Origin of the sequence: Acidisoma sp. S159, assembly GCF_009766125.1 — a bacterium.
In the GTDB taxonomy this organism is placed as follows: domain Bacteria; phylum Pseudomonadota; class Alphaproteobacteria; order Acetobacterales; family Acetobacteraceae; genus Acidisoma.
Genome location: NZ_LMUG01000043.1, coordinates 17,522 through 132,864 on the forward strand (window position 1 = coordinate 17,522; position 115,343 = coordinate 132,864).

A 115,343-nucleotide genomic window follows, 5' to 3' on the forward strand; every position below is an offset into this window, starting at 1 on the left:
TCGGGTCCTTCGAGACGCCGATGACCTCCACACCGTGGCCGCCGAGTTGCGGCAGTGCCTCCTGGAAGGCGCAGGCTTCCTTGGTGCAGCCGGTGGTATCGGCCTTCGGGTAGAAGTAGAGCACGAAGGCTTTGCCTCTCATTCCGCTCAGACTCACGTGGCGACCGCCGGAAGCCGGCATGTCGAAATCGGGAGCGGCGTCACCTGGGGTGAGGGTCATTCCGAAACTCCTTTGGCAGGCGGCGCTTTGCGCGGGGTTTCGCCAGGCTGAGGATCGCCGATGAGGCGGACGAAGCGCTCATGCACCGCCGCCGCCACGCGGTCCATGGTGGCGCGTAAACTTGGAACCGTCATCTCCCCCACCGCCGCGAGTAGGACGCGGGCGGGCGCTTCGGGCAGTTCGATCGTTGTCGGGCGGCCGACGGTCAACCGCAGCGAACTCTGGATGGTGCGCCACAGATGATCGGCTCCGATCAATACCGCCGTATCCTCGGCCGAGAGATGACCGTCTTCCTCTAGATGGCGCAGAGCGATCCGTGTGGTGGTGCTGCGGCGCTCGGGAAGCCAGCCGAAATAGTCGAGTTGCAGCACCTGGGCCAGAAACTCGACCTCGACTATGCCGCCGGGCCGGAGCCTGACGTCCCAAGGACCCTCCGGCGGCAGGTCCCGCAGCATGCGGGCGCGCATCGCGCGAGCGTTTTCGCGCAGCGTCGCCGGAGTCCGGCGTGGCAGCAGCGCCTGCGCGATCGCCGCCTCGACCCGAACACGCAATGCCTCGGGTCCGGCGACGACGCGCGCGCGGGTGAGCGACATCTGCTCCCACGTCCAGGCATCCGATGCGTGGTAGCGTTCGAAGGAGGCGAGGCTGACGGCCACCGGGCCGTGGCTGCCGGAGGGTCGTAACCGCATATCGACGCGAAACATGGGACCCTCGACGCCCTGCGCGGTAAGCGCGCCGGTGAAGGCGGTGGCGAGGCGCGCGAACCACTGGCTGGGCGCCAGCGGACGGGGACCTTGGCTCTCTCCGGCATCCTCGGCCATGTCGTAGATCAGCATGAGATCGAGATCGGAGCCCGGCATCATCTCCCTGCCGCCCCCCTTGCCGAGCAGCACCACAACAACGCCGCCGCCATCGAGCTGTCCGTAGCGCGAATCGTGCTGCGCCAGGACCCCCGCGAGGAGGGCTTCCAGCGCGGCATCCGCGAGCGCGGCGCGGGCGAGGCCAGCGGCATCGACATCCATCCGCCCCTCCAACGTGGCGACGCCGATGCGGAAGCTCTCCTCGCTGACGAAATGGCGGGTCAGCGCGATGGTGTCCTCCAGCGTCGTGGCATCGGCGAGCTGGCGTCCCAGCATGCGGGCTGGCTCGATCCGGACCTCCTCCAACCCAAGCAGCCCTTCAAGAGCGCCGGGATGGATGGCGAGATGGTCGGCAAGACCAGGGGCGGCGCCCAGCAGAGCGGCGATGCGGTCGATCAGTGCTGGGTTCCTCTGGAACAGCGACAGCAGCTGGATGCCCGCGGGCAGGCGGGAGATGAAAGCATCGAAACGCGAAAAGGCATGGTCCGGCTGAGGCTGTCCGCCGAGCGCTGTCAGGATGCGCGGCAACAATGGTTCGAGCAGGGCGCGAGCACGCTCCGACCGCAGGGCACGCGGGCGGCCTGCCTGCCAAAGCCGAACGGCCGTGACGATATGCGGCGGATCCTGGAAGCCGGCGGACTTGAGCCATCCCACAATCTTCGCCGGGATCGGCTTATCGATGGCGCCAAGGTCCAGTGTTTCCTCGCTCTCGTCGCCCTCATCGGTTTCGAAGAAAGAGTCGAAGAGCTGTTGGACGCCGTCGAGATGTTCGAGGGCGGCGTGCGCGAAGGCGTCAGCAGTCGGATAGCCGAGGAAGGTCGCGAAGCAGGCGAAATCGGCGCGCGTATCGGGCAGCTTATGAGTTTGCCGGTCGTCCACCATCTGTAGGCGGTGCTCGGCCTGCCGCAGGAAACGATAGGCGCGGGTAAGCCTCGCCGCATCGGCGCTCGGCAGATGACCCAGCCGCGCGAGTAGCCGCAGTGCGGGCAAGGTGGCGCCAATCCGCAAAATCGGCTCCCGCCCGCCCCAGACGAGTTGCAGCGTCTGCGCCAGGAACTCGATCTCGCGAATGCCGCCGCGCCCGAGTTTCAGATCGTGACCCAACAAACGCGACACCGCGTCTTCCCCCGTGGGGATGGGCCGGCCGCGATGCGCGTCCATCCGGCGCTTCATGGCGTGGATATCGGCGATGGCCGCGAAATCGAGGTGACGGCGCCAGACGAAGGGACGCAGCGCCTCCACCATCTCCTCGCCGAGGCTGCGATCTCCCGCGACGGGGCGTGCCTTAAGCAGGGCCGCGCGTTCCCAATTCCGGCCAAGTGTCTCGTAATACGTCAGCGCCGTCGGCACCGAGACGGCGAGCGGCATCGCGGCGGGGTCGGGGCGCAGCCGCAGATCGACACGAAAGACGTAGCCGTCAGCGTCTCTTGCCTCCATGAGTTTGACCAGATCACGCGCGAGCCGGGTATAGAAGGCACCATGGGAGTCGCCGCCGAAATCCACCGCGGCGGGGTCGTAGAAGACAATGAGGTCGATATCGCTCGAATAGTTCAACTCGCGCCCGCCGAGCTTGCCGAGCGCCAGAACAGTCACTCCCGAGCCTTTGTCGGGGTCGGTTTCCGGCGCCGGCAGACGCAGGATGCCCCTGTGATGGGCGGCCAGGATCAGGTGGCGTACGCCAATGGTCAGCGTCTCCTCCGCCAGCCGGCTGAGCGTGCCGGTGACGCGGGACAGCGGCCAGGCTCCGGTGATGTCGGCGAGGCCGGTGATCAGCGCCACCTGCCGCTTGGCGACCCGCATGGCCTGGGCGAGTTTCGGCTGGGGCCAATCGGCGCGGGCTTCGGCGAGCGTCAGAAATGCGCGCGCCGCCTCGGCCTCCGCACCTTCCTCGACGAAGCGCTGGAGGGTTCGCGCTTCACGCAAGGCGAGACCAGCCAGGTAGTCGCTGTTGCCGCCGATGGCGCGCAGCATTTCCGGCGGCAGCCCATGGTCTCCCGCGATTTCACTGAGGCGCTCGACGAAGCGGTCCGCCGCGGCGGGGTCGGCGGGGGCGGGCCAAGGCAGCGAGGTTCGGGGCGCGAGCATTCCCGGGCAAGCTGGGCGTGACGCCACTGGAAGGTCAAGAGCCGGAAGCGGACGCGCCCTTTTACACCGCGCCACCGCCACGAACTCGGCGGCGGCTGTCGCGCTGGCTGCGCTGGCCGGCGACTTTCCTGATCGTATCCGTCGAGGGCTTGCTGATTCTGGCGGCGGTTGGTTGGACGATGCTCGCCTGGCGCGCTGCTGACGGGCCGATCGACATTTCCTTTCTGCTACCGCGCGTCGAGCGTCTGGTGGCGGCGGCAGATCCTCGTCTGCGCATTGCCGTTCGCAGTGCGGTGATCGGTTGGCAAGGCTTTGGCCAAGGGCCGGACGCGCCGGGGATGGTGACGCTGCAAGGCGTGAAGGCATCGGATGCCGCACATCGCCCGGTGCTCTCGGCGGACGAGATCAGCGTCAATTTTTCGGTCGCCTGGGCGTCCATAGGTGTCTTCGCACCACGTGATATTGCGGCTCGCAACCTGCAGCTCGTGCTGCGAAGGCAGTCGGATGCGAGCCTGAGTTCGATTTCGCCAGACGTGCCCGGCCGCCTGCATCAGCCAAAGCCGACGACATTGCGGGATGTCATCAAGGTGCTGGCGCAGCCACCGGGCAATGACCGCGACCTGGTTCGTGTACGCCCCGCTGAGCTCGCCCAACTGCGCCACGTTACGTTGCAGGGCGGATTGCTGATCGTTGAGAACGGACCCCTCGGTGCGACGTGGCGCGCCCAATCAATCAATGTGGCGTTGGTAAGAGCCGCGGCTGGCGGGGTCCAGGGGCCGTTCTCTCTGCAGCTCGACGGCGCGGATAGCATGTCGCTCGATCCGGCAGAGCAGGTGAAAAGGGCGCGCCCCGGCACGATTGGCGGCACGCTGGCAATCGATACGAGTCGTGCCGTCACGCTGAAGGCGAGCGCGCATGTGCCGGATCCGGCGGGTCTCGCGGCGGGCGTTGGGCGTCTGAAGGATGCGCCCTTACCCCAGGCGGCTGTTTCGCTCGACACGGAAATCGATGTCACACCTGCCCTGACGCTCGGTCACTTCTCTGGCCGCGTCACTCTGGGCAAGGGCAATTTGCTTGCCGCCGGAAAGCGGGTGCCAATCCTGGGCGCGGTCGTTGCCGCGCATGGTGATCGCGGCATGGTCACGCTCGATCCGGGTTCGCAGATTGCACTAGGGCCTGTCAGTGCGGCGCCACCGCCAACCATCGGTCTCACGGGAAGCACGGATGTCGCGCCGGGTGGCAAGGCCAGCCTGGGCGTGACGATCGATCATGTCGCGACCGGCGACCTGCCGATTTACTGGCCGCCGTCGCTGGCCCCAGGCGCACATGATTGGATTGCCCAGCAGACCAATAGCGGCGGCTTGCATGATGGCGACTTCCACTTCGGTCTCACGTTGGGCAAGACGCTCGATGATCTCGCATTGACGCAATCGAGCGGGGCGATCACGGCCGATGGCCTGACGGTGATCTGGCTGCCGCCGATTCCACCGATGACCAATGTCGCGGGCACCATCGCGCTCGACGGACCGGACCGTATCAAGATCACGGTCTCGAAGGGACAGCAGGGCAAGCTCACGGTTAGCCACAGCACGATGGTCATCAGCGGCTTGGACGCGGCGGTGCAGCCGGCGACGCTCGCGGTCAATGTGGCGGGGCCGCTGGTTGATGCCTTCGCGCTCATCAGCAATCCGAGACTGCATTTGTTGGGAGACCGACCAGTCGCCCTGAGTCCGACCGCGGGGAATATCGACACGCATGTCGATCTCACCTTGCCGCTCAAGGACAAGGTTCTCGCCTCGGACGTTACCGTGAAGGTGCATGCCCAGCTCACGGGCGTTGCCTTGCACAAGCTCCTCCTGGGGCGTGACCTGACGGAGGGGAGTTGCACGATCGATGCCAATACGTCCCAGCTCAATGTTCAGGGACACGCCAATCTCGCGACGATTCCGCTCGACCTCACGCTGTATTCTGATTTCCGCCGGGGGCCGCCGGATCAGGTTCAGACACGCGTGAACGTCAAAGGAGCCGCGGATACGACGCGGCTGGCGGCGGCGGGACTGCCGAATGGTGGGTTGGTGCGGGGAACGGTCCGGCTTGCCGTCGCGGCCACCCTCCGCCGTAACGGGCGCGCCGATGTGGATGCCTCTGCGGCCTTCGGGGAAGGCGACCTATCGGTGGCGCCAATCGGCTGGAGCGGCGGGTCGAAGGACGCGACCCTCGTGGCTCATCTCGCGCTGCAGGGCGAGAAGATCGTCGCTCTCGACAATATCCGGCTCACTGGGGCGGGGACGGAGGCGACGGCGCGGACGACGGTGGCGGATGGCCAACTCGCAAGCCTTGTGATCGACAGGCTGGTGCTCGGCCGCACCAATATCGCCGGTTCGGTGAATTTCCCGGTCAAGCCGGGGAGCGGCTATGCGGTGGCGGTTACAGGTTCGACCTTGGATCTTTCGGGCCGCTTCGGCGGCGCCAAGACGACCAGTGCCGCGCCGACCAATCAGGCACTGTCCACGGTCAGCACGAAGCAACATTTCGCGCGGCATACGCCGTGGAGCGTTCGCGTGCAGCTCGACCGCATTCTGTTTGGCACGGCGCCCGGCGGAGCATCACGCGAACTCGATCAGGTACGGGGTCAGGCGGCGGATGACGGGATCATCATGACGGGGGCGAATCTCTCGCTGCTTGTGCCGCCCTCCGGCAAGCCCGCGCGCTTTACGGTTGTCCCGGCGCCGAACGGGACGCGGCGGGTAACGCTCACGGATGATGACTTCGGCGGCTTGCTGCGGGCCATCAACGCCTATGACGCAATCGCGGGCGGCAATCTGCGTATCGATGGCACGTATGACGACAAGCAGGCGGACCATCCGTTGAGCGGGAAGGCCGAGATGGATGATTTCAACCTGCATGATGCGCCGACCGCGGCCCGCATGCTGCAACTCATGACGCTCTATGGTGTGATCGATCTGATGCGGGGCCCCGGCCTGCACTTTCATCGCATGGTGGCACCTTTCCGCCTGGCGGATGAGCAACTGACGCTGCGGGAAGCGCGAGCCTACAGCGCTTCGCTGGGGCTTACGGCGGAGGGCCAGATCGATTTGCCGCGCAACCATTTCGATATCAAGGGCACGATCGTGCCGGCCTATTTCTTCAATTCCCTGCTCGGCCATATCCCGCTGATCGGCCGGTTGTTCAGTCCGGAGAAGGGCGGCGGGCTGTTCGCCGCCGCCTATACGCTGACAGGTTCGATTGACTCACCGCATGTGAAGGTCAATCCGATGTCGCTCGTGACGCCTGGCTTTCTGCGCGGGCTATTCGATGGATTCCACGACGCACCGACTAAAACGACGCCTTAGCCGAATCTTACCGAGGTTGCGCAAGCCACTCGTCGTTTACGTTCTGTTTATATCGATATCGGTATGTTTAGGGCGCACTCCGAGGGTCCGGGCAAATGGGCGAGCAAGGCGAGGTATCAGCGATTGGCGATGCCTGGGTGATCAATCTTTCGGATCGGCCAGATCGCCTGCAGCGATTCCAGACGGAAAACGCACGTAGCATCGTGGCGCGGCGCTTCGAGGCAATCGGGCCGGCTGATGTGACCCGGAAGGCGCTGCTCGACGACGGCATGATCGGCGCGGAGAATACCTACACGCTCCCCGCTCTGTGTTGCGCGCGCTCCCACCTCACACTTTGGCGGCGAAGCGCCGAGACTAACCGGTCGATCACCATTTTCGAGGATGACGCGATCCTGCATCGAAGATTTGCCGAAATCGCGGCGCGGGTCGCGGCGACGGTACAGGGATGGGACATCATCCTATGGGGTTGGAACCATTCCGATCCGATCACTATCGATCTCGGTGGCGGCCTGTCGCCAGCTCGGCTGGGCTTCGTGCGCGATGATGTGTTCGAGGGATTTTCCTGCGCGCGGGAAAGCGCAGTGGAACCGAGGTTGATCCCGCTCCATGTCGCTTGCGGGATCCTCGGCTACACTCTTTCCCCCGGCGGCGCGGCCCGCCTGCTTGCGCGTAGCCTGCCGCTGGGCAATGCGCACGCGCCGTCGCCCAAGGAAGGCTTCGAGGGCTGGCGCAATGATGGAATCGATGTCGAGATGGCCCGACATTACGGTGCACTCAGAGCTTACGCCTGCGTGCCGCCGATCGCCTACAACGTCTATAGCCGTTCCTCGATCAACCAAAATTGGGTCGATTAGAGCGGGATGACTTTGGTTTGAACCATGCTCACTCCACCACGTCATTGCTCGGCGAAGGCCGAGCATCCACGCGTTGCTTGCGTGACGAAGGCAAAGGCGTGGATGGCACGGGGTGCCCCGCACGCAATTCGCGTGCCATGACGGATCTTTGGATCGCAGTTCGATACTGGATTGTCAGGCCCGAGTGGTGAAATGGCGGCGTTCCAGAAAGGCGACGGCAGTGCCGATCCCTGGACGGCAACTCGCTCTACGCGGCGACCTCTCCGGTAACTCCTTGCAGCCGCGCCACGATGCCTCGCAGTTCGTCGGCGCGGTGTTCGCAGGTGTGGCGCAGCAGGATCGTGCGCAATCCATGCGCCACCAGACCAACGCGCAGCGCGCTGTCGTTCGTGAGGTTACGCATCAGCGTCGTCATCTCGTCCGGAGACCGGGCCATGAGGAAATCTCGATCCGGTGCAAAGAGACTCTCCGAATCCGACCACGGCGCCGAGAGGAGCGGAATGCCGCAGGCCAGAGCCTCGAAGACGCGGATGGTTGGTATGCCTGGCAGTTGCTCCACGTAGAAGCGTCGTGGCACATGTACGGTGAACGCCCGCTGAGCGAGTATGGCCGGCACATCGGTATTCGGCGTCCAGCCGTGATACCGGATGTCGCGTTTTGCCAGCTCCGCCAGCGCTTCGCCCGGATAGCGTACGCCATAGACATCGAACGGGATTGCGAGTTTCACGATTGGATCGAACATGTAGTCGATCAGCTCGTCGTTGCGCTCGCCATCGCCCCAATTGCCCGTCCACACCGCGCCGTAACGCCTTTGGGGAGTCTCTGGTGGACGGAACAGCGAGGTATCGGCGGCCTGGTGCCAGGTGAAGACGCGACCGCCCCAGCCTTGGCCGCGATAGACCTCGCTCAGCGACTCTCCGAAGGCGAGTACCGCGTCGTAGCCTGAGAGATCGAAGGCGGCCATGGCCTTAGGGTCGCTCACCATGCGGTGGTGCGTATCGTGGAAGAGCAGCCGGAAGCCGGCGCCCGACCCGCGCTTGCGGCCGATTGCGGCGACCAGTGCTGGGTCGTTCCATTCGTGGACGATGACGACCTCCGCACCGTCCAGCATGGCGTCGAGATCGTCCGACAGAAAGCGGCTATTGGCGGCGACATCCGGGAAGACGCGCGCGAATGTCTCATCCGCCGCTGGACCGTGGCTGCGCAGAAGATTCGCGCGGCTCCATCCGTCCTCGGGTTCGTAAATGGTGATCGCATGCCCCGACCGCAGCAACGCGCGAGCCACGCCGCGCAGAAAATGCACGTTGCCATGGTTCCAGCAGGACCGGATGGATTGGGTGAAGTAGACAAAACGCATTGAGGAGGAACTCAGGCGGCGGGGACGCGGCGGGATTCAGCCAGCAGAGCCGAATGGAGATCCCACATCGCTCGTTCCTGCCGCTCAGCGCCATAAAGATTGGCGCGGGTGCGAGCCTTCCTGCCGAGCTGGCGGCACAATTTAAGGTCGTCATGCAGGTCGCGAAGCGCCTCTGTCCAGGCGACAGTGTCGGTTGGTAGCAGGAAGATCGCGGCGCCATCCCACAATTCGCGAAAGGTCGGGATGTCCGAGAGGACAAGCGGCAGCCCGGCTTGCGCCGCCTCCAACACGGACAGGCCGAAGGGCTCGTAGCGTGCGGGGGAGGCGAAGATCCGTGCCTCGTCCATTGCGAGGGCCATGGCGCGGTCATCCAGCACGCCGAGCGGCCGCAGATGATGGAGGGGGACGATCTCGCCGCCCGGCCCCGTCAGCGGCCCAGCAGCGCGCAGGGAGAAATCGAGGCGCCCTGCCACATCTTCCAGCAGCGCCATATTCTTCGCGGGGTCCCAAAGCCGGCCAGCTGCCAGCACGCCATGCCGTTCCGGCTGCGGCAAATGGTGGTCCCGCACAAGCTGGCCGGCGGGCATGCGGCCAGTATGGACCACGGTGATCATATGAGAATCACCGTAGACCTTATGCAGCGCATCGGCGAAGGCCTGGCTCGGAGCGACAATCGCGCCGGCCCGCCGCAGCCCGGCCGCGACCAGCCCCGCGCGCCAGGCGAGGTCGGGTGGTATGGGACCGCCATGTAACGCGGCCCACCACGTGCCGACACAGGCGTGCACCACGGCCACCACTGGCACCGGCCACTCGCCGTGACCCACGAGCGCCGGCGTGTGGAGCTGCGCCGTATCGGCGTTGACGGCCTGCGCCAACTCCGCGAGCGCTGCCGAGGCTCGTGCAACGGTTGCAACGTTCGGTGCTGTCCAGTCGAGCGGCAGGTCGGTTACGTGCAAGGCCAGCCCCGTCACCTGCGTCGCCGCCTCGGATTGTGCGGGAGAGGGTGCCGGTCCGAGTACTGCCAGATCGACCATGACCCGGCGGCGGGCAAGGGAGCGCGCGAGGCCAAGCGAATAGTTCCAGGCGCCACCCAAGGCGTCGGTGGTAAGAAGGATCCGGCGGGGGCTGGCAACCGTCATTGGCGTTTCAACTCGGCGCGCAAGAGTGGCCGTCCCGTCGGAATCTCACGTCGGAGGCAGCCCAGCAGTCGCCGATGATTCCGCGCCCAGCGGGTGTTACGGGGCCGACGCGGATCAGCTGGTGGCCGGTCGCGCCCGGTCGAGGAAAGGTCAGGCTGTGGTGGTCCGACATCAGCACCTCCTGCCCGGCGGCTTCCAAATTCGCGCGCTATGACTCAATTCAAGCGGCAGAAGTACACGGCGGCAACCGAAATAAGTGTCGTCCTGTGGGAGGATAGCCGGGTCGGCACCCCCCACGTCGTCAGGCCCGCGACCCTGTTGCCGCGTGCGGGCGTCCGCTTCACCATAGGGATGGTCCTTGGGCCACAGGGGAGGTACGTCCGCGCCATGAAGCGTTTCGCCAATCTGACGGTGGTCGATCATCCTCTGGTCCAGCACAAGCTCACCCTGATGCGGCGGAGGGACAAGTCCACCAAGGAGTTCCGTGCTCTGCTGCAGGAGACCAGCCTGCTGCTGGGCTACGAGATCATGCGGGATCTGCCGCTGCAGATGGTGCCTATCGAAACTCCGCTGGAGCCGATGATGGCGCCCCTGCTGGCGGGCAAGAAGCTTTGCTTCGTCTCCATCCTGCGCGCGGGCGCCGGGCTGCTGGACGGGCTGCTCGATCTCGTGCCTTCGGCCAGGGTGGGGCATGTCGGCCTCTATCGGGACCCCATCAGCAAGCGCCCGGTGGAATATTTCGTGAAACTTCCGGAGGATATCCAGGACCGGCTGGTCATCGCGGTCGACCCGATGCTGGCCACGGGCTATTCGGCGGCCGCCGCTGTCGACCTCATCAAGCGGGCCGGGGCCACCCAGATCCGCTTCCTGTCGCTTCTCGCGGCACCGGAGGGGGTCGCGGTGATGGAGGCGGCTCATCCCGATGTGCATGTTTTCACCGCGGCACTCGATCGCGAGCTTGATGAACATGCCTATATCCGGCCGGGTCTCGGCGATGCCGGGGACCGGCTGTTCGGCACGAAGTAACCGGATCGGCTCTTGTCACCAGCGTGACGCCGCCGTATCGGCTGGCGTCAGTTCGAAGGGGAAACGCCATGTCCGCCATCGCAGATATCATCGGCCGCCAGATCCTGGATAGTCGCGGCAATCCGACCGTCGAGGTCGATGTCGTGCTGGAAAGCGGCGCCCTCGGCCGCGCCGCCGTGCCCTCCGGCGCTTCGACCGGCGCGCATGAGGCGGCGGAGCTGCGGGACGGGAACAAGGTGCGCTATGGCGGCAAGGGAGTGACCTCGGCGGTCGCCAATGTCGAGGGCGAAATCTTTGATGCGTTGAGCGGTCTCGATGCCTCGGAGCAGGTGAAGATCGACAATACCATGATCGATCTGGACGGAACGCCGAACAAGCGCCGGCTGGGGGCCAATGCGATCCTGGCCGTGTCGCTCGCCGTCGCCAAGGCCTCGGCGCTCGAATACGATCTGCCGCTGTATCGATATTTAGGGGGCGTCAGCGCGCGGACACTGCCGGTGCCGATGATGAATATCGTCAATGGCGGCCAGCATGCCGACAACCCGATCGACATCCAGGAATTCATGGTCATGCCGGTCGGCGCGGCGACGATCGCCGAGGCGGTGCGGACGGGCTCGGAGATCTTTCATACGCTGAAGAAGGCGCTGCAGGACGCGGGCCACAACACCAATGTCGGCGATGAAGGCGGCTTCGCACCAGCCCTGAAGTCGGCCGAGGAGGCGCTCACCTTCATCTCGGGCGCCTGCGAGAAGGCCGGGTATCGTCCGGGCGAGGACGTCATGTTCGCGCTCGACTGCGCCTCGACCGAGTTCTTCGCGGATGGTCGCTACAACATGGAAGGCGAAGGGAAGGTCTTCGATTCCGCGCAGATGGTCGACTATCTGGAGAAGCTGTGCGGCCGTTTCCCGATCCTCTCGATCGAGGATGGCTGCGCCGAGGACGACTGGGAGGGCTGGAAGCTGCTCACCCAAAGGCTGGGCGGCCGGGTGCAACTGGTCGGCGACGATCTGTTTGTCACCAATCCGGAGCGGCTGCGGCGGGGCATCGAGGAAGGCTGCGGCAATTCCATCCTCGTCAAGGTCAACCAGATCGGCACGTTGACCGAGACCCTAGAGGCTGTCGAGATCGCCCATCGCGCGGGCTATACCAGCATCATCAGCCATCGCTCCGGCGAGACCGAGGACACCACCATCGCCGACCTCGCGGTGGCGACGAATGCGGGGCAGATCAAGACTGGCAGCCTCGCGCGCACCGATCGCGTGGCGAAATACAACCAGCTTATCCGTATCGAGGAAGCCCTGGGCGACAGCGCGCGCTACGCCGGGCGGACCATTCTCCGCATTTAAGGTGTTCGCAGGCGTTGGGGGGGCGGATAGGAGCTGCGCTTATCCGCCCCCGTTTGGCGTGCGCGCGTTTAGGCGCTCGCCAGACGCGAACCTTCCGTATGCCTCTGGCCCAGGCGCGCGCGGCGATCGAAAAATAGCGCCTGGCTCAGCGTCGCCTTCACGATCTCATGCTGGAACGGCTTGGTTATGAGGAACGCCGGTTCCGGCCGCTCCCCGGTCAGCAAGCGCTGGGGATAGGCGGTGATGAAAACCACCGGCACTTCCGCAACCGCCAGGATGTCGCTCACCGCGTCCAGTCCCGAACTGCCATCGGCGAGCTGGATATCGGCGAGGATGAGACCCGGGGCGTGGCGGTTGGCCAGCGCCATGGCCTCGGCACGGGTGCGGGCGATGCCGATGACGTTGTGTCCCAGTTCCTGCACCAGGCCCTCAAGGTCCATCGAGATGATGGTTTCGTCCTCGATGATCAGCACGTCGGTATGGAGCTGGGCAGCGATCTCCCGGCCGGCTTCGTCAATAAGCCTGCCGACCTGCTCGGCGGGGCGATCGACCAGCTTCGCGATGGTATCGACCGGAAAGCCTTCCACCGCATGCAGCAAAAAGCAGACGCGCGGAAGCGGCGTGATGCGCTCCACGTCGTGACCTTCCTCTACCGTCGCATCGGCAAGCGTCGGCGCGTGGTGCTGGCGATTGGCGGGGACGGCGCCCCAGATCGCGAGCAGAAGCTGGTAGAGCGCCGCGTTGAGGTCGAGATCGGACCTCAACGCCTTGGGGTCTTCCGAGATGGTCTCCAGGGCCGTCACGACATAGGCGTCCCCGCCTCGCTGGCTGCCGGTCAGCGCCCGCGCGAACCGCCGGAGGTAGGGGAGATGCTGAGCAATCTTCGCGGTTTCGTGCATCGGGCAATCATCCAAGCGGGCGGTATCGCCCAGCGGGTTCAGGTCCAGCAGAATGCCGATCCGGCATGCGCTGGGCAACCTGCATGCCGGAGAAGCCGCCGCCGAGCAACTGACGATCATTCTGTAATGACAATGAACTCGATGTGAGGCGTCTCAGGGGTGGTCTTTCGGCTGCCGCCGACGATATGCAGTCGCGCAAGCAGGGCTTCGATTCCAGAACGCTGGGCATTGGAGGCCAAGCATCGTGGATGGGGTCAGGCGATGACAGCTCCGGCCAGCGTCGATACAGGTAACGGCAGTAGCGTGGTCGCGGATCGCCAGGACTTGGTTCGCGAACTTCACCATCGCGTGAAGAACAATCTTCAAATTATCGTCAGTTTAATGAATGTGCAGAAGCGGATGCTGCCGGCGGAGCGGCGCGGCGAAATTCGTTTCCTTGAAGAGCATGTGCAATCGATGGCAGCGGCCTATCGCGTGGTCTATGCCTCCGGCGAACTCGTGAAGGTGCCGATGGATGATCTCATCCGAGAGGTTGTCGCGGGGCTGGTCGAAATCGCGGGAGTGTCGAGCGGTGTGTTGCGTCTGGCCGATTGCGCGGCACACAGCATGATTGATCTTGATCAGGCGATCGCGCTCGGGCTCTACCTTGCGGTCGCGGTACCGCCTTATCTTGACCATGCGAAAGAAATTGGCGGCTTCGTCGCGATATCGACCCGTCCAGGCGAGGGTGAGGTGACCCTCTCGATTCAAGGCGGCTGGGCGGAGGCACTCAAGCTCGACGGGCTGCGTGAGCGGCTGATCGACGGCCATGTGCGGCAGTTGGCGGCTGAGATTCTGCTGCCGCGCAATGGCGGCCGCTTGCAGGTTAGCCTCCCGACCCAGCCAGAAGCCTTGCCATCTCCCTAAACCTGCCCCTCGACACAGGCTGATCGTTGGCGCATTGCCGTGACCTGCGAGAGAGGGGCGGTTGATGATCGGGCCGGACGCCACGGCGAATGACCTCTGCGCGCGGGAGCCAATCCATCAACCTGGATTTATCCAGCCGCATGGCGCGCTTCTCGTGTTGGACCGCAATTCTCTCGAAATCGTCCAGGCGAGCGCCAACGCGACGGCCTTCTTTGGCTATGAGCTAGGTCGCGGCAAGCAGGCTGATGTCTTCTTCTCGGAAAACATCCCCCTTTCTTCGAGACTGCGCGATTGGCTAGCGGGTGGGGAGCTTTTTTACCGTGATCTCGTATTCCTAGCCGATCATCGTTTTCACGTCAGCGGCCATGCTACGGCGCAGGGTATTCTCCTCGAATTTGAAGTCGCGCTGGCGGAGCCGCCGAGGAGTGGTGGATTGCACCACCGCTTGCACCGCTTGCTCGATGTTATCGAGCCCCTGGACAACATCACGCATATCGCCGAGGCCGCCGCCGCCGAGGTGGCGACGCTCTGCGGATTCGACCGCGTCATGACCTATCGCTTTGCCGAGGACGGCAGCGGCGTCGTCCTGGCCGAGGTCTCAGCCGATGGCGAGCGGCGCTACTTCGACCTGCGGTTTCCGGCGAGCGATATTCCTGCCCAGGCACGCCGGCTCTATGTCGCGAACCGCCTGCGGCTCATCACGGACGTCGACTATCGGCCAGTGCCGCTTGACCCGCCTCTTAGCCCTCTCGATGGCAGAGAGCTTGATATGTCGCTCGGCGCGCTTCGTAGCGTCTCGCCAGTGCATCTCGAATATCTGCGGAACATGGGCGTGCGCGCCTCCATGTCCGTTTCCCTGGTGATCGACGGCGAGCTCTGGGGTCTCATTGCTTGCCATCATGACGAGCCGCGCATGATCTCGCCGCGGGTCCGCGCGGCTTGCGAGATGACAGGGCGCGTGGTGGCCCAGCGCATCGGTGTGCGGCTACGCATGGCGGAGGCGGCCGAGCGCCTGGCCTTGTCGCGGACCGGCACGCGGCTGCTCACCTATCTCGCCCGCAGCGAGACCCTCGATGGAGCCTTGGGGCATAGCCCTGAGGCGTGGCTGCATATCGCGGGTGCAGGGGGTTGTGCCGTCCTACTGCAGGGCGCCGTGCAATCTTGGGGGGAAACCCCGCCACGGGAGGAAGTGGCGATTCTTGGTCAATGGCTGCGCGCCCGGCCGGTCGATACCGTGTACGAGACGGACTGTCTTTCGGCCGCCTTTCCCTCCGCCGCGGCCTACAGCGGCCACGCGAGCGGCTTGCTGGCAATCTCGATCTCGCAGCTGCATGCGAGCTACATCATGTGGTTTCGACCCGAGGTGGAGCGCACGCTGCGCTGGGCGGGTGAGCCGAGCAAATCGGTGGAGGGGGGAGGCGAGATACCGCCGACGCTCCATCCTCGCCATTCATTCGCTGAGTGGCGGCAGAAGGTGGCGCAGCGCTCGGCGCCGTGGCGGACCGCCGAGATCGAGAGCGCGCGTGAATTTCGTCATGCCGTCATCGGTCTCGTGCTTCGGCAGGCGGAGACCCGAGCGGGTATGGCGGCGGCGCTGGAGCGGACAAACGCGGAACTCGAATCCTTTTCCTATTCTGTTTCGCACGACCTGCGTGCGCCGTTTCGCCACATCATCGGCTTCGCCGAGCTGCTGGGCCAGCGCGAAGGGAAGCTCGACGCTACCTCGCGCCGCTACCTCGATACGATTACAGATTCCGCGCTGGCAGCCGGTCATCTGGTGGACGACTTGCTGTCCTTTTCGCGCCTCGGCCGTGCTCAGCTCGCCGTCTCGCCGATCGACATGGGTAAGCTGGTGCGCGAGGTTCTCCGCTCGCTCGAGGGCGCTCTGAAGGGCCGGGATATCAACATGGAGATCGGCGATCTACCTCCGACCTTCGGCGATGCCGCCTTGTTGCGCCAAGCCCTTCTCAATCTGATCGATAACGCGGTCAAATATTCTCGCGGTCGCAGCCCCGCTCATATCCTGATCGATGGCAAGACTGTCGAAGGCCGGGCAATCTATCGTGTCGTCGATAATGGTGCGGGTTTCGATATGAGTTATGCCGGGAAGCTTTTCGGCGTGTTCCAGCGCTTGCACGGAGCCGAGCAATTCGAAGGAACCGGTATCGGCCTGGCACTCACAAAGCGTATCATCGAGCGCCACGGGGGAAAGATCTCCGCCGCAGCGCGGCCGGATGAAGGCGCAACCTTCACCTTCGAGCTACCGGCCGGAGCTCTGGGGAATGCCGCATGAGCGAGACTCGTCCCATAATTTTAGTCGAAGACGATGCCCGTGATCTCGAATTAACACTTGCGGTACTGGAACGTTATTCGTTACATAATCCTATTATTGTTGCTCGCGATGGCGTGGAAGCGCTGGACTGCGTGTACCGCAGGAATGCCTTCGCTTCCCGGGCTCCCATGGATCCTGCGGTGATGTTGCTAGATCTTAAGCTTCCGAAACTGAACGGTCTCGACGTTATGCGTATTCTCAAGTCTGATCACGCGAAACGCCATATCCCGATCGTGATGCTGAGCGCTTCCGGCGAGGCATCCGACATTTCCGAAAGCTACCGGATGGGGGGCAACGCCTATGTGGTCAAGCCGCTCGACTTCCAGGATTTCTCGCGCATGATTCATGATTTCAGCGATTTCTGGATCGTTCACAACAGGGCGTCCGGCGGATGACCCCTAGCCGGGAACCATGGTGGAATCAGCCTTGCACCAGGTAAGGGAAGTCCGCGCCCCCACGATCCTCCTGCTGGAGGATAGCAACATCGATGCGGAGCTGATTACGCTGCAACTCGAGCGCACGGATCGCCGCTTCTTGATTGTCCGGGCGACTGAACGGGCGAGCTACGTAGCGCGCCTTGGTGACGCGGACGTGGTGCTGGCGGATTACTCGGTGCCCGGTTTCGAAGGCATGGAGGCGCTCGACCTCTGCCAGGACAGGGCGCCGGACACCCCCTTCATTTTCGTCTCCGGTGTGATCGGCGAGGAGTTCGCGACGGACGCGCTGAAGCGCGGCGCCACGGATTATGTGGTTAAGCATCGCCTCAATCGACTGCCGGCGGCGCTCGACCGCGCGCTCAATGAGGCCGACGAACGCCGCCGTGCCCGCCTCGCTGAAGGCCGACTGGGCGAAAGCCAGCGGCGCCTGCAAGCGACTGTCGATAACGTGCAGGTCGGCATTCTGGAGGTCGAGCCGGTTACCGGCATCATCCTGCGCGCTAACCCCGCTTTGCATCGCATGCTCGGCTATGGCGACCAGTCGTTGGTCGGGCTGCAGGCCACCTCCATCCTGCTTGACGGAGAAGGCAGGGAGTCGGCTGCCAAGACACCGCCCGCCGGTACGCGCGTCGTCCGGCAGGAGAAGCGATTGGTCGGCCAAGCGGGGAAGGTGATTTGGGCCGACATGTCTTCGGTCTTCGTGGTGGGCTCCGGCGCGGCGCGTGGCTATGTGCTGACGTCCATCCTCGACATCACCAACCGCAAGCATACCGAGGAGGCGTTGCGGGAGAGTGAACTCAAGCTGCGGCTGGCGGCGGAGGCGGCGCGGCTCGGAAACTGGGAGTTCGACCCTCGCAATGGCCGCCTGGTCCTAGATGAACGATGCCGCTCACTCTGTGGATTTTCCTCGGACGAGCCCGTCGACTACCAGACCTTCATCCGTCGCTGCCACTTGGACGATCGTCCACGATTGCGAACGGCTATTGCAGAGGCATTGCGGGCGGGAAGTTCGGGCCGGCTCGCCCAGGAATTTCGCACGATCACGCGGGAACGGCGCCTCTTCTGGCTCGCCATCCTGGGGCAGGCCGTGATGGAAAACGGCATCAGCACGCGCTTTGTGGGGTTCCTCCAGGACATTACTCGGCAGAAGCGCACCGAGGAGGCGCTTCTGCGCTCGAACGAGGTGCTGGAGGCGCGTGTCTTGGAACGGACGCTGCAACGCGACCGCACCTGGCAGCTATCGCGAGACCTTATGATGGTCGCTGATCCGCAATTGGTGCCCGTAGCGGTCAATCCTGCCTGGTCCGCGATTCTCGACTGGACCGAAAGCGAGCTGTTCAAGCTTGGCATTATCGAGCTGTTGCATCCCGACGACGAGGGTGTCGTGCAGGAAGAGTTGCAGCGACTGCGCAAGGGGCTGACAACGCAGAGTTTCGAGGCGCGGCTGCGTCACCGGGACGACAACTATCGCACAATTTCATGGACCTGGGTGCTGGCCGAAGGCTCGATCTACGCCGTGGGTCGAGATGTCACCGACGAAAAGCTTGCCCATGACCGTCTGCGCCAAGCGCAGAAGATCGAGACGATCGGCCAACTCACCGGGGGTGTAGCACATGATTTCAACAATCTGCTGACCGTGATCGTAGGCAATCTCGAGAGTGTCCATCGCCATCTGCGCAAAATGCCGGATGGGCCGGCGGCGGTACGGATCGAACGGGCCGCCGAGAATGCGATGCAGGGAGCCCAGCGGGCGAGCGTGCTGACGCAACGTCTGCTGGCATTCTCGCGCAGACAACCGCTGCGGCCGCGGTCCCTTGACCTCAACAAGCTCATCAGCGGTATGTCGGATCTGCTGATACGCACGCTGGGTGCGCATATCACGATCGATGTCGTTCCTGCGTCGGATCTTTGGTTCGCCATGGCTGATCCGAACCAACTCGAGAACTCCATCCTCAACCTGGCCGTCAATGCGCGGGATGCGATGTCGGGCGGTGGACGGCTCACGATCGCGACCGCCAACATCACGCTGGATCGTAGCCAGACACTACAGATTCCGGAACTTCCTCCCGGCCAATACGTGACGGTCGGCATTTACGATACTGGTTCCGGGATGTCGGCGGAAACCATCGCGCGCGCTTTCGAACCGTTCTTTACCACGAAGGATGTCGGCCACGGCACAGGGCTCGGGCTGAGCCAGGTCTATGGCTTCGTCAAGCAATCTGGCGGCCATGTCCGCATCACGTCCGACCTCGGCCAAGGCACGCTGGTGCGGATTTATCTGCCGCGCGAAATGACGATCGCCGAGGAAGCGGACGGCGGTTCCGCGGCGCCCATGGCCGCGCCGGGGAGCGAGGGAAACGAGATGATCCTTGTTGTCGAGGACAATGAGGAGGTGCGTGCCTATTCGGCAAGCGTGTTGCAGGAATTGGGATACAGTGTGGTCCAGGCGGCGAACGGCGCCGCGGCCCTGCAGGCGCTGCGCCATAACAGTGAGATCAGGTTGCTTTTCACCGATGTCGGGCTGCCTGAAGGCATGAATGGTCGCCAACTGGCCGATGCCGCACGGGACGAATGGCCAGAGATCAAGGTGCTATTCACCTCGGGCTATGAGGACGGCGCTGTCACGCGGGATCATCGCGTCGAGGTTGATGTCGACCTCATCAGCAAGCCTTTCTCCTACCAGGATCTCGCGGAACGCGTGCGCGCGGCGCTCGACAGCCGGCGCGCCGGCGATACGCCAAGCCGTTTTCGGATAGGACCGTCGGCTTAGTGCGTGATTTCTTTGGGTTTGAACCATTCTCAATCCACCACGCCATGCTCGGCGAAGGCCGGGCATCCACGCCTTTATTGCATCACGAAGGCAAGGCGTGGTTGGCACGCTTTCACGTGCCAGGACGGATCTTTGGATCGCGGCTCAGCATTAGATCATCACGATCATCACGCTCTAACCCATGAATTTCGTCAGCCGGCCGGCCGGCTCGCCGAGCACCTCGTCATCGCGCATGACCATCTGGCCGCGGATCACTGTGGCGATCGGCCACCCTGTCACTTCCGTGCCCGCGAAGGGCGTCCAGCCGCAGGGGCTGACTATCCAGCTGTCCTCGATGCGGCGGCGGCGCTTCATGTCGACCAGGGTGAAGTCCGCGTCGTAGCCACGCGCGATGCGGCCCTTGCCGACGACGCCATAGACCCGTGCCGGACCCGCGCACATGAGATCGGCGAGGCGCGAGAGCGAGAGCCGTCCGGCCGAAACATGGTCGAGCATCATCGGCACGATGGTTTGCACGCCCGTCAGTCCGGCGGCGCAGAGGGGCCAGGGCCTTTCCTTCGCAGCGCGAGAATGCGGCGCGTGATCCGATCCAACCACATCCACGAGCCCGTCTCGCACCGCGGCCCAAGCGGCATCGACGTGACGACGGTCTCGGATCGGCGGATTCATCACGGCGTAGGGACCCAGCCGGTCATAGGCGTCGGGCGCCCATTGGGTGAGGTGGTTGAGCAGCACCTCCACCGTGGCGATGTCGCGATAGTCGTGCAGGTAGTCCAGTTCCTCCGCCGTCGAGACATGCAGAATATGGGCGGGCCGCCCGGTGCGGCGGGCCAGCGCCATGAGGCGGCGGGTGCCGAGGAACGCCGCCTCGACATCGCGCCACTCGGCGTGGCTCGCATAGGGCATGCCCTCATGGAAGAGGTGCTTGCGGTCTCGCAGGCGATACTCGTCCTCGCTGTGATAGGCGATGCGGCGGCGGCCGGTCCGCATCACGCGTTCTAACGTTTCATCATCCTCGATGAGCAGGTCGCCGGTGCTGCTGCCGGCGAAGACCTTCACGGCGCAGACGCCATCCGAGAGTTCCAGCTCCGCTAGGCCGTCGATGGTCGGCCTTGCCGCGCCGACATAGAGGCCGAGGTCGCACCAGGACCGCGTCGCGGCGAAGTCCTTCTTTGTCTGTAGCCTTTCTGGCGTGGTGATCGAGGGGTTGCCGTTGGGCATGTCGAAAACCGCGCAGAGACCGCCGAGCACCGCGCCACGGGTGCCCGAGGGAATGCTCTCGACATCCGCCTGTTGGGGGTCGCGGAGATGCGTATGGGCGTCGATGAGGCCGGGCAGGACGTGCAAGCCTGTCGCGTCGATGACTTCACCGGCCTCGGCGGCTGAGGTGACGCCGATACGAGCGACGCGGCCGAGGTTGACGCCGATATCGACTCGTTCCTCGCCCCAGGGCAGCACCACGATGCCGTTGCGGATGATGAGGTCGTAGAAGTCGCTCATGCCGGGAGTCCGCTTTCATCCTGGAGGAGGGCGAGGGCCGCATCGCGCGCGGCCTCCACCGTCAGAGCCGTCATCGGTGCTTGCCCAACTGGGCCGGGGGCTACCACAAAGCGCGCGTGGCGGCCGGAGGGTGCGTATTCCTCGGCTGGAGAGGGACCGAACAAGCCAAGCGTCGGCACACCTGTCGCGGCCGCTAGGTGCATCAGGCCGGAATCATTGCCCACGAACAAGGTGAGCCGGGCGAGGCAGGCCGCCGCTTCGGGAAGCGTTAGTTGGCCGGATAGGTCGATCACCTCTGGGAGTGCCGCAGTAACCGGACGGCTGAGAGCGGCTTCTGCCTCGCCCGGCCCGGCGAAGATGACGGGCCGGGCGGTTGCCAGGCGTCGGGTCCGCAGTTCGTGGAACAAGGCAACGAAGCGCTCCGGCGGCCAGACCTTGCCGGCCCAATTCGCGGTCGGACCCAAGCCGATGAGTGGCACATTTCCCGGCAGCAGGACGTTGGCACGGGCGCGATCGGCCTCCGACGTCCAGGCAACGGGCAGGGGTGGCGGATGCAGCCCGAGACGGTCCGCGAGGTGCTGGAGACGAAGGCCGGGGCGGCGCCCGCCAAGCCGCCGTCCGCCGAGCAGCACGATGCGCTGCCGCGCCATCATGAACCAGGCTGTGGTCGAGCCGCGAAGGTCGATCACGAGATCCCATCGCCGCCGCACGACCTGCGCCCAGAGCGCGAACCAGTGTCCATCCCGCTTCCGCTTGGGCATGAGGATAAGACCGTCCAGCCCCGGCATGCGCTCGAAGATACCTGCGGCGAGAGGTCCACAGGCTACGGTGAAGCGCGCCTCGGGCCAGCGGCGGCCGAGATAATCCAGCAGGCCCGTGCTGATGACCGCGTCGCCGATGCGGGTGGCGGTGATGAACAGAATTGTTCCGACCGGCCGGCTCTCATCCAGTGGGGCCGAGGGGTTAAAGATTTGCAACTTGCCGTCCTTATGAGCCGGGCGTGATTATGACCCATGGCGGCGAGTATCTCCATGAACGGCGCCGAGCTAGGCGTTCCGACAGTCTACCGGCGTCCTCCGCCGCCGATTTTTGGCGCCATCGACCTGGGCACCAATAACTGCCGCCTCATGCTCGGCGTGCCGAGCAGCGCCGGTTTCCGGGTGATCGAGAGCTTCAGCCGCGTCGTCGGCCTTGGCGAGGGTTTAGCGGAGACTGGGCGGCTGGCGGATCCCGCCATGCAGAGGGCGATGGACGCCTTGCGCTCCTGTGCCGGCCGTCTTTCCCGGTATCGCCTCGCTGGCCTTACAGCGGTCGCGACGGAAGCCTGCCGCCGCGCGCTGAACGGGGCCGATTTCCTCGCCCGTGTGCGGGTCGAGACCGGCATCGACATACGTATCATCTCGGCGCGGGAGGAGGCGGAGCTGGCGCTGGAAAGCTGCTCGCCACTGCTCGCCGGCTGCGGCAGCCGTGCGCTGATCTTCGATATCGGCGGCGGGTCGACGGAGCTTGCCTGGGTGCGACTCGACGCGGGCGGCATGCCCCCGGCGCTCATCGGCTATATCTCGCTGCCCTTCGGGGTCATGACTTTGGGCGCCTGCACGCCCTATTCCTGCTTCACCGAGGCCGGCTTCGACGCAATGGTCGATGTGGTGGCAGAGCGGTTGTGGCGGTTCGAGGACGTCCATCGCATCGGCCTCGAGATGCATCATTCGAGCGTCCGCCTTCTCGGAACCAGCGGCACCATCACCACCGTCGCAAGCATTGCGCTGAAGCTGCCGCGTTACCGGCGACCCTTGGTCGATGGTGTCGTTCTGGCGGGCGAGGTGGCGGATGAGGCCGTCGCTACCCTGCGCGGCATGGACCGCGCCGCCCTCGCCGCACATCCCTGCATCGGCAACGACCGAGCCGATTTCGTGCTTCCCGGCTGCGCGATTTTCGCGGCGATCCGGGAGGTTTGGCCGACCGCAGAGGTGGGCGTCGCCGATCGTGGCTTGCGCGAAGGCATGCTGCTGCGCCAGATCCGTCGCCGGCGGCGGCAGGGGGATCGGCGCGCCAAGGGGCCAGTCGGTCTCGACCCCTGCATCGTTCCGCCACCCGGCTGAGAGGCGACCGATGGCAGTTGGAAGTGGACGGCGTGGAGGCGGCAGCCCTTCGGCCGGTTCCGGAAGGGCGCTCACCGTCACGCTGAAAAAGTCGGCCAAGCGTAGCGTCGCCTCGCAGCGCTGGCTGACCCGGCAGCTCAATGACCCCTACGTGAAGGCAGCTCAGGACCAGGGCTGGCGGTCGCGCGCGGCCTTCAAGCTCATCGAGCTGGACGACCGCTTCCATATCCTGGGCGCGGGTGCGCGGGTGCTTGACCTTGGCGCGGCACCCGGCGGGTGGACGCAGGTGGCGCTGGATCGCGGGGCGGCGGCGGTGGTCGGGATCGATCTGCTGGCGATCGAGCCGATAACCGGCGCGCATCTCATCCAGGGAGATGCGACCGACCCGGAGTACCAGGCCCGCATCATCGAGCTGCTGGGCGGCCGGCCGACTTTGGTGCTGTCGGATATGGCGCCCAATACTTCGGGCCATGCGGCGACCGACCATATCCGGATCGTCACCCTTGCCGAGCTGGCGCTGGAACTGGCTTTCGAGATGCTGGAGCCCGGCGGCGCTTTCGTGACGAAGCTATTCCAGGGTGGTGCCGAGAAGCACTTGCTGGACCCGCTGAAGCGCCGTTTCGCCACCGTCCGGCACGCCAAGCCGCCCGCGAGCCGCAAGGAGTCGAGCGAGCTTTATGTGGTGGCGACGGGGTTCCGGGCGGGCTAACGGGCGCGGGTCATTTCCGTTTGGTGACAACCGCGCGGCGATAATCTTCATCGATTGTCGGGCGCCCTGCGCCGTGCATGACACGGTGCCCGCCGGATCCGTCAATATTTTTGCCAGTTGGTATTAATGCCGCTTGGCTGAAGCTTCGTCCCTTTCCATCGCAGCGCCCTGACGACGGCAAGATGGACGAGTCGTGGCCAGCATTTACTGCCGTCCGGCTGTTTTCATTGTGAAAAATGATGCGGCTGCAAAGATCGGCCTGAACGAAGTGCGGCCGCGCTGCACCGAGCTTGCGTCGAACGAACTCTCCAATATCCGCATGAGTATCAAGGCGAGTTCATGCTCGCGAAGACGAGATCGGCTTGATGGATGGCGCAACACATGCGCAACTGTGCCATGCATCCACCGAGGGAACGTTCGTTGAGAGACCGAATTCCGCTTACGGCAGCGCTTTGCGCCGCCGTATTTGGCCTGTTCCTTTTCGCTGCCGGCGCGGCGCGCGCACAGCTTTTTTCGATCAAGGACGGCTACGCGGAGGACGGCCGGTATCAAGTCCAAACGGAACTAGTACCCTATCTATGGCTGCCCGCGATCAGCGGAACGATTCATACGGGCTCGTCCAGGCTGGGGAGCGTCGATGTTGATTCCGGTTTTCCGACCCCGGCCGATCTAGCACATAGTCTGCACGCGGCTTTCATGGGCAGTGGCCTTGTCCGCTACGGGCCCTGGTCGGCCGAACTCGACATGCAATATGTCGATGGCAGCCAAAGCGCGACCGTGGCGACAGGCCGGTTCGGCAGAAGAGAGCTTCGCGCCAATGCTTCACTTGTGCTGACGCGCATAGCGCCAGGATTTGGCTACAAAGTCTATTCGGGCGATCTGTTGGGCGTGCCGATCATGGTCGATGCCCGCGCCGGCTTCGCTTACATAAATTCAGCGGAGACCGTTACGGGAGAGGGTCCGTTGCATGCCAGCGGCGGGAATAACGGTAGTTTTGTGCAGCCATGGATTGGCGGCCGCGTGACCTTCGTGCCTTCTCCCCGCTGGCGAGTCGAGGTTGCTGCGCTGGCGCAAGGCCTTGGTGTTGATGACAATTCCTGGGGCTGGGGCGCTTCGGTCGTGGGTGCCTATGCCATGACAAGGCTGGTGGATTTGGAGTTCGGCTTTCGCGCGATCGAAAGTTCAAGAGGTCAGGGCAGTGGCAGCCTGCGCAATTCCGCAGATAGATCGTTCTCGGCGCTCACCTACGGGCCAGTCGTCGGAATCGGCTTTCGCTTCTAGAGCAGGTGACCGCAGCGTATTCGCGCTAGCTCATTCTCGGTTGCGAGCCAAAGAGAACCGCCATGAGATATTTCGCCGTTCCGGCTGACTTCCCACGACGGGCTTTGTTGGCCGGCTTATCGGTGCTGTCCTTTGCGACAATCGCCGCCCGGAAATTCGCATGGGCTGAGGCCGCGGCCGATCCCCTACCCTCATGGAACGAGGGACCGGCGAACGATGCCATACGGGATTTCGTGCGAGCGACGACGGACAAGGGGAGCCCGAATTACGTTCCGCCGGAAGACCGCATCGCCACATTCGATCAAGATGGCACCTTGTGGGTAGAGCATCCGCTTTACACCCAGGCCATGTTCGCATTCGACCGTGTGCATGCTCTGTCTGCGCGGCATCCCGAATGGAGATCGGAAGAGCCATTCAGGGCGGTGCTCAACAATGATATGGCTGCCGTGGCGCATTTCGGCGAGGCGGACTGGGCGAAGATCCTCGCCGAGACTCACACGGGCATGAGTCAGGCGGATTTCCGGGCAATCGCCGAGCAGTGGCTAGCGACTGCGAAGCACCCGAGATACAACCGACTTTACACCGAGCTGGTCTATCAACCCATGCTCGAAGTGCTGCAATATTTGCGGGCTAACCAGTTCGAGACCTACATCGTCACCGGCGGAGGGCAGGACTTCGTGCGCGCCCTCAGCCAGCGCGTCTACGGCATTCCGGCGCAAGAGGTCATCGGGTCCAGTATCGCGACGACCTACGTGGTCAAGAACGGCCGGCCGGAACTGATGCGGATGCCGAAGTTGTTTTTCGATGACAATTTCGGCGGCAAGGTGGTCGGAATCGATCTCTTCATCGGCAAGCGCCCCTACGCCGCTTTCGGCAATTCCACCGGTGACCGCGAGATGCTGGAATGGACGGGCGCGGGGGACGGGGCGCGGCTGAAAATGCTCGTCCATCACGACGACGCGGACCGCGAATATGCTTACGGGCCGGCGGGAGGGCTGCCGGATACCAAGGTCGGTACATTCCCGCAGTCCCTTATGGACGAGGCCAAGGCTCGCGGCTGGACAGTCATTAGCATGAAAAACGACTGGAAGCGCATATTCCCATCGACCAAATGACGCGGCTCCGTTGGCGATGGTGCGTGCCGAGACGCCGCTTCTGGACGGGCGCAGTCGGATAAAGAGTTCTGCGGCGAGCCTGAGTGCCTTCGACGCGGCAGAATTGTCCGGAGTTGCACATCGCTTGGCCGTGATAGTTTTATATTTATACCGAAACAGCATAGCGCAGGTCGATCTCTCCGCTTAAGCTCAGAGCCGGAAACGAGCCGGCCGGAAGTCTGGCGGGCTTTCCTTTGCTCACTCCGAGTCCACAGCCTTTGCTGTACATTCAAGAAAAGAGGCACTGAAGCCCATGAACACCATATTGAAGCGCGGAATTCCCTTCGCGCCATTGCTCGCCGCATTACTGCTGGCGGGATGCGGCGTCTCTGAGAGCAAATACGATGCGCTCCAGGCCGAGAATACGCAGCTCCAGCAGCAGACAGCGACGATGTCGCAGCAAATCGCCACCGACAAGGCGCAGATCAGCCGGTTGCAGGGCGCCATCAAATATACTGTGAACAGCGATCTGCTCTTCTCGCCGGGCGGCTGGCAGATGAGCGAGCGTGGTAAGCACCTCATCGCCAAATTGGCCATGAAGCTTGCTCCATCTCAGGAGAATAAGATCGTCGTGAATGGCTACACGGACAATACCCCGATCGGTCCGGCGCTGCTGAAGCAGGGCATCACGACCAATCAGGAGCTTTCGCAGAAGCGCGCTGAAAACGTCATGCAGTTTATTGTCTCGCAAGGCGTGAAGCCGGAGCTGATCTCGGCGCAGGGCTTCGGAGATGCCGATCCCGTCGCATCGAACGACACGTCGCAAGGGCGGGCGAAGAACAGGCGGGTTGAGCTGACGCTCGGCACACCTGCGGCCTAGCCGCGGAATACTTAGCGACTTAGAAGTCACATTTGATAGCGACGTCTCTCGGACAGCAGCCGCTGGACGAGAGACGCCTGTTAGTCAGTGGCTGCCGCCTCCGTGCTGCGCCAGCTTCTCCATCACCTGGTCGATCGAGAAACTTGCCGCCTTTTGTCTCGGCGGATAGTCGACAAATGTACTCAGGAAATTGCCAACGATCCGCTGCGCCGGAACAAACAAGTATATGTGGTTGATCATCCAATCGTAATAGGTGTTCGACGTGATGTCGGCACGCTCATAGGGATCGGTGCGCAAATTGAATAGCTTGGGTACGCGCAGCTGGACCATGGGCTCGGCCCAGATGAGGAGAGTGCCGGCAGCCCGCTGCTCCAGGAAGACGAGCTTCCAATTGTCGTAGCGGAAAGCCATCAGGTCGCCATCGTCGGAAAAGTAGAAATACTCCACGCGAGGCGACTTCTCGGCTTCACCTTTGAAGAACGGCAGGAAATTGTAGCCGTCGAGATGCACCCGATAGGTTTTAGCCCCTACCTGATACCCCTTTAGCAGCTTCTCCTTGATATCCGGATCTCCCGCAGCTGCCAGCAGTGTCGGCATCCAGTCGAGATTCGAGACGATTTCGTTGCATTCGCTGCCGGGCTTCGTGACGCCGGGCCAGCGCACCAGCCACGGGATGCGAAACGCGCCTTCCCAGTTGGAATCCTTCTCATTGCGGAAAGGCGTCATGCCGGCGTCCGGCCAGGAATTCATATGCGGGCCGTTATCCGTTCCGTAGATGACGATGGTATTGTCCGCGATTCCGAGATCGTCGAGCTGCTGAAGCAATTCGCCGACCCATTTGTCATGGTCGATCATGGCATCATGGTATTCGGACTGCCACCGACCCGACTGGCCGAGGCTCTCGGGTTTCGGGTGGGTACGGAAATGCATCTTCGACGAGTTCGTCCAGACGAAGAACGGCTTGTCGGCTTTCACATGGCGGTCGATGAAATCCCTTGTCTTGGCGCCGATCTCATCGTCGATCGTTTCCATCCTCTTGGCGGTCAACTGCCCGGTATCGTCGATGGTCTGGCTGCCATCCCCATTGGATTTGCAGTGGAGCACGCCTCGAGGCCCAAACCGCTTGGCGAATTCCGGGTAATCCTGTTCGTTCGGGTAGTCGCGCTGTTCAGGCTCCTCGCAAGCATTGAGATGATAGAGGAAGCCGAAAAACTCATCGAACCCATGCTGCGTCGGCAAGAATTCGTCCTTGTCGCCGAAGTGGTTCTTCCCGAACTGCCCGGTGGCATAACCGAGCGGTCGCAGCAACTCGGCGAGAGTCGGGTCTTCCGGCCGTAGTCCGAGATCCGCGCCGGGGAGCCCAACCTTGCTCAAGCCGGTGCGAAATACGCTTTGCCCCGTAATGAATGCGGATCTCCCGGCAGTACAGCTCTGTTCGCCGTAGCTGTCAGTGAAGATCATTCCTTCCTTGGCAAGCCGATCGATATGCGGCGTGCGGTAGCCCATGAGGCCGCGACTATACGCGCTGATATTGGTCTGCCCGATGTCGTCGCCCCAAATCACGAGGATATTTGGCTTCCGGTCTGTCACCGCTTGCCCCTTCTGGTTATGTCGACGCGCTTAAAGCGAACCACCCGCAGGTGTCCTCCGGATCACCACCATTTCTGCCACATGGCCCGATAGAGCGAAAGAGACACCTGCAGCGGACAACTGAAGGCTGCGTGCCGTCGATAGACGCCAGCGCGGCCTTCGCAAAGTAAGCATGGTCGATGCCATCAATGTTGCGGTGCGGCGAACTACTAACCAACGCTGCCAGCGAGGATGCTTGACCGAGAGAGCGGATCGTCATCAAATGGTCGCTACAGCCGGGCAGCAAAGGTGGTTAACGGGATGGCGATTGACCATTCTATCCACTGAGGCTCGCCTGCCGATACTGTCCAGAGTGCTTGCGACGAGCCGGCCATGAAGAGCCGGCAGGGAGGATGGATTGCGAAACAATTTCCCGAAAATGCACAACGCAATGTGGCCGGGAATCGTCGGCAAGGGGCCGGGCGCGGAGCCCTTCATCGCATTCGAGACATTGTTGGACCTCACCGCGGCGACGGAGGTAGACGGGCAGCGGTTCGATGGCGTCGATCTTTTTTTGGCCGAGCCACATACCAGCATCGATTCCACGGACGACGATCTCAAGCGGCTTGCCGACCAGGTCGCTTCGAAAGGGTTGGTGATTGGCTCGCTGGTGGCGCCGGTCTGGCCGCCGGTCGGTGGTGGCTCGGCGGCCGGCAATGCCGAGGAGCGCGGCCGCTTCGTGCAACAGGTCGAAAAGGCCTGCAGCATTGGTGAGAGGCTGAACAGGCTTGGTATTCGGCCGAGCGGCGTCATTCGCATCGACTCCGCCGCCAGCGTCACGGATTGGGAGAAGGATCCGGCGGGCAACACAAAACTCATCATCGACACATTCCAGCGTGCCTGTGACGTGGCCGAGACCCATGGCGAACGCCTTGCTGCGGAAGGTGAGATCTGCTGGGGCGGGATGCAAAGTGTGCGAACGATGCTGGAAGTTCTGGAGGGCGTCGGGCGGCCGGAGCGGCTCGGTTTTCAGGCCGACATGGCCCATACGCTGCTCTACACCCTAGGCGTCAATGCGGAGGCCGACCGTCTTCTTCCCGCGAATTTCACCTGGGACGACCAGGACGCCTGGCAGGCGGCGCTGAAGCGAATGACGGATGCGCTGCGGCCTTGGACGCTAGACTTTCACGTTGCGCAGAATGATGCGACGGTGAAGGGGACTGGTTCGCACGACAAGACCGGCCGCCATTGTCTGCCTGATGATCCGAACGGCAAACTCGATCCGGTAAAGGATTCCGCGCCCTGGCTCCGTGGCGCGGATGGGCAGCTGACCAAAGCGTTCCAACATATTTGTTGGGATGGCTGCATGTTTTCCAATGATGTCATGCTGCTGCCCCAAACATGGGAAGAAATCCTTGGCGCGATGCTGAAGGTTCGCGACGCGCATGGTTGGCGGCAATAGCGGCGGGTAGGCAGCGTCATGGCAAAGCAGAGGCTCAATGTTGGTTTGGTCGGCTGCGGCTTCATGGGCCGGGCACATTCCAATGCTTTTCGCCAGGTCGGTAAGTTCTTCGACCTGCCGCAAGATGTGGTGCTGAAAGCGGTTTGCGCGAGGACCGAGGCGACGGCGAAGACTTTCGCCGAGAACTGGGGTTACGAGACGGTCGAGACTGACTGGCGCGCGCTTATGGCAAGGCCCGATATCGACCTGATCGACATCGCGACGCCCAATAGCACTCACGCGGAAATCGCGATCGCCGCGGCCAAGGCCGGTAAGATGGTGGCATGCGAAAAGCCGCTCGGCCGTAGCGTGGCCGAGAGCGAGGCGATGGTGCGGGCTGTCGAGCAAGCAGGCGTCGCGAATATGGTCTGGTACAACTATCGTCGTGTTCCGGCGGTCACATTTGCGAAACAGATCATCGATGAGGGACGGCTGGGCCGCATCTTCCACTACCGTGCGAAGTTCCTGCAGGACTGGACAATCTCCAGCGAGCTACCGCAAGGCGGTGCCGGGTTATGGCGTCTTGACGCCGCAGTGGCTGGCAGTGGCGTTACCGGCGACCTGCTCGCACATTGCATCGACACCGCCATGTGGCTGAACGGGGGAATAAGCGAAGTCTCTGCGATGACCGAGACTTTTATCAAGCAGCGTGTGCATGTGGAAACCGGGAAAGTGCAGGCAGTTGGTATCGACGACGCATCTGCCTTCCTGGCGCGCTTCGCCAACGGTTCGCTCGCGACCTTCGAGGCGACGCGCTATGCGCGGGGTCACAAGGCGCTCTACACATTGGAGATTAACGGCGAGCATGGCTCGATTGCTTGGGATCTGCACGACCTGCACAGGCTGGACTTCTATGACCATGGCGACACCGGCACGCTGCGCGGTTGGCGGTCGATCCACATAACCGATGGCGATCATCCTTATATGAAGCAATGGTGGGTTCCGGGGCTTCAGATTGGATACGAACACAGCTTCATCCATCAGATGGCCGACTTTCTGTCGGGGCTAGCCGGAACGGGGGGCGCTGTGCCGAGCTTTCGTGAAGCGCTGGCGACCGATAACGTCACGGACGCCGTGCTGCGTTCCGCTCGGGACAGGCAATGGGCCGAGGTGCCGGCGGCGACCGGACAATCAGCCTCGTAGAGGGATCTGACACCATGCTCCTCGGTTTCAATATGCTGCTGTGGACACCATCAGTCACCGAGGCAATCTTTCCGCGTTTCGAGCGGCTGAAGAAGATCGGCTATGACGGCGTGGAGTTGCCGCTATTCGATGGTACGCCCGAACACTGTCGGCGGGTCGGCCAGGTGGTGCGGGATAGCGGATTGCGCTGCACCGGCATCACCGTCATTCCGGATGAGGCTCGCAGTTGCACAAGCAGTGATCCGGCGGTGCGCGAGGCGGGCCTGGCACATTTGAAGTGGGCGATCGACTGCATCGAGGCTGCGGGTGGCGAGGTGTTGTGCGGTCCGTTCTATCAGCCGCTTGGCGTCTTTACCGGTGAGCCGCCCACGCAAGACGAAATACATCGCGTTGTTGAGGTTCATCGCGCTGCGGCCCAATACGCGGCCGCCCGCAATATCCGGCTTGCCGTCGAGCCGTTGAATCGTTTCGAGTGTTACGTGACGAATACGGTTTCGTCGGCTGCGGCCATCGTGGATGAGGTTCAACAACCAAATTACGGGCTGCTGTACGACACTTTTCACGCCAATATCGAGGAAAAAGATCCTGTCGGCGTAATCGCGCCGCATATCGGTAGAATCAGCCACGTCCATCTCTCGGAGAATGACCGGGGCACGCCCGGCAAGGGTCATGTGCCCTGGGCAGCGACCTTCGCGGCGTTACGCGGGGCTGGCTATGACGGTTGGCACGTGATCGAGGCGTTTGGCCGCGCGCTTCCCGAAGTGGCGGCGGCCACGCGGGTCTGGCGGGACTTCTTTCCCTCCGATGAGGAAGTCATCCAGTTCGGCCATGATTTCCTGCGCGAGCAATGGGCGAGGGCGGGACAGCCCTCCCGCGCCGTTTAGTCCCACATCATCGAACAGGCTTGCTCTCGCAGGGCCCTTCGGTCACGCTCGTGCAAAATAAGAATGCGGAGGGCGGTGTGCAGATCGACGAGACCATGCGGCGGCGTCTGATCGAGGCTGTGGCCGAGACGATCGCGCTCCACGCTGAGGAACTCACGGCGATCGATGCGGCCCAGGGCGATGGGGACCATGGGCTGAACATGAACCGTGGCTTCGGGGCGGTCACGGCCAAGCTGGATGATATCGCCGCCAAGCCATTGCCGGAGGCTGTGCAAGAGGTTGGTCGCACGCTGGTCATGACGGTGGGCGGTGCATCCGGCGCGATTTTCGGCACGGCCTTCATGGCCGCCGGCAAGGTTCTTCCCGAGGCGCCGACTAGGGCGGACGCCGCTGCCGCGATGGATGCCGCCGTCGCGGCCGTGCGGGCGCGGGGTAAGGCCGAGTTTGGGCACAAGACGATGCTGGATGTGTTGGGGCCGGTAGCCACGGCCTTGCATGGCGATGCCACCGACCTGCCGGCTGTGGCTCATGCCGCCGCCGAGGCGACTGCCGGGATGCAGGCGGTGCGCGGTCGGGCGTCTTTCCTGGGCGAGCGCAGTGTGGGCGGGATGGATGCGGGCGCCCGGTCCGCCGCGCTCATTGTCGCTGCGATCTGCGGAGTTGTGGAGGAGACGCCATGAAGAAGCTCATCAACGCGCCGGAGACAGTGCTTGCCGAGAGCCTCGACGGTTTCGCGGCAGCTCATGCCGATTTGGTCGTGCTGGGGGAGGGACGCAAGTTTGTTCGCCGCGTTAAGTCGAAGCCGGGCAAGGTCGGTCTGATTTCTGGCGGCGGCAGTGGCCATGAGCCGCTGCATGCGGGCTTCGTTGGGTATGGCATGCTGGACGCGGCGTGTCCGGGGCAGGTGTTCACGTCGCCGACGCCAGACCAGATGATGGCGGCGGCCGAAGCCGTCGATACCGGGGCAGGGCTGCTGTTCATCGTCAAGAATTACGAGGGCGACGTCATGAACTTTGACATGGCCCGTGAAATGGATGCCGCCGGGCGGCGGATCGAGACTGTGCTGATCGACGATGACGTGGCGGTTGAGATGTCGACTTTCTCGAACGGGCGACGCGGCGTTGCGGGCACCCTGGTCGTGGAAAAGATCGTAGGTGCCGCCGCCGAGCGGGGCGAGGATCTGGCCGCCTGCCGCGCGCTGGGCGAGCGGGTCAACAAGGCGACGCGATCGATGGGCGTGGCGCTCACCAGCTGCACAGTGCCCGCGGCCGGCAAGCCGACTTTCGTGCTCGGTGAGGACGAGATCGAGATAGGCGTTGGCATTCATGGCGAGCCGGGGCGGCGGCGGGCAAAGCTCGCCGGTGCCGACGCGCTGGCGCGCGACATGGTGGCGGCCATTGTTGATGATCTGGGACAGGCGCGTGGCGAGGTGCTGCTGTTCGTCAACGGCTTCGGCGGCACGCCGCTCATGGAATTATACGTCATGTATCATGCCGCGCGGACCAGGCTGGAGGAGCGAGGCCTGACCGTGATCCGTTCGCTTGTGGGCAGCTACGTGACTGCGCTCGATATGGCGGGCTGCTCGCTGACGGTTTCCGCGCTGGATCGCGATATGGTCGCCCTCTGGGATGCGCCCGTGCATACGCCTGGGCTGCGATGGGGGATGTAATACCTTGGGCTCGATTGGTGACGTTGCAGTTTGATCGGTGACCGTCTAGCGTTCCAAGCAATAAAGGATCCGCGCAGCGGACCACATAAGAAGGGGAAATGGGCCATGGCTACAAAAGAGCCTGCTTTGCCTAGCCTGATATCGCCGAACGAGGCGGCGTCCTTGCCGCGCCGTACACTTCTGACTGGGGCCGCGGCATTAGGCGCCGCCGCTTTGTATGTGCCGAATATCGCGCGCGCCGCTGGCAAGGAACCGCACCCGCTGGCGGGCCAGTCGATTCATATGTCGATCCTGGGCGTCGCGGGCTGGCTACCAAGCAGCCTCGGCGTCGACATGTCTCCGGATTTCGCGAGATACGTGAAGGATCGTTATAATTACGACGTTACCTTCTCCTTCGCCGGGGCGCCATTCGGCGCGCTGTTCCAGAAGGCCGCAACGTCGCTGGCAACGAAGAGCCAGGAATACAACATCATCATCAGCGACAGCCAATGGCTCGGGGCGCTTGCGACGCCGAAATGGATCGTCAAGCTCAACGACATCATCGCTCAGGACAAGTCGCTTGATATCGAGTGGTATGCGCCTGTCGTGCGCCAAGCCTATCAGGTCTATCCGGACGGAACGAATAGTCTCTATGGATTTCCGCAGGTCGGCGACATCGAGGGCATCTTCATTCGCAAGGACTGGCTCGAGGCGCCTGGCGAGGCGGAGGCATACCAGGCGAAATACGGCAGCCCGATGCCGCGCACCTGGGAAGACTTCGAGAAAATGGACCTGGACGATTGGAAGAAGCTCGTCGCCTTCTTCAACCGTCCGGAGAAGGGCTATTACGGCATCGCGATGCAATATTCGCGCGAATATGACGCTCTGAGCTGCCCGCTGATCTCCTTCATTCGCAGCATGGGTGGCGATATCTGGGATCCGAAGACCGGCCAGGTCGAAGGGATCATGGACACGCCGCTGAACGCCAAAGCCATGGAACTCTACAAGTCCATGCTGCAATGGAACCCGCCCGGTGCGCTGAATTACTTTATCGCCCAGGTGGTCGATGCCTTCACCCAAGGCAAGGTCTTCGCGGCCTGGCAGTGGGTCGCGACCGGCGCAACGATGGTGCCGGATGCCCTCAAGGGCAAGGTGATGGTCGTGCCGCCGCCGGGCTTCAAGGATGCCAGCGGCAAGCTCAACCGGAATTATGTCATCGGTGGCCAGCCCTGGGTGATCAACGCGTTCAACGATAAAGCCCATATGCGCGTGGCGCTCGACTTCATGCGCTGGTGGTATCTGCCGGAGACCGCTGCGAACTACCTCAAGCGTGGTGGCTTGCCTTGCGACAAGGCGACGCTCACCAGCCCGGGCTTCGACGACATCTATCCGTGGAACCGTACCTATAAGTATATGCTCGAGCGCAGCAGCGACTTCTGGCACGATCCTCGATATGCCGAGATGCTCGCGGTTCAGCAGGAAGGCTGGACCGGCTACATGACCGGCGAGCTCAAGGACCCAGCGAAGGTGCTGAAATATATTGCCTGCAAGCAGCAGGGTATCCTGTATGACGAGGGCACCGCGCAGACCGAACCCACCGGGGCCTGCAGCGGTATCCGGCTGTAACGATGGAGCCCGGCGCGCCCGCGACCATCAACCAGTCGCGTGACGCGCCGGTCGCCAGCACAGGACCCTGGGAGGGCTTCACCCGTTTCCTTGGGCGGCGCGACGTATTGCCGTTTCTGTTGCTGGCACCCGTTCTGATCTTCTTCATCGTCTGGAACCTGATCCCAACGCTGTGGCTCCTGGGCCTCGGCTTCTATCGGTTCTCACTCACGAGCGGCCGGCCACCGCGTTTCGCCGGCCTCTACAACTACAGGTCGATCCTGAACGATTCCGGAGTCTGGATTGATCTCAGCCGCACTTTTCTGTTCGTGTTTTTCGCCGTCGTCACCGAGACCTTGCTGGGCATGGCGCTCGGGCTATTGTTCTGGAACAGCCACCGGCTGCCGGGGCGGCGGATCGCGCTCACCATGTTGTTTTCACCGATGGTGCTGACGCCGGTGGCGGCGGGCACCTTCTGGCGGCTGATCTACGATCCGACTTTTGGCGTCTTGAACAGCGCTATTCGAGGGCTCGGCTTTTCCAGCGTCGATTTTCTTGGCGACGGCCGGGTGGCTTTCGCGGCCGTTCTCGGCGTCGATGTCTGGATGTGGACGCCGTTCATGGTGCTGATGACCTTGGCCGCCCTGGCCTCGGTACCGAAGGCTGAGCTAGAGGCGGCCGAGATCGACCGGCTCGCCTGGCATCAGCGGCTGCGGCTGATCGTACTGCACCACGGCAAGTTCATCCTGATGCTCGGAATACTGCTGCGCACGATCGATGCCTTCAAGACCATGGACCTGATCTACGACATGACTTATGGCGGCCCCGGCTCCGCCACTCAGCTCGTGGCGATGACGCTGTATCGGCGGGCCTTCGAGGCGTTCAACATGGGGTGGTCCTCGGCGCTTGCGGTGATCCTGCTGCTGATATCCATCGCTTTCACCGCGACCTTCATCTTTGTGCTGCACTGGCGCGAGCGGCGGGAGGCAGAATCATGAGGCCGACCAGTTGGCGCGAACATGCCTATCACGCGCTGCTTTGGCTGGTGGCACTGATCTTCTTCGCGCCGATCTTCTGGATCGTGTTGTCCTCGTTCAAGACGGCCGACCAGATTCTCGCCGTACCGCCAAAACTGATTTTCACGCCGACGATCGCGAATTACACAAAGCTTTTCTCAAGCGCCTCCTTTCCACACCAGTTGTTCAACAGCGTGGTGCTGTCGGTGGCTGCGGTGCTGATCGCTGTCGCGGTGTCTTTCCTGGCGGCGTTTTCGTTCTCGCGGTTCAAACCGCCGGGAACCAACTTCCTGATGTTCCTGCTGCTGTCGATCCGCATGCTGCCGGGCTCGGCTGCAATCCTGCCCGTGTATCTGATGTATGTAGGATTCGGGTGGAAGGATACCTATGCCGGTATGATCCTGTTCTACGCGATGTTTTCGATCCCGTTTTCCGTTTGGATCCTGAAGGGCTTCATCGACGGCGTGTCGCCGCGCTTCGATGAGACGGGCATCGTCAACGGAGCCTCCTGGCTGCGGATCATTACTCGCACGATTTTGCCGCAGGTGATGCCTGGCGTGATCGCGGCATCGATCTTCAACTTCATCTTCGTGTGGAATGAGTTCCTGTTCAACTACATCATCGGCGGCATCTCTACGTCGAATATTCCGGTGGCACTCGCCAGCGGGCTGTATTCCAATGGTGGCGTGGACTGGACGTTTATCTCGGCGCTGACCTCCGTCTACATCGTTCCGCCTATACTCGTGGTGTATTTCTTCCAGCGCTACTTGTTGGTAGGGATGACCTTCGGCACCGTGCGCGGGGAAGTGTAATGCGCGGTATCGTGCCTCGCGCCGAACTGGCGCTGATCCTCATCATGGGTCTGGGCTTCCTGCTTATCGTGCAGCAGTGGAGTTTTGGCGGCTACCAGCTTGGGCTGCTGACCGTGATCGTGGCGACGATCCTGAACATCGCGGTGGGTAATCTTCCGCGCACGGCGGGGCTCGGCCGGGCCTTGCGCCTGACATTGGTGTTGCTCGCGATCGTCGCGGTTGTGTTCGTGGCCGGCATCCTGCTGGTGCCCTATCTGGCGCGGCTCGGCGGATGAGTCGGGTCCGTCTGCAAGGCGTCAGCCAATCGTATCGGGGTGTCAAGGCGCTCGACGATGTGACGGTGGAGGTCGCGTCGCAGCGGCTGACGGTGCTGTGCGGCCCGCCGGCCGCCGGAAAATCGGTGCTGCTGCGCCTGCTGGTTGGGCTTGAGCAGCCCAGTGAGGGGCGCATCCTGATCGATGACCGCGACATTACCGATGTTCCTGCCGCCCAGCGCCGCATCGGCTACGTGCCACAATCTTTCGCGCTGTTTCCGCATGTCAGCGTTTTCGACAATATCGCCTATCCGCTGGCGTTGCAGCATGTGAGCCGCGCCGAGATCGCGCTCCGCGTCGGGCAGGTCGCCGAGATCCTGGGCATCAATCCGCTTTTGTCCAAGCGGCCGAGTCAGTTGAGTGGCGGGGAGAAACAGCGGGCCGCGATCGCGCGGGGGATGCTGAAGAACGCCGATCTGTTCTTATTGGACGATCCCCTGGTCGGCCTGGACTTCAAACTGCGCGAAAGCCTGATGGAGGATCTGAAGGACATGCGCGCCGAGTTGGGCGCGACCTTCCTCTATGTGACCTCCGACAGTCTGGAGGCGCTTACTATGGCCGAGGATCTGATCGTGCTCGACGCCGGGCATGTCGTCGAAGCCAATCCGGTGGCCGAGGTCTATCATTCGCCGCGCCACCTACGGGCGGCGGAGTTGGTGGGGTTCCCCCGCTGCAATGTATTGGCCGGGGTTCTGGATGCTGGTGGGCTTTGCCGCACCGGGATCGTGGACTTCCCGCTTTCAGCGCCCACGAACTTCGTGGGCGAGGTCGCCGTTGTGGCGCGCCCGGAACAGATTGCCTATCGCGCGGATGGTGCGCCAGCGACGGTGCGCCTGATGGAAAACCTCGGCGCCGAATGCGTCGTGTATTTCGAGGCTGGCGGACAAACCCTGGTAACTTCGGTGCCCTCGCCGAGCGTGGCGCATCTCGACATTGATTCGCCGTTTCCATTTGTCGTGCGCGGCGAGGGGCTGCTGGTATTCGATCGCGCCAGCGGGGCGTTGGTTGGGCGCGGGTAAGGGAGCTTGAATGCCTGACATCCGGTTGAGCCACCTTTCCCGCGCTTTCGACAAGTTCAAGGCGGTCGATGACATCACCGCGGTTTTCGCGGAAGGCACGGTGACGTGCCTGCTCGGCCCCTCCGGCTGCGGCAAGACGACATTGATGCGCATGATCGCCGGGCTGGAAATGCCGACCAGCGGCAGCATCAAATTCGGCGAGCGTGACGTGACTCATCTGGCGCCGCGCCGCCGCGATGTGGCGATGGTGTTCCAGTATCCGGTGATGTATCGGACCTGCAGCGTCATCGAGAATATCGAACTGCCGCTCCAGCGTGATCGCAGCCTGTCGGCCGCCGAGCGCCGCCGCCGCGCGGATGAGGTGCTGGAGGTACTGCAACTCTCCGATGAGCGCGACCGCCATATCGGTGATCTCGATGTCGGCATGCGGCAGAAAGTCGCGGTCGGCCGTGCCATCGCGCGGCGGTGCGACGTTATCCTTTTCGACGAGCCAACGACCAATGTCGAAGTTCACGCCAAGCTCGCCTTGATCCGCGCCTTCAAGGAATTCCGCGCGCGCTTGCGGCAGACCGTGATCTATGTGACGCACGACCAGACTGAAGCGATGACGCTCGCTGACCAAATCGCGCTGATGCAGGCCGGGCGCATCTCGCAGTGCACCGCGCCTCGGATCATGTATGAGAAGCCGGAGAGCCGCTTCGGCGGCTGGTTCCTCGGCAATCCCGGCATGAATTTCTTGGTACCGCGGGGTGGCGAAGACAGTGGCTTGCGGTTCGATGTTTTGCCGAGGCCGTTAGAGAGGCCCGCGGCGGCGGCTGGTGAACTGTCGCTTGGCATTAGGCCGGAGCATGTCGAGGTATTGTTGGATCCCGCGCAGGATACGGTTCCGGCGCGCGTGCTGCGTTCGAGCATCACTATCGGTGGGCAGAATCTGCTTAGTCTCGCGGTGGGCGAGGCACGTCTGAAGGCGAAGACCGCGCCGGGTGTGCCGCAAGCGGATGGCGCGACCGTGTTCATCCGTTGTCCGCTGGAACACACTGTCTTCTTCAATGATGGCCAGCGACTGCCCGAAGCCGTGCGGGCGCTCGGCTGACGAAGCGTCGTTAGGGGTGGGCGGGATGCCAGGCGGACGGATTTACGTGGCGGGTACTTGCGATACGAAGGGCGCCGAGCTCGCTTACGTGCACAAGATCATTGCCGAGCAGGGCATTGCAGCGGCGCTTGTGGATGTATCCACCCAGCCGCATCGGTTTCACGCCGATATCGAGGCGGCCGAGGTCGCGCGTCATCATGCGGGCGGTGCCGAGGCCGTTTTCACTGGCGATCGGGGCCGCTCGGTTACGGCGATGGCGGTGGCGCTCGAGCGGTTCATATTGAGTCGCGACGATGTTGGCGGACTGCTTGGGCTAGGTGGTTCGGGCGGGAGTGCATTGGTGGCGCCGGCGATGCGGGCGCTGCCCATTGGCACACCGAAGCTGCTGGTGTCCACGGTCGCATCGGGCAATGTGGCGCCGTATGTCGGCCCGAGCGACATCGCGATGATGTATTCGGTCACTGACCTTGTCGGGCTGAACCGGATTTCGCGCATCGTGCTCGCCAATGCGGCGAATGCGATGGTCGGAATGGTGCGCGCCCCTGCACCGTCCTTAGCGGCGGATCGGCCCGCTATCGGCCTGACCATGTTCGGCGTCACCACGCCCTGCGTGAACCAACTGGTTGCCGGGTTGCAGGGCGACTACGACTGCCTCGTCTTCCATGCGACCGGCACGGGTGGGCAGTCCATGGAGAAGCTCGCCGATTCCGACTTGCTGGCGGGTGTGATCGACGTGACCACGACTGAGGTTTGCGACTTGCTGATGGGCGGCGTGTTCCCCTGTACCGAGGATCGCTTCGGCGCCATCGCGAGGTCGCGGCTGCCCTATGTGGGTTCTTGCGGCGCGCTCGACATGGCCAACTTCGGTGCTCGCGATACGGTTCCGTCGCAATATCGCGGCCGGAACCTGTATGTGCATAATCCGCAGGTGACGCTGATGCGGACCACGCCGGAGGAAAACGAGCGTATCGGGCTCTGGATTGCGGAACGCCTCAACCTGTGCGACGGGCCGGTGCGATTTCTGTTGCCCGAAGGTGGCGTCTCCCTGCTGGATGCACCAGGCCAGGCGTTTCATGATCCGGAGGCCGATGAGGCGTTGTTTTCGGCGCTGGAACGGACTGTGCGGCAGACCGACCGGCGTCGCTTGATCCGGGTGCCCCATGGGGTGAATTCTCCGGATTTCGTGGCTGTTGTCCTGGAGCAATTCCGCGATGTGATGAAGGTGGATTGAGATGCCGCGTATGAATCGGTCCGAGATGATGGCGCGCTTCCATGCCATGGTTCGCGATCGGCAGCCGATCCTGGGCGGCGGCGCGGGTACCGGTTTGTCGGCCAAGTGCGAAGAGGCCGGTGGGATAGACCTCATCGTGATCTACAATTCGGGGCGTTACCGGATGGCCGGGCGTGGCTCGCTCGCGGGCATGATGGCCTATGGCAATGCCAATGAAATTGTCGTCGAGATGGCGCGCGAGGTGCTGCCTGTTGTGCGGCGGACGCCGGTATTGGCGGGCGTCAACGGGACGGATCCATTTTGCAATTTCGACTATTTTCTTGACCATCTCGCGGCGCTCGGTTTTTCGGGCGTGCAGAATTTCCCGACGGTCGGCTTGATCGACGGCACATTCCGAACGGGGCTAGAGGAAACCGGCATGGGCTACGCGCTGGAGGTGGATATGATCCGCCTGGCCGTCGCCAAAGATCTGCTGACCACGCCCTATGTATTCAACCCTGACGAGGCCCGGGCGATGGCCGAGGCTGGGGCGGATATATTGGTGGCGCATATGGGTCTGACGACCGGCGGCGCGATTGGCGCTACCACTTCGCTCACTTTGGCGGACTGCGTGGAGCGCATCAATGCCATTGCAGCGGCGGCTCGAAATGTGCGCGAAGACATCATCCTGCTGTGCCATGGAGGGCCCATCGCTCAGCCGGAGGATGCGCAATTCATCCTGCGGCGTTGCGCTGCCTGCCATGGCTTCTACGGCGCATCGAGCATGGAGCGGTTGCCGACCGAGACGGCGCTGATCGATCAAACGCGCCGGTTCAAGCAGATCACCCGCTGATCGGCGGGGCGGGAGGATATCATGGCTCAGGCCTATGCGAGTGCCATTATCGAGGCGCCAGTCGAGACTGTGTGGGCCACCATACGGGACTTCGGTGCGCTTGCAGCGTGGCATCCCGCGCTCTCAAGTAGCGAAATCGAGCAAGGCGACCCACCCGATAGGGTTGGTTGCATCCGTTCGTTGCAACTTCATGGCGGCGGCGGCGCGCGTGAGCGGTTGCTGATGCTGGACGACAGCCGGTACAGCTTCTCATATAATTTCGAGACACCCGCTTTTCCGGTCGGGAATTATGTCTCGACACTGGAGTTGATTCCGGTGACGAACGGTGACGCAACCTTCGCGCGCTGGTCGGCGACTTTCGACGAGCAGCCGGAGGACGCCGGGAAATATGTCGATATTGTTTCGAACGCCGTATTCGCGGTCGGATTGGCGGCGCTGGCGGACAAACTGCGCGGTGCGGCCTCTCCCGTCGTACACACGGAACGCTGGGAAGGTTCGCGGCCGGCCAAGGTCTTCTGCTCCTCGGTGATACCAGCGGCGGCTTCGGGCGTCTGGCGGGAAGTGCGCAATTTCGCTGGAATGTCCGGATGGCACCCGGCGATTTCCGACATGCATATGATGGATGGTGCGCGGTCCGACCAGGTGTCCGGCGTCCGAAGTTTCCGTTTCGGTGACGGGCTGCTGGAGGAGCAACTCACCCGTCTGTCCGATGCCGATCGGAGCTTAGGCTATCGGATCAACAAAAGCGGTCAGCCCTGGCTCAACTACCGATCCGAAGTCCGTTTGCATGATGTGACATCATCGGGCGAGTGTTTTGCTGTGTGGACCGCGGACTGGACCGCCTCGGCGCATGATGACGTGCAATTGATTCCGTTCGTGCACCATGAAGTCTTTCAGCGGGCGTTCGATACGCTGGGTGCCAAACTCGTGGCTTAGAGCCGACGCAGGGACCGTCGCCGGACGATGCCGGTTCCAGCCGGGCCGGCGTCTCGCCGAGGGAATGGAGGTCTCGCTTCGGCTGAGCCAGGGAAGCCCGTGGAAGAGCCATTCCAACGTGCGAGGAATTCGTGCGAGAATTTTATCTCGCGGGCCGCCCTGAGCAGTGTAGACCTGCTAGCGATTGGATATTGTGGTCTAGTTCCGAGTGAAGGCGCTTTCGTGCAAGCCAGTGTCGTCGAGGGAGTTGGAGTAACGCGGCACAACCTCCAGGTGTGTCTCGGCTGATGCGCGTCTTCACCGAGCTTGCACGGCGTCCCTTAGCCCTCATCGGCCTGTTGACGGTGGGATTGGTGGTTTTCGGTGCTCTGTTCGCGCCGTGGATCGCGCATTATTCGCCGGACGACCAATTGACGAATGGCCTCTCCCTGGATGGCGCGCCCTTGCCGCCAAGCCGGGCGTTTCTTCTCGGCACCGATACGCTCGGCCGGGATTTATTTGCGCGGCTTCTGTTTGGCGCCCGGACGTCGCTGACTATCGGGCTTGTCGCCAATGGCACGTCGGTCGTGATCGGCCTTGTTGTCGGCCTTCTCGCGGGGTATCTGCGCGGGTGGATTGGCAGTCTTCTCATGCGATTCACCGATCTGATGATGGCCTTTCCTGCGCTTCTGCTCGCCATAGCCCTCGCGGCTTTGTTGAAGCCGAGCCTGTGGATCGTGGCGCTTGTTATCGCTTTGGTGAATTGGGTGCAGGTCGCGCGGATCGTTTACACGGAAACCCGCGGCCTCGTGGAGCGTGATTTCATCCTTGCCGAGCGGTCGCTCGGTGCGGGCAATTTTCGGATTATTGTCTTCCATATTCTGCCGCATCTTTTGCCGACCGCGATCGTCTGGGGCACGCTTGGGATTGCAACGACGGTGCTGCTCGAAGCGACGCTGAGCTTTCTCGGCATTGGCGTGCAGCCACCGCAGCCTTCGTGGGGCAATATCATTTTCGAGAGCCAGAGTTACTTCCAGGATGCGCCTTGGCTCGTCTTCATACCTGGCGCGGTGATCCTGGCGACAGCCTTGTCCTTCAACCTGATCGGTGACGCGTTGCGCGACATCCTGGATCCGACGCAACGGGGGAGGGGCTGACATGGTGTTGTTCCTCGCCCGGCGGGTTGGGCAAGCCGCGCTCATTCTCCTCGGCGTCGCCGCCATCACGTTTGTTTTGCTCTATTGTCTGCCGGCGGACCCCGCGGTTTTGATTGCGGGGCGCAGCGCGAACCCGCAGATTGTCGCGGCTATCCGTCATGAGCTCGGCCTGGACCAGCCGCTCATCCTACAGTTTTTGCACTATCTGTATGGTCTGCTCCATGGTGATTTCGGCCGTTCGTATACTGAGAAAACCGAGGTGCTGCCGCTCATTCTGGCCCGATTGCCAGCGACGCTCATCCTCATGGCCGCTGGGATCTTCGTTGAAGTGGTGCTCGGGCTGACCTTTGGGGTCGTTGCAGCAGTCCTGCGCGATGGCCCGATTGATCGCGTGATCATGATGCTGTCCTTCGTCGGTGTGTCTTCGCCGCAATTCGTGGTGGCACTGTTGCTTCTCTACGTTTTCGCGGCGACGCTGGGCTGGTTCCCAATGTCGGGCTTTGGCACTCCGGCGAATGTCGTCTTGCCCGCTGTCACACTCGGCGTATTGGGCGCCGGCTGGTATGCGCGCATGGTGCGCTCCGCCATGATCGAAGTTCTGCGGCAGGACTACGTGCGTACCGCGCACGCCAAAGGCTTGCGGGTCAGTCGCGTGGTCATGCGGCACGCTTTGCCGAATGCGATCCTGCCCATCATCGCAATGATCGGAATCGATATCGGCCAGTTCATGGGCGGCGTGGTTGTGGTCGAGGCGGTCTATGGTTGGCCGGGCATCGGGCAACTGGCCTGGCAGGCGATCCAACAGGTTGACGTGCCGATCATCATGGGCGTCACTCTCGTCTCAGCCCTCGCCATCGTGATTGGCAATCTGGCAGCCGATTTCATCGCACCCTTCGTCGACCCTCGTATCCGTGCCCAGTAGGCGGCCAAAGGCAACCAAAGGAGTTCGTTGATGATAAAGAGCTTGCTGAAGAAGACGGCGTTTGCCGCGATGCTCGCGACGACAGCGCTCGTGCCTGCCGCCTTTGCTGTTTCGGGTACGCCGTCCAAAGGTGGCGATATCATCGTGACCTACAAGGACGACATCGCCACGCTGGATCCTGCCGTCGGCTATGACTGGCAGAACTGGTCGATGATCAATGCAATGTTCTCGCGGCTCGTCGATTATAAGCCGGGAACGACGGAGCTTGGTCCGGCTCTTGCCGACAGCTATGACGTATCGCCGGACGGCAAGACCTACACCTTCAAGATTCATCCCGGCGTTAAATTCAGCAATGGGCGCGAAGTCACCGCCGCCGATGTGAAATATTCGATCGAGCGCGCGGTTAATCCGAAGACCCAGGGACCGGGTGCAGGCTTCTTTCATTCGATCGTGGGTGCCGACACGATGACCGCTGGCAAGAGCCAGACGATGGACGGCATCGTCGTGGTTGACGATCACACTGTTCGCTTCAACCTTGTCCAACCTGATGCGACCTTCCTCAACGTGTTGGCGCTCAATTTCGCTTCTGTCGTGCCGAAGGAAGCGGTTGATGCTGCCAAGGGGGATTTCGGCAAGCACCCTGTCGGTTCCGGTGCGTTTCTTCTCAAGGAGTGGACGGTCGGCCAGCGTCTCGTCTTCGTCAGAAACCCGAATTATTTCGTGAAAGAGCGGCCTTATGTCGATAGCTACACAGTAGAGGTCGGTCAGGAACCACTCGTAGCGCTGCTTCGCCTCCAGAAAGGTGAAGTAGACATCGCTGGCGACGGCATTCCGCCCGCTAAATATCTACAGATGAGGAAGTCGCCCGATTTCAAGGGGATGATTGTTGATCGCCAGCAGTTGGAAACGAGCTATGTGACGCTGAACACGCAGATCAAGCCGCTCGACAATCCGAAAGTGCGGCAGGCGTTGAACATGGCGATCGACAAGAATCGTATTGTCCGCATCATCAATGGGCGCGCGACTCCTGCATCGCAGGTTTTGCCGCCGATGATGCCGGGATACGACAAGAGCTATAGCGGTTACGCCTTTGATCCCACAAAGGCCAAGGAACTGCTCGCCGAGGCCGGCCTGAAGGATGGGTTCACAACGACGATTTACACTTCCAACACAGATCCGCAGCCGCGCATCACGCAGGCGATCCAGCAGGATTTCGCTGCGATCGGCGTGAAAGCCGAGATCAAGGCGCTTGCCAATCCGAATGTCATTGCCGCCGGCGGCACGGCCGGACAGGCGCCCATGGTGTGGTCCGGTGGCCTTGGGTGGATCGCGGACTTCCCTGATCCCTCCGATTTCTATGGGCCCATCCTCGCTTGCGGCAGCGCCGTGCAAGGTGGCTGGAACTGGTCGTGGTTTTGCAACAAGGCGTTTGAGGCGCGTGCTCAGGCGGCGGATGCCATGCCTGTTCCCGCTCAGGCGGAGGCACGATACGCGACTTGGGCGAAGATCTTCACGGACATACAAGAGAATGACGCGCCCTGGATCCCGGTGTTCAATGAGCGGCGTGTCCTCGCCAAATCCAAGCGCATGGGTGGCTCGGATGAGGTCTATCTCGATCCGACCCGCGTCATCGACTATGAGGCAATCTACGTGAACAAGTAGCGGCTGCCGCAAACACGCCGCGACAATGCCGGTGGCTGCTTCTCGCGGTCACCGGCACAGCCCTCCTTCTTGAGTAGTTGGATCTGAGGAGAAGCCAGACTATGCGCGTGGCACGCGACCGCGCCGCTTTCGCGCGATGATTGACGGCATCCGCCAGCCGGTACCACCCGTCCTCGCCATCGAGAATCTTTGCGTTGACGCGCTAACTCCGGAAGGCGCGCGGCGTATTATCGACGGCGTGAGTTTCGACGTTGGGCCGGGCGAGACGCTGTGCGTCGCAGGCGAGTCCGGCTCTGGCAAATCCGTTACCGCCCTTTCGATCATGCGCCTTCTGCCTCACATGTCCCTGCGCGTGGCGAAGGGCGCGATTCGCCTCGGCGGGCGCGATCTGACGAAGATATCCAATGGCGCAATGCGTGATGTGCGCGGTGCTGAGATCGCGATGATTTTCCAGGAGCCGATGACATCGCTCAACCCAGTGATGAGCATCGGCGCCCAGCTTTTCGAGGCGATCCGGGCGCATCAAGGCTCGGAGGGCGGGAGCGTTGAAAGCCGCGCGCGCGACATGTTGGACGTGGTGCATATCAGCGATCCGGCCCGGCGCCTGAAGCAATACCCACACGAACTGTCGGGCGGCATGCGTCAGCGCGTGATGATTGCCATGGCTCTGTCCTGTCGGCCCAAGCTGCTCCTGGCGGACGAACCGACCACGGCACTCGACGTCACGGTGCAAGCGCAAATCCTCAAGCTAATGCGAGAGCTTCAGCGCGAATTCGGCGCGGCGATCATGCTGATCACCCATGATATGGGCGTCGTTGCTGAGATGGCTGACCGCGTCGTGGTCATGCGCAACGGCAGGATTGTCGAAACCGGCACGGCGATCGATATTTTTGAGTGTCCCCGGGAGGTCTATACGCGCGAGCTTCTCGCGGCCGTGCCTCGTCTCGGTGCCATGGCGGGACGTGACGGGCCTCCTCGCATCACCCCTATGCCCCAGACTCCGTCGCCGAAGCCGCTGGAGCCTGTTCTCTCCGTCAAGAACCTGACCGTCGATTACGGCTTGGCCGGCAGCTTGTTTCGCCGGCGGACGGTCCACCCTCCGGCGGTGCAGGGCGTTTCCTTCTCGATCAGCCAGGGCGAAACCCTTGGGCTCGTCGGCGAGAGTGGTTCGGGCAAGTCTACGACCGGAAAGGCGGTACTCGGTCTTGTGCCGTTCTTGGGGGAGGTGACGATCGGGGATGTCGCAATTCAGGGCCTTTCGGAAGGATCCATGAAGCCTGTCAGGCGCGTGGCACAAATGATCTTCCAGGACCCCTATGCCTCGCTCGACCCGAGAATGACCGTTGGCGCCGCCATTGCCGAGCCGCTGTATATTCATGGCATTGGGACAAAGGCGGAGCGGCGCGATCGCGTTGCCTCACTTCTCAACCGCGTCGGTCTTTTGCCAGATCACGCCTCGCGCTATCCGCATGAGTTTTCCGGCGGCCAGCGCCAGCGCATCTGTATTGCGCGGGCGCTCGCGCTGGAGCCCAAGCTTATTGTGGCGGATGAAAGTGTCGCGGCGCTCGATGTGTCGGTGCGCGCGCGCGTGCTTGACCTGATGCTCGAACTCCAAGAGACGCTCGGTCTCGCCTATCTTTTCATTTCGCACGACATGGCTGTCGTGGAGCGGATGAGCCACAATGTCGCTGTCATGCGGGGAGGGCTGATCGTTGAAGCCGGCGGACGACAGAGCTTGTTCGCCAACCCGCAAGTCGATTACACACGCGAACTCATTGCCGCTGTCCCGTTGCCGGACCCACGGGCCCGGCCGGAACGTGGTGCGACTCGCTAGGTTTCGAGGAGTGCCGCGCCACCGGCGAGCGTTCAGTCCTCATAGCGATAGCGGAAATCGCAATGCGTCGCGCCCTCCATCAGGGTTTGCGTGCGCCTAAGCTTGAGTTTCGGGTCATAGCCTTGGCAAAAGGCGCCGTCGCGATTGCAGGAGAGGACTGCACCTAGCTCGGTCAGGCCCATCTCACGGTACATCTCAGAATAGCGGCAGCGCGTCACGTTGAAATTGAATTCGTTCGAGGCAGACTTCAAACGCTCAATGTGTAGCGCGTCTTCCGCCGTCCAAAATTTCTGGATATCTCGGAAATGCTCGAGATTCGGGCCGCTTGGGGCATCCCTTGCCATCTTGGCCGCGGCGGAGCGAGCTAGCTTGACGACGGCGTTGGTCAGCACGCGACGTGCTGTTTCCTCACCGACCTCACCGATCATCTCATCATAGATACCCTTCGCGAACTCTGCCTCGATCCGGCGTCGAGTCAGAATTGGCATGTCGTTTTTCATCGCGAGTGTTCCTCGTGTGGTGCGGTCTTCGCCAGCTCACGTTCGCCTCTGCAGGTGTTCAAGCCGACTCCGGCTCGTGCGCGCTATGCTAGCCTCGGCCTGCACTAGGCGTTTCGATATCGGAACCACCTTGGGGGTCAATCGGTCGCGAGCCGTGATCATGCAATGACGGCTGTACCAAGCCAAGCGCCTCGTAATCCTTGATGTCAACTTGGGCGAGGAGGTCGCCGATCGCGTCTTTCTCGGACTGCCCTTTTCCTACCGGATCGCCAGGCTGGTAGTTGTCCATCGTCGCGGTCCAGTCGAATGAGCGTGTTTCGATGGGCAGTTGATCATAGCGAGTTACGATTTTCATTCCCGCGCCTCTTGCCAGAGCACTAAGCAACGAGGATTGCTGGGTGCGAACAAGTTAATTCAGCGCGTTTCACCAGAGTGCTTAGTTATGGAGGTAGCGTGCCAAGTCAAACAGTCAACAATCACATGTCGCGGTTGCGGCGTGTTTGTCGAATGCACGTCGCGGGCGCCGAGTTTCCAGCCTACTCGCGTTTTCTCGGTCGTTCGTCTCGAAAGAAAAACGGCTAGCGACCTCCTCGAGTCGGGCGCGAACGCCAACCGCGAACCGGATGACTGAATCTGGGTCGGTCCTCATCCGGAGGATAGGGGAAACGCAAGCTTTGCTCACTTCGCCTACTTGTTTCCCAGACGAACACAATGTCGGCGGTGTCGTCGATGACGCCAAAGCATTACCTCGAGTATCGAGAGACATGAATGACGTCATTTTCACAATAGAGGCCGAACTGTTGACGTCGTGGAGGCGGACGTATTGTCGGATTGATTGCACCTCGCGCGCGATCAACCGGGAGCCGGAGAAAGCGGTTCAACGCTGTACAAATTGCAAAGGACGACGGGTGCCTAACCATGCCGCATCCGATGGGCGCCCTATCGATGGGCGCCGCCCTCCACGCTTAGTCGCCAATCGGTTGACAGCCTCCGGCTCCTATCGTCTTATGACCATATACTGTCTCGCTGCGTTATTTCCCGCTGGATCACTACGGAAAGGCTGGTCGTTACGCACAAAGCGAGTTTCTGAACTGGGATGCCGGGAACCGCGATGGGCAAATCGGTCGGCGTCATTGTACCCGGAACAGCCCAGACAACGAAGAAAATTGAGGAGGAGGAGCCGTCATGAAGGTGGGCGACTATAACAACATCATAGCGGGCCAACAGACGAGTCGGCGCCGCCTGCTTCAAGGGGCGGCCGGGCTAGGTGCGGCCGCGGTGGGGGGCGGCTTCGGCGCGTTCTCGTCTGCCAGGGCGGCAGGCACACCATCGGCGGATGAAATGGCACTCCGCAAGGCGATATTGAAAGTGCCGGGTGTCGGCAAGGGATCGCCCACCGATGCGGATTGGCAGAAGGTTGGGGAACTCTGCCTTGGCCCCACCAAGGCACGGGTGAAGCCCGGCGAATTCAAAGGCGTTCAGCTCACCTTTATGGGGCTAAACAACCAGAACCTGCACGACTTCCTGTTCCGCGGCTTCCTGAAACCCTGGGAGACTTATACCGGCGCGAAGATCTCCTGGATCGATGTCGCCCAGGCCGACTATAGCCCGCGTCTGCAACAGGCGATCGCGACAGGGACAATCGACTTTGACTTGCTTGAGATGGGCGCGCCATTCGAGGGTGAGGTTTGCGGCAAAGGCCTGACTTCCGAGATGCCTGAGGAGGTCAAGCAGCAGATCGATGTTACCGACCTGGTTAACTATCTGAAGCCACCAGTCGGCACCTGGGAAGGCAAGACTTACCGTGTCACGATCGATGGCGATTGCCATACGATCAACTACCGCACTGACGTCTTTTCTGATCCAGATCTGACCAAAGCTTGGAAAAGCGCGGGTAACTCTGCCCCTTGGGGCAATCCGAGGACCTGGCAGCAGGTTCAGAAAGTCACGAAATTTCTCGCGGGCAAGCAAGTCGCTGGCAAGGATGTCTACGGCTATCTGGACGCTCCAAAGCCGTGGGGTGGGTTTGGGTTCTACTTTCTCGCGAGCCGCGCCACGGCCTATGTGAAATATCCGGGCGAAAAAGCGTGGTTGTTCGATGTCGATACGATGAAGCCACGCGTGAACAGCGCAGGCTGGGTGCGCGCGATCCAAGACGTGGTAGACGCTCTGCCGTCGGAGCCGCCAAACCAGATTAACGCCGATCCGAATACCACAGGCTTCCAGCAATTTCTCGCCGGAACCGGCAGCTTGGTGTCGTGGTGGGGTGACATTGGACAGAACGCCAATACGAGCGATTCCTCGGTCGTGGGCGATGTGATCGGCTTCGACATCCTGCCCGGCTCGGACGACGTTTTTAACCACACGACAGGAAAGTGGGAAACGCTGTCGAGTGGGCCGAATTTCGCGCCTAATATGGCCTATCTCGGCTGGGGCGTTTACGTCATGTCTCGCGTCAACGGTGATTCCGCCAAGCATAAAGCAGCCTGGAGCGCCGCCGCCCATCTTGGAGGTAAGGATCTATCGATCTGGACGGTGATGTATCCCTCCGGCTTCCAGGTGCATCGCCAAAGTCATTTCAATATCCAGGAATGGCTCGATGCCGGTTACGACAAGGCATACATCACGAACTATCTGGCGTCACAATCGAACTCCTACAATCACCCGAACGTGGCGATCGAGCCTCGGATTCCGGGGATTTTCCAATACTACAGTCTCGCGGAGGATGAATTGGCGAAAATCTTCGCAGGCAAGGTTGGGGCCCAGAAAGGCGCGGATAACATCGCCGCAGCTTGGGAGAAACTAACCGACCAGCTTGGCAGAGAAAAGCAGATCGCATTGTACAAGGCTTCGCTTGGGATTTAGCGGCGGGTTGCAAGGTCGCGGACCGACGGTGTCGCAGATGCCGCCGGTCCGCGCCTGGTGAGGCCGAAAGCGAGGGGCTTCGAGACGGCGATGCAGAGTCCGAGGGAGCGCTGACCATTCCTAGTATCAGTCCGGCGGATGACAGCATGAGAGGACGGGCAGCGGCAAGCCGGCGGCAGGCCGGCCGCGCTCTCATTCTGGTCGCTTCGATTGCGCTGGTCGGAGTCATACTGCTCCAGATTCTGCGCGCAGCCGGCGAGATTCAAGTCGGCTTCGCGAACTGGCGTCCGGTGCTTTATGCCTATGTTGTTTGGGCAATCGCGCTCGGCGCAGGCCAGGTTTTGATGCACGGTGAACGCGGGCGAAGGGCTCTGTTCGTGCTGCCGGCGGTTCTTTTTACTGTCGCGGTGGTCATCTTCCCGACATTATTCGGCTTCTATATTGCCTCCCTGGACTGGAACCTCAGCGCCACAAGCGGTCCGCGCTTCAACAACTTTCACAATTTCGTGGAGCTGTTCAATGACCCGGACTATTGGAACGCGCTCACCAACATGCTGTTCTACGTTGTCGCCGTCTTGGTGGAATATGCCATTGCGTTCGGACTAGCACTTCTTCTGACAGCGGAAATTCGAGCGCGTAAGTTCTTCCGGCTGGCTTTCCTTCTGCCCTTCATGCTGAGCCCGGTGGCGGTGAGCTGGATGATCGGCAAGTCGATTTTCGAATACAGATTCGGACCAGCGTCGAACTTCATGCGATTCCTCGGCTGGCGGACGCCGGCTGTTTTCGCTCATGCCTGGACGGCGCGGATCGGGATCGAGGTGATGGCAGGCTGGGTCGCCATCCCGTTCATTATGATCCTGTTGCTGGCCGGCTTGCAGGCGCTGCCGAAGGAAGTGCAGGAGGCGGCGCAGGTTGATGGCGCCAGCGCCTGGCAATCCTTCTGGAGGGTGACATTTCCGCTGATGCTGCCGGTCAGCATCACAGCATTGCTGATACGCATCATCTTCCAACTGAAACTTGCCGATATCGTCATCAATGTCACGGGCGGCGGGCCAGGTGGCGCCACCGACACGGTTTCGAGCTACATCTACCGTGTCTATAGCGACCGCTCGAATGTCGGCTATGGTACCGCGCTGGCTATGTTCTACCTCGTGATGATCATCATTTTCCTGACGGTGATGCTCCGCCTGGCCAATCGCTGGACGCGGAACCTCACATGACTTTGCCCGCAAGCGGCTCGGCCACCGGAGGGGGACTATAGTGGCTTCCGTCATGTCCCAGGGCCGAACATCGGCTTCTCGCCATCATCTGCGACGTACGGGTGGCCAGTTTCTGGTCTATGCCGCGCTGATCACCTGGACCTGCGTTTGCTTGTTCCCGCTGTTCTGGACAGTGACGACGTCGCTCAAATCGGCGCGGGACGTGACCCAGGGGCATCTGATCCCTTGGATCGACTTCCAACCGACCTGGAAAGGCTGGCGTTCACTCGGACTATCCCCCGACACAATCTTCAATCTCTCAGATCCGCGTGAGGAGTTCCTTGGCCGTTTCGCAAATAGCGTGATCATCGCGGGCGGTGCGTCCTGTCTTGCGCTGTTGCTTGGCTCGCTCGCGGCCTACGGGCTGAGCCGGTTCCGATACAAGTTCGGGCCGATGCATAACAGCGACATTCTGTTCTTCTTCATTTCGCAGCTCATACTTCCGCCCGTGGTTTTGGCCTTGCCGTTTCTAGTGCTTTACAGAGAGCTCGACCTGCTCGACACGCGCTTCGGCCTCGTCCTGGTTTACACGCTGACGGTTCTGCCCATCGTCGTCTGGATCATGCGCGATCAGTTTAACGCGATCCCGATCGAGCTGGATGAGGCCGCGCTGGTCGATGGTCTTTCGGCATGGGGCGTGTTCCTGCGCATCGTGCTGCCTATCGCGTTGCCCGGCATGGTCGCCGCCTTTATCCTGTCGCTTGTGCTGACCTGGAACGAGTATTTCTTCGCGGCTCTGCTGACGGCCTCGAGTGCCAAAACGCTTCCGGTGATGGTGGCGAGCCAAACCGGTTCGCAGGGGATCGATTGGTGGTCGATGGCCGCGCTGTCGACGGCGGCGATCGCGCCGCTTGTCATAATGGGCATTCTGTTGGAGCGCTACATCGTCAAAGGCCTGGCGACTGGCGCCGGCAAGTAGCGGTGCAGGGGAAAGCTCGGAAATCGCGTAAATATCGCTCCGAATGCGAGGAGGCGCGCCACGATCGCCGAGCCGCTTTTTGGCGAGTGGTGAGTGCGACGGGTCTTCTGGTCGCGACAGCCTTGGGGGTCGCCGTCGCCGGTCCAGACCACACCTGGGCCGAACCACAAAACCAGCGACCGCCGGCAACAGAGGCGCGCGTGCGGACGATGGTTCCCGATTTGGAATCCTATATTGCCCTCGGCATGAAATCCTTCGACGTGCCGGGTCTAGCGATCGGCATCGTCGCCAATGACCGGCTAGTCTATGCGAGAGGCTTTGGCGTGCGCAGCAGGCGGGATGGTGCGCCTGTTGATCCAGCGACCGTATTTCAGATCGGCTCTCTCACGAAGGCATTCCTCTCGGCGACGCTGGCTATCGCGGTCGATCGCGGCTGGCTGCGTTGGGACGATCGCGTGACCGATCTGGATCCCGGCTTCCAGTTGAAGGATCCCTGGGTTACGCGCGAGTTCCGTGTTTTTGACCTGCTCGCCCAGCGCTCCGGTCTGCCGCCTGCCGCGAATGACGGGCTAGAGCTGTTAGGTCTCGATGAGGCAGCATTGATTCACTCCCTCCGCTACGTCGAGCCAGTGTCGAGCTTCCGCGCGACTTTCGCATATACCAACATCACACATATGATTGCCGGCCGCATCGTCGCGAAAGCATCAAGCGCGGCTCAGTGGAACGAAGTTCTCCAAAAGGAACTCTTCGATCCCTTGGGCATGGGAAATTCATCCTGCACGGCAGCGGAGATCGTAGCGGCGCCGAATCACGCGGAGGGCTATCGATGGACGCTGCAAGGGGCCGTGTCAGTACCTTTCACCTCGGTCGTTCCCTACGGCTTCGCGGGTGCGGACGATATCAACTCCGACGTCGAGGATTTGGCGCGATGGCTCCGGATGCAACTCGATAATGGCGACTTCGCCGGAACGCGCATCGTCTCGGCCGAAAACCTTCTCGTCACGCATACGCCGAGAATCGCTATCTCCGACCGGTTTTCCTATGCGATGGGCTGGTTCGTTCAGCAGACGCCGAATGGTGTGATTATCTGGCACAATGGGACCACGCCCGGCTTCGGTGCCTTTCTCGGCATGGCGCCCGATCGCAAGACGGGCGTTATCGTGCTGAGTAACGAAGGCAATGTCGGTTTGCCAGATAGTATCGGTGCCTGGGTGCTGGATCGCGTGCTCGGCAACGCGAAGACGGACTACCTAGTGGAGCGGCTGAAGCGGGCGAAAACGAGCCTTACGGCGGCGGGAGAGCAATATGCCAAGCCCGTGAGACCAAGGCTTTCGCCGCCCGGCGCGACATTTGCGGGGAGCTATGCCAATCCCGATTTTGGGACTGCGGCGGTGAGGATGGACGGCGACGCGCTGATCGTGGAGTTGCCCGAGACGGGCGCCAAATTGAAGCTCGATCCCTGGGACGGGGACATATTTACGGCCACTCTGATGCCGAGCGGCCCCTTCGCCGCCGTGGCGGCCAATCTTGGACCTTCGCCCTATGGCTTCGTCCAATGGCAGATCGACAAGACCCCCAAACTCGACGCATTCCGCCTTATCCTGGGAGACGACCAGGCCTATGAGTTCCGTCGGCGCTAGAGGGAAGCGAGCCCGGCGCCGATTTCAGCCGGCCGTCACTGTAGGTAAGACAGTTCTACTGACCCATGCCTTCAAACGGGCCGGACGGGTCTCGAGCCGTGGGCGGCCGACAGCAGCCTTCAACCACTCAAAATGGGGAAGAGCAGAATTGTCCGACAAATGTCTGCCGGTGCCATGAAATATCTTTTCAAGGCCCGATCGCTGACCTAGGTTCCTCGCCGAGCAGGTGGCCGGAAAGCCGCCGCCATAAAGAAGATTGCGGGGGAAACATGCGTCGATCTATTCCTATTGCCTTTGCGGGCGTATTTCTGGCGGCACTTATGTCTAGTGGTGTCGCGTTGGCTCAGCAGAAGTCGCTGGCACTAGTCACCAACGCCTCTGCCGACTTCTGGACCATTGCGCGGCGGGGCGTGGATAAGGCGCAGCAAGAACATCCCGACTACAAGATGGAAGTGATTGTAACCGGGCAGGCCACGGCCGCCGAGCAGCGCCGCGAGTTGGACGATCTGCTCGCGCGCGGTATCGCGGGGGTCTCGATCTCGACCATCGACCCGCAGAATTCGATCGAGGAGCTGAATAAGGTCGCCGCCAAGGCTGTGCTGCTGACGACGGATAGCGACGCGCCTGCCTCGAACCGCGTCGTCTATATTGGTACCGACAATGTGGCCGCCGGCCGCCAAGCCGGCGCTGAAATCATCAAGGCGCTGCCCAATGGCGGCAAGGTGATGGGGTTTGTGGGTACGATGGATGCCGACAATGCGCGCGAGCGCGTTGAGGGGATCAAGGATGCCCTCAAGGGCACCAATATCCAGATCGTCGATATCCGCACGGACGGCACCGATTTCGCCAAGGCCAAGTCCAATGTTCAGGACGCGCTGGCGAAGGGCGGTATCGATCTGTTGCTGGGGCTCTATTCTTACAACACGCCGCAGATCTATACGGCGGTCAAGGAAGCCGGCATGACCGGCAAGATTAAGGTCGTCGGGTTCGACGAAGATCCCCAGACCCTGCGCGGCGTCGCGGACGGCACCGTGGCGGCAACCATCGTTCAGCAGCCGTATCAGTTCGGCTATCAGTCGATGATCGACATGATCAAATATATCAACGGGGATAAGTCGTTCATTCCCGCCAACAAGCAGATCATCATCCCTACCCGGGTCATCAACCAGGGCAACGTCGCTGACTTCGTCGCTACTCTGAAGCAGCTGCTGCACAAGTAAGACGCAAAGGACGAGTCGGTCTTCGCATGGCCGAACCTCTGCTCAGCCTGGCCGGGATAAGCAAAAGCTATCCCGGCGTCCTGGCACTCGACGACGTCAGCATCCACGTCCAGCCTGGCGAGGTGCTGGGTCTCATCGGGGAGAATGGCGCAGGCAAGTCGACGCTGATGAAGATCATCGGTGGCCTCGTCGAGCCCGATGCAGGCACGATCATCATTGATGGCAAGCCTCATGCTGCGATGACGGTGGCTTCCACGGCGCGCGCGGGCATCGCCTTCGTGCATCAGGAGCTCAATGTCCTCGACAATCTGGACGTGGCCGCGAATATCTTTCTAGGCCGCGAACGGCTCGCCGGCGGCCCGCTGCGTCTGACCCGCAACCGCGCCATGCACTCTGAGTCACTGCCGCTTCTGGCTCGGCTAGGCGCGGATTTTGCGCCCGATGCGCCTGTGGCTTCGCTGTCGATCGCACAGCGGCAAATGGTGGAAATCGCTCGTGCCCTTTCGGTGGATGCGCGCGTCATCATCATGGACGAACCCACCAGCAGCCTGACGCTGACGGAGACGGAACGGCTGCTTCAAGTGATCGCCGAACTGCGTGCTTCCGGCGTGTCGATCATCTACATCAGCCATCGATTGGGCGAGTTGAAGTCCTGCGCCGATCGTGTGGTCTGCCTGCGTGACGGCCGGGTAGCGGGGGAGTTGCCGCGCGAGCAGATTGAACATGGGGCGATGATCCGGCTGATGATTGGGCGCGATCTGCGCTCCCTCTATATCCCGCCGCGTACGCCGCCAGAGGGTGCGTTGTGCGAAATCAAGGATTTGGAGACCACATCCTTTCCGGGTCGTCGCATCACACTGACTGTCCGGCGGGGGGAGATCCTAGGATTGGCGGGGCTGGTAGGTTCCGGCCGCACGTCGTTGGCTCGTACGCTGTTCGGCATTGATCCCGTGCAGGGCGGCACGGTACAGCTTCAGGGGCAGCCAGTGCGAATCACCTCGCCGGCACAAGCGATCGCGCAAGGCGTTTTTCTTGTCCCCGAAGACCGCAAGCGCGAGGGCCTGATCCTCGATATGCCACTGGTCGAGAATATCACGCTGGCCAGCTTGCGCCGCTACGCACGGCTGCTGCTGATTGACCGGGCGGCCGAAGGGAAGGTGGCACGCACTCAACAGGTGCGGCTGTCGATCAAGACACCCTCCGTCGCCGTGAATGCCGCGACGCTCTCCGGCGGCAACCAGCAGAAGGTTGTGCTGGCGAAATTCCTGTCGATGGCACCGCGCCTGATGATTTTCGACGAGCCGACACGCGGCATCGATGTCGGGGCTAAAGGCGAGATCTACATGCTGATGCGTGGGCTTGCGGATGAAGGAGTGGCGATTCTGATGATTTCGAGCGACATGGAAGAGGTGATCGGTGTTTCCGACCGCATCGCCGTCATGCATGATGGCGAGATCAGCGGCACTTTGGATCGCCCCGATTTCAGTGAGCTGAATGTCCTAAGGCTGGCGATTGGTCAGCCTGCCGCGCGCGACGAGGCCGCCTGATGCTTAAGAAGGAACTTGGCCTTCTGATCCTGCTCGTGGTGGTGAGCGCGATCACGACCGCGCTGAACCCGCGCTTCCTGTCCGGCGTCAATTTGCTCGACATGGCGAATCTGATCGGCCTTTTCGGGATCTTTTCGATCGGCGAAGGCCTAGTGATCATCACGGGTGGCATCGACCTGTCAGTGGGCTCGATGTTTTCGCTCCTCGGCGTCGTGTTCATCGACTTGCTGGTCAATCGCGGAGTGCCCTGGCCGTTTGCGTTGATCGTGATCATCGTGGGCGGGCTGTTCCTGGGCGGGGTGCAGGGTTTTCTCGTGACCCGCATGAAGCTCCAGCCCTTCGTGGTTACATTGTGTGGGCTGCTGATCTATCGCGGCGCCGCGCGTTACTACACGACCGATGCGACTATGGGCTTCGGCTATTCGGACGATTTCGACTGGCTGGCTTGGCTGGCGTCGGGGCGTAGCTGGGGCGTTCCGCATGCCTTCATCTTGCTCGTGATTGTGGCGGTCGTGATGTGGGTCGTGCTGCATCGCTCGGTGCTGGGCCGCTACTTGTACGCCGTAGGACGCAATGAGGAGGCCGCTCGATTCTCCGGCGTCAAATCGCGAGCGGTGATTGCGAGCGCCTATATCATCAGTGGTGGTCTCGCAGGGATCTCGACGATCCTCTTAGTCTTCTACACCAACTCCGTTTCGCCGAGCTCCTTCGGCAATTTCTACGAGTTGTACGCGATCGCTGCTGCCGTTCTTGGCGGATGCAGTCTGCGCGGCGGGGAGGGGTCCATTCTTGGAATCGTATTAGGCACGGTCCTGCTGCAGGTGCTGCAGAATCTGGTGAATATTCTAGGCATCCCAAGCTCGCTCAATTTCGCCGTCATGGGAACGGTGATCCTCTTGGGCGTATTGGCCGACCAACAGTTTGCGGCACGCCGCAAGGCAGGGGGCAAACGTGCGCCGGCCCTGGTGGCAATGGAGAAACAGAGCCGACCCGCTTAGCGCCGGTGGTCAGAGATCTGGCAGACGACGCCAAGGTAGGCTTGGCTCGTTACGTTGTCGCCAGAGACCTCCACTGACTTGGCCTCGCTGTGGCACGACTGGAGCGTGAGGCCCCCGAACTCGGCCGATCTGTTCAAATTGTAATAGCCATTCGCTGTGAGTCTCGCGAACCAGACGATGCCATGGTCTCGGTCGATCTGCGTTCCCGATACTTTGGCGACGGCTTCGCCAAGTTGGTACAGCGCGTCAGGATCGCGCTGTGTTGACGATATGGAGGGCGGTTCGCTGACAGTGGTGCCTGGCTCTGCGGCGTCCTTCGCTAGCTTCGCCCTGAGGTCAGTTATCGCGGAATGCGCGGCAGCGAGTTCCGCACCAAGGGCGTTGGTCTCGTGGAGGCGGCGCTGATTCAAAGCTTCGGCGGCCAAGTGGTCCTCATAGATGATACCGATGACGGACCATTGAATAATGATGGCCCAAAAGAGCAACAGTGAGCCGAATGCCCAGCCAAAGATCTCGAGCCAGTTGGCGGTCATCGCTCTAAAGCTGGTTCCACGTCGAAGAACCAGAGGCACGACAAGGACGATCGCCAGGCTCATGAGGCCAGCAAGGCCGACAACCCATGGAGAGCCGAAAGGCAGGCGACAGGCGGCGACCAGGAGATGCCATGCGGCAGTGAGCATCAGAGAGCCTGTGTGATGGACGAGGTTCGCCCAGTGCGAAAAAATCTTACGGCACCCGATCCGGGGAATAGCATCCGGACGGCGTTCCATTGCAACGATGGTCTAGCACCTGTGGCTCGTTTCCGGGCACTAGCCGCAGCTCCGGGAATTGCCAAAATCCACCCAACGTGGCCGCATGACAGCACGGGAGTCGCAAAACCGAGGAAGCGGGAAACGCCATGCAGGACGTGACGATGGATCGAGACGCTGCCACGGCGATCCTTGCGAGGCTGGACCGCTTGCCCGCGACGCGATCCATTTGGAAGCTTGTAACGCTTCTGTCTCTGGGGGGCCTGTTCGAGTTCTATGACTTGTTCATGACCGGCTACGTGATCCCAGGCCTGGTCAAGGCGGGTCTACTGACCAAGGCGAGCGTCGCGATTTTCACCGGACCCGCGCTGTTTGTGGCAGCGACCTTCGTCGGCCTGTTCATCGGCACCTTCGTCTTTGGATTCGTGGCCGACAAATATGGCCGCCGCACGATCTTCACCTTTTCGCTGCTGTTCTACTGCGCCGCGACGCTGATCATGGCCTTCCAAAACAGTGGCTTCGGGGTCTGCCTGTGGCGACTGATCGCGGGTATCGGGATCGGCGTCGAATTGGTGACGATCGACACGTATATCGCCGAGCTGGTGCCCAAACAGGTCCGGGGGCGGGCCTTTGCTTACAACCAGACTGTCCAGTTTCTCGCGGTGCCGATCGTGGCGTTCCTCGCCTATATGCTGGTGCCTATCGCGCCGTTTGGCATCGATGGTTGGCGCTGGGTGGTCGTGATCGGCTCAGCCAGCGCAGTGGCCGTCTGGTTTTTGCGCCGAGGGCTGCCGGAGAGCCCGCGCTGGCTGATCCAGCAAGGCCGCCTGGAGGAAGCAGGCGCCATCACGGCGGCGATCGAAGCCAGAGTGGTCGCCGATCTAGGGGGCGGGTCGTTGCCGGCGCCGGCAACGCATGCCCTGGAACGCGCGGAAGCTCAGGGCAGTTTCACCGAAATCTGGAAGCCGCCCTATCGCCAGCGCACGATCATGCTGATGGTGTTCCAGTTCTTCCAAACCTTTGGCTTCTACGGCTTCGCGGCCTGGGTGCCGACATTGATCGCGCAGCAGGTCGGCATCCATCTGAGCGCGAGCCTGCTCTATTCCTTCATTATCGCCATCGCCAGCCCCTTCGGCCCCATGCTGGCAATGACCTTCGCGGACAAATTCGAGCGCAAATGGCAAATCGTGGCCGCGGCCTGCGGCGTCGGCGTGTGCGGGGTGCTGTTCTCGCTCCAGACCACCATCGCATTGCTTATCGTCTTCGGGGTGTTGATCACCTTGTCCAACAACGTTCTGTCCAACACCTTTCATGGCTACCAGACCGAGTTGTTCCCCACGCGGGTGCGGGCCCGGGCGGTGGGCTTTACCTATTCGTTCAGTCGCATCAGCACAGTCTTTGCGAGCTTCATCATCGGCTTCTTCCTGCACGCCGCCGGGACCAAGGGCGTGTTCGGGCTGATTGCCTTTGCGATGCTGATGGTGGTGTTGTCCATCAGCATCTTCGGCCCGCGTACTAAAGACATGGAGTTGGAGCAGATCTCCCACTGACGAGCATTGGAGGGGCGACGGTCAGACCCCGGAAAGCGCCTTCAAGGTCCGGTCGCGCGCCGCCGTGTCCCCGGCCGTGTGGACCGGCTGGACGCAGACATGGGTGGCCCCGGCCTCGAAATGCGCGTGCAACCCGCGGGTGATGGTTGGCGCATCGCCCCACAGGACCATCGAATCGATGAAACGGTCCGTGCCACCGTCGGCGAGGTCGGCTTCCGTGAACCCCATCCGCAGCCAGTTGTTGCGATAGTTGGTCAGAGTCAGGTAGGGCTTCAGCTCCTGCCGGCCGAGCTTTCGGGCTGTCGCCGCGTCGGTCTCGAGGCAGACCTTTTGCTCCACGGCCAGCCACTTGTCCGGCCCGAGCACCGCTTTCGCCGCTCGGGTATGCTCGGGCGTCACGTTGTAAGGAACGGCGCCCAGCGTCCGCTCTCCGGCGAGCTTGAGCATCAGCGGACCCAGCGCCGCCAGTACCACCGGCCAATCCTCGCTGCCCGGCTGATCCTGGTAGAGGCCATCCAGATAGCGCCGCATGGTGGGCACCGGCTTATCATAGGCATGGCCGCGCAACGCTTCCACCAAGGGCACGTGGCTCACGCCAAGGCCGAGAATGAACCGGTCACCATAAAGCTTTGACAAGGTGAGAAGGCCGCGCCGAGCCGCGAAGGCGTCGCGCGCATAGATATTGGCAATGGAGCTCCCGATCATCAATCGCTTGGTATTCGCGAGCATGAAGCTCGCAACCGACAGCGATTCGTAACCGAACGCCTCAGGATACCAGAAGGTCGCATAACCGAGTTCTTCGACCGTTTCGATCAGGTTCGTGATCTCCTGGCCGTCCAGACGATCAATCGGATACCAAACGCCGAGCCGGCCCATCTGCCTCAAGATTCCACCCTCCAATTGCGTCACGGTCCGCTATGCGTCCGCGCAATTTGCATCATGCGGGAGGATACCACATCATGCGGCCGGCCGCATCCGAGGCGACGCAGGAGCATGCCAGGCAGTGTCGAAGGTGACAGGCGATGACCGTAACGAATGATTCGGCGCTGACACAGTGGTTGCTTGATGCGCCGCTGATGGAGCTGATGCCGCGAGCGGAGCGTTCCCGTGACGAGGGCCATGGCCGACTGATGTCGTATTCGCGGAAAGTGTTCATTCCGCTCACACATTTATGCCGCGATGTCTGCCACTACTGCACTTTTGCCCAACGTCCGCGTGCTGGGAAGGCGGCGTATCTCTCGCCCGATGATGTGCTTTCGATAGCACGGGCCGGGGCTGCCGCCGGTTGCACGGAAGCGCTGTTCACGCTCGGGGACAAGCCTGAGCTGCGTTATCACGCCGCAAGGGACGCGCTCGCCGCGCTTGGGCATGAAACGACAATTGGCTACCTGGAGGCGATGTGCGCGCTGGTTCTGCGGGAAACCGGGCTGCTGCCGCACGCCAATCCGGGGCTGATGAGCCGGGAGGAAATAGCCGGGCTGCGCACGGTTACAGCGAGTCAGGGCATCATGCTGGAGTCCCTGAGCGAGCGGCTATGCGAGCCGGGCGGGGTTCACTATGGTTCGCCTGACAAACGGCCGCAATTGCGGCTCGACACGCTGCGGCTGGCGGGAGAGTTGCAGGTCCCGTTCACGACCGGAATCCTGATCGGTATCGGAGAGACGAGGCGGGAGCGGCTGGACGCGCTATGCGCCATCCGCGAGATCCATGCGGAGTACGGTCACGTCCAGGAAGTTATCGTCCAGAATTTCCGTGCGAAACCTGGCACCAAACGCGCCAACGCCGCTGAGCCGGATTTGGATGACCTACTTTGGACCGTCGCTGCTGCTCGGCTAATTCTCGGTTCGGAGATGAATATCCAGGCGCCTCCCAATCTCTCGCCGGGCGTGTTTCCGCGGCTGATCGCGGCGGGGATCAATGATTGGGGTGGCGTTTCCCCGGTGACTCCGGATCACGTCAATCCGGAGGCGCCATGGCCTGCTATCGTCGAACTCGCTCGACAAACCGCTGACGCCGGCAAGCTGCTGGTCAATCGGCTGCCCGTTTACCCGTCCTATGCGCGATCATCCGAGATCTGGCTGGCGCCCGAGGTTGCGAGCCGGGTGCTCCGTATGAGCGACGCCGAGGGCCTCGCGCGCGATGATGATTGGGCGCCCGGCAGCCTGGTGTCGCCGCGGATGCCCGCGATCCTCGCGCGTTCCGTCGATCCGGCTGTGGATAGGATCATCGCCAAGGCCGTGGGTGGCGACCGCCTCGAAGAGCCTGAGATCGTGCGGCTTTTCGCAACACGCGATGCCGATTTTGAGCGCGTCACGTTTGCGGCGGATGAATTGCGCCAAGCGGTGAGTGGCGACACCATCCGGTACGTTGTCAACCGCAACATTAACTACACCAACATCTGCTACTATCGTTGCCAGTTCTGCGCATTTTCGAAAGGCAAAAAGCATGAGGCGCTGCGGGGCGCGCCCTATGATCTTGCGCTTGAGGAGATCGTGCGCCGCGCAGTGGAAGCGTGGGACCGGGGCGCCACAGAACTTTGCCTGCAGGGTGGTATCCACCCCGAGTACACGGGCGAGACCTATCTCGGCATATGCCGGGCCATCAAGGCAGCCGTCCCGGGTATGCATATTCACGCATTTTCGCCGCTTGAGGTCACTCAGGGCGCGGCTACGCTCGGACTATCCGTCCGCTCGTTTCTTGCGGCGCTGAAGACAGCTGGTTTGGGAACCTTGCCGGGCACGGCAGCGGAAATCCTGGATGACGAAGTGCGTGCGAAGATCTGCCCGGACAAGCTGACGACGGCCGAGTGGCTCGATGTGGCCCGCGCGGCGCATGGTCTCGGGCTGCGAACGACGTCAACGATCATGTATGGGCATCTGGAGCAATCCTCTTCCTGGGCCAAGCACCTTCTCGCGCTGCGTGATTTGCAGAAGGAGACCGGCGGCTTCACCGAATTCGTTCCTTTGCCGTTCGTGCATATGGAAGCGCCGATGTATCTGCGTGGCCGCGCTCGGCGCGGGCCGACGTTTCGCGAAGCGGTATTGATGCACGCAGTGGCGCGCCTGACCTTGCACCCGGGGATCACGAATATTCAAACATCCTGGGTCAAGATGGGGCCTCAAGGGGCGGCGGCCTGTCTGAAGGCGGGGGCCAATGACCTCGGCGGCACGCTGATGAACGAGAGCATTTCCCGCGCGGCTGGTACCGAGCACGGTCAGGAATTTCCACCCGAGGCGATGGAGCAATTGATCCGCTCTCTCGGGCGCCAGCCTGAACAGCGCAGCACTTCGTATGGTCCGGTTATGACGGAACGTCGCCAAGCATCGATGCGTGCGGCCGTGCTGGCTCCAGTTATATTGACGCCGCCGCGGAAGCTTGCGGTGGTGGGATAGCCCTTACCGGGCTGCCGTGGCCTCGGCCAGGAGTTCGCCCGCGATCCCGGATTGCTCCAGAAAGGCGAGTGTCCGGGTGGGTATGCGAGGCGACATTTGTAGGAACGCCAAGAGATCGGCGGGGTGGTCGATATCCATGGCGATCCCCGGCTGATGAAGGATCGACGGCGCGATTCCGGCGCGTCGTGCGGCGTCCAGATGCGGGAAGAAGCTGTCCTCTCCAAAACGAAAGGGAACTGCATCCGGCGGTGAGCAGATGATCGCGTTGGATCCCAACTCGTCATGTGCCGGCACGATCGTAAAGGCAGGAGCGGATTTGTGAGCGGCCAAAGCGGCCGTCACCTCGGACGCCTGAATGCGTGGAATATCGCCCGGCAGGGTGATCATGCCGTCGAGACGTTCCCGGGCTAGAAGCCGCGCTGCCGATGTGACAGCGCCCGTATGCCCGTCGCGCGCCCCGTCAGTCACGACCCGCGCGCCGTAACGTTCGGCGAGCGATCTCGCAAGCGGATCGATGGTGACAACCACTATCCCGGCGAGCTGGGGCACCGTGGCCAGAGTGTAAAGCACATCCTCGACCATGATCGCGGCGAGCGACTGACGCTGCTGGGGCGAGAGGCGAGGGGTCAGTCGCTGCTTGGCGCCTGAGAACTCCTTGATGGGCACGACTGCCCAAATCCCACTCATGATGAAGGTGCTCGGCGGCGTCTGGCGGGCGGGACCGCATCGGCCGCATCGAGAACCACGCGCGCCAAGACCTCGCGATCCGCGAGGCTAGTCATCAACGTCGGGGCGAGGGTGACGATTGGGGACAATCCTTCAGCTTCCCCGGCGTCTCCGACATCCATGACGTAGGCATCCAGGAGATCGCCATAGCGCGCGGCAACAGCCGCAGCGCTTGGCTGAAGTCCAAGCTCGGTCATCATCTTGGCTGTCGGCCCTTTGACCGCGCGGCCGCCAATGATCGGCGACACCGCGACGACAGGCGCAGGGCACGCCGAAAGCGCTTGGCGCACACCCGGCACCGCCAGGATAGGCTCGACGCTGATGAACGGGTTGGATGGGCAGATAATGACCGCGCGTAACCGTGCGCTGCTTAGGGCCTCGAGCAAGTCCGGATGCGCCAGGGCGCTCTCCGCCCCCGCGAACACAAGCTCTCGCACCGTCGGGCGGCATTGCAGGCGCACGAAATAGTCCTGGAAATCCAGCCAACCCTCATCCGTGTGCAGTCGGGTGCGAACCGGGTCGTCGGTCATGGGAAGAACGCGAGGATGGACCCCGAGGCGACGGCAGAACTCGCTTGTAACCTCCGCCAGCGTCTGGCCAAGGCGCAGTCTCCGCGTTCGTTCGACATGCACGGCCAGGTCGCGATCCCCGAGCCGGAACCAGTCCTCTCCGCCGAGCGCGGTCAGAGTTTCCATGAACGACCAGCTCTCGTCCCGTCGGCCCCAGCCGAGCTCCGTATTGTCCAAGCCGGCGAGCGTGTACATGAGCGTGTCGATATCGGGCGAGACATGCAGGCCCAGGTGTTCGAAGTCGTCGCCCGTATTGGCGACGACGAGCAGATTCTCGGCTGGAAGGATGCGGCTTAAACCCAAAGCAAGTTTCGCGCCGCCGATGCCGCCTGATAGCGCGACCACGAGATCCCGTGTCACCGGAACAGATCCTCCTCGGGCGGACGTAGGATCGCGGCCGCCGTAGAATGATCGGCTGACCAGCGCAGTCCGCGAACCAGAACAACTGGCAGCCCCTCATCCGCTTGGCCCATCAGCAGCGAGGCGGCGGAAGCGATTTCGTCGGCAAAGCCTATGATGCTGGCCTCAAGCTTTCGATCGAAGAGGTCTGGTTGTCCGCGTAGATCGAGTATCGCAGGCAGCCCCGCAACGCCGATCGCGACACCTGCGGTTCCTTGCCGCCAAGGCCGTCCAAAACTGTCGTTGATGATCACCGCGACGTCTACGCCCGTCAGCGTGGCCAGGCGACGCCGCAGATGCTCGGCACTTCGGTCAGGATCCTCGGGCAGCAGCAGCGCGTATTGGCCCGCGCCCGCCGGTGCGACATTTGACTGATCCACGCCGCCATTCGCCATGATGTGGCCGAGCCGGTGTTCAACGATCAATACGCCGGGCCGGTTGCGAACTACGCGCACAGATTCGGAAAGGATGACCTCCACGAGCCTCGGGTCCTTTCGGATCTCCGAGGCCAGCGCGATCGCGCGCGCCGAGGGTTCGATTGTCGCCAGATCGATTATTCGACCTTCGGCCTTCGAGACGATCTTTTGCGCCACGACCAGCACGTCTCCGGCGCACAGCATTATATCGCTCGACGCAAGGGCGGACGCCACCAAGTCGCTTAAATCGTCGCCACTCTTAACCTTCGGAAGGCCTCGTAGCGCAACAATCTCTAGGCCGATCATGCGCCCGTTGTGTTTTCGCCCGATCCGCCAAAGCGGCGGCGGAGGCGGGGGAGTATTTGCTCGGAATACAGCCGGATAAACCGCTCCTGGTCCGGACCCGGCGCATGAAAGACCAAATGTTCGAAGCCTAGGTCTACATAATAGCTGATTCGCTCGACGTGCTCATCCGGGTCATTGGAGACGATCCAACGGCTGGCGGCTCGCTCCGCCGAGAGACCGGCGGCGAGACGTTCCATTTCATCGGGATTTTCGACCGAGACTTTTTCTTCTGGCGTTAAGGCGAGAACCGCCCAGTGCCGGGTATCTTGCAGTGCACGGTCCCTATCCGCATCGAACGAGACCTTGATCTCGATCATCCGCGCGTAGTCTGGGCGTTTTGATTCCGCATCGCTCAGTCCTTCGGCGACCTTCGGCAATAATGTCTCGGTGTAGAGTTCCCGCGCTTTGCCGCTGGTGCAGATCAACCCGTCACCAACCCGGCCGGCATATTTGGCGATGAGGGCGCCAGCCGCCGCGACATAGATCGGCACCGGGGTCGCGGGCCGGTCGTAGATGGTGGCACTCTGGGTGCGATAGAATTGACCCTCGAAGGTCAGCCGCTCCTCGGTCCAGAGGCGACGGATCAGCGTGACGGCTTCACGCAGGCGCGCGAACCGTTCCTTGAAGTCAGGCCACGCCATGCCCGTGGAAGGCACTTCGTTAAGTGACTCGCCGGTGCCGATGCCAAGCACAATCCGCCCCGGGAACATCACGCCGAGTGTTGCAAAAGCCTGCGCCACAACCGCGGGATGATAACGGAAGGTCGGAGTCATTACGCTGGTGCCGATGGTGATGCGCGACGTCCGCGCACCCAATGCGCCTAGCCAGGCGAGCGAGAAAGGCGCGTGGCCGTCGTGATGCTTCCATGGCTGGAAGTGGTCACTAACAAAGACAGAGTCGAAGCCTGCTTTTTCCGCAAGGCAAGCGAAGTCGAGCAGCTCCACAGGGCCAAACTGCTCCGCCGACGCCTTGTATCCTAGTCTCAGCACGAGCCACTCTCCAACATCTTGCAATCGCTCGCCGAACCGCCAGCACGATTAACCAGCGGCCGCCCTAGACGACTGGTCGCCTCAGCCCATTACCTGAGTGGCGCCAGGTTCGATTTCGAAGGTGACCCGCACTTCGCCCGGCTGGCCGAAGGGATACTTGTCTTTCCCCAAATACTTCTTGGCGAGTGAATCGATATGCGCGTCGGCGCCTTCCTCGGTCACCCGTGAGACCCGTCCGCGGATCTGAATGTAGCGATAGGCATTTTCGGGGTCGAGTATCGAAAGTGCAACCGGCGATCCTTCCTGCATATTGCGAGACTTCACGCGGCCCTTAGCCGAGTTTACGCGGATTTTTCCATTAGTGTAGTCGAACCAGACAGGGGTCACCTGCGGCGATCCGTCCTTCATGATCGTTGCGAGATGCGCGAAGGAAGTTTTCTGCTGAAGCAAATCAAGATACTCTGCTGGAATTGCTACCATGATTGCCTCTTTGTTGGCGTGCGCCGTGTGTTTGGTTATTTCTTGGCAGGATGCCGTATCATCAGCGAGAGCTACCCTAGTCGCGGCTACGAAGGATTGCAACGAAGGTAACTGGGAGGCGGGCTGACGGATTGTCCGAGCGCGCATGCTTGAATAAGCGGCCCGGGCGGGTTCCTATGCGCCGCAGCATCGAAAGCGCATCGATATGCCTGAGGCCATTTCCCGCGTCGCCATGATCTCGGGTGCCAGCCGCGGCATCGGTGCCGCCATCGCCGAGCGCCTTGGTGCTACGGGCTGGACGCTCTCCCTCGGTATGCGCAGTCCTAAACCCGTCGGAGATGCTCTGGTCCACGCCTACGAGGCCGGTTCCCGGGATGCCGAGGCAGAATGGGTGGCGGCAACCTTGGCTCGCTTCGGACGGATCGATGCTCTTGTGTGCAATGCCGGTATCTCGGTGTCGAAATCGGTGGTCGATGCGACTGACGAGGACATGGCCGCGATGTTCGCGGTCAATGTCCTGGCGCCGCAACGCCTCGCGCGCGCCGCCTGGCCGGCTCTTACGGCATGCGGGCGAGGGCGCGTGGTCATAATTTCCTCCCTCTCCGGCCTCCGCGTCGCTTCGGCCGCCTCGGGCGCCTATGCCATGACGAAGTTCGCCGCGACTGGCCTGGCGCATGGCCTGCGCCATGCTGGCTGGGACCGCGGCATCCGCGCGACCGCCATCTGCCCAGGCTTCGTCGCGACCGATATGGCGAGGGCGGTGACTGATACGGACCCGGGCACGATGACCCAGCCCGAGGAGGTCGCGCGGCTGGTCGAGCTGGCGCTCGACTTGCCCAATAACGCGAGCGTGGCGGAGATCGGCGTGAATTGGCGCGTTGAGGGCAGGCTTTAGGCCGCACGTGCGCTATGGGCGCATCAACTGCGAGAATTTGCCGTCGCGGAGTCCAGGCCAAGCGTCTCAGGCTGGTGGATGCGCCTTAGTTTTCGCGCGATCCGGGCGAGACCGCGACGCTCTTCTTCGGTTAGAGCCGAGAAGAACGCGCCGTCATAGGCCTTTGCGATCGCCATGTAGCGCCCGATTTCGGCCTCGCCTCTCGGCGTGAGCGTGAGCGCGTGGCGTCTTCGCTCGGCAGGGTCCGGCTCGCGTCGCAATAGGCCGGCGCGCTCCAGATGATCGACGATCCGGACCATCGCTGGCCGGTCCTTGCCGAGCACCCGGCCCGCCTCGCTCTGACTCATGCCAGGGTTGGCCGAGACGAGCAGGAGGGTCGTGAGCTTGCCTGTCCCGCTCGACGCTTCGGTGGCGGAGAAAGCGTCGTCATAGGCGCGGTTGATCGCCTGGCTCAGCATCCGAAGCTGGAAGCTCAGCATGTCCGTCAAAACCGAGATATCGGGGCCGTTGCGCGCGTCCATTCTGCGCCTCTTCGTTACTGTGCGACCGGTGAGACGATCCGCCAAGCAGTTTGGCAATTGCTGTAGCTGACAACAATTGTCTAGGCTGCTCTGCGGGGTTGCGCCTGGCATGGCGCTTGCGTCGGCTGGGTCGGGTTGCAGGGGGCATGGACGGCATGGCGGATGTCGTTGTCGTGGGGGCGGGCATCAGCGGGGCTGCCACAGCCTGCGAGCTGGCGCTCGCGGGCGTCTCGGTCACGCTGGTCGATCGGTTCAGCCCCGCGGCAATGGGCTGTGGATGGACGCTAGCCTGCGTGCGGCAATCTGGCTGTTTCGCCTCGGAGCGTTTCGCGAAACAGGCTGCGGTGATGGCGCCGGTGGCCCTGCATGGCTGACGGCAGATGACCCGCTATGTGCTCCACCGGCTCGGCCAAAGCCTGGTGCTGCTTGTTTTGGTGTCGATGATCGGCTTCGGCTTGCTGCACCTGACGCCAGGCGGTCCGCTCAGCCAATTCGCCTTGACGCCCGGGATGTCGGCAGCCACGCTGGCGCGGCTCTCGCACCAGATGGGCCTCGATCGCCCGCTGCCGATCCAATACGCCGAGTGGGCGGGACATTTGCTACGCGGTGACTGGGGCCGTTCCTACCGCGACCAGCAGCCGGTGCTCGCGATCATCGTGTCGCATCTTTGGGCGACGCTGGAGCTGATGGTCAGTTCCACTCTGCTCGCCATTATCTTCGGAACATGGGTGGGTGTGCTGGGTGCGATCCGCCGCTACTCGCTCGCCGACTATCTCGCCACGATCGGTGCGATGGTCGGGCTTTCGATCCCGACATTTTGGTTCGGGCTGGTCATGATCTATCTCTTCTCCGTCTGGCTCGGTTGGTTGCCGTCCGGGGATATGTACACGAACGGCGACGCCTCGCTGTTGGACTATGCGCGGCACCTCGTCTTGCCCTGTCTCGTCCTGACGCTCGTCACGATCGCGACCTGGAGCCGCTATATGCGGGCCTCGATGCTGGACGTGATCAGCCAGGACTATATCCGCACCGCGCGCGCGAAAGGTCTGAGGCCGCGCGCCGTGCTCATTCACCATGCGCTGCGGAATGCGTTGTTGCCGATGATCACCGTCGCTGGCCTGCAACTGCCGACCTTGCTCGGCGGCGCGCTCGTGACCGAGACAGTGTTCACCTGGCCCGGCATGGGGCGGCTCTTTCTCGATTCCATCAGTTATCGCGACTACCCGGTGGTGATGGGGCTGCTCATGTTCTCAGCTTTGCTTGTGCTGTTAGGCAACCTGGTCGCGGACCTGCTCTATGTGGTGGCGGATCCAAGGATCCGGCTCGCATGAGCGCCGTCGCCCCATCGGCTGCCGAACTTCCTCCGCCCGTTCTGGCGGCGCCATCCGCTGCCCGCCGCCCCGCGCTGCGCCGTTTCATGCGACACCGGCTAGCCATGTTCGGCCTCGTAGCGATCATCGTTCTCGTGGTTGCCTGTGCGCTCGGACCTTATTTGTCACCATACGGCCCGCTCACCATCGATCTGCGTCACCGGTTCCAACCGCCATTCGAGGGCCGACACTGGCTGGGTTCGGACCAACTCGGGCGGGACTTGCTGGTACGGCTGCTGCTTGCCGGTCGAATTTCTCTGACTGTCGGTTTCGCGGCGATGGGACTCAGCACGGCCGTCGGGGTTGTCATCGGCCTTGTCGCCGGCTTCTACGGCGGCTGGGTAGGCACCGCGCTGATGCGCTTCGTCGATGCGGTGCTTTCCTTTCCGGCCATCTTCCTCCTGCTGACGCTCGCGGCGCTGGTCAGTCCCGGCGTGTTGACCATCACGCTCATTGTGGCGCTGACCGCCTGGATGGAAGTGGCACGCGTCGTGGAGGGACAGGTCCGCTCGCTGCGAGAACGCGACTTCGCGATAGCGGCGGAGGCGATCGGCGTATCCGACGCGCATCTCATGTTGCGCGAGCTGCTGCCCAATATCATGGCGCCAATCGTCGTCGCGGCGACGCTGAACGTGGCCCGTGCCATTTTGCTGGAGAGCTACGCAAGCTATCTCGGCTATGGCATTCAGCCGCCCACGCCTTCCTGGGGCAATATGCTGAACAACGCACAAGAATACCTCACCTCGGCACCATGGCTCGCGATTTTCCCCGGCGCGGTCATCACGCTCGCCGTTACCGGCTTCAACTTTCTCGGGGACGGTTTGCGCGACGCGCTCGACCCCAGGCTGGACGTGCATCGTTGAGGAGCGGGTATCCTTGACCGATGTCCTCATGGTCGAGGATCTTGCTGTCCGCTTTCGCGGCGAGAGCGGGGTGGTGGACGCGGTCGAGGGCGTCTCCTTCCGTCTGCGCGAGGGGGAGACGCTGGCCATTGTCGGTGAATCGAGCTCGGGCAAGAGCGTCACCGCCCTCGCGTTGATGCGCTTGCTAGGCGGGCCGCCGAATTGCGTGGTGCGAGGGCGCGCAACCTTCATGCGCCAGGACGGTGAGGCGCTTGCCCTCCTCTCGCTGCCAGAGACGCGCATGGCGAGCGTGCGTGGCCGCGACGTCGGCATGATCTTCCAGGAGCCGATGACGTCGCTCAATCCTGTGCATCGCATTGGAGCACAGATCGTGGAGGGACTGCTCGCGCACGAGCGCCTTTCGCCTCGTGCGGCGGAGAAACGTGCGATCGCGCTGCTCGATCATGTCGGAATCCCGGAGCCTGCATTGCGCGCCCGTGCTTTCCCGCACCAGCTTTCTGGCGGAATGCGGCAGCGCGCGATGATTGCGATGGCCCTCGCTTGCCGCCCTCGCGTGCTGATTGCTGATGAGCCAACGACGGCGCTCGACGTCACGATCCAGGCGCAGATTCTGGAGCTGATCCGCGCGCTGCAACACGAAACGGGCATGTCGGTGATCTTCATCACGCATAATCTTGGTGTCGTGGCGGAGGTAGCGGACCGCGTGCTCGTTATGTATGCGGGTCAGGTCGTGGAGGACGCGCCCGTCGACGTACTGCTGCACCGGCCGCAGATGCCATATAGTGCCGGGCTGATCGGCTCTGTTCCGCGACTTGACGACGTGCGTCGCCGTGGTGGTCGGCTCGCCGCCATTCCCGGGAATGTGCCCGACCCAAACACCCGGCCTGCTGGCTGCACCTTCCATCCGCGCTGCGCTCATGCGCGACCGGATCCCTGTGAGACGGCGCGCCCGGCCTTGGAATATGTGTCAGACGGACACACGGTGCGCTGCGCCCGCTGGCGAGAGATCACAGTGTGAACAGCCCACTTCTCCAAGTCACTGATCTTGCCAAGCACTATCCCGTCGCTGGCGGGCGCACGCTGCGCGCGGTTAACGGCGTGTCCTTTACCTTGCGCGCCGGTGAGGTTCTTGGCGTGGTGGGTGAGAGTGGTTCCGGCAAGACGACGCTCGGGCGCGTCGTGTTGCGACTCACCCCACCTAGCGCGGGCGAGATTGTTTTCCGCGGCCAGGACGTGACGCATCTCTCCCGTCGTGCGCTGCGGAAAGTGCGGCGGCATATGCAGCTCGTCTTCCAGGACCCCTACGCATCGCTCAATCCCCGCATGAGCGTGGAACAGATCCTCGCTATCCCGCTGCAGGTGCACGAGCCGTCACTCGGCCGTGCTGACCGGCGGAGCCGTATTGAGGAAATGCTGCGCACGGTTGGACTCTTTGCCGAAGCCGCCGACCGCTATCCGCATGAATTCTCCGGCGGCCAGCGACAACGCATCGGCATCGCGCGCGCTCTGATCTGCCGTCCCGAACTTCTGGTGGCGGATGAGCCGGTTTCCGCCCTCGACGTTTCGGTTCAGGCGCAGGTCGTGAACCTGTTGCTCGACCTGCGAGAGCGGCTCGGGCTCTCCATCCTCTTCATCGCGCATGACATTGCGGTTGTCGGCATGATTTCGGATCGGATAGCGGTGATGTATCTCGGCCGGGTCGTCGAGATTGCGGACACGCTGTCGCTGTTTAATCGTCCGCGGCATCCTTACACGGAAGCGTTGTTTTCCGCCGTTCCCGATCTTGGCGGCCGGCGAGACCGCATCCTGCTCCAGGGGGATGTGCCGAGCCCTGTGTCGCCTCCATCCGGTTGCCCGTTCCGAACCCGGTGCCGCTATGCGGAACCGGACTGCGCCGTCGAAGTGCCGTCGCTTGTGGAGCGCTCGCCCGGTCATCTTGCCGCTTGCCACCGACCGGAACTCGTTCTTGCCTCACCGCTATCCGATGTGGCGCCTCTCCCTCGTCTCCGCTGAATGCCTGAAGGAATTGCTTGATGGGACCACTAATCGACCCGGTCACGACCGATGAGACACCGCCCACCCAGGCGGATGTCGTCGTGATCGGAGGCGGCATCATCGGGGTCAGTGCAGCGTTTTTTCTCGCGCGCCAAGGTATCTCCGTCGTGCTCTGCGAAAAAGGGAAGCTTGCCGGCGAGCAGTCGAGCCGCAACTGGGGATGGGTGCGAAAGACCGGTCGCGATCTTCGGGAAGTGCCCCTGATCATCGAGAGCCTCCGCATGTGGGGCGAGATCGAGCGCGAGGGTATTCAAACGGGCTTCCGTGAAAGCGGGGTGCTCTATGTTGCTGAGACGGACAGCGAGCGTGAGCGCTACGAGCGCTGGCTCGACATGGTGAGGCCCTATCAGATGGGCAGCCGAATTATCGAAGGGGAAGAACTCGCCGCGCATCTTCCGGGGGCGACAAAGCAATTCAAGGGTGCGCTATATACCGCGACCGACGGGCGAGCGGAGCCGCAAAAAGCCGTGCCCGCGATCGCCGCAGCCGCGCGGGCGGCCGGAGCGATTATTGTGGAAAACTGCGCGGTGCGCGGTCTCGATCGGCAGGGAGGGCGCGTCGTGGGGGTGGTGACGGAGCGCGGTCGCATTGCCTGTGAGAGCGCGATTCTGGCCGGCGGGGCATGGTCGCGACTTTTCTGTGGCAGCCTCGGAATTCGCTTGCCGCAGCTTAAGGTGCGGGCCTCTGTGCTGCGCACTGGTCCCATTCAGGGTGGGCCGGAGACCTCTGCTTGGCTTGGTCGCTTCGCCTATCGCCGACGCCTGGACGGCGGCTACACGATCGCGAATGGACAAAGCAATGTCGTGCCGATCACGCCCGACACATTCAATTTCTTCAGGGAATTCCTTCCGGCGGCGCGAGCCGAGAGGCGCGGACTTCGGCTGCGTCTCGACCACCGCTTCCTGCAGGAGGCGATGACGCCGAAACGATGGTCGCTCGACAAGCCAAGCCCGTTCGAGAATATTCGCATGCTCGATCCCGAGCCAGTGCGTTCGATCAACGCCGAGGCGGCGAAATCAATTGCCGAGGTCTTCCCCATATTCCACAACATGACGATCACGCAGCACTGGGCTGGGATGATCGATGTGACGCCCGACGTCGTGCCGGTGATTTCGGAGATTGATGGGACGCCCGGCCTTGTCGTCGCCACGGGTTTCTCGGGCCATGGTTTTGGCGTCGGCCCGGCGGCAGGACGCCTTGCCGCGGAAATCGCGACGGGACGCCGAACCATCGTCGATCCCACGCCCTTCCGCTACAGCCGATTTACGGACGGCTCACCGATTACCATCGAATCTGGGCTTTGACCCACAAAAAGGAGCGACCATGCACAACCAAGCTTCACGTTTCGCGCTCTCCCGCCGCCGTCTTCTCGTCACAACCGCGGCGCTCGGGGCAGGGGCGATTGTCGGTGCGCGTAGCGGGTATTCCCAGACGAAGGTTAAACCTTCAGGCCAGGTGGTGATTGGACTTTCACAGGAGCCAACCGTTTTCGATCCGCGTCTGCCACATATCGAAGTGGATGACGGCGTTTATATGTCTCTGTTCAGCCCGCTCTGGACGGTGAGTCCGAAGGGAGAGCTTCTGCCGCGGCTTGCGGCCGAGATTCCGACGACCGCGAATGGCGGTATTTCCGCTAACGGCCTGACTTGGACGATCAAGCTTCGTCCTGGCGTTACCTGGCATGACGGCACGCCTTTCACGTCCGAGGATGTGAAATTCACGATCGAAAGCATCATGGCGCCCGAATTTCCGGCCTATAGCCGAACCGGGCATGAACTTGTCCAGAACATCCAGACGCCGGCACCGGACCGGATCACCTGGACAATGAAAAAACCCTTCGCGCCTTACATCTCTATCCTGGCCTGGACGTATATTGTTCCCAAGCACAAGCTCGAAGGCCAGCCTGCGATCGGCGGCACGTTCGTACAGCACCCGATCGGCACCGGACCATTCAAGTGGCAAGAGCGCGTCTCCGGTGACCACATCACGCTGCTTGCCAATGACAGTTATTTTGGTGATGGCCCGATGCTGGCCACTGCGATCTACAAATACATTCCGGACCTTACAGTACTGTTCACGCAGTTTCGCACTGGCGATATCGACTATATCGGATTGCAGGGGATATCGGCGGATCACTATGGCGAGGCGAAGAAACTCAATGACCGCACTGTCGTGAATGCGCCGCTGAGTTTTATCGAGTGTTTCTATTTCAACCTTGGGCTGCCGCAATTCCAGGATCGCGCCGTGCGGCATGCGCTCTACGCCGCCTACGACAAAGACAGCATCATCCAACAGCTTTACTACGGCCTGCCGACACCATCGGAATCCTATCTGCCGAAGCAGTCCTGGGCCTATAATCCAAATCTGCCGAAGCATGAATACAACCCGGACAAGGCCAAGCAGATGTTTGATGCCGCGGGTTGGAAGCCCGGCGCGGGCGGCATTCGCGAAAAAAACGGCGTCAAGCTGAGCTTTAGTAACTCGACCACGGCAGGGAACCACCTGCGCGAGCAGGTGCAACAGCTTCTGCAACAGAACTTTCAGGACGTCGGCGTTGCGATGGCAATCAAGAACCTGCCGGCCGCCGTCATGTGGGGCGACTACTGGATCAAATCGCATTTCGAGACAGCGATTGTCGGGCTGGACTTCATGGTGGGCCCAGATCCGGACGCATCCGACTACCTGAGCAGCGCCTCGATCGCGGTGAAGACGGGCTCTGGCCAGAATACGATGCAATATTCCAACCCCGAGGTTGATCAACTCCTCCAGCAGGGGGCCTCTACGCTCGACCAGACAAAGCGCATCCCGATTTACCAGAAGCTTCAGGCCGTTCTGCGCAATGACCTGCCTTTCCTGCCGCAGCTACAATATGCGGAGATCGAGGGAACGAAAGCGAAGTTGCTGGGCTTTGAGCCGAACATTAATGTTCGACTAAACACATGGAACCTGGAAACCTGGCACTGGATTGGCTGAGCTCCTAGGCTTCGGGAATCATAATTCCAGAACCAATTCGGCCAGTGTGATTTCATCTAGCTTGCTTTTAGCGGGTTGCAGGGCCGAGCGGCTCTGCAACCCGCTTTTGGCCACACCTCCCCCGCTACGCTTGTCGCGCGTGGGAACGTCGCCTAGGACGCCCCATCACCCTTAAGGCTAGTCCCCCGTCCGGGCATCACCCTAAAAGACGCAATCACGGCTCCCCGTCGGCTTGCTAGTCTGCGCAAAGGGAGAGGCCGATACGTGGAAGGGCCCAACCTCGTTATTTGATGGCGCGACCGGAATAAGAGCTGAGCATCTTATCGTGGGTCTTCGTGTGGTCAAAATCATAGACACCTCGCATTTCACAATCGGGGGCGGATCTCTGTGTCTTCGTCTGACAACGACATCCTGTCGAGAGTAACAGATGACCTTTGCGCCGCGGGTCGTTCGCCGCAGGGGCGTTTCGCAGTGCGGGCGATGGCGCAGCCGCCGATGGCGACTGCGGTCGAGCGAGCGGCAGCGCGGTCGAGCGGACTAACCGCTCGTGGGTTTCTTGTTTGGTTCTTCGTTACCCTTATTGCATCGTTCGGCTTCGCTTGGCTTTATGTCGCGGCCATGCCGATGGCCTTCCTCGACCGCGACTACCCATTGTGGATCGCGAAGCGCACGATGCTGGACGAATGCCATCTCGGCGCGGTTTCAGTGTTCGGCGACAGCCGCACCATGGCGGCCACCATACCAAGCGTGATGACAATGCCGGTCGAGAATTTTGCGATGTCCGGCACAAGTCCGATCGAGACCTACTTTGCCGTCGAGCGCGCAATGCGCTGCCGCATAATGCCGAAACTTGTTGTCATCGCTCATGGAGCATTGAAATTCTCATCCGACCCCGGTTACTGGGTCTTCAGCGCGCGCAGCGGCTTTCTGAATTATGCGGAGATGCGCGCCATTGATGCTGACGCGGCACGCCTCAATGACAACGAGCTAATCGACATGCAACGTGGCGACGGGCTGCGGCCCGCGCTGCGAGAATTGCTCTTCGCTCTGCGGTTTCCGCCCTTCTATTTTGACAGCTTGGTGAATGGCTATGTTGCCCTGCGCTGGCAACATAATCGTGAAGCGATGCGCGATGCCCTTCGGTCGTCCGGACATGCATTATTCGGCACGGCGGCGGGTTCGAGCGGCCTTGCGATAGAGGCAGGCTCGGAGCCGTATTCGACGTCACCCCTCGTCGATCTCTTCTTCTCGCGGACGCTCGCGCTTTTGGCCAAGCATGGCGTGCAGGTCATGGTCCTCACGATGCCGATAAACCATGCTACTTTCGTCCGCACGCGGCCGGAACTTGGTAGGCAATTTGATGCCTATCTAAGGACAAAAACGCGGCAATACCCGAATCTCCGCGTAGTCGGCCCTACCATCCCCTGCTGGCCCGATCGGTTCTATGGCGATGCGTGGCACTTCAATGCGCGCGGTGCGGAAGCCTACAGCCGCGAGCTTGACCCGGTGCTGCGGTCCGTCCTCGTGAACAGCACGCCTCGACCCCTCCCCAACCACTGCACAGTCAATGGGTGAAATGCTGCTGATGTGACCGTAATTCAACGGAGTTCGTTGCGTCAAGTCTTCTCCCCAGGAAGCGAGAGACTGGAGAGCAGGGCATAGACGCGGGCGACGGAGGAATCGTCGTCGGCGCCCATGCCCGCGGCGGCCGTCATCAGAAACATCTGCAACGCGCTGCTTGCAATCGGCACGGGAAAATTCGCGGCGCGTGCCATATCCAGCACGATGCCAAGATCTTTCGTGAAGATGCTGACAGCGCTTTTGGGGCTGTAGTCGCCTGCCAGAACATGCGGCATACGATTTTCAAACATCCAGGAATTTCCGGCGGATGCGGTGATGACCTCGTAGACTTTCTGCAAATCGAGATTCTGGCGTGCGGCGAAGGCTATGGCCTCAGAAGCGGCCGCTATGTGAACGCCCGCCAGAAGCTGATTGACCATCTTGAAGGCTGCACCCTGTCCAGGCTCGTCGCCGAGCCGGTAAAGCGTTGCGGTCAAGGCGTCGAGGGCCGGCTTGGCCGCGTGAAATGCCGCCTCTGAACCGGAGGCCAGCATCGTCAGCTTGCCCTCCGCGGCGCGCGCCGCGCCCCCGCTTATCGGAGCATCGAGATAATGCACACCCTTCGCCTCAAGGCGCGCGGCGAGGCTGCGTGCGATAGCCGGCGCCATGGTAGCCGAAGAGACGAAGACGGAGCCCGGCGTCATGGTGTCGGCACAGCCGTCAGGCCCGAACATGATGGCTTCGGTCTGTGCCGCATTGACCACGACCGCGACCACGATATCCGCGCCGCGCGCGGCCTCAGCTGCGGCATGCGCTCCCAGGCCTCCGGCGGCGACGAAGCGGGCCACGGCGTCCGGCGAAACATCGAACCCGACGACGTCAAGCCCGGCGCGCAGCAAAGATTGCGCCATGCCGAAGCCCATCGAGCCTAGGCCGATCACTGCCGATCGATGCCGGAGCGACTGGGTGTCGCCTTGCGTCGTCTGCGCAGTCATGTGGATGCTTCCTTCCTGCAGTCGTTGGTGTGGAAGTATCTGCGCCAATTCCACGTTTCCTCAAAGCCTGTCGGGGGCAACGATAGTGGTTGGCGAGCCCTCTCTCGAGCGGCCGGTGGCGGCGGTTTTCGTTTGGTCGCTCAGACGACGACCGTCTTTTTCTTTTTCGCGATGTTTGGTGTCGGCCCTTGTTCCGAACCCAGCATCCGCAATGCTATTGCCGCCGCGGCCCTGATATGATTGCTGCACGCGACCGCGTGCCCGATCGCCATCGCGAGCCGCGACGGCCTCATAGATTTCATTGATTTCCGCGAGACTATGGACCGAGCGTCCAGGTTCCATCATGGATTTCACCCGCAGCAAGTTGACGCGATTGTGAATGGTCATCAGAAACTGCTTGATGAAACGATTTCCGCAACCGTCCATGAGAACTTGGTAGAAGGCTGTTTTGGCTTCCAACATGAGCCCCTGGTCAGTCTGCTCGGCCGCGCGCTTGATCAGAGCGATCGAATTTTGTAGCGCCAACAGCTGTGCCCCATCGTGATGCCGGGCAAAACCTTTCCCGGCGTCGCCCTCGAGCAGCGCACGAACGGCATAGAGCTCCCCCGCTTCAGCGGAAGTTATTGTGCTGACCGCCGGACCGCGGTGCGGGATCGTCAGGACTAGGCCTTCAGCCTCAAGCTGCCGCAGGGCCTCGCGGATTGAGGTCCGGCCGACGCCGATAAGTTCACATAACTCGCGCTCTACCAGCCGCTGTCCAGGCTGGAAGCGCCCGGAAGCTATGGCGCCTCTCAACTTGTCCTCGACCTGACGCCGGAGAGTCGCTGCCTGCCGGACCACTTGGAGATCGTCGCTCATTTTCGGCACCATTCATCGCGAACGGATTGTCTGTCAATCGGCTTGACAGGCAAGCCGCCGGATCACTAGGCTTGGCTTAGCCAAGAGGGCTGGAGCTCTCCGAGAATGAATGGGATGCCGGGGCGGAATGCTCTGGGGGGAATGATATCCATGATCGAACTCAGCATCGAAAATCGGTGTCCGGATCGCGAGGCTTGGATCCTTCCCACATCATCCGGGCTGCAGCCAATCAAGAGGGACCTCCCGCTTTGAGCGGCACGATTGCCGCAGTGACGGCACCGGGGGAGTTCGAATATCAGAAATACGACCTTCCGAAGCCGACGCCTGGCGCGTTGTTGCTGCAGGTGGTGCGCGCTAACGCCTGCGGCTCGGAATTGCATATCTGGCGTGGGCATCATCCGGTAAAGAAGCGCGGTAGCATAGGCCATGAGATGGTCGGCCGCGTCCTCGCGCTGGGTGAGGGCGTAGCGATGGACTATGCACCTCAACCAATCGCGGTTGGTGACCGAATTGTCGCGACATATTTCCAGACTTGCTTGCGTTGTCCGCCATGTGTCGGAGGTCAGTACAATCTCTGCGACAACGACTTGCTCGACGCTGACTTCTCACTCGACGAGGTCAAGCTCGCTTTGGACAAGTCGGCGAAGCGAGACGTCACGCGGGCCTCGATCATCTGCGAAACGGCTTAGCCGGCTCCTTAGAAATTCAGAAAAAACGGGGAAGACCGTGGCGGTAATCAACATACAGGCGTTCAAAGAGCGCGCCGGAAAAGATCCCGAGTTCCTGCGGGCCATGCGCTATTATGACGGCGTCCTTCGGATATCCGTAGGTGATACCGAGACTTATGATCTGAAGTTTCATGATGGCAAGATGACAGGCGCGGGTCCCGGTGATGCGGGGCCGGCGACGATCTTTGTAAAGGCCACGGAGGAGCAATGGTCCGCAATGCTCGCGGAATATCCGAAACCCTTCTACCACAGCCTGCAGTCCAGCGCGGTCAGGCATGATGTCGTGCTTAGCGGTACGGATGCCACTTTCGCTTATCTTCCGGCATTGAATCGAATGATGCAGATTTTACGCATGAACCGTAAGGCTGGATGAGGCGAGCATGGCAAAGATCGAACCCATCCAAGGTCGTTATATCTATTTGACGGTCGGTGGAATCGAGTATCGCGTCTATTTCGAGGAAGCCGGAAACGGAATTCCGCTTTTGCTGGGGCATACAGCGGGCTCGGATGGCCGCCAGTATCGTCATCTTCTCAATGACCAGGAGGTGACTCGCAATTTCCGCTGCATCGTTTTCGACTTGCCGTATCACGGAAAGTCACTGCCGCCGCATGGTGTGCAGTGGTGGACGCACGAGTACAGCATCGGCAAGAAGTTCATGATCGACTTTCCCAACACATTGGCGGAGGTGCTAGAGCTGAAGCGACCGGTCTATATGGGAAGTTCGATGGGTGGGCATCTAGCGATTGACCTCGCACTGGAATGTCCCGAGCGCTACCGCGCTACGATCGCGGTGGAAGGGGCGTTGCAGTCGGCTATCGAATATGTGGATGTCGGCATGGCAAATATTCGCCGCGAGTTTGACAATCCCAACGTCAACCGAGCCTCTACAGGGGCCACGATGCTTCTCAATATCTCACCATATTCCCCCGAGGAGAATGTACGCGAGATACAATGGGAATACAGCTGCGGCGGTCCGGGTATTTTTGCCGGGGACCTCAACTACTATTATTACGAGCACAAGGTTTCGGAACAGGAAGCACGATCAATCGATACGAGCAAATGCATGCTGTATCTGCTCACCGGCGAATACGATCCCAATACCTCTCCGTCGGAAACTCAAGCGCTTGCCGATCTCGTTCCGGGTTGCAAATTTACGGAGATGAAGCAGCTGGGTCATTTCCCAGTTACCGAGGACTATACGAAATTCCGCAATTATCTCTTGCCGATCCTCAGTGAGATCAAGGCCAAGTCTGAAAGCTGAGACGAGGCGCTGGCGACATCTCAGCCCATTCCTAGTGAGCCCGTGCCGATCTCCAAACTCTGCGGCATAGACCCGGAGAGGTGAGGCATCGAAGGAAGGTCCGCGGATTGACAGATTATCAAGTCCTAGCCGACGATAAATGGCGACCGGAAACGAGGGTGTGAATGAACGAACAATTTGAGAAGGGCCTCAAGGTCCGCAAAGCGGTACTGGGGGAAGAGTATGTCGAGAAATCGCTCAACTCGGCCAACCACTTCACGCAGGCGATGCAGCAGCTCACGACCGAATGGTGCTGGGGCGAGGTCTGGACCCGCGAGGGACTCGACCGGAAGACGAGGAGCATTATCAACCTCTCGATGCTGACGGCGCTCAACCGCCCGCACGAGATTCGGGTTCACGTGCGCGGCGCGATCAACAATGGCTTGTCAACCGACGAGATCAAGGAGGTTTTCTTACAGACCGCCATCTATTGCGGAGTGCCTGCGGCAATGGATAGTTTCCGGATCGCGAACGAGGTGTTTGTGGAACTCGGCCTAGTCTGACCCGGCTCCGCTCACTACGGTCGTTACCAGGAGACGATGCATGAGCCTGATCACCTATCTTACACGCATCCAGTTTGGTCCCGGTGTCCTGAGCCTGGTCCCCGACGAACTCCGCGCTATGGGGTCGAGCATCCCGTTGATGATCACCGACAAAGGGGTGATGGCTGCCGGCCTGGCAGGGCGCGTCACCGCCGGGCTTTCCTGCACGATCACCGTCTATGATGGGACGCCCCCGAATCCAACGGAGTCCGCCGTGCTAGAGGCCGTGGAGGTCTATCGCCGCGCGGGGTGCGACGGGATCATCGCGGTTGGTGGTGGGTCATCCATCGATCTCGCGAAGGCCGTGGCGCTTCTGGTCAGTCATCCACAGCCTCTCGAACAATATTCCGCGATACTGGGAGGTGCGGAGCGCATTACGCGCGATATGCCCCCTGTGATGGCAGTCCCGACCACTTCGGGCACCGGTAGCGAAGTCGGCCGTGCGGCGCTGATCACGCTGAATGACGGCCGCAAGCTCGGCTTCATCTCGCCGCACCTGATTCCCAATGTGGCGATTTGCGATCCAGAGATGACTGTAGGGTTGCCTCCGGTGTTGACGGCGGCGACTGGGATGGATGCGATCAGCCATTGCATAGAGACGTTCCTGAGCCCGCGCTTTAATCCGCCTGCCGAGGCTATCGCATTGGATGGGCTGAGCCGCGGGGTACGTTGGTTGGCGAGAGCGTTCGCTGACGGCGGCAATCTTGAGGCGCGCTCGGAAATGATGATGGCGGCGTTGCAAGGCGGCATGTGCTTCCAGAAAGGGCTGGGTGCGGTGCACGCCATGTCGCATCCGCTGGGAGGCCTGGAGTCGCCCCGTCTGCATCATGGAACGCTGAACGCGGTCATCATGCCGGCGGTGCTGCGCTACAACGAGGCTTTCGCGGAAGAGAAATACGGTCGACTCAAAGCGGCACTAAACCTGCCGCCGACGGCCGACCTCGCCGAGTTCATCACTCACTTGAACAGCACGCTGGGACTTCCGGGAAGTCTCTCGGAGATGGGTGTTCCGGCCGACTGTCTGCCCAAAATGGTCGACGGCGCGGTCAAGGATCATTCCTCGGCCACCAATCCTCGACCGATGGAGGCTGCGGATTACGAACGACTATTCGCCGAGGTGATGAACTGAATCTGGCGGATGCTAAACGCCTTGGTGGCCGCACATCAGAGTTTTGGCAGTGTGCCGATACGGAGGATTTTGATGGCGGCGACGGCTGCGCCAAAGCCGTTGTCGATATTGACCGTAAGAACGCCAGGCGCGCAGCTTGCCAAGGCCGAACTCAACGCGGCACGTCCTTTCGCCGAAACGCCGTAGCCAACGGAGGAGGGGAGGGCGATGACCGGCGCCTCTACCAGACCGGCAACCACGCTGAAAAGCGCGCCTTCCATTCCAGCCACGACGATCAGAACGCGCGCCGCGCGTAATGCTCCGAGATGCGCCATAAGGCGCCAGAGCCCGGCGACGCCGACATCGACGATGAGAGGCGCCGCATAGCCATGGAAGGCGAGGGTGCGCGCCGCTTCCTTCGCTACGCTTAAATCCGCGGTTCCAGCGGCGACCACCAGCGCTCCGCCGGTCAGCGAGTCTTCGGGCGCCAAGGCCCCGAGGATCGCGGTGCTCGAGATAGGGTCATAATCGAGCCGCGTCAGTACCGGCGCGGGCAAGGCCTTGACTTGGCCCGGGCGAAGTCGGGTCAGCAGTAGACGGCGATCGTCCCGGATTGCCAGGTTGGCGATTGCTGCAATCTGCTCGTCCGTCTTGCCGACACACAGGACAGCCTCTGCAGTGCCTGTTCTGCTTTCGCGCTCCCAGTCGAATTGGAAGTTGCTCATCGCCCCGTATGCAGAAAGGCGGAGCCGCGCCGGTAGCGCCGCAGGCCAGCGAAGATGCGACCCTGCTCTGCGCAGAGATTGCGTGCCGTCGCGATCAGTTCTTCGGCGTGCTCAGTATCGCTGGCCTCGATGACGACGCCGGTATGGGTGATGCGGCAGCGCAGGTCGGCGCCTCGCGGCACTTTTGGAAAGAGGCGGCGCTCCATTGCGTCAATAAAGGCGAGATCCTCGGCCTCGATCGCGAGACCTGTCTCCACGCGGCTGGAAAGGCAGGGAGCGGCGGGCAGTTCCGAGAGATCGTCGAGCCCGAATTGGCGCGCGAGGCGGCGCACCGCCTGCTTGTCCATGCCAGCCACGATATAGGGGTGCACCACGGCGTGCTCGGCGGCGGCCTGCAGTCCGGGGCGGTAGTCTAAGAGATCGTCCAGGTTGGCGCCGGAGGCGATGGGTGCCGTCGTCACCTGGGAGATTCGTCCGTAGAGATTGGTTTTGCAGAAATAGCAGCGGTTGACAGGGTTCGCGCGGTAGGCGGGATCGTCGAATTCGCCTGCGTCCACCAGGCGTAACTTCCACCCGTTGCGCGCGGCATGGGCACGCACGCGCTCGGTTGCGTGGCTGGGAACGGCCGGGGAGATTGCGTGGACCACCACCAACTCGGCTATGCCCAGCAGATGGGCCGCATGGGCCAGGGTCATGCTGTCCACCCCGCCGCTGACGGCTATGGCGAGGCGAGGATAGCGGCCGAGCACGGTGTCAAGCGTCGGCTGGGTCATTCTGCTTCCTCAGCCTGTCGCTTGGCGGCGCGTCGAGACTCCAGCCCTTCGATTTCGGCGAGGTCGTCGCTCTCCGCCTTGCGGCTATCGCCAGCCGGGCGGATGGCGGTCTTGACCCTGACATTTGGCGCCTTCGCCGTGCCCAGTTCTCGCGCCAGCACCATGCGCCGCTCCTGCCGCCATCGTAGACCGATCGTGGAGGTTTCAGTGAAGCAGGCGGCAGCAACGCTTGCCTGATCGTCGAAGCGTAGGAGCAACCGGAAGGCATGGACGGGCCGGCCCTTCTTTCCCAAAGCGGAGAGAACTACGAGGTCCCGCACGCCCGCGAGCTGGCGCAACCGTTCGGCCGCCACCCCGATCTCCTCGCCAGTCATATCGTCGATGTCGAAGCTCAGGACAAGGATGTCCTCAGTTCCGATAGTGAAATCCGAGGCTGGGCCGGCCACTTCATCGAAGATGGTGACTCGCAGGACGTTCGGTTGCCCGGGCAGATCGCGCGTGCCTGCACCGGTGCCGCTCGCGCGCAAGCGGCCTGCAGCAGGAGCCGTGGCGTTCGCGACCAGATGGCGAAGGATGGCCGCCCCCGTCGGTGTGACCCGTTCGCCGCTAATCCCATCGTCGCGCCAAGTGAAGCCCTGGAGCAGCCGGGTGGTGGCGGGGGCCGGCACTGGCAATAGGCCATGCTGAGTTCGCACAAGGCCTCCGCCGCGTGGCAAGTCAGAGACGGTCCAGCGGGCTGCCGGCAAGGCGGCGGCGATGCTGCCGGCGGCAACCACATCCATCAGCGAGTCCCAGTCGCCGATCTCGTGGAAATGAACGTCACCGAGCGGCACGCCGTGGATTGCGGCCTCGGCTTCTGCGAGATGGCGGAGGATTGCGATGGCTTCAGGAGCCGTGCCGCTCGCGAGGGCGGTATCCTCGATCCGCGCGACCATGCCGAGAAAGCCAGCGTGCGCGTGATCTCCGTCAGTCTGTTGGGTGGCGCCGGAGAGGCGGAAGCGCAAACAGCGGAGGCCGCCGCTTGTGCCACTGTCCAACAATGGCGTACCCGCCCCTGGTGGCAGCACGGCGGCTGCGTCAGCCAGCGCCCGGTCCCGCAACTCCGGCAGGGCGTCGATCATGGCGGCCACGAACATGTCGCCGGCCATGCCGCCGACCGCATCGAGCTGAATGGTGGTCGTAGTCAAGGCGTGAGGTGGCCATCCGCCAGGGATGGCGCATAGACGGGGACGAGGTAAGGCCCTTCGGGAACAAAGGCGACGTGCTCGTCAGCGTGACGCGCGATGCTTTGCCGGAGGGCCGCATCGATGTTCGTGGCTATGACAACACCTGTGATGCGCTGTTCCTCGGCATCGAGTCCGGTCGTGTAGAGCTCCACACTGCCGAGGCGTGTTGCCTTCAGCTGCATCTCGGTTTGCCATTCATCGATTTCGGCAAGGGATTTTGCCGTCAGCGTGGCAAGGAAACGCTCGGACCCCAGGGCGACCAGACGTTCCTGCGCGGCGCGGAATTCATGTGAGCCGAAACCCTCCGAACACGCAGAGGCGATGATGAGCGTGCCACCGGGGGCGAGTATGTCGAGCGGCGTCACCATGCCTTTGATCGTCTGGTAATAGGTTTTGTCCAGGGGATAGCCGGCCGATGAGGTGACGACGGTCTTGTAGCGACGGGGTACCTCGATGCGGGTCGCGGTCTTGACGAAATCGACGGCGGCCATGTGGCTCGCGATGATCTCGCCGAAAGTGACGCAGACGAGGTCGCGATCCTCGTCGAGCACAGTGTTGAGGGCGTAGATCTCGCCCAGGCGTTCGACGATCTGCAATTGCTCCTCATGGAGCGGGTTGCCTACGAGATTGCATTGGATGGCCAAAGGATCTTCCATGAAGCGGGCCGAGTGGAAGGTCCGGATCGTTTCGTGGTGGGCGACGCCCGGTGCCACCACCTTGCGGCCGCCGGACCATCCCGCCATGAAATGTGGCTCGACGAGGCCGGTTGCGATACGCAGGTCAGCCTCGACGAAGCGGCGGTCTATCTTGATCGGTGTACCACGGGTCTTGGTGACGCCGAGATCGACATGGGCCCCCTCATCGCGGGCGAAGTGGTTTTCGACACGGACTTCGGCCATGACCCAGGGGTCGCCGACGAGTTCGGCGAGTTCCTCGCCTTCGTTGGGGCGATGCAGGCCAGTCGCGACCAGAACGGTGATCGCGTCCAGCGGAATGCCTTCCTCAACCATCGTCTCGATCATAGGGCGAAGAAAGAGCTGGTTAGGCACTGGGCGTGTGATATCGCAGATCAAAATGCAGGCACTGCGTCGCCCGCGTGCGAGGACACGGAGCGATGGGGAGCCGATTGGCGCGTTCAGGGCTTGGCGGATGGCCGCCGGTCCGTCCGAGAGTTTGGGGAGCACGCCTTTGCGGATGATCGTCGCCTTGGCGCCTTCGGGCAGATTGACCGGCAGATGGCCTTTCCCGAAGAGGAGTTGGATCGTTTCGCCTGCCATGCCCCCACCCTGTCCTTGCCGTATGCCGAGAGGGCCTGCCCCTAAATCTCAGTATACAGGTTTGATGACCGGGATCGGTATCCAACTGTCTGTTCGAAAGCAATACGGAGGCTGCTGGGTGGCGCCCTGCGCATAGCGAAGGTCGCTTGTAAGGGGTCCGGATCGGCCGACCCGGACCCCTGGAGGCTTGAAATTACTGTCTGAAACGCTATCGGAGGAGGCTGAGAGTTGCGCCTTTTTCCTTGGCAAAATGCCGATGGGAGTCTGGGTCAGCGATGGCCGCCACGCATTCCGCCGTGGTCATGGTCGTGCCCAGCGTGGTGTCCGTGATCGTCGCCCGCGTCGTGTCCTCGATGGTCGTGGCCGGATCTGCTGGCGAACGCGGGTGTAACCGCGACTGCCGTGACAGAAGTAGCGAAGGTCGCGAGACATAGGATCATAAGAAGCTTGCGCATTGCGTGAGTCCTCTTTCGCCGACGGTTGGTACGCGCGACGGAATCCGGATCCTGCTCTGTGTTTCAGCTTTGCCTGAACTCAGAAGAAAGCGATCTGTCTTCCATTGTGACAACACCCGCCGCAAACAGCTTATTCTCGGTCACGAGATTTTATCGAGCCCGGGCATGATTTCATTCGCGACCGATGCAAGGAAATCCTCGCTGGTCCAACCAACCAGCACATAGGTGTAGCCATGATGTCTCCATAAAACCTGGTGCAGGCCATTGCGTTCATCCGCGCGCAGCCCTCGATCGCCCGGCGCGCCATAGGTGACGCAGAGGGCGAGCGGCTCATGATCAAGACCTGGCCAGCGATAGAGAAGCTGCGCTACCGGTGCACCGTCCACGACGAGCAGCCGCGCACCCACAAAACTCAGGCCCCGCCCCGAGAGATCTGGTACGCGCAGTTGGCGGTGGAGCCGGCTGCCGAACCAATCCTGGATATGCGCGCGCTGGTCGCCCGGCACCTCGACCTGATGCTCGCCTTCCTGGGCGTAGACGACGTGATACTCGGCGATGTCCGCGAGTAACCGATCGCTGAAGCTCGTAGTTGGACTCGCGCTCATCCGGCCGATGCCGATGCCGCTACCAAAACCGATCGCGACGATCAAAAAGGATGCGGCGATCGGAAGGGCGAAGCGCCATCGCGTCCGCCGCTTTGGACCTTCTAGCATTTTGGCTAGTTGCGGCGGAACGTCTCTATAAGCGGGCCGCTCGAAGACCTTGCGTACCAGCATCGCGGATTGGCGAAGGCGCCGAACCGTTTCTTGTGCGGCAGGGTCGTGCGAGATGACTTCCGCGACACCGCGGGCCGTGGCGGGATCCAATTCGCCGTCGAAGAAGGCCAAAAGAGTTATCTTGTCTAGCGCCGACATATCGACATCCGCTGCACATTCGCGCTTGCAGGGCGCTCTGTGGCCTCGAGCCTCGCCATAAGCGTCAGCCGGGCACGGGATAGTCGGCTCATGATCGTGCCGATCGGAACGCCTGCGACTTCGGCGGCTTCCCTATAGGTCAGCCCTTCGACGCAAACCAATAGAAGCACTACGCGTTCAGCTTCGGGCAAGGAGAAGATTTCCGCCTCGACCCGATCCAGTTCCAGCATCGATTCGACAATTCGCTCTCCGTGAACCGCGCGCTCCTCGTCAGGCTCGCCGGCGTCGCTATGCCTATTACGGACCCCACGAGCGCGTAGTTCATTGAGCCAGACCGTCTGCATTATCCGGAAGACCCAGCTCTCAAGCTTGGTATCCGGTGACCATTGAGCCTCTCGGCTGATGGCGCGCTCGCAGGTCATCTGCACCAGATCGTCCGCGTCCTGACGCGACCGGGTCAATGTCATCGCGAAGCGGATCATGCTGGGCAGTAGCCAGCTCAGATGCACTCGCACTTCTGGCTCCATGAAGATCGCCCTCTGGTAGGAGGACAACACTCACGCCCTAAAAATTATTCGGCAAAAACGGTCCGCAGGCGGCTTTTGATTGCTTCAAGCGCTCAGCCACGTCTGAACGGCAGTGCGGAGGAAGGCGGCATCCTCAGGTATATCTGAAGGCGCCCCGGCGACGTGTCCCCAGATGCTGGGTATCGGACGAAGCTTCGCCGCACTCAGCCATTCCAATTCTGCGGCATTGTCTGCGACAGGAAAGTAGAGGTCGGTGGCGCTCGGAATGAGCAAAACGCGGGACCGGATCGCCGCCAAAGCCGCAGCCAGATCACCATGGTATCGTGCATTGTCGCTGATATCACAGGCATACCAGGTCCGGAGCTGCGCGTAGAGATCCGCCGCGCTCAATTTCCTGAAACCGGGTTCCCAATGATCATCGAGAAAAGCGTCGAGATTGGTGGCGCCGGTGCTGCTGAGATGAAGCCCGGCGCGAAACCAATCCTGACTCATGGCCCAGCCCGCATAGACGCGGGCGAAAGCGCGGATGGCGGCGTTCGGCGCCGATGCGAAACGTCCATCGCCAATGTATTCGGGTGCGCTTTCGAGTATTGCCATCAGCCCCGCGAGGAAGACACGATTATGCACGGAAGTTCGCGCACTGCCGCAGACGATGATTGCGCGATCCGCGACATGAGGCTCGAGCGCGGCCCAATGATAAGCCTGCTGGGCTCCCATCGAAAAACCATAGGCGCAGGCGATGCGATCCACGCCAAACACCTCGCGAAGGAGGCGCTGTTGCGCCAAAACATTGTCTTCCGCCGTCACAAGCTCCGGATAGTTTTGCGTATTCGACGGGCTAGAGGATAGACCATTGCCGAACATGTCCGCGATCACGATGAACCAGCGATTCGGGTCGAGCACGCTGCTTGGTCCTATTGCCCATTCGATATCCTGGTGCTGCGCGCTGTAGCTCGTCGGGTAGACAACGACGTTGTCTCGGGCGCTGGACAGCGTCCCATACGCCTTCCAGGAGAGCCTGGCGGCGGGGAGAACGCCACCGGACATAAGCGGCAGTTCGCCGAGAGCGAAGAACCCCTGCCTCGTCGGCCAGCTCATGTCACTATCCTCATGGGTGCTTTACTCCAAGCGAGCTTGACCCAGTGACTATCATGCTTGCAACGTGCTTTATGGCAAGGGTGATGGCGAGATTCACGCCGCCTTAGGTTGAAGCTGGGTTAGGCTGCCACATGTGCTTCGCATGAATGCCACGGTCGAACTCTGGGATTGGCGGCGTCGTGTTGCCGACCTCTATGCGGCCGTTCGGGCCAATCCTGACCCTCATGCCGCGTGGCGGCAATGGTCTGAGGTGCGGTCGCTGCTATTCCGCACCCACCCACAATCTCCCATAGAATCAGCCGAACGCACCGGCTACCCTGGTCCTGAGGTTTTCCCATACGATCCGCGGTTTCGCTTCGAGGTGACACTGCGGCCCGCGGCGGGCAAGAAGCTTGATTTGCCGGCCGGCGAGGATGGCGGCGTTACTCTGGAGCCTTTCGCCCTCACCGAGGGACTTAGGTCGAGCCTCGGGGGCGAACTGACGCTGTATTGGATCGGCGGATACGGCGGCGGCGTGTTTCTGCCTTTCGCGGATGCTACCAGCGGAGGCGAAACCTACGGAGCGGGCCGCTATCTTCTCGATACGATCAAAAGCGCTGACCTAGGCGAAACGCCTGATGGCAGCCTCATCCTCGATTTCAATTTTTCCTATGCCCCGTCATGCGCGCACTCACCGCGTTACGTATGTCCGCTGGCGCCGCGGGAGAACCGTCTATCCGCAGGGATCAGCGCTGGTGAACGCTGCCGCGTCTAACGGCTGATCTGGGGCGCGTATGCGCGACGGTCAATTCACCTGCCACGAAGGCAAGACCTGGCCGGCTTAGTTCAGTGGCGGCAGCGCAATTGCTCAATCAACATTGCGACAAAGCAATTTGCGTCGTGGCGAGGAGGTCCTGCGAATGGGTGGTTCGAGTGTAATTCCGGGACTTGACGCGGATGATCCGGGTCCGAGCGATTCTGGATTGGCGCAAGATCTTGTCTTCGTCGGTTTGCTCTCCGGTAGTTACCTGCGCCTGCTGAGGGAAAGTCTTGCGCCAGCCGACCTGGAGCCGATGGCCGCGGCGCGATGGCTTTATGAGGAGGCGCCATTTTGCCTGCTCGCCCATAACACGTCACCGGATCCGCGCTTTGTCTACGCAAATCGCGCGGCGCAGACCTGTTTCGGATATAGTTGGGACGAGATGACCCGGCTGTCTTCGCGGCTCTCCGCCGAGGCTCCGAATCGAGCCGAGCGGCAGCACTTGGTCGAAGCAGTCACGCGGGACGGGTTCGCGACGGGCTATCGCGGTTTGCGCATCGCCAAGTCGGGGCGGCGCTTCTGGATTGAGGACGTGACCATGTGGCAGGTTACCGATGACGCTGGAGCGGTGCTCGGCCAAGCCGCCACCTATCGCCGCTGGCGCGACGCCTGAGTATCGAGGGCACCGTTCTCGCTTTGTAGGTTACCGACTAAACGCCCGGGGGTTCGATCAGGAGGCGAAATTGAAGTGTCGCGTTATGGTCACCGCTGGCGCCGTTGTCGCCGGCGCTTTCTTGGGGCCAAGCCCTGTTCTTGGGCAGACTGTCCTCATGGGGAGTGCAGCCTATGGCGATTGGCGCAGCGATGCGCCCGGTGTAACGCGCCGCATAGCGCCTGCGGATATTCCCGCGCCTTCCGAAAGCCGGTCCGTCAGCAACGCACCGGACATTGTGGATCGGCCATCGACCAGTTCGCTTCGAGTTCCCGCGGGATTTGCCGTCACTCAGGTCGCGGCCGGCCTGACAAATCCGCGCATTGTGCGCGTCGCACCGAACGGCGACATCTTCGTTGCTGAGAGCATTGCCAATCGCATTCGAGTGATGCGGGCCGCCGACGGGGCGACGCAGCCTCAGCGGATGGAGGTTTTCGCGCGCGGCCTCGATCGCCCATTCGGCATGGGTTTCTATCCGCCCGGCCCGAATCCACAATGGCTGTATGTCGCGGACACCAATTCGGTCGTTCGGTTCCCGTATAGGAATGGGGACCTTGCCGCGATGGGCCAGCCGCAAATTGTGGTCGCACAAATCTCCCAAACCTCGGCCCATCACTGGACGCGTGACCTGGCGTTCAGCCGGGACGGGAAGTTGATGTATGTCTCTGTCGGTTCGGGGTCGAATGATGCGGAAGACATGGGACCTCTGGGCTCGGCGGCGATTGCTGCGAATGAGTCCAGATACGGTGTGGGCGCAAGCTGGGGCAATGAGGCTCAGCGCGCGGATGTACTCGCCTTCGACCCTCGCGGCGGTAACCGCCATGTCTTCGCGACGGGTTTGCGCAACTGCGCGGGGTTGGCGGTGAACCCGCGGACCGGCGATGTTTGGTGCTCGACCAATGAGCGCGACGGCTTGGGAAACAATGTGCCGCCCGACTACGTGACCCGGGTGCGAGAGGGTGGCTTTTATGGCTGGCCCTGGTTCTATATCGGCGATCACCAAGATTCCCGCCACGCCGGGGAGCGTCCGGATCTTGCCGGTCGGGTGGACGTGCCGGATGTGCTGATCCAGACGCATTCGGCACCCCTAGGCATGGCATTCTATCAGGGTGTGGGCGTGGCCGCTTTTCCATCTGAATACACGGGGGATGCGTTCGTTGCCCTTCACGGGTCATGGAATCGCGCAGGCCGCACCGGCTACAAGGTGATTCGCATCCCGTTGCACGATGGAATTCCGGAGGGCGTCTACCAGGATTTCCTGACCGGCTTCGTCGCCAGCGATTCCGGCGTTTGGGGGCGGCCCGTCGGTATCGCGGTGGCACATGACGGCGCCCTGCTCATCACCGACGATGGCGGGGGTGTGATTTGGCGGGTGGCGTATGGAGCGCGCCGGAGCACAAAGTAGCCGCTTACGGTGTTTGTCCGTTACTGATCGAGCGAGGGCGCCCTACAAACAACGCTCTCCCAGCGCCCAGCGCGGCAAGAGCCCCTGCGACACCAAACGCTAGGAAGAGCACCCCCATGCTGGCGAAGCTTCCCGTCCAATGACGCAGCAATCCGGCCAGGAGAGGTCCGCCGGCTGCCAGGGTGTAACCGACACCCTGTGCCATCCCGGATAGTCGAGCGGCGACCTGAGCGTCCGGTGCGCGCAGCACGATCATGGTCAAGGCGACGGCGAACAGACCACCCTGGCCTAAACCTAGTATCACGGCCCAGATCCAAACCATGGAAAGTGGCGCGAACAGCAGAGCGAGAAAAGCGCCCGTCGCGAGCACGACCAGCATTAGGCTTATGCCAATCTGTGTCGGCTGACGGGTCGCCAGTGAAGGCACGGTCAGGGAGGCGACCATCTGTCCCACCACCGACACCGACACAACGAGGCCAGCATGAAAACTGTCCAATCCGCGGGCGTGCAGAGCAGGCGCAAGCCACCCGAAAACAGTATAGGCCTGGGCGGATTGCAGACCCATGAACAGCGTGACCTGCCAAGCAAGTCCGTCCCGCCATAGGCTCTGTGTCGAGGCACCGGCATGGCGCGGCGTGGCCGATTTGCGATAAGCCAGCGGCGCCCAGATCACGGCCGCGGCCATCGCCGGTGCCGCCCAAATCGCTAGACCCCATCGCCATGATCCGTCAGCCAGACGCTCTATCGGCACTGTGGATGCGGCCGCAAGCGCGGCGCCCATGCAGAGGGCGGTGCTGTAGAGCCCGGTCAGGAGTGCGATGTGCTTGGGGAAGTCCCGCTTCACCAAGCCGGGTAGCAAGACGTTCCCGACCGCAATGCTGCCGCCAACGATAGCGGCGGCGACAAACAAAAGCGCGGGCGCGCCCAGGCCGCGCAAAGCGGTGCCGAAAGCGAGTAGAAGGACCGCTCCTAGCAGTGTCCGCTCGGTGCCAAAGCGACGGGCCAGGATCGGTGCGACCGGGGCGAAAACACCCATGCACAATACTGGTAAGGTGGTGAGGTAGCTGGCGTCCACGGCGGTAAGCCCGGTCTGCCGGGTGATGTCGGGCAATAGCACCGAGAAACTTGAAAACACCGTCCGCAGGTTGAAGGCGATCAGGACCAAGCTCGCACCAAGTATAAGGCCGGCGAGGCGACCGCGAACCCTCTCCGGCGCAACAGGCGGAACGTCTCCCGCTTCCGCATCGACCAGTTCGCGTTTAAGCCCAGAAGCGAGTTCCAGCGAGGTCACGTGCAAGCTGCTCCAAAGGTCTTCATTCTCCGCGCCGCGCGCCCATTTGGCGCCGGGTCAAGCGCGAGTGCCATATGGGTTCAAGATCATCGGCCATGCCGAAATGCGATCCGAAGGCTCAGCTGCCTGGACGTTTCGTAACCCGCAGCTAACGACCTACGGCGCCGCAGCAGCGGCTGAACGTTCGTGAACAACTGTCTCTGGCATCAGAAGCCAGACGAGGATAGTTGCCAGAAGGCCCGCCGCTGCGAGCACCAGGAACGCCAACCTCACTCCCGCTACCTCGGCGATCTCGCCGGTTACGGCATTGCTCAGCGTCGCCCCAAGCCCGGACGCGAGCCCAATCGCACCCATCGTCAGATTGAAATGCCCCCGCTCGCGCGCGATGTCGGCCGCGATGAGTGGCAGCGTTACGCCAATTGTCGCGGCGCTGACGCCGCTCAGTCCCTGAATTAGGACAACCGGTATCGGCAATGCGGTGAGCGCGAACAGGACTCCGCGCAACGGTTCGACCCCGAATCCCAGCAAGAGAATGAACCGGCGGCCGCGATGTTGTGCCGTGCGCCCGACCCAGGGCGAGATGACGGCGACGATGACCTGCGGCCAGACGAGGCAGGCTGCAATGACGAGATTGGCGATGCTGCCCGCTTTGCCCGCGATCTCATTGCCAACGAAGGGCAACATCGCCGCGTCGGCCATTTGGAACAGGACGATGCAGGCCATGAAGGCGAGCAGCCTCCGATCCAGGGCAAGAGCCCGCAACTCGACCCATGCGCTCGCCTTAGGCCGTTCACGCTCGAGGGCGTCACGCACGGCGCGTCGTGATTCGATGCGTGACAATGCGAACAGCGAAGGCGCGCAGAGCAGAGCGGTGAGCCAGAATACCGAGCCGGGTGCGAAATAGTAGCCGCATACACCCATTGCGGCGGCCGCGACGCCGTTCCCGATCGAGGCAAAGCGTGCGTTTCGCCCAAGCCGCTCACCCAGTAATGCGCCGCCAACGATCGTTATACTGATCGCCGCGATCGCGGGGCTGAGCATGCAGCTCGCGAAGCCATGCAGAATCTCGGCAAGGCCGATTCCTGCTTGCGATGGCGCCAATACAAAAAGCAGAGCGCTTGCGGTGATTGCGACGATCGCAATTGCTGCCGCGAGGCGCTTGCTTCGCATCGCGTCCACCAAGGCGCCAGCGGGGAGTTGGCTCGCCATGGCGACGATTGTGCCCAGCGAAAGGACGCTGCCGATTTGCAGCTCTGTCCAGCGCTGGGTGGTGAGGTAGATGGCAATGAACGGGCCGAAACCGGTCTGTACATCGGCGACGAAGAATGTCAGCAAGTCGAGGCCGCGCAAGCTGCGCGGCGAGGCGTGCCCGGCGCTCAAGGAGTCGCTTTGGTCGCGGGGGGTTGAGTAGCAACCGGGACAGAAATCGCGTCGGGTTTGTATTCAGGCAAGGCCTTGAGTTTGGTGGCATCGAGAATCACGGTGATGGCGATGCCATTCTCGTTGACGGCGAATCGCAAAGCATCCCATTCCACAGCGACATCGCGGTTGCCGACACCAAGGAAGCCCGCGAATTCGACCACTGCCGCCTTTGGAACACCGCGCTTGTTGATCAGCACGTTTACAATCGCGCCAATCACGTTGCCTTTTCCGTCGAGCACCTGCTGACCAAGCAATCCTTCAGCATAGGCTTTGGGGAGATGCACAAGCTTAGGCGAGGGCGGCGTGGTCTGCTGCGCGACCGCTGGAGCGACGGATGGTGTCTGCGTTGCTCCAGTGGCGCTATCGGAAGTTTGGGCGAATGCCGATACGGTGCCCAGCGACAGAGTAAGAACCAGGCAAGGCGCCGCGCCGCGTGCCCATGAGGCTCTCGAGCGGTCACGCTCCTTTTTGACGGAGCACGTCGCTCTGACATTACCGAGAAGAACCTGTGTCATCGGGCCTCCAACACCAGTAAGGTGAGCCTTACACCATCACGTGCCGAGACTGAACAGCGGCGAATATGCGTCTGGCGCGCTGTCAGACATTGTCGCCACCCGTGCCTTCGAGCCTCGACGGATCCCAAACGATGCGGCTCAGTTTGAGCGAGTAGTCACGAAACTTGCCAGCGTGGCGGTGACGACCCGAGGTCTGTCGCCGGGCTCTGCCAACGCATCGCCGCGCCTCCAATCGTTACCGGCGGATGGAGGCGGCGGGCAGGGCCCCAGGGCGTCACTTCGATCCGCGCGTCGAAGTCGCGGGTGTCGAGCTTCTGCAACGGCTGGACGTTTTCGAGGCGTGGGGCGTTGGAAAGCAAGGCGGCCGTCCGGGCAAGTGACACGCGCGCGATCGAGCCGACGCCGCCGGCCCGGCGCCTAGTCAGGCTGCGCACGACAGCGGCCGCCATGATATAGCCCGTCGCGTGGTCGAGCGCCTGAACCGGCAATGGCGTCGGCCGATCTTTGCCGAAGCGTTCCATGCCCTCGAAGGCTATGCCCGTGCTCATCTGGAGGAGGCTATCGAAGCCGCGCCGGCCCGCCCAGGGACCGGTCCAGCCATAGGCATCGAGCGATACGTCGATGGTGCCGGGCCGAACGCGAGCCCGCGTCTCCGCTCCGAGCCCAAGCCGTTCGAGCGCGTCTGGCCGATAGCCATGAACGATGACATCGGCGCTGGCCAGAAGCTCAAGCAGAGCGTCTCGGCTGCCAGGATTCCGCAGATCGAGCCGGGCGCACCGCTTGCCGAGCGTCACTTCTGGCGCGAGGCTTGGCTCATCCCATTCTGGTGGGTCTATCCGCAGCACATCAGCCCCGAAGCCCGCGAGGAAGCGGGTCGCGACGGGACCGGCGAGCACCCGCGTGAGGTCCAGCACCCGTACACCGGCGAGCGGCCGCCCGTCCTCAAAGGCTCGGCGTTCGAGTGTAGCGGTGCCGGTCGTCCCGGATTGTACGAGCGGCTCCGCGATCACGGCCTTTCCTTGCGGATGGTCCGCCCACGCGGCGGGCGAGCGCATTGTCGCCGCGCAGCCGCCCCGCGCGATCACGGCCGCTTCGAGTTCATCGGCCTTCCAGCGCATGACGGCGGAGCGCACCATGGTCTGTTCCGCCGGAGTGCCCAGGACCGCCAGGGCTGCCGCGCGGTGGTGCGGCGCATTGGTGTGCAGCCTGATCCAGCCATCGGCCGTAACATAGTCACCAGCGATCGGGTCCCAGGCCGGCGGCGGCGCCCAGCCATCGGGCTCGATCGATGAGGCGAACCAAAATGACGCAAGCCGCCGATCGACGCTGACGGTTGGCGGTCGTGAGGCGGTCAACGCGACGTGCTCGGCAATGGCCAGTGCTGCGGCGCCGATTGAAGCCGCAGCGAGATCGCTGACCGCGAAGACGGATGGCAGGTCGCCCGCGCTCGTGAATTCGACGCGGGACTCCCATCCGCCATCGCCTGTCGCCCGCCAAATCTCGCGCAAGAGGTTGGCGGCTTCCGAGGCTGGCTTTGCGCTGGGGGACAGCGAGGCCGGCTTCGTTTCACCCTCCATCGGCATTCTCCGCGGCGTCGTGACCAAGGGAACATCATGACGTATCGATCAAAACGTCAATCGAAGTTTCACGCGCGAGGACGGACGCAAGACGAAACGCAATGCCACCGCAAAACGGTGGACACGGAATAGTCCGACGTCAATAGTAGCTCATAGAGGAGTAACGGATGCCATGGCCAAAAAGAAACAGCCCAATGTTCTCTTGATTCTCGCGGATGATATTGGGTGGTTTGACATCGGCGCCTATCATCGCGGGATGATGGGCGGGGCCACTCCCAACATCGATCGCATCGCGAAAGAAGGCGTCATGCTCACGGACTGCTATGCGCAAGCGAGCTGTACGGCGGGCAGAGCCGCCTTCATCACCGGTCAGCTTCCGATGAGAACGGGTATGACCACGGTCGGATTGCCGGGTGCTCCGCAAGGGCTTCAGCCGGAAGACCCGACGCTGGCGGAACTGCTGAAACCCGAAGGATATTTGACCGCTCAGGTTGGCAAGAATCACCTGGGCGATCGCAACGAGTTTCTACCGACGGTTCACGGTTTCGACGAGTTTTTTGGCAATCTTTATCATCTGAACGCCGAAGAGGAGCCGGAGCAGCCGGACTATCCAAAAGACCATCCAGCATTTCAGAATTTTTTCAAACCGCGTGGCGTGCTGGATTGCCGGGCGACTGCTATTGACGACCCGACCGAAGATCCTCGTTTCGGGAAGGTAGGCAAGCAGACCATCAAGGATACCGGACCAATGACGCGCAAGCGCATGGAAACGGTTGAGAATGATCTTCTTGCGCGTTCGCTCGATTTCATCGATCGCGCCCATGCGGCGGACAAGCCATTCCTGCTTTGGCACAACACGACCAGAATGCATGTCTGGACCCGTCTGTCAGAGCGCTGGAAGGACAAGACCAAGTTCGGTCTTTACGCGGATGGCATGCAGGAACTCGATTGGGTGGTTGGGGAGTTGCTCGACAAGCTAGAGAGCCTGGGCATTGCCGACAATACGATTGTAATTTTCACGACGGACAATGGTGCCGAGAAATTTAGCTGGCCCGACGGCGGCACATCGCCGTTCCGTGGAGAGAAAGGACTGGGCTGGGAAGGTGGGTTCAGGGCTCCCTTCGTAATGCGCTGGCCCGGGAACATCGCTCCGGGACAAGTTCGCAACGGTATCTTCTCGCTGGAGGATGTGGTGCCGACGGTGATGGCTGCGGTCGGTGTTCCGGATATCAAGGAGCAGCTGCTCAAAGGCTATCAGGCCGGCTCAAAACATTTTCGCGTCCACCTGGACGGCTACAACCAGCTTCCCTATCTGACGGGCGAGACTGAAGACTCGGCGAGGCACGCGTTTTTCTACTATGGTGAGCACGAGCTTTTCGCTCTTCGCTACCAGAATTGGAAAATCCATTTTCTTATCAAGAATGACTGGTTCGCCGGGCAATCGATGAAGCCGACGGTTCCCAGGCCGGTCAATCTTCGGGTTGATCCATTCGAGCAGCATATGGATGCCCCGGGTTACCCACTTTACGCTGGCGAGAAGCTCTGGACGATTATGCCAGCAGGCTACATTTTGAAACAGCATGCCGAGACATTTACCGAGTTCCCCCCTCGCCAAGCGCCACCGGATTTCAATCCGGGCGCAATGATCGAGCACGCAATAAAAGCGGCATCAAACGCGGTCTGACAGTTTGATCACTAGCGGTCACGGCTTTTCCTCAGAAGGAAAAGCCGTGATCCCCGCAGGTGCGGTCGCTCGGTGTGGAGTGTCGAACACGCACAGGACCAGTTGGAATTACCTATGATCGACAAACCTGTTGTCGGCAATATCGCCAATGAATTGGCGAAGGAACGCAACCGCGAGGCGGCGGACCGGACGCTCATGGCCTGGATCCGCACGGCCCTTTCGCTGATCGGTTTTGGTTTCGGTATCGGCAGGCTTTCCGCTTACATGAACGCCGCTGGTTTACACACTTCCCTCAATCCGGCGCACACGACTCTGATCTTTGGTGCCAGTTTCATGGTAGTCGGCCTTTTTGGTCTGCTTGCGGCGGTCGTTCAGCACGTTCGTATTTTGAACCGCCTCAGTCAGCCGGATTTCGCTTACAGCGCCATGCGGCCGATCGCGGTCGCGGTGGCCTGCATGCTTCTCCTGATCGGCGTTTTCGGTCTGGTCGCCGTCTTCTTGTGAGGACCGTTACGCCCTGGCGTCTGCAGAACCTCCGCGGGCCTAACCTCAAAGCGCTCTATCCAATAATGGAGTGATGTATCGCCGCGCTGTTACAAACCAGACAAAAACCCCTTGCCAGCTCCAATACGACCGTCCATATTGCTGCATCGCGTCATAGCTTCGGCGGTCCCATCGGGACTGCTCAGCCCGCTAGCGCCAAGGAGGCAATTATGACTGAACCCGAACTGGCGTCTGACATCGAACTCAAAGCCCCGCGTAGCCGGGTTGGCCGTTTGGCTTGGGGAGCCGGTCTTCTGGTCACTGTCGCTCTTGGCGCCGGGACCGCTTACGAGTTTTCACCGCAGTTTGCCTCCGCAACGGCGGTCGCCGTCGCGGCACCTTCAGCCATGCCGGTTTCGGTCGCCGAAGTCACGCAGCGGGACGCCGCGATTTGGGCCGACTTCTCAGGCCGGCTCGAGGCGGTCGGCCAAGTTGAAATCCGACCCCGTGTGGCCGGTGCCGTCATAGCGGCGCATTTCCGCGAAGGGGCGTTGGTCAGAAAGGGCGACCTGCTTTTCACGATCGATCCAGCGCCTTTCCAAGCCGAGGTGCAGAGCGCCGAGGCTGAGGTCGCCGCGGCGGCAGCTCGGCTCGTTTTGGCCGCGAGGGAGCAGCAACGCGGCCTGGCTCTCGTCGGCTCAGGGGCGACCCCGCAAGCCGAGGTCGATCAGCGCGTCAATGAATTTCACGCCGCCGAGGCAAATCTCCACGATAAGCAGGCGGCGTTGGACGTGACCAAGCTGAACCTCGATTGGACGGACGTCCGGGCGCCGATAGCCGGACGCGTTGGTCGAATCGAAGTAACTCCTGGCAATCTCGTCGCGGCTGGCCCAAGCGCTCCTGTGCTGACGACGCTTGTTTCCGTCGACCCGATCTACGCCAGTTTCGATGCGGATGAGCACTCCGTTGAGCAGGCTCTAGCGACGCTGCCTGGTGGCCACGACTTCGATAGCGAGATCGGCCTCATTCCCGTGCAGATGGGCACGCTCGCCGAGGAGGGCACACCACAGCAGGGCAGACTGCAACTCATCGACAATTTGGTCGATAGAGGCAGCGGAACCGTGCGGGTTCGCGCTATTTTCAATAACGCGGACGGCAGGCTGATGCCTGGCCAATTCGCGCGGATGCGCATGGGCGAAGCCACGACTGCGCCGACTATCGCGATCGACGAAAGTGCAATCGGCACGGATCAAGATCGCCGCTTCGTGATGGTCGTCGGCGGCGATAGCCGGGCGGTTTATCGCCAGGTGCAGCTCGGCCCGGTGATCGACGGCCAACGCGTCATCACGCAGGGCCTCAGCGCCGGCGAGCGGATCGTGGTGGGTGGGTTACAGCGTATCGGCCCCGGCTCTCTCGTGGCGCCGCATCTCGTCGCGATGACCCCGTCTCATAGCGCCAGCCTGCCTTCGGGTTGATCACAAGAGTTCTTCCGGACACACCATGAACATCTCCAAGTTCTTCATCGACCGGCCGGTGTTCGCGGGGGTCCTGTCGACGCTCATCTTCATCGCCGGCTTGCTGGCGCTGGGCGCGCTCCCGATTTCGGAATATCCCGAAGTTGTGCCGCCGCAGGTGGTGGTCCGAGCGAATTACCCCGGCGCCAGCCCGAAAGTGATCGCCGAAACCGTCGCGACGCCCATCGAGGAGCAGATCGAAGGCGTCGAGGGCATGCTGTACATGAGCAGCCAGGCCACGACGGATGGGCTAATGACCCTGACTGTGACGTTCAAGCTCGGCACCGACCCGGATAAGGACCAGCAGTTGGTGCAGAACCGCGTCTCTCAAGCCGAGGCGCGGTTGCCGGATGCGGTGCGCGCTTTAGGTCTGACGACGCTCAAGAGCTCGCCGGATCTGATGATGGTGGTGCATCTTCTCTCGCCGGATGGCCGCTACGACGCGACCTATCTGCGCAATTATGCAGTTCTCAACGTGAAGGACCGTCTGGCCAGCATCGATGGCGTGGGCGACGTCCAGCTTTTCGGCTCGGGTGACTACGCGATGCGCGTGTGGCTCGATCCACAGAAAATGGCGGAGCATGGGCTTTCCGCCGATGACGTGGTGTCGGCAGTGCGCGCCCAGAACGTGCAGGCGGCGGCCGGTGTGATTGGCGGCTCGCCCTCCGTTCCGGGCCTCAGTCTTCAGCTTTCCGTCAATGCCCAAGGGCGCCTGCAATCCACGGAAGAATTTGCCAATATCGTCGTCAAAACCAGCGATGATGGCGCGGTCACGAGACTCGGCGACGTTTCACGCGTCGAGTTGGGCGCCGCCGACTACTCTCTTCGCTCTTTGCTCGGCAACAAGACGGCTGTCGCCATACCGATCTTCCAGGCGCCGGGCTCCAACGCGATTCAGATCGCCGACCACGTTCGCCGGCTGATGACCGAGCTAAAGCAGAACATGCCGGCGGGCGTGGATTACGAGATCGTCTACGACACAACGCAGTTTGTTCGAGCGTCAATCCAAGCCGTTGTTCACACCCTGCTCGAGGCCATAGTCCTGGTGGTGATCGTGGTGGTACTGTTCCTGCAGACTTGGCGTGCCTCGATCATCCCCCTGGTCGCCGTGCCGGTGTCGATTATCGGCACCTTCGGGGCGATGCATCTCTTTGGCTTCTCCATCAACGCCCTCAGTCTTTTCGGCCTCGTGCTGGCGGTAGGCATTGTCGTCGATGACGCAATTGTCGTGGTCGAGAATGTCGAGAGGAATATCGAGCAAGGCTACCTGCCGCGTCAGGCCGCCTATAAGGCGATGCGGGAAGTGTCGGGGCCGATCGTGGCGATCGCCCTGGTGCTGGTCGCTGTTTTCGTGCCGCTGGCGTTTATCGGCGGCCTGACCGGGCAGTTCTACAAGCAGTTCGCCCTGACGATTGCCATGTCGACGGTCATCTCCGCTTTCAACTCGCTGACGCTCTCGCCTGCTTTAGCGGCGCTGTTGCTGAAGGAGCACGGCGCGCCGAAGGATTGGCTCACGCGAGTGCTTGATGCGGTGCTGGGCTGGCTGTTCCGCGGGTTCAATCGCGTCTTTAATGCCGGCGCCAATGCCTATAGCGGCGGCGTGGCCGGCGTCATCTCGAAGAAGTCGATGATGATGGTGGTCTACCTCGTGCTGGTCGGGGTTGCGACCCTTCTGTTCCGCGTTGTTCCTGGTGGCTTCGTGCCGCTTCAGGACAAGCAGTATCTGGTGGGCTTTGCTCAGCTTCCTGATGGCGCGAGTTTGGACCGCACGGAATCTGTCATTCGCCGGATGGGCGACATCGCTCTGAAGCAACCGGGCGTGCAGAACACCGTGGCCTTCCCCGGTCTGTCGATCAACGGCTTCACCAATAGTTCCAATGCTGGCGTTGTCTTTGTTCCACTGAAACCATTCGAGGAGCGCAAGACGGCGCCTCTGTCGGCCGGCGCCATTGCGGGACGGCTCAACGGAGAATTCTCGAGCATCGATGATGCGTTTATCGCGGTCTTTCCGCCGCCGCCGGTACAGGGCCTTGGAACGATTGGCGGCTTCAAACTGGAGATCGAAGACCGTGCCGGCTTGGGCTACACGGCGCTCGATCAGGCGACGAAAGCCTTCCTCGCCGCGGCCGCGAAAGCGCCGGAACTCGCGGGCCTGTTCACAGGCTATCAAGTCAATGTTCCGCAGCTTTACGTCGATATCGACAGAGTGCGCGCCCAGCAGCTCGGCGTTGCCGTGCCGGATGTGTTCGACACGCTGCAAGTCTACCTGGGCTCGCTCTACGTCAACGACTTTAACATTTTCGGCCGGACCTATTCCGTGCGCGTTCAGGCCGATGCGAAGTTTCGCGAACATGCGGAAGATATCGGCCGGCTGAAGGTTCGTTCGGCTTCGGGCAAGATGGTGCCTCTCGCCGCTGTGCTGCGCGTAAGGCTGAGCGCGGGGCCTGAGCGCGCGATGCGCTACAACGGGTTCTTGTCGGCCGACGTAAATGGAGCGGCGGCGCCGGGCTATTCCTCGGGACAGGCGCAGGATGCGGTTGCGCGCGTTGCGGCGGCGTCTCTGCCCAAGGGCTTCGCCTATGAATGGACGGATCTGACCTATCAGCAGATTTTGGCGGGGAATTCCGGGATCCTCATTTTCCCGCTGTCGCTGCTGCTCGTGTTCCTGGTCTTGGCAGCGCAGTACGAAAGCCTGACATTGCCGCTCGCCATCGTCATGATCGTGCCAATGGGCTTGCTCGCGGCCATGACAGGCGTTTGGCTGACGAAGGGGGATAATAACGTCTTCACCCAGATCGGCCTGATTGTTTTGGTCGGGCTGTCGGCGAAGAACGCCATTCTCATCGTGGAATTCGCGCGCGAGCTGGAATTCGCGGGCCGCAAACCGATTGCCGCTGCGATCGAGGCGAGCCGGTTGCGGCTGAGACCTATCTTGATGACCTCGGTGGCCTTCATCATGGGCGTCTTGCCGCTGGTTCTCTCGACCGGCGCGGGGGCGGAAATGCGGCATGCCATGGGTGTCGCCGTGTTCTCCGGCATGATCGGCGTCACGGCTTTCGGTCTGTTCCTTACCCCAGTCTTCTACGTTCTCCTGCGCCGTCTCGCCGGAAACCGTCCGCTGAAGCGGCATCCGCTGCCCGAGCCCGTTGAGGTACCAGCCTACAAGCCTCAGCCCGCGCCGGTCCTGGAGCCCGTAAGAACTTGAAAGGCAATATGACTGGTCGTATTTGAACCTCACGGCTAAACGTGGCGTAGGAGGGATGACGTGGCTCGGCCAAGTCTCCGCGACCGGATCGTCGATGCAGCCCTGGAGCGCTTTCACCTTCAGGGGTTCAGCGGCTGCAGCGTCCAGGATATTACCGACGCGGCCGGTGTTCCGAAGGGCTCCTTCTACAGCCACTTCAAAACCAAGGAGTCCTTGGCGCTGGAAGTGCTCTCCCGTTACAGGAATGAGAGCAAACTCGAAATGCTTTTCGAGGGGGCCGGCCCGCCGTTGGAACGCCTACGCCGGCACTTCGAGTTTCTTGCAAAGAAGTATGAGGATTGGGGTTTCGATCGCGGATGCGTTGTGGGGAATTTCGGCTCCGACATGTGCGGGGAACATCCGGCGATGCGTGCGGCGATATGCGACGGGCTAAATAGCTGGACCGCCGCGATTGCCAAAGTGCTGAGCGAGGCGCAGGCCGATGGAACACTATCGGCCAACAAGGATCCCGAGACCGTTGCCCGGTTCCTGATCAATGCCTGGCAAGGGGCCATCACCCGACAAAGCGTGGTGAAAAACCGGTCGCCCTTCGACGACTTCTTCGACGTCGCCTTTGGCAGCATTCTGGTCTGACCCGCAAGAGCTAAGGCCAAGCCGGTTTGAAGCGGGCCTGCTTCCGGCGCCCTCTCGGCGAGGCTGATCCATTCCCAAGACTCGCAAGTGCCGCAAAACCGGCTAGACTTCGTTGCCAAGGGAGGCGCCCGACGCCGGACGGGCGCGCGGAGGTCCAAAACATAGGCCCCGCCGGCAGGCAGCGAGGAGCAGCATCATGCCCGATCCCTCGGCAGGACAGGAGGCGGCCCGCCCGCGATCGGTTGCGCTGGTCGGGCCTTACGGTTGCGGGAAATCGACCCTTTTCGACGCACTCCTCGCTGCCGCGGGCGGCCCAGCCAGACGTTTGGGCGATGGGCGCGGACGAGGGGCGAAAGCGGATTTTCAGCTCGGCCATTGCAGCTTCATGGGGGATCGGTGGGCAATCTTGGATTGCCCAGGTTCCGTCGAGTTCGCGCATGAGGCCTGCTCAGCACTTGCCGCTGTCGATCTCGCTGTCGTCGTCTGTGAGCCCGCACCGGAAAAGGCGCTGGCTGTAGCGCCGTTACTGCGGTTCCTGCACCAGGAAGGCGTGCCGCATCTCCTCTTCATCAACAAGATCGATACAATGACAGGACGCGTGCGCGACACACTCGCCGCGCTGCAAGCCTGGTCACCGCAGCCGCTGGTGCTGCGTCAGATGCCGATCCGCGAGGGTGAGACGATCATCGGCTACGTCGATCTCGCAAGCGGACGCGCCTACCGCTATCGGAAGGGAGAACCTTCGGAACTTACGGACCTCCCGGCGCCAATGGTCGAGCGGGAGAAGGAAGCGCTGTTTGCTTTGCTTGAAGCGCTTGCCGATCATGATGACGCGCTGCTCGAGAAGATCCTGGAGGACGTAACGCCGAGTAGCGATGAGATCTATCGTCAATTGCACAAGGATCTCGCGGAGGGGACCGTTGTTCCCGCGCTGCTTGGTGCAGGAGAGCGCGACAACGGCGTGAGGCGGCTGTGGAAGGCGCTGCGGCACGACACGCCAGACCCGCTGCAGACAGCGGAACGGCGGGGTATTGTGCCGGAAGGAGAGGCGCTCGCTCAGATCTGCAAGACAGTGCATGCCGGTCATGCCGGCAAGCTCTCCTATGCCCGCATCTGGCGCGGAACGATCAAGGATGGCGCCACGCTGAACGGCCATCGCATCGGCGGCATCTACCGTTTTACCAATGGCGAGCCAGCGAAAGTGACGGAGGCCACGACGGGCGATATCGTCGCCTTTGGCCGCCTCGAAGGCGAGCTTACCGGCGCGACGCTGAGCATGTCACAGACTGCCGAGGTGCTACCCTGGCCCGAACCCCCGCCGCCCGTCTATGCGCTCACCATCGCAACCGAGGATCGCAAGGATGACGTGAAGCTTTCCGGCGCATTGCAAAAGCTCGCCGAGGAAGATCCGTGCCTTCATGTGGTGCACGACATTGAGACGGGCGAAACCGTGCTGCGCGGGCAGGGTGAGATGCATCTCAACTCCGCCATAGAGCGTCTGGCGAAATCGAGCGGTCTTAAAGTATCGTCTGCGCGTCCTCGCATTCCGTTCAAGGAGACGATCCGTCTCGCAGTGCATCAGCATGCGCGGCTGAAACGCCAAACTGGCGGCCATGGACAATTCGCGGATGTGAAGCTCGATATCGCTCCTCGCGCGCGAGGCGAAGGCTTTGTCTTCCGGGACCGGATTGTTGGCGGCGCCGTACCCAAGCAATATATTCCGGCGGTCGGTGAAGCGGCGGACGCGGCGACGAAAAAAGGCCCTTTCGGCCATCCGGTTGTCGATATCGAGGTGACGTTGGTTGATGGCACTTTCCACGCTGTGGACAGTTCCGACATGGCCTTCAAGAGCGCCACGCGCATGGCGATGCAGGAAGGTCTTGCCAAAGCCGATCCCGTGCTTCTGGAGCCGGTCGATCATGTGACCATCAGCGTCCCGAATGAATTCACGCCGAGCGCCCAGCGCCTGCTTACCGGTCGGCGCGGGCGGATTCTCGGCTATGCCGAGCGGCCCAGCTGGCCCGGATGGGACGATGTCGAAGCGCAGGTTCCCGAGGCCGAATTGCACGACCTCATCATCGAATTGCGGTCACTGACGATGGGGCTGGGAACGTATCGGCATGAATTCCACCATCTTGCCGAGGTGCACGGAAATATGGCGAATCGTCTCGTAGCGACCTAGACCGCGACAGTATGAGTGACCTAGCCACCGGCCGACAGCAGTCGGGAATCAGTCCTCCGCCTCAAGCAATTGGCGTGCCTCCTTCAGACGTACCTGTTCGTCTGGGGGAACCTCGACAGGGCGCAAGTCCAGCTTGCGCAGAGCCTCATTGATGGCGGCGACAACGACGAGTCTGGCAAACCACTTTCGATCCGCCGGGACCACAAACCACGGGGCGTGTTCGGCTGCCGTCGCCGCGATCGCCTCCTCATAGGCGTCCGCATAGGCATCCCAGTTCGATCTCTCGGCGATGTCAGCCGAGCTGAACTTCCAATTTTTCACCGGATCATCAAGTCGCTCCAGGAACCTCCGCTTCTGCTCAGCCTTGCTGACGTTGAGAAAAAATTTCAGGACAATCGTTCCTTGCCGCGCGAGATGTTCCTCGAACGCACATATGTCCGAAAGCCGGTTGTCCCAAAACTTTTTGCCGCCGATCAGGCTTGGCGGCAAATGCTGTTTGCTGAGTAGCTGAGGGTGAACTCGGGTAACCAATACCTCTTCATAGTGGCTTCGATTGAATATTCCGATGAGCCCAGCAGCTGGTAGCGCGCGATTGATGCGCCACAGAAAATCATGCGCCAGATCTTCCGGTCCTGGCTGCTTGAATGAGGTTACCGCGACCCCCTGCGGATTTACGCCGGATAAGACATGCTTGATCGTGCCATCCTTCCCGGCGGCATCCATCGCCTGAAACACGATCAGCAGAGACCAAGTGCTGTTGGCATAGAGCAAATTCTGCAAATCCGACAGCTGTTCGACGCCGTGAGCCAGATAGGCGGGGCCGTCATCTTTACTCAGCAGTTTCGTGGCAACGTCTTCGGGGTCGTGGTCCTTGAGCCGAAACCCCTTGCCGGATGTAATGCGATACCGGTCGAGAACCTCCTTGATGCTCTTCCGATCCAGTTTCGACGAGCTGTCGCCGCTCTTGTTCGCCATCGAACCGTCCCCACCCGAATATTCCGGAGATGTGACAGTAATGTGACGTGCGAGGCAATTCAAATATGATTGACGGCCCGCCCACGAAGGGAAAGGGACCAACTGAGGTGACTTCGCTTCTTCAAGTAGTCGCAATCAGAGGTGGCTTGGGCGCGGTAACCTGACTGCCACGGTCTACCTACCTTGGGGCCAGCCGAGTTGTTCCAATATGCGTGTCCCAGACGCCGCGAGGCTGATACGGATGGCGCTGAGATCTGCGTCCAGCAGGCGGCCTGATCGCTTATACCAATGTCCAGCGATCATAACTGAATCAACGCTGCCAGGGTGTGCCTGCATCACGACGGTCGAGATCGGATCATGCACCGGCCAGAGGTCGAGATCACCTGCGCGGATCAACACGAGATCGGCTTGCTTGCCTGGCGTCAACGAGCCGATGCGATCCTGCATCCCCAACATTCGCGCGCCGTCCCGTGTGATCCAGGACAAAGCCTCTTGCACCTTGATAGTGCTCGTCTGCGGGATCGCGCCGGTCGCGGTGCGAGACGCCGCATTGTCCAGCGCGCGCTGATGGGACAGCGCGGTTCGGGCAACGTTCAGCATGCAGCCTGATACCACGCTCTCCAGATCCACGCCGAGTGACGGTGCCGCGCCGAGGGCGAGCAACCGGCCGGTGATGGGGTGGCCATGCCCTTGGCTCATCTCATTCTCCGGTGTCACGGAGAAGCTGGCGCCTTGCGCCACAAAGCGGGCAAGCCGGTCGTCGGAGAGGTCATTGCCGTGAACGATATTGACGAGGGGGCCGACCAAGCGCTCCGCCTCGAGAACGTCCCAGCCGCCCGGCGTTTTCGCCACGCCGCCGCCCTGGTGCATGGATGCGATCAGCCCGAGTTCACGCGATAATCTGAAATCATGCAGTGCGACCTCGAGCGTGGAGTAATGCGGCCCCAGGATCGCCATACCGAGGCTCAGCCTGCCGTCAGAGGCGGAGAACGGGCCTGCGAGAAGTCGCTCGATCTCGGCGCGAGGATGCGGGATTTCGGAGAAATGCCGCTCGCCAGGTTTTGGATCTGGTTTTGGCGAGCCATGGAAGAAGGCAGCGCGAATGCCGGATTTCTGCAATGCCGCCACCGCCGCGTCGGTATGATCCGGCGTCGGATTGTTGTGGCACCAATCGACGAGGGTCGTGGTGCCGCAGTTGATCTGGTTCAATGCGCCAGCGAGCGTGGCGATGTGGATGTCTTCGGGGCGGAACCGGGTCGCAAGCCCCGCATGCACCCAGCAGAAATATTCCAGCAATGTCCAATCCGCACCGGCGCCACGGAGGGCGGTCTGCCACGTATGCATATGCGCATTGATAAGGCCGGGAATGACGATGAACCCGGCGGCCTCCACAGTCTCCGCATCATCGACTTGCAGGTCTGGAGCGATCGCCACGATGCGCTCGTCCTCGATCAGCACACTACCGCGACGGAGCACGCCCAGCGTTTCATCCATCGTCACGACGATGCCGTCGCGTAGAAGGATGCGGCGAGCTCTAAGTGTCATCAGTACGTTTCCTGGTGGTCGTGTCCGGCTTCGGCCGCATCAACCAACCGTGCCAATTGTAACTCGTGACCAGCCTAGCGCGGGGAGGCGGCGCTCGCGGGTCATCCGATCAAATGCGAGGAACGCGTTCGGACCCATCTCCGTCGCTGTCTCGCCCTCCGCCTTGCTTGACAGCCTCGCAAATCCTTGCGCTATTTTCATTGGAGAAATAGACCGATCGGCCTCGGGAGAAAAGGCAAAAAGCCGGCCCACGACGGTGATGACAAGTAAAAGATATAACGCAGGGGAAACAAAATGGAACGGCGTTCAATTCTTAGCGGCGTCGGCTTGGGTGCAATCGGCGCAGCGGCCATGCTTACAGCCGGAAAGGCACGTGCGGAGGGCAAGTCTTTCACGATTGCCTTGGTTCCCGGCCTCACTACGGATGCGTTCTACATTACAATGCACAAAGGCGCTCTTGCTGCTGCCAAAGCGCTCGGCGTCAAGCTTGTTTTCCAGGGGGCGCCATCCTTTAACCCGGTGCAGCAGGTGCCGGTATTGGATGCGGTCATTGCACGGCGGCCGGACGCCTTGCTGATCGCGCCCACGGACAAGACCCAGTTGATCGAGCCGCTGCAAGGCGCCTCCTCCTCCGGCATTCCGGTCATTACTGTTGATACCTATATCGGCACTGGCGTGTATCAAACGGGCAGCGGCAGCGCTGATTTCCCGCTCTCGTATATCGCGTCCAATAATACGCTTGGTGGCCAAATCGCCGCGCGGGCTCTGGCCAAGGCAATCGGCGGGAAAGGCAAGGTCTACGTTTCGAATATCGAGGCCGGGGTTTCGACAACAGACCAACGCCGCGAGGGTTTCATTTCGGAGATGAAGAACTATCCGGGCATCACGGTGCTCGATACGCAATACAATGACGACGACGCGAATAAGGCGGCATCGCAGGCGCAATCGGTTCTCGCCCGCAATCCCGACCTCGCAGGGATCTTCGGGACGAACCTGTTCTCCGCAATGGGAGCGGGCAGCGGCGTGCAGCAGAGCGGGGCGGCCGGCAAGGTCAAGGTCGTTGCCTTCGACGCGCCGGAATCGATCATCGGTAATATCAAGACCGGCCTGATCAGCATCGCTATCGCGCAGCATCCGGCCGAGATCGGCTGGTTCGGCGTCGCCGCCGCCTATGCGCATCTTACCGGCCAGTCTATTCCACCGGCGATCGCCACCGGCTTCACGGTCATCGATAAGACGAATGTCGATGATCCGAGCACTAAGAAATACGTCTACTCGGAGTGACCTGAGTGGCGTCGGCAACCATCGATAAGCCTGCGCGCTGGCGCGGCACCCTTGGGGTGCTCGCCTCCGCCAGGGCGTGGATCTTTCTGTTCGTTCTTCTCGTCGTTTTCGAACTCTGGTCGCAGATCGCCTACGGCACCACTTTCGTCTTCAGCGCCTTCAACCTGCGATCGGTTTCGGTTTTCGCGGTTGCGCCGGTGTTGTTGGGGCTCGGCCAAACCTTGGTGATCATCTCTGGAGGTATTGACCTCTCTGTCGGTTTTACAATGGGGCTTGCGGCTGTGATCGCCGCGCAAGTCGCTAATGACGTAGGAGCCTCGGCTGGCGTAGGCGTTGGCCTGGTCGCGGGCATAGTGGCGGCTCTCGCGGCGACTCTGATTCCCGGTTGGGTCAATGGACTTCTGATCGCACGGCTACGTGTGCCACCCTTCATTGGCACGCTCGGCATGTATGGCGTGGCGCGTGGAGCCGCCTATCTGTTTTCCAACGGCACTACGGTGCCGGTCAACAATCCGTGGCTGACCTTTCTCGGCAACGGCCGGATCCTTGGCGTGCCTGTCGTGGTCATCATTGCTCTCATCGTGGTCTTGCTGGTGCATTATCTGCTCTCCGAGACTCTCTTCGGCCAATATACCTATGCGATTGGCGGCAATCGGCAGGCCACGCTACGCGCCGGCGTGAATGTGCGGCGTGTCACCATCCTGCTCTACATGCTCTCGGCGCTTACAGCCGGGGTCGATGGCATACTCTATACGGGGCGGTTCGCGGCCGGCGCCCCGCAGGCGGGTGAACCGCTGCTGTTGGACAGTATTGCCGCCGTTGTCATCGGTGGTGCCAGCTTGTTTGGCGGCTCTGGCACCGTGATGGGCACGATCATCGGTGCGCTGATCATCGCGGTGATTCAATACGGCCTCGTCTTCCTCGACGTCGAACCCTTCTGGCAATTTATTGCTGTGGGCCTAGTCATCATCGTCTCGGTGCTCGTCGATCAGAGCCAGAAACGTTTGGGTGGAGGGCGCCAGGATGAGTGATGTGGCAAGCGATGCCCCGGTGCTTGAGACCTACGGCATTTCCAAGCGGTTCGGCGGCGTCCACGCGCTCGAACGGGTGAATTTCACGCTGCGCGCGGGTGAGGTCGTCGCACTTGCCGGCGACAATGGCGCGGGAAAATCAACCTTCACCAAGATCATCTCGGGAGTCTTCCAGCCGAGCGAGGGCGAGATCCGTTATCGCGGCCGCAGGGTCTCCTTCGACGGGCCGCAGGCGGCACGCACCCAGGGCATCGAGACGATCTACCAGGATCTAGCACTGGCCGACAATCTCGATATCGGCGGTAACGTGTTTCTTGGCCGCGAGCTGAAGACCAAATTCCTGTTCCTGCCGCGGATCGACCGTCGCCGTATGCGAGAGGAAGCAGCGAAGGCCATCGCCGTTCTCGATGTGCATCTTGATCGGCTGGATCGGCCGGTTCGCGCCTTATCGGGCGGTCAGCGCCAAGCTGTCGCGATCGGCCGAGCGATCCATTGGGATGCGCGCGTGCTGATCATGGATGAACCGACCGCGGCCCTAGGGGTGCCAGAGCAGCGGAAGGTGATGGACTTGATCCGCTCGCTCAAGACCAAGGGCATCGGCGTCATCTTCATCTCCCACAACCTCGCCGACATGTTCGCCGTCAGTGACCGTATCGTGGTGCTTCGCCGCGGCGTTGTGGCGGGCGAGAGGATGGTGGGGGACGCGGATCCGGAGGAGATTGTGCGGCTTATGGTCGGGCAATAAGGCGTTTGCCGCAACTCGAACGATCGCTGCGTGGATTGGCCGCTTAGGTGTCGAAATCCGTAGAGAATTGATCCGCATGGGTCGTGGCGGCGTTCACGATTGGCATCAGTGGTATGTCGGCGAGACGAGCCGTTACAACGGTCGGCGACACAGTGAAGATCGGATTGGTCAGAAGCCGTTGGGTCGCGGCCTGATCATCCGCGCGGTATGCGGCCGCAAGGGCTAGCATGGTATCGACGACGGCCTGAGATGACGCGCTCTCGCTAATGCCTATGTACTTCCGCATCAGCTCGCGCGCGTGCAGCATCTGTTCGCGATATAGCGGCGACATATCGACCCAGCGCGGCGCAGTATTGAGTCTGCCGCCCATATAATCCAGGGCGGCTATGCCGTCCGCCGCCCGCGCCGGCTGGCCTCGTAACGGCTGACCAAAGTCGAAAGCCGCTACGGTCAACGACCGCACATCGATGTCGCCATTCGTGGCAAGAGCTCCCGGCGGCATGGTGGCAGTGTCGGGTAAGGTAGTCTCAAACCCACAGCCTGTCAGCGCGGCCAACACCGCGACGCTGAATAGGAGACGGGCGCGATTCATGTAGCACCTAAACCCACGCATACGGTTGACGCCCTGCCCGCTGGCAGTCGGCCGCCCTTGAGGGGGGGCGCTACGCGGCGTCTGGCTCTTCAACCCATTTCTCCTCGACGTTCATCGCGTTGCCACGCCAGACGAAACCGTCGCTCAGCCAGGCGCATGCCCAAAGACCTGGCAG

101 protein-coding genes (1 of these 101 cut by a window edge) are annotated in these 115,343 nt (G+C 62.0%); 66 read left to right on the plus strand and 35 right to left on the minus strand.

Annotated features, from left to right (window positions below; genetic code table 11):
- On the minus strand, positions 1-220 hold a 220-nt coding region (locus GSQ92_RS11990; RefSeq protein WP_159013504.1), incomplete at its 3' end, for a peroxiredoxin.
- Positions 217-3,165: a bifunctional [glutamine synthetase] adenylyltransferase/[glutamine synthetase]-adenylyl-L-tyrosine phosphorylase gene (locus tag GSQ92_RS11995; protein WP_158801834.1), complete on the minus strand. Its 2,949-nt coding sequence runs from the start codon at positions 3,163-3,165 to the stop codon at positions 217-219. The genes GSQ92_RS11990 and GSQ92_RS11995, both read right to left, overlap by 4 nt.
- Before the next feature lie 17 nt (positions 3,166-3,182).
- On the opposite strand from GSQ92_RS11995, the gene GSQ92_RS12000 reads away from it, so the two are divergent.
- Positions 3,183-6,518 (plus strand): AsmA-like C-terminal region-containing protein, encoded by a 3,336-nt coding sequence (locus GSQ92_RS12000; RefSeq protein WP_158801833.1) that lies wholly within the window; start codon positions 3,183-3,185, stop codon positions 6,516-6,518.
- Between the two features lie 95 nt (positions 6,519-6,613).
- Entirely contained in the window at positions 6,614-7,372 is a 759-nt protein-coding gene (locus tag GSQ92_RS12005) for a glycosyltransferase family 25 protein (protein ID WP_159013505.1), read from the plus strand.
- A 247-nt stretch (positions 7,373-7,619) separates the two neighbouring features.
- On the opposite strand, the gene GSQ92_RS12010 is transcribed toward GSQ92_RS12005, so the two are convergent.
- Positions 7,620-8,729 (minus strand): glycosyltransferase, encoded by a 1,110-nt coding sequence (locus GSQ92_RS12010; RefSeq protein WP_158801830.1) that lies wholly within the window; start codon positions 8,727-8,729, stop codon positions 7,620-7,622.
- Positions 8,730-8,740: 11 nt separating this feature from the next.
- Complete coding sequence (locus tag GSQ92_RS12015; RefSeq protein ID WP_158801829.1) at positions 8,741-9,868, minus strand: glycosyltransferase; 1,128 nt, start codon at positions 9,866-9,868, stop codon at positions 8,741-8,743.
- Between the two features lie 387 nt (positions 9,869-10,255).
- Here GSQ92_RS12015 and upp point away from each other — a divergent pair, with 387 nt between their 5' ends.
- Positions 10,256-10,894: a uracil phosphoribosyltransferase gene (gene upp / locus GSQ92_RS12020; RefSeq protein ID WP_158801828.1), complete on the plus strand. Its 639-nt coding sequence runs from the start codon at positions 10,256-10,258 to the stop codon at positions 10,892-10,894.
- A 68-nt stretch (positions 10,895-10,962) separates the two neighbouring features.
- Complete coding sequence (gene eno, locus GSQ92_RS12025; RefSeq protein WP_158801827.1) at positions 10,963-12,240, plus strand: phosphopyruvate hydratase; 1,278 nt, start codon at positions 10,963-10,965, stop codon at positions 12,238-12,240.
- Between the two features lie 68 nt (positions 12,241-12,308).
- Here the strand turns inward: eno and GSQ92_RS12030 are convergent, their stop codons facing one another.
- On the minus strand, positions 12,309-13,217 hold the full coding sequence (locus tag GSQ92_RS12030; RefSeq protein WP_254065511.1) for a response regulator: 909 nt from the start codon (positions 13,215-13,217) through the stop codon (positions 12,309-12,311).
- A 183-nt stretch (positions 13,218-13,400) separates the two neighbouring features.
- Here GSQ92_RS12030 and GSQ92_RS12035 point away from each other — a divergent pair, with 183 nt between their 5' ends.
- The 4 genes from GSQ92_RS12035 to GSQ92_RS12050 all read left to right on the plus strand — a co-directional run bounded on the left by GSQ92_RS12035 (position 13,401) and on the right by GSQ92_RS12050 (position 19,584).
- Positions 13,401-14,045: a sensor histidine kinase gene (locus tag GSQ92_RS12035; RefSeq protein WP_158801826.1), complete on the plus strand. Its 645-nt coding sequence runs from the start codon at positions 13,401-13,403 to the stop codon at positions 14,043-14,045.
- Between the two features lie 64 nt (positions 14,046-14,109).
- Complete coding sequence (locus tag GSQ92_RS12040) at positions 14,110-16,338, plus strand: ATP-binding protein (protein WP_158801825.1); 2,229 nt, start codon at positions 14,110-14,112, stop codon at positions 16,336-16,338.
- Entirely contained in the window at positions 16,335-16,772 is a 438-nt protein-coding gene (locus tag GSQ92_RS12045) for a response regulator (protein WP_158801824.1), read from the plus strand. Before GSQ92_RS12040 ends, GSQ92_RS12045 begins: the two co-directional genes overlap by 4 nt.
- Before the next feature lie 31 nt (positions 16,773-16,803).
- A complete protein-coding gene (locus GSQ92_RS12050) occupies positions 16,804-19,584 on the plus strand; it encodes a PAS domain S-box protein (RefSeq protein ID WP_159013506.1) in 2,781 nt (926 codons plus the stop codon).
- Between the two features lie 174 nt (positions 19,585-19,758).
- Here GSQ92_RS12050 and GSQ92_RS12055 read toward each other — a convergent pair whose 3' ends face one another.
- Complete coding sequence (locus GSQ92_RS12055; protein ID WP_158801822.1) at positions 19,759-21,084, minus strand: dihydroorotase; 1,326 nt, start codon at positions 21,082-21,084, stop codon at positions 19,759-19,761.
- A complete protein-coding gene (locus GSQ92_RS12060) occupies positions 21,081-22,061 on the minus strand; it encodes a glycosyltransferase family 9 protein (RefSeq protein ID WP_254065510.1) in 981 nt (326 codons plus the stop codon). Before GSQ92_RS12060 ends, GSQ92_RS12055 begins: the two co-directional genes overlap by 4 nt.
- Positions 22,062-22,115: 54 nt before the next feature.
- Between GSQ92_RS12060 and GSQ92_RS12065 the strand changes: the two genes are divergently transcribed.
- The 5 genes from GSQ92_RS12065 (at position 22,116) to GSQ92_RS12085 (ending at position 27,150) form a co-directional block, all read left to right on the plus strand.
- Positions 22,116-23,186: a Ppx/GppA phosphatase family protein gene (locus GSQ92_RS12065; protein WP_158801821.1), complete on the plus strand. Its 1,071-nt coding sequence runs from the start codon at positions 22,116-22,118 to the stop codon at positions 23,184-23,186.
- A gap of 10 nt (positions 23,187-23,196) precedes the next feature.
- Positions 23,197-23,895 carry an RlmE family RNA methyltransferase gene (locus GSQ92_RS12070; RefSeq protein WP_158801820.1) on the plus strand — a complete coding sequence of 233 codons (699 nt, stop codon included), beginning with the start codon at positions 23,197-23,199 and terminating at the stop codon, positions 23,893-23,895.
- A gap of 420 nt (positions 23,896-24,315) precedes the next feature.
- A complete protein-coding gene (locus tag GSQ92_RS12075) occupies positions 24,316-25,176 on the plus strand; it encodes a hypothetical protein (RefSeq protein ID WP_158801819.1) in 861 nt (286 codons plus the stop codon).
- Positions 25,177-25,238: 62 nt separating this feature from the next.
- Positions 25,239-26,291, plus strand: a complete 1,053-nt coding sequence (locus GSQ92_RS12080) for an HAD family phosphatase (RefSeq protein ID WP_158801818.1) — start codon at positions 25,239-25,241, stop codon at positions 26,289-26,291.
- Positions 26,292-26,583: 292 nt separating this feature from the next.
- The gene (locus tag GSQ92_RS12085) at positions 26,584-27,150 is read left to right on the plus strand and encodes an OmpA family protein (protein WP_158801817.1); all 567 of its coding nucleotides are present in this window, start codon (positions 26,584-26,586) and stop codon (positions 27,148-27,150) included.
- Positions 27,151-27,234: 84 nt separating this feature from the next.
- Here the strand turns inward: GSQ92_RS12085 and GSQ92_RS12090 are convergent, their stop codons facing one another.
- A complete protein-coding gene (locus GSQ92_RS12090; RefSeq protein WP_158801816.1) occupies positions 27,235-28,740 on the minus strand; it encodes an arylsulfatase in 1,506 nt (501 codons plus the stop codon).
- A 397-nt stretch (positions 28,741-29,137) separates the two neighbouring features.
- Between GSQ92_RS12090 and GSQ92_RS12095 the strand changes: the two genes are divergently transcribed.
- The 18 genes from GSQ92_RS12095 (at position 29,138) to GSQ92_RS31500 (ending at position 48,307) form a co-directional block, all read left to right on the plus strand.
- The gene (locus GSQ92_RS12095; protein ID WP_216849938.1) at positions 29,138-30,181 is read left to right on the plus strand and encodes a TIM barrel protein; all 1,044 of its coding nucleotides are present in this window, start codon (positions 29,138-29,140) and stop codon (positions 30,179-30,181) included.
- A gap of 18 nt (positions 30,182-30,199) precedes the next feature.
- Positions 30,200-31,363, plus strand: coding sequence for a Gfo/Idh/MocA family protein (locus tag GSQ92_RS12100; RefSeq protein WP_158801815.1), 1,164 nt, complete (start codon positions 30,200-30,202; stop codon positions 31,361-31,363).
- Positions 31,364-31,377: 14 nt separating this feature from the next.
- On the plus strand, positions 31,378-32,247 hold the full coding sequence (locus GSQ92_RS12105) for a sugar phosphate isomerase/epimerase (RefSeq protein ID WP_158801814.1): 870 nt from the start codon (positions 31,378-31,380) through the stop codon (positions 32,245-32,247).
- A gap of 50 nt (positions 32,248-32,297) precedes the next feature.
- On the plus strand, positions 32,298-32,927 hold the full coding sequence (gene dhaL / locus GSQ92_RS12110) for a dihydroxyacetone kinase subunit DhaL (RefSeq protein WP_254065509.1): 630 nt from the start codon (positions 32,298-32,300) through the stop codon (positions 32,925-32,927).
- Positions 32,924-33,916 (plus strand): dihydroxyacetone kinase subunit DhaK, encoded by a 993-nt coding sequence (gene dhaK / locus GSQ92_RS12115; RefSeq protein WP_158801813.1) that lies wholly within the window; start codon positions 32,924-32,926, stop codon positions 33,914-33,916. The genes dhaL and dhaK overlap by 4 nt, the downstream gene beginning before the upstream one ends.
- A 105-nt stretch (positions 33,917-34,021) precedes the next feature.
- Positions 34,022-35,521, plus strand: coding sequence for an ABC transporter substrate-binding protein (locus GSQ92_RS12120; RefSeq protein ID WP_158801812.1), 1,500 nt, complete (start codon positions 34,022-34,024; stop codon positions 35,519-35,521).
- Between the two features lie 2 nt (positions 35,522-35,523).
- Positions 35,524-36,498, plus strand: coding sequence for a carbohydrate ABC transporter permease (locus GSQ92_RS12125; protein ID WP_158801811.1), 975 nt, complete (start codon positions 35,524-35,526; stop codon positions 36,496-36,498).
- Positions 36,495-37,328, plus strand: a complete 834-nt coding sequence (locus tag GSQ92_RS12130; protein WP_158801810.1) for a carbohydrate ABC transporter permease — start codon at positions 36,495-36,497, stop codon at positions 37,326-37,328. The genes GSQ92_RS12125 and GSQ92_RS12130 overlap by 4 nt, the downstream gene beginning before the upstream one ends.
- Complete coding sequence (locus GSQ92_RS12135) at positions 37,328-37,603, plus strand: hypothetical protein (protein WP_158801809.1); 276 nt, start codon at positions 37,328-37,330, stop codon at positions 37,601-37,603. The genes GSQ92_RS12130 and GSQ92_RS12135 overlap by 1 nt, the downstream gene beginning before the upstream one ends.
- Positions 37,600-38,661 carry an ABC transporter ATP-binding protein gene (locus tag GSQ92_RS12140; protein ID WP_158801808.1) on the plus strand — a complete coding sequence of 354 codons (1,062 nt, stop codon included), beginning with the start codon at positions 37,600-37,602 and terminating at the stop codon, positions 38,659-38,661. The genes GSQ92_RS12135 and GSQ92_RS12140 overlap by 4 nt, the downstream gene beginning before the upstream one ends.
- A 10-nt stretch (positions 38,662-38,671) precedes the next feature.
- The gene (locus tag GSQ92_RS12145; protein ID WP_158801807.1) at positions 38,672-39,754 is read left to right on the plus strand and encodes an ABC transporter ATP-binding protein; all 1,083 of its coding nucleotides are present in this window, start codon (positions 38,672-38,674) and stop codon (positions 39,752-39,754) included.
- A 25-nt stretch (positions 39,755-39,779) separates the two neighbouring features.
- Positions 39,780-40,985, plus strand: a complete 1,206-nt coding sequence (locus GSQ92_RS12150) for a Tm-1-like ATP-binding domain-containing protein (protein WP_174246626.1) — start codon at positions 39,780-39,782, stop codon at positions 40,983-40,985.
- Between the two features lies 1 nt (position 40,986).
- On the plus strand, positions 40,987-41,817 hold the full coding sequence (locus tag GSQ92_RS12155; RefSeq protein ID WP_158801805.1) for a phosphoenolpyruvate hydrolase family protein: 831 nt from the start codon (positions 40,987-40,989) through the stop codon (positions 41,815-41,817).
- 21 nt (positions 41,818-41,838) lie between these two features.
- Entirely contained in the window at positions 41,839-42,753 is a 915-nt protein-coding gene (locus tag GSQ92_RS12160; protein WP_158801804.1) for an SRPBCC family protein, read from the plus strand.
- 287 nt (positions 42,754-43,040) lie between these two features.
- Complete coding sequence (locus tag GSQ92_RS12165) at positions 43,041-43,889, plus strand: ABC transporter permease (protein ID WP_158801803.1); 849 nt, start codon at positions 43,041-43,043, stop codon at positions 43,887-43,889.
- 1 nt (position 43,890) lies between these two features.
- Entirely contained in the window at positions 43,891-44,811 is a 921-nt protein-coding gene (locus GSQ92_RS12170) for an ABC transporter permease (protein WP_158801802.1), read from the plus strand.
- 30 nt (positions 44,812-44,841) lie between these two features.
- The gene (locus GSQ92_RS12175; protein ID WP_158801801.1) at positions 44,842-46,473 is read left to right on the plus strand and encodes an ABC transporter substrate-binding protein; all 1,632 of its coding nucleotides are present in this window, start codon (positions 44,842-44,844) and stop codon (positions 46,471-46,473) included.
- 136 nt (positions 46,474-46,609) lie between these two features.
- Positions 46,610-48,307 carry an ABC transporter ATP-binding protein gene (locus tag GSQ92_RS31500; RefSeq protein ID WP_158801800.1) on the plus strand — a complete coding sequence of 566 codons (1,698 nt, stop codon included), beginning with the start codon at positions 46,610-46,612 and terminating at the stop codon, positions 48,305-48,307.
- A gap of 32 nt (positions 48,308-48,339) precedes the next feature.
- Here the strand turns inward: GSQ92_RS31500 and GSQ92_RS12185 are convergent, their stop codons facing one another.
- Positions 48,340-48,807: an L-2-amino-thiazoline-4-carboxylic acid hydrolase gene (locus GSQ92_RS12185; protein ID WP_158805322.1), complete on the minus strand. Its 468-nt coding sequence runs from the start codon at positions 48,805-48,807 to the stop codon at positions 48,340-48,342.
- Between the two features lie 88 nt (positions 48,808-48,895).
- A complete protein-coding gene (locus GSQ92_RS12190; RefSeq protein WP_216850526.1) occupies positions 48,896-49,162 on the minus strand; it encodes a hypothetical protein in 267 nt (88 codons plus the stop codon).
- 830 nt (positions 49,163-49,992) lie between these two features.
- On the opposite strand from GSQ92_RS12190, the gene GSQ92_RS12195 reads away from it, so the two are divergent.
- The 7 genes from GSQ92_RS12195 to GSQ92_RS12225 all read left to right on the plus strand — a co-directional run bounded on the left by GSQ92_RS12195 (position 49,993) and on the right by GSQ92_RS12225 (position 59,255).
- Positions 49,993-51,672: a sugar ABC transporter substrate-binding protein gene (locus GSQ92_RS12195; RefSeq protein WP_158805324.1), complete on the plus strand. Its 1,680-nt coding sequence runs from the start codon at positions 49,993-49,995 to the stop codon at positions 51,670-51,672.
- A 146-nt stretch (positions 51,673-51,818) separates the two neighbouring features.
- Positions 51,819-52,892, plus strand: a complete 1,074-nt coding sequence (locus GSQ92_RS12200) for a carbohydrate ABC transporter permease (protein ID WP_158805325.1) — start codon at positions 51,819-51,821, stop codon at positions 52,890-52,892.
- A gap of 52 nt (positions 52,893-52,944) precedes the next feature.
- Positions 52,945-53,850, plus strand: coding sequence for a carbohydrate ABC transporter permease (locus tag GSQ92_RS12205; protein WP_158805326.1), 906 nt, complete (start codon positions 52,945-52,947; stop codon positions 53,848-53,850).
- Between the two features lie 89 nt (positions 53,851-53,939).
- Positions 53,940-55,490, plus strand: coding sequence for a serine hydrolase (locus tag GSQ92_RS12210; RefSeq protein ID WP_158805327.1), 1,551 nt, complete (start codon positions 53,940-53,942; stop codon positions 55,488-55,490).
- A 338-nt stretch (positions 55,491-55,828) separates the two neighbouring features.
- Positions 55,829-56,710, plus strand: coding sequence for a sugar-binding protein (locus GSQ92_RS12215; protein WP_254065871.1), 882 nt, complete (start codon positions 55,829-55,831; stop codon positions 56,708-56,710).
- A 26-nt stretch (positions 56,711-56,736) separates the two neighbouring features.
- Positions 56,737-58,257 carry a sugar ABC transporter ATP-binding protein gene (locus tag GSQ92_RS12220; protein WP_159013507.1) on the plus strand — a complete coding sequence of 507 codons (1,521 nt, stop codon included), beginning with the start codon at positions 56,737-56,739 and terminating at the stop codon, positions 58,255-58,257.
- Positions 58,257-59,255 carry an ABC transporter permease gene (locus GSQ92_RS12225; protein ID WP_158805330.1) on the plus strand — a complete coding sequence of 333 codons (999 nt, stop codon included), beginning with the start codon at positions 58,257-58,259 and terminating at the stop codon, positions 59,253-59,255. The genes GSQ92_RS12220 and GSQ92_RS12225 overlap by 1 nt, the downstream gene beginning before the upstream one ends.
- On the opposite strand, the gene GSQ92_RS12230 is transcribed toward GSQ92_RS12225, so the two are convergent.
- Complete coding sequence (locus GSQ92_RS12230) at positions 59,252-59,935, minus strand: hypothetical protein (RefSeq protein ID WP_158805331.1); 684 nt, start codon at positions 59,933-59,935, stop codon at positions 59,252-59,254. The genes GSQ92_RS12225 and GSQ92_RS12230 overlap by 4 nt on opposite strands.
- 218 nt (positions 59,936-60,153) lie before the next feature.
- Here GSQ92_RS12230 and GSQ92_RS12235 point away from each other — a divergent pair, with 218 nt between their 5' ends.
- Positions 60,154-61,554: an MFS transporter gene (locus tag GSQ92_RS12235; RefSeq protein ID WP_158805332.1), complete on the plus strand. Its 1,401-nt coding sequence runs from the start codon at positions 60,154-60,156 to the stop codon at positions 61,552-61,554.
- 21 nt (positions 61,555-61,575) lie between these two features.
- Here GSQ92_RS12235 and GSQ92_RS12240 read toward each other — a convergent pair whose 3' ends face one another.
- On the minus strand, positions 61,576-62,430 hold the full coding sequence (locus tag GSQ92_RS12240) for a TIGR03620 family F420-dependent LLM class oxidoreductase (RefSeq protein ID WP_254065900.1): 855 nt from the start codon (positions 62,428-62,430) through the stop codon (positions 61,576-61,578).
- Between the two features lie 146 nt (positions 62,431-62,576).
- Between GSQ92_RS12240 and cofH the strand changes: the two genes are divergently transcribed.
- Complete coding sequence (gene cofH / locus GSQ92_RS12245) at positions 62,577-64,946, plus strand: 5-amino-6-(D-ribitylamino)uracil--L-tyrosine 4-hydroxyphenyl transferase CofH (protein ID WP_159013508.1); 2,370 nt, start codon at positions 62,577-62,579, stop codon at positions 64,944-64,946.
- 3 nt (positions 64,947-64,949) lie between these two features.
- On the opposite strand, the gene cofC is transcribed toward cofH, so the two are convergent.
- The 5 genes from cofC to GSQ92_RS12270 all read right to left on the minus strand — a co-directional run bounded on the left by cofC (position 64,950) and on the right by GSQ92_RS12270 (position 68,870).
- Positions 64,950-65,633 (minus strand): 2-phospho-L-lactate guanylyltransferase, encoded by a 684-nt coding sequence (gene cofC, locus GSQ92_RS12250; protein ID WP_159013509.1) that lies wholly within the window; start codon positions 65,631-65,633, stop codon positions 64,950-64,952.
- Positions 65,630-66,601, minus strand: a complete 972-nt coding sequence (gene cofD, locus GSQ92_RS12255) for a 2-phospho-L-lactate transferase (RefSeq protein ID WP_159013510.1) — start codon at positions 66,599-66,601, stop codon at positions 65,630-65,632. Before cofD ends, cofC begins: the two co-directional genes overlap by 4 nt.
- Positions 66,598-67,362, minus strand: a complete 765-nt coding sequence (cofE, locus tag GSQ92_RS12260; protein ID WP_158805337.1) for a coenzyme F420-0:L-glutamate ligase — start codon at positions 67,360-67,362, stop codon at positions 66,598-66,600. The genes cofD and cofE overlap by 4 nt, the downstream gene beginning before the upstream one ends.
- A complete protein-coding gene (gene fgd / locus GSQ92_RS12265) occupies positions 67,359-68,390 on the minus strand; it encodes a glucose-6-phosphate dehydrogenase (coenzyme-F420) (RefSeq protein ID WP_159013511.1) in 1,032 nt (343 codons plus the stop codon). Before fgd ends, cofE begins: the two co-directional genes overlap by 4 nt.
- Before the next feature lie 81 nt (positions 68,391-68,471).
- Positions 68,472-68,870 (minus strand): PPOX class F420-dependent oxidoreductase, encoded by a 399-nt coding sequence (locus tag GSQ92_RS12270; protein ID WP_158805339.1) that lies wholly within the window; start codon positions 68,868-68,870, stop codon positions 68,472-68,474.
- 205 nt (positions 68,871-69,075) lie between these two features.
- Here GSQ92_RS12270 and GSQ92_RS12275 point away from each other — a divergent pair, with 205 nt between their 5' ends.
- A complete protein-coding gene (locus GSQ92_RS12275) occupies positions 69,076-69,765 on the plus strand; it encodes an SDR family NAD(P)-dependent oxidoreductase (RefSeq protein WP_158805340.1) in 690 nt (229 codons plus the stop codon).
- A gap of 23 nt (positions 69,766-69,788) precedes the next feature.
- Here the strand turns inward: GSQ92_RS12275 and GSQ92_RS12280 are convergent, their stop codons facing one another.
- Positions 69,789-70,286, minus strand: a complete 498-nt coding sequence (locus tag GSQ92_RS12280) for a MarR family winged helix-turn-helix transcriptional regulator (RefSeq protein WP_158805341.1) — start codon at positions 70,284-70,286, stop codon at positions 69,789-69,791.
- A 116-nt stretch (positions 70,287-70,402) separates the two neighbouring features.
- On the opposite strand from GSQ92_RS12280, the gene GSQ92_RS12285 reads away from it, so the two are divergent.
- The 8 genes from GSQ92_RS12285 (at position 70,403) to GSQ92_RS12320 (ending at position 79,122) form a co-directional block, all read left to right on the plus strand.
- Positions 70,403-70,660 (plus strand): FAD-dependent oxidoreductase, encoded by a 258-nt coding sequence (locus GSQ92_RS12285; protein ID WP_216850527.1) that lies wholly within the window; start codon positions 70,403-70,405, stop codon positions 70,658-70,660.
- 6 nt (positions 70,661-70,666) lie between these two features.
- Positions 70,667-71,617, plus strand: coding sequence for an ABC transporter permease (locus tag GSQ92_RS12290; protein WP_158805342.1), 951 nt, complete (start codon positions 70,667-70,669; stop codon positions 71,615-71,617).
- Positions 71,614-72,519 carry an ABC transporter permease gene (locus GSQ92_RS12295; protein WP_158805343.1) on the plus strand — a complete coding sequence of 302 codons (906 nt, stop codon included), beginning with the start codon at positions 71,614-71,616 and terminating at the stop codon, positions 72,517-72,519. The genes GSQ92_RS12290 and GSQ92_RS12295 overlap by 4 nt, the downstream gene beginning before the upstream one ends.
- A gap of 13 nt (positions 72,520-72,532) precedes the next feature.
- The gene (locus tag GSQ92_RS12300; RefSeq protein WP_254066609.1) at positions 72,533-73,537 is read left to right on the plus strand and encodes an ABC transporter ATP-binding protein; all 1,005 of its coding nucleotides are present in this window, start codon (positions 72,533-72,535) and stop codon (positions 73,535-73,537) included.
- A complete protein-coding gene (locus tag GSQ92_RS12305) occupies positions 73,534-74,532 on the plus strand; it encodes an ABC transporter ATP-binding protein (RefSeq protein ID WP_158805344.1) in 999 nt (332 codons plus the stop codon). The genes GSQ92_RS12300 and GSQ92_RS12305 overlap by 4 nt, the downstream gene beginning before the upstream one ends.
- A gap of 20 nt (positions 74,533-74,552) precedes the next feature.
- Positions 74,553-75,878, plus strand: a complete 1,326-nt coding sequence (locus GSQ92_RS12310; RefSeq protein WP_158805345.1) for an FAD-binding oxidoreductase — start codon at positions 74,553-74,555, stop codon at positions 75,876-75,878.
- Between the two features lie 19 nt (positions 75,879-75,897).
- Positions 75,898-77,547: a peptide ABC transporter substrate-binding protein gene (locus tag GSQ92_RS12315; protein WP_158805346.1), complete on the plus strand. Its 1,650-nt coding sequence runs from the start codon at positions 75,898-75,900 to the stop codon at positions 77,545-77,547.
- A 387-nt stretch (positions 77,548-77,934) separates the two neighbouring features.
- Positions 77,935-79,122 (plus strand): hypothetical protein, encoded by a 1,188-nt coding sequence (locus GSQ92_RS12320; protein WP_158805347.1) that lies wholly within the window; start codon positions 77,935-77,937, stop codon positions 79,120-79,122.
- 41 nt (positions 79,123-79,163) lie between these two features.
- On the opposite strand, the gene ltnD is transcribed toward GSQ92_RS12320, so the two are convergent.
- Both ltnD and GSQ92_RS12330 read right to left on the minus strand, forming a co-directional pair.
- Positions 79,164-80,102 (minus strand): L-threonate dehydrogenase, encoded by a 939-nt coding sequence (ltnD, locus tag GSQ92_RS12325; protein ID WP_158805348.1) that lies wholly within the window; start codon positions 80,100-80,102, stop codon positions 79,164-79,166.
- Positions 80,103-80,162: 60 nt separating this feature from the next.
- On the minus strand, positions 80,163-80,960 hold the full coding sequence (locus GSQ92_RS12330) for a GntR family transcriptional regulator (protein WP_216856817.1): 798 nt from the start codon (positions 80,958-80,960) through the stop codon (positions 80,163-80,165).
- 248 nt (positions 80,961-81,208) lie between these two features.
- On the opposite strand from GSQ92_RS12330, the gene GSQ92_RS12335 reads away from it, so the two are divergent.
- The 5 genes from GSQ92_RS12335 (at position 81,209) to GSQ92_RS12355 (ending at position 84,660) form a co-directional block, all read left to right on the plus strand.
- Complete coding sequence (locus GSQ92_RS12335) at positions 81,209-81,649, plus strand: alcohol dehydrogenase catalytic domain-containing protein (protein ID WP_216850529.1); 441 nt, start codon at positions 81,209-81,211, stop codon at positions 81,647-81,649.
- Positions 81,650-81,686: 37 nt separating this feature from the next.
- Positions 81,687-82,061, plus strand: coding sequence for a hypothetical protein (locus tag GSQ92_RS12340; protein ID WP_216850531.1), 375 nt, complete (start codon positions 81,687-81,689; stop codon positions 82,059-82,061).
- A 7-nt stretch (positions 82,062-82,068) separates the two neighbouring features.
- A complete protein-coding gene (locus GSQ92_RS12345) occupies positions 82,069-82,950 on the plus strand; it encodes an alpha/beta fold hydrolase (RefSeq protein ID WP_159013512.1) in 882 nt (293 codons plus the stop codon).
- Positions 82,951-83,114: 164 nt separating this feature from the next.
- The gene (locus tag GSQ92_RS12350) at positions 83,115-83,492 is read left to right on the plus strand and encodes a carboxymuconolactone decarboxylase family protein (RefSeq protein ID WP_158805351.1); all 378 of its coding nucleotides are present in this window, start codon (positions 83,115-83,117) and stop codon (positions 83,490-83,492) included.
- Between the two features lie 40 nt (positions 83,493-83,532).
- The gene (locus tag GSQ92_RS12355) at positions 83,533-84,660 is read left to right on the plus strand and encodes an iron-containing alcohol dehydrogenase (protein ID WP_159013513.1); all 1,128 of its coding nucleotides are present in this window, start codon (positions 83,533-83,535) and stop codon (positions 84,658-84,660) included.
- 35 nt (positions 84,661-84,695) lie between these two features.
- Here the strand turns inward: GSQ92_RS12355 and larB are convergent, their stop codons facing one another.
- From larB to GSQ92_RS12390, 7 genes are all read right to left on the minus strand, one after another.
- Positions 84,696-85,364 (minus strand): nickel pincer cofactor biosynthesis protein LarB, encoded by a 669-nt coding sequence (gene larB / locus GSQ92_RS12360; protein ID WP_158805353.1) that lies wholly within the window; start codon positions 85,362-85,364, stop codon positions 84,696-84,698.
- A complete protein-coding gene (locus tag GSQ92_RS12365) occupies positions 85,361-86,137 on the minus strand; it encodes an adenine nucleotide alpha hydrolase (protein WP_158805354.1) in 777 nt (258 codons plus the stop codon). Before GSQ92_RS12365 ends, larB begins: the two co-directional genes overlap by 4 nt.
- Positions 86,134-87,324 (minus strand): LarC family nickel insertion protein, encoded by a 1,191-nt coding sequence (locus tag GSQ92_RS12370; RefSeq protein WP_216850532.1) that lies wholly within the window; start codon positions 87,322-87,324, stop codon positions 86,134-86,136. The genes GSQ92_RS12365 and GSQ92_RS12370 overlap by 4 nt, the downstream gene beginning before the upstream one ends.
- Positions 87,321-88,640, minus strand: a complete 1,320-nt coding sequence (gene larA, locus GSQ92_RS12375) for a nickel-dependent lactate racemase (RefSeq protein WP_158805355.1) — start codon at positions 88,638-88,640, stop codon at positions 87,321-87,323. The genes GSQ92_RS12370 and larA overlap by 4 nt, the downstream gene beginning before the upstream one ends.
- A 595-nt stretch (positions 88,641-89,235) precedes the next feature.
- Entirely contained in the window at positions 89,236-90,009 is a 774-nt protein-coding gene (locus GSQ92_RS12380; protein WP_158805356.1) for an anti-sigma factor, read from the minus strand.
- Positions 89,997-90,563 carry an RNA polymerase sigma factor gene (locus tag GSQ92_RS12385; protein ID WP_216850535.1) on the minus strand — a complete coding sequence of 189 codons (567 nt, stop codon included), beginning with the start codon at positions 90,561-90,563 and terminating at the stop codon, positions 89,997-89,999. The genes GSQ92_RS12380 and GSQ92_RS12385 overlap by 13 nt, the downstream gene beginning before the upstream one ends.
- 57 nt (positions 90,564-90,620) lie before the next feature.
- Complete coding sequence (locus GSQ92_RS12390; protein ID WP_158805357.1) at positions 90,621-91,634, minus strand: alpha/beta fold hydrolase; 1,014 nt, start codon at positions 91,632-91,634, stop codon at positions 90,621-90,623.
- Positions 91,635-91,776: 142 nt separating this feature from the next.
- Between GSQ92_RS12390 and GSQ92_RS12395 the strand changes: the two genes are divergently transcribed.
- From GSQ92_RS12395 to GSQ92_RS12405, 3 genes are all read left to right on the plus strand, one after another.
- Positions 91,777-92,388, plus strand: a complete 612-nt coding sequence (locus tag GSQ92_RS12395; protein WP_158805358.1) for a DUF1684 domain-containing protein — start codon at positions 91,777-91,779, stop codon at positions 92,386-92,388.
- Positions 92,389-92,533: 145 nt separating this feature from the next.
- Positions 92,534-93,046: an MEKHLA domain-containing protein gene (locus GSQ92_RS12400; protein ID WP_158805359.1), complete on the plus strand. Its 513-nt coding sequence runs from the start codon at positions 92,534-92,536 to the stop codon at positions 93,044-93,046.
- A gap of 70 nt (positions 93,047-93,116) precedes the next feature.
- Positions 93,117-94,490 (plus strand): sorbosone dehydrogenase family protein, encoded by a 1,374-nt coding sequence (locus GSQ92_RS12405; protein WP_216850537.1) that lies wholly within the window; start codon positions 93,117-93,119, stop codon positions 94,488-94,490.
- 4 nt (positions 94,491-94,494) lie between these two features.
- On the opposite strand, the gene GSQ92_RS12410 is transcribed toward GSQ92_RS12405, so the two are convergent.
- The 4 genes from GSQ92_RS12410 to GSQ92_RS12425 all read right to left on the minus strand — a co-directional run bounded on the left by GSQ92_RS12410 (position 94,495) and on the right by GSQ92_RS12425 (position 99,295).
- Complete coding sequence (locus GSQ92_RS12410; protein WP_254065873.1) at positions 94,495-95,781, minus strand: MFS transporter; 1,287 nt, start codon at positions 95,779-95,781, stop codon at positions 94,495-94,497.
- Between the two features lie 156 nt (positions 95,782-95,937).
- On the minus strand, positions 95,938-97,161 hold the full coding sequence (locus GSQ92_RS12415; protein WP_158805361.1) for an MFS transporter: 1,224 nt from the start codon (positions 97,159-97,161) through the stop codon (positions 95,938-95,940).
- The gene (locus GSQ92_RS12420) at positions 97,158-97,718 is read right to left on the minus strand and encodes a PRC-barrel domain-containing protein (protein WP_158805362.1); all 561 of its coding nucleotides are present in this window, start codon (positions 97,716-97,718) and stop codon (positions 97,158-97,160) included. The genes GSQ92_RS12415 and GSQ92_RS12420 overlap by 4 nt, the downstream gene beginning before the upstream one ends.
- A gap of 155 nt (positions 97,719-97,873) precedes the next feature.
- A complete protein-coding gene (locus GSQ92_RS12425; RefSeq protein ID WP_254065874.1) occupies positions 97,874-99,295 on the minus strand; it encodes a CoA transferase in 1,422 nt (473 codons plus the stop codon).
- A 172-nt stretch (positions 99,296-99,467) separates the two neighbouring features.
- Here GSQ92_RS12425 and GSQ92_RS12430 point away from each other — a divergent pair, with 172 nt between their 5' ends.
- From GSQ92_RS12430 to GSQ92_RS12455, 6 genes are all read left to right on the plus strand, one after another.
- A complete protein-coding gene (locus tag GSQ92_RS12430; RefSeq protein ID WP_158805363.1) occupies positions 99,468-100,979 on the plus strand; it encodes an arylsulfatase in 1,512 nt (503 codons plus the stop codon).
- A gap of 114 nt (positions 100,980-101,093) precedes the next feature.
- A complete protein-coding gene (locus GSQ92_RS12435) occupies positions 101,094-101,483 on the plus strand; it encodes a YidH family protein (RefSeq protein WP_158805364.1) in 390 nt (129 codons plus the stop codon).
- 209 nt (positions 101,484-101,692) lie between these two features.
- Positions 101,693-102,937 (plus strand): efflux RND transporter periplasmic adaptor subunit, encoded by a 1,245-nt coding sequence (locus GSQ92_RS12440; RefSeq protein WP_158805365.1) that lies wholly within the window; start codon positions 101,693-101,695, stop codon positions 102,935-102,937.
- Positions 102,938-102,962: 25 nt separating this feature from the next.
- On the plus strand, positions 102,963-106,181 hold the full coding sequence (locus GSQ92_RS12445; protein WP_158805366.1) for an efflux RND transporter permease subunit: 3,219 nt from the start codon (positions 102,963-102,965) through the stop codon (positions 106,179-106,181).
- 60 nt (positions 106,182-106,241) lie between these two features.
- Positions 106,242-106,814: a TetR/AcrR family transcriptional regulator gene (locus GSQ92_RS12450; RefSeq protein ID WP_158805367.1), complete on the plus strand. Its 573-nt coding sequence runs from the start codon at positions 106,242-106,244 to the stop codon at positions 106,812-106,814.
- A gap of 196 nt (positions 106,815-107,010) precedes the next feature.
- A complete protein-coding gene (locus GSQ92_RS12455; protein ID WP_158805368.1) occupies positions 107,011-108,996 on the plus strand; it encodes an elongation factor G in 1,986 nt (661 codons plus the stop codon).
- A 48-nt stretch (positions 108,997-109,044) separates the two neighbouring features.
- Here the strand turns inward: GSQ92_RS12455 and GSQ92_RS12460 are convergent, their stop codons facing one another.
- Positions 109,045-109,971 (minus strand): polyphosphate kinase 2 family protein, encoded by a 927-nt coding sequence (locus tag GSQ92_RS12460; protein ID WP_158805369.1) that lies wholly within the window; start codon positions 109,969-109,971, stop codon positions 109,045-109,047.
- Positions 109,972-110,145: 174 nt separating this feature from the next.
- Positions 110,146-111,516 carry an amidohydrolase family protein gene (locus tag GSQ92_RS12465; RefSeq protein ID WP_159013514.1) on the minus strand — a complete coding sequence of 457 codons (1,371 nt, stop codon included), beginning with the start codon at positions 111,514-111,516 and terminating at the stop codon, positions 110,146-110,148.
- Between the two features lie 294 nt (positions 111,517-111,810).
- On the opposite strand from GSQ92_RS12465, the gene GSQ92_RS12470 reads away from it, so the two are divergent.
- The 3 genes from GSQ92_RS12470 to GSQ92_RS12480 are packed head-to-tail and all read left to right on the plus strand — an operon-like array spanning position 111,811 to position 114,576.
- Positions 111,811-112,800 carry an ABC transporter substrate-binding protein gene (locus GSQ92_RS12470; protein WP_158805371.1) on the plus strand — a complete coding sequence of 330 codons (990 nt, stop codon included), beginning with the start codon at positions 111,811-111,813 and terminating at the stop codon, positions 112,798-112,800.
- Between the two features lie 5 nt (positions 112,801-112,805).
- Positions 112,806-113,831: an ABC transporter permease subunit gene (locus GSQ92_RS12475; RefSeq protein WP_158805372.1), complete on the plus strand. Its 1,026-nt coding sequence runs from the start codon at positions 112,806-112,808 to the stop codon at positions 113,829-113,831.
- A complete protein-coding gene (locus GSQ92_RS12480; RefSeq protein ID WP_158805373.1) occupies positions 113,824-114,576 on the plus strand; it encodes an ATP-binding cassette domain-containing protein in 753 nt (250 codons plus the stop codon). Before GSQ92_RS12475 ends, GSQ92_RS12480 begins: the two co-directional genes overlap by 8 nt.
- Before the next feature lie 43 nt (positions 114,577-114,619).
- Here GSQ92_RS12480 and GSQ92_RS12485 read toward each other — a convergent pair whose 3' ends face one another.
- Positions 114,620-115,168: a hypothetical protein gene (locus GSQ92_RS12485; protein WP_158805374.1), complete on the minus strand. Its 549-nt coding sequence runs from the start codon at positions 115,166-115,168 to the stop codon at positions 114,620-114,622.
- Positions 115,169-115,238: 70 nt separating this feature from the next.
- Positions 115,239-115,343: the end of a ceramide glucosyltransferase gene (locus GSQ92_RS12490; protein ID WP_254066610.1), read on the minus strand. Its footprint extends 1,134 nt past the window's final position; 105 of the gene's 1,239 nt are visible here — the last part of the coding sequence; its start codon lies beyond the right edge, outside the window — the gene reads right to left on this strand; the stop codon is at positions 115,239-115,241.

Coding starts and splice junctions, on each gene's coding strand:
- GSQ92_RS11995 (WP_158801834.1), bottom strand. CDS start 3,165: ATGCTCGCGCCCCGAACCTCGCTGCCTTGGCCCGCCCCCGCCGACCCC.
- GSQ92_RS12005 (WP_159013505.1), top strand. CDS start 6,614: ATGGGCGAGCAAGGCGAGGTATCAGCGATTGGCGATGCCTGGGTGATC.
- GSQ92_RS12010 (WP_158801830.1), bottom strand. CDS start 8,729: ATGCGTTTTGTCTACTTCACCCAATCCATCCGGTCCTGCTGGAACCAT.
- GSQ92_RS12015 (WP_158801829.1), bottom strand. CDS start 9,868: ATGACGGTTGCCAGCCCCCGCCGGATCCTTCTTACCACCGACGCCTTG.
- upp (WP_158801828.1), top strand. CDS start 10,256: ATGAAGCGTTTCGCCAATCTGACGGTGGTCGATCATCCTCTGGTCCAG.
- eno (WP_158801827.1), top strand. CDS start 10,963: ATGTCCGCCATCGCAGATATCATCGGCCGCCAGATCCTGGATAGTCGC.
- GSQ92_RS12035 (WP_158801826.1), top strand. CDS start 13,401: ATGACAGCTCCGGCCAGCGTCGATACAGGTAACGGCAGTAGCGTGGTC.
- GSQ92_RS12040 (WP_158801825.1), top strand. CDS start 14,110: ATGATCGGGCCGGACGCCACGGCGAATGACCTCTGCGCGCGGGAGCCA.
- GSQ92_RS12045 (WP_158801824.1), top strand. CDS start 16,335: ATGAGCGAGACTCGTCCCATAATTTTAGTCGAAGACGATGCCCGTGAT.
- GSQ92_RS12055 (WP_158801822.1), bottom strand. CDS start 21,084: ATGAGCGACTTCTACGACCTCATCATCCGCAACGGCATCGTGGTGCTG.
- GSQ92_RS12065 (WP_158801821.1), top strand. CDS start 22,116: ATGAACGGCGCCGAGCTAGGCGTTCCGACAGTCTACCGGCGTCCTCCG.
- GSQ92_RS12070 (WP_158801820.1), top strand. CDS start 23,197: ATGGCAGTTGGAAGTGGACGGCGTGGAGGCGGCAGCCCTTCGGCCGGT.
- GSQ92_RS12080 (WP_158801818.1), top strand. CDS start 25,239: ATGAGATATTTCGCCGTTCCGGCTGACTTCCCACGACGGGCTTTGTTG.
- GSQ92_RS12085 (WP_158801817.1), top strand. CDS start 26,584: ATGAACACCATATTGAAGCGCGGAATTCCCTTCGCGCCATTGCTCGCC.
- GSQ92_RS12100 (WP_158801815.1), top strand. CDS start 30,200: ATGGCAAAGCAGAGGCTCAATGTTGGTTTGGTCGGCTGCGGCTTCATG.
- GSQ92_RS12105 (WP_158801814.1), top strand. CDS start 31,378: ATGCTCCTCGGTTTCAATATGCTGCTGTGGACACCATCAGTCACCGAG.
- dhaK (WP_158801813.1), top strand. CDS start 32,924: ATGAAGAAGCTCATCAACGCGCCGGAGACAGTGCTTGCCGAGAGCCTC.
- GSQ92_RS12120 (WP_158801812.1), top strand. CDS start 34,022: ATGGCTACAAAAGAGCCTGCTTTGCCTAGCCTGATATCGCCGAACGAG.
- GSQ92_RS12125 (WP_158801811.1), top strand. CDS start 35,524: ATGGAGCCCGGCGCGCCCGCGACCATCAACCAGTCGCGTGACGCGCCG.
- GSQ92_RS12130 (WP_158801810.1), top strand. CDS start 36,495: ATGAGGCCGACCAGTTGGCGCGAACATGCCTATCACGCGCTGCTTTGG.
- GSQ92_RS12135 (WP_158801809.1), top strand. CDS start 37,328: ATGCGCGGTATCGTGCCTCGCGCCGAACTGGCGCTGATCCTCATCATG.
- GSQ92_RS12140 (WP_158801808.1), top strand. CDS start 37,600: ATGAGTCGGGTCCGTCTGCAAGGCGTCAGCCAATCGTATCGGGGTGTC.
- GSQ92_RS12145 (WP_158801807.1), top strand. CDS start 38,672: ATGCCTGACATCCGGTTGAGCCACCTTTCCCGCGCTTTCGACAAGTTC.
- GSQ92_RS12150 (WP_174246626.1), top strand. CDS start 39,780: ATGCCAGGCGGACGGATTTACGTGGCGGGTACTTGCGATACGAAGGGC.
- GSQ92_RS12155 (WP_158801805.1), top strand. CDS start 40,987: ATGCCGCGTATGAATCGGTCCGAGATGATGGCGCGCTTCCATGCCATG.
- GSQ92_RS12160 (WP_158801804.1), top strand. CDS start 41,839: ATGGCTCAGGCCTATGCGAGTGCCATTATCGAGGCGCCAGTCGAGACT.
- GSQ92_RS12165 (WP_158801803.1), top strand. CDS start 43,041: ATGCGCGTCTTCACCGAGCTTGCACGGCGTCCCTTAGCCCTCATCGGC.
- GSQ92_RS12170 (WP_158801802.1), top strand. CDS start 43,891: ATGGTGTTGTTCCTCGCCCGGCGGGTTGGGCAAGCCGCGCTCATTCTC.
- GSQ92_RS12175 (WP_158801801.1), top strand. CDS start 44,842: ATGATAAAGAGCTTGCTGAAGAAGACGGCGTTTGCCGCGATGCTCGCG.
- GSQ92_RS31500 (WP_158801800.1), top strand. CDS start 46,610: ATGATTGACGGCATCCGCCAGCCGGTACCACCCGTCCTCGCCATCGAG.
- GSQ92_RS12185 (WP_158805322.1), bottom strand. CDS start 48,807: ATGAAAAACGACATGCCAATTCTGACTCGACGCCGGATCGAGGCAGAG.
- GSQ92_RS12190 (WP_216850526.1), bottom strand. CDS start 49,162: ATGAAAATCGTAACTCGCTATGATCAACTGCCCATCGAAACACGCTCA.
- GSQ92_RS12195 (WP_158805324.1), top strand. CDS start 49,993: ATGAAGGTGGGCGACTATAACAACATCATAGCGGGCCAACAGACGAGT.
- GSQ92_RS12200 (WP_158805325.1), top strand. CDS start 51,819: ATGAGAGGACGGGCAGCGGCAAGCCGGCGGCAGGCCGGCCGCGCTCTC.
- GSQ92_RS12205 (WP_158805326.1), top strand. CDS start 52,945: ATGTCCCAGGGCCGAACATCGGCTTCTCGCCATCATCTGCGACGTACG.
- GSQ92_RS12220 (WP_159013507.1), top strand. CDS start 56,737: ATGGCCGAACCTCTGCTCAGCCTGGCCGGGATAAGCAAAAGCTATCCC.
- GSQ92_RS12225 (WP_158805330.1), top strand. CDS start 58,257: ATGCTTAAGAAGGAACTTGGCCTTCTGATCCTGCTCGTGGTGGTGAGC.
- GSQ92_RS12230 (WP_158805331.1), bottom strand. CDS start 59,935: ATGCTCACTGCCGCATGGCATCTCCTGGTCGCCGCCTGTCGCCTGCCT.
- GSQ92_RS12235 (WP_158805332.1), top strand. CDS start 60,154: ATGCAGGACGTGACGATGGATCGAGACGCTGCCACGGCGATCCTTGCG.
- GSQ92_RS12240 (WP_254065900.1), bottom strand. CDS start 62,430: ATGGGCCGGCTCGGCGTTTGGTATCCGATTGATCGTCTGGACGGCCAG.
- cofH (WP_159013508.1), top strand. CDS start 62,577: ATGACCGTAACGAATGATTCGGCGCTGACACAGTGGTTGCTTGATGCG.
- cofC (WP_159013509.1), bottom strand. CDS start 65,633: ATGAGTGGGATTTGGGCAGTCGTGCCCATCAAGGAGTTCTCAGGCGCC.
- cofE (WP_158805337.1), bottom strand. CDS start 67,362: ATGATCGGCCTAGAGATTGTTGCGCTACGAGGCCTTCCGAAGGTTAAG.
- GSQ92_RS12270 (WP_158805339.1), bottom strand. CDS start 68,870: ATGGTAGCAATTCCAGCAGAGTATCTTGATTTGCTTCAGCAGAAAACT.
- GSQ92_RS12275 (WP_158805340.1), top strand. CDS start 69,076: ATGCCTGAGGCCATTTCCCGCGTCGCCATGATCTCGGGTGCCAGCCGC.
- GSQ92_RS12280 (WP_158805341.1), bottom strand. CDS start 70,286: ATGGACGCGCGCAACGGCCCCGATATCTCGGTTTTGACGGACATGCTG.
- GSQ92_RS12290 (WP_158805342.1), top strand. CDS start 70,667: ATGACCCGCTATGTGCTCCACCGGCTCGGCCAAAGCCTGGTGCTGCTT.
- GSQ92_RS12295 (WP_158805343.1), top strand. CDS start 71,614: ATGAGCGCCGTCGCCCCATCGGCTGCCGAACTTCCTCCGCCCGTTCTG.
- GSQ92_RS12310 (WP_158805345.1), top strand. CDS start 74,553: ATGGGACCACTAATCGACCCGGTCACGACCGATGAGACACCGCCCACC.
- GSQ92_RS12315 (WP_158805346.1), top strand. CDS start 75,898: ATGCACAACCAAGCTTCACGTTTCGCGCTCTCCCGCCGCCGTCTTCTC.
- ltnD (WP_158805348.1), bottom strand. CDS start 80,102: ATGACTGCGCAGACGACGCAAGGCGACACCCAGTCGCTCCGGCATCGA.
- GSQ92_RS12330 (WP_216856817.1), bottom strand. CDS start 80,960: ATGAGCGACGATCTCCAAGTGGTCCGGCAGGCAGCGACTCTCCGGCGT.
- GSQ92_RS12345 (WP_159013512.1), top strand. CDS start 82,069: ATGGCAAAGATCGAACCCATCCAAGGTCGTTATATCTATTTGACGGTC.
- GSQ92_RS12350 (WP_158805351.1), top strand. CDS start 83,115: ATGAACGAACAATTTGAGAAGGGCCTCAAGGTCCGCAAAGCGGTACTG.
- GSQ92_RS12355 (WP_159013513.1), top strand. CDS start 83,533: ATGAGCCTGATCACCTATCTTACACGCATCCAGTTTGGTCCCGGTGTC.
- larB (WP_158805353.1), bottom strand. CDS start 85,364: ATGAGCAACTTCCAATTCGACTGGGAGCGCGAAAGCAGAACAGGCACT.
- GSQ92_RS12365 (WP_158805354.1), bottom strand. CDS start 86,137: ATGACCCAGCCGACGCTTGACACCGTGCTCGGCCGCTATCCTCGCCTC.
- larA (WP_158805355.1), bottom strand. CDS start 88,640: ATGGCAGGCGAAACGATCCAACTCCTCTTCGGGAAAGGCCATCTGCCG.
- GSQ92_RS12380 (WP_158805356.1), bottom strand. CDS start 90,009: ATGTCGGCGCTAGACAAGATAACTCTTTTGGCCTTCTTCGACGGCGAA.
- GSQ92_RS12390 (WP_158805357.1), bottom strand. CDS start 91,634: ATGAGCTGGCCGACGAGGCAGGGGTTCTTCGCTCTCGGCGAACTGCCG.
- GSQ92_RS12395 (WP_158805358.1), top strand. CDS start 91,777: ATGAATGCCACGGTCGAACTCTGGGATTGGCGGCGTCGTGTTGCCGAC.
- GSQ92_RS12400 (WP_158805359.1), top strand. CDS start 92,534: ATGGGTGGTTCGAGTGTAATTCCGGGACTTGACGCGGATGATCCGGGT.
- GSQ92_RS12420 (WP_158805362.1), bottom strand. CDS start 97,718: ATGACACAGGTTCTTCTCGGTAATGTCAGAGCGACGTGCTCCGTCAAA.
- GSQ92_RS12425 (WP_254065874.1), bottom strand. CDS start 99,295: ATGGAGGGTGAAACGAAGCCGGCCTCGCTGTCCCCCAGCGCAAAGCCA.
- GSQ92_RS12430 (WP_158805363.1), top strand. CDS start 99,468: ATGGCCAAAAAGAAACAGCCCAATGTTCTCTTGATTCTCGCGGATGAT.
- GSQ92_RS12435 (WP_158805364.1), top strand. CDS start 101,094: ATGATCGACAAACCTGTTGTCGGCAATATCGCCAATGAATTGGCGAAG.
- GSQ92_RS12440 (WP_158805365.1), top strand. CDS start 101,693: ATGACTGAACCCGAACTGGCGTCTGACATCGAACTCAAAGCCCCGCGT.
- GSQ92_RS12445 (WP_158805366.1), top strand. CDS start 102,963: ATGAACATCTCCAAGTTCTTCATCGACCGGCCGGTGTTCGCGGGGGTC.
- GSQ92_RS12455 (WP_158805368.1), top strand. CDS start 107,011: ATGCCCGATCCCTCGGCAGGACAGGAGGCGGCCCGCCCGCGATCGGTT.
- GSQ92_RS12460 (WP_158805369.1), bottom strand. CDS start 109,971: ATGGCGAACAAGAGCGGCGACAGCTCGTCGAAACTGGATCGGAAGAGC.
- GSQ92_RS12465 (WP_159013514.1), bottom strand. CDS start 111,516: ATGACACTTAGAGCTCGCCGCATCCTTCTACGCGACGGCATCGTCGTG.
- GSQ92_RS12470 (WP_158805371.1), top strand. CDS start 111,811: ATGGAACGGCGTTCAATTCTTAGCGGCGTCGGCTTGGGTGCAATCGGC.
- GSQ92_RS12480 (WP_158805373.1), top strand. CDS start 113,824: ATGAGTGATGTGGCAAGCGATGCCCCGGTGCTTGAGACCTACGGCATT.
- GSQ92_RS12485 (WP_158805374.1), bottom strand. CDS start 115,168: ATGAATCGCGCCCGTCTCCTATTCAGCGTCGCGGTGTTGGCCGCGCTG.